The organism is Pseudomonas siliginis (assembly GCF_024072275.1).
Classification (GTDB): domain Bacteria; phylum Pseudomonadota; class Gammaproteobacteria; order Pseudomonadales; family Pseudomonadaceae; genus Aquipseudomonas; species Aquipseudomonas siliginis.
In genome coordinates this window covers 5376640-5491982 of sequence record NZ_CP099598.1, presented here as the reverse complement: position 1 = coordinate 5491982, position 115343 = coordinate 5376640, and the positions used below count along the sequence as shown (strand labels likewise).

At 60.8% G+C, this 115343-nt stretch carries 96 protein-coding genes (2 of these 96 only partly in view); 48 read left to right on the top strand and 48 right to left on the bottom strand.

Annotated features, from left to right (window positions below):
- From NF676_RS25240 to NF676_RS25225, 4 genes are all read right to left on the bottom strand, one after another.
- Positions 1-276: the 5' portion of a DUF1090 domain-containing protein gene (locus NF676_RS25240; RefSeq protein WP_016772779.1), read on the bottom strand. Its footprint begins 120 nt before the window's first position; 276 of the gene's 396 nt are visible here — the first part of the coding sequence; its start codon is at positions 274-276; its stop codon lies beyond the left edge, outside the window.
- A 97-nt stretch (positions 277-373) separates the two neighbouring features.
- Entirely contained in the window at positions 374-2050 is a 1677-nt protein-coding gene (gene ligB, locus NF676_RS25235) for an NAD-dependent DNA ligase LigB (protein WP_252886920.1), read from the bottom strand.
- Between the two features lie 221 nt (positions 2051-2271).
- Positions 2272-3462, bottom strand: a complete 1191-nt coding sequence (gene metK / locus NF676_RS25230) for a methionine adenosyltransferase (protein ID WP_024014624.1) — start codon at positions 3460-3462, stop codon at positions 2272-2274.
- An 18-nt stretch (positions 3463-3480) separates the two neighbouring features.
- Positions 3481-4476, bottom strand: coding sequence for an ArsR/SmtB family transcription factor (locus NF676_RS25225; RefSeq protein WP_056786470.1), 996 nt, complete (start codon positions 4474-4476; stop codon positions 3481-3483).
- Between the two features lie 259 nt (positions 4477-4735).
- On the opposite strand from NF676_RS25225, the gene tkt reads away from it, so the two are divergent.
- From tkt to NF676_RS25185, 8 genes are all read left to right on the top strand, one after another.
- Entirely contained in the window at positions 4736-6733 is a 1998-nt protein-coding gene (gene tkt / locus NF676_RS25220) for a transketolase (RefSeq protein WP_150743450.1), read from the top strand.
- 166 nt (positions 6734-6899) lie between these two features.
- Positions 6900-7952: an erythrose-4-phosphate dehydrogenase gene (gene epd / locus NF676_RS25215; RefSeq protein WP_042606605.1), complete on the top strand. Its 1053-nt coding sequence runs from the start codon at positions 6900-6902 to the stop codon at positions 7950-7952.
- A 12-nt stretch (positions 7953-7964) separates the two neighbouring features.
- Entirely contained in the window at positions 7965-9128 is a 1164-nt protein-coding gene (locus NF676_RS25210) for a phosphoglycerate kinase (RefSeq protein ID WP_016772785.1), read from the top strand.
- Between the two features lie 34 nt (positions 9129-9162).
- On the top strand, positions 9163-9384 hold the full coding sequence (locus NF676_RS25205) for a hypothetical protein (RefSeq protein ID WP_016772786.1): 222 nt from the start codon (positions 9163-9165) through the stop codon (positions 9382-9384).
- Positions 9385-9441: 57 nt separating this feature from the next.
- Positions 9442-9774, top strand: coding sequence for an MliC family protein (locus NF676_RS25200; RefSeq protein ID WP_252886919.1), 333 nt, complete (start codon positions 9442-9444; stop codon positions 9772-9774).
- Between the two features lie 251 nt (positions 9775-10025).
- Entirely contained in the window at positions 10026-11090 is a 1065-nt protein-coding gene (gene fba / locus NF676_RS25195) for a class II fructose-bisphosphate aldolase (RefSeq protein WP_008081027.1), read from the top strand.
- 146 nt (positions 11091-11236) lie between these two features.
- Entirely contained in the window at positions 11237-11500 is a 264-nt protein-coding gene (locus tag NF676_RS25190; protein WP_024014619.1) for a helix-turn-helix transcriptional regulator, read from the top strand.
- Positions 11493-12779 (top strand): type II toxin-antitoxin system HipA family toxin, encoded by a 1287-nt coding sequence (locus NF676_RS25185; RefSeq protein WP_095181356.1) that lies wholly within the window; start codon positions 11493-11495, stop codon positions 12777-12779. The genes NF676_RS25190 and NF676_RS25185 overlap by 8 nt, the downstream gene beginning before the upstream one ends.
- 261 nt (positions 12780-13040) lie before the next feature.
- On the opposite strand, the gene NF676_RS25180 is transcribed toward NF676_RS25185, so the two are convergent.
- Positions 13041-13709, bottom strand: a complete 669-nt coding sequence (locus tag NF676_RS25180; RefSeq protein ID WP_016772792.1) for a polysaccharide lyase family 7 protein — start codon at positions 13707-13709, stop codon at positions 13041-13043.
- A 312-nt stretch (positions 13710-14021) separates the two neighbouring features.
- Between NF676_RS25180 and NF676_RS25175 the strand changes: the two genes are divergently transcribed.
- From NF676_RS25175 to NF676_RS25165, 3 genes are read left to right on the top strand one after another with little or no spacing between them, the layout of a single operon-like run.
- Entirely contained in the window at positions 14022-16145 is a 2124-nt protein-coding gene (locus NF676_RS25175; RefSeq protein ID WP_095181357.1) for a putative bifunctional diguanylate cyclase/phosphodiesterase, read from the top strand.
- Positions 16146-16189: 44 nt separating this feature from the next.
- Positions 16190-16684 (top strand): YgjP-like metallopeptidase domain-containing protein, encoded by a 495-nt coding sequence (locus NF676_RS25170; RefSeq protein ID WP_252886918.1) that lies wholly within the window; start codon positions 16190-16192, stop codon positions 16682-16684.
- 18 nt (positions 16685-16702) lie between these two features.
- Complete coding sequence (locus NF676_RS25165) at positions 16703-16999, top strand: winged helix-turn-helix domain-containing protein (RefSeq protein ID WP_016772794.1); 297 nt, start codon at positions 16703-16705, stop codon at positions 16997-16999.
- A gap of 123 nt (positions 17000-17122) precedes the next feature.
- Here the strand turns inward: NF676_RS25165 and NF676_RS25160 are convergent, their stop codons facing one another.
- Entirely contained in the window at positions 17123-17575 is a 453-nt protein-coding gene (locus tag NF676_RS25160) for a GNAT family N-acetyltransferase (protein ID WP_252886917.1), read from the bottom strand.
- A 255-nt stretch (positions 17576-17830) separates the two neighbouring features.
- Here NF676_RS25160 and NF676_RS25155 point away from each other — a divergent pair, with 255 nt between their 5' ends.
- Positions 17831-18568, top strand: a complete 738-nt coding sequence (locus NF676_RS25155) for a substrate-binding periplasmic protein (RefSeq protein ID WP_041476775.1) — start codon at positions 17831-17833, stop codon at positions 18566-18568.
- A gap of 111 nt (positions 18569-18679) precedes the next feature.
- Here NF676_RS25155 and yccS read toward each other — a convergent pair whose 3' ends face one another.
- From yccS to betI, 9 genes are all read right to left on the bottom strand, one after another.
- A complete protein-coding gene (yccS, locus tag NF676_RS25150) occupies positions 18680-20872 on the bottom strand; it encodes a YccS family putative transporter (RefSeq protein WP_252868403.1) in 2193 nt (730 codons plus the stop codon).
- Between the two features lie 230 nt (positions 20873-21102).
- The gene (locus NF676_RS25140) at positions 21103-22281 is read right to left on the bottom strand and encodes a BaiN/RdsA family NAD(P)/FAD-dependent oxidoreductase (protein ID WP_133335982.1); all 1179 of its coding nucleotides are present in this window, start codon (positions 22279-22281) and stop codon (positions 21103-21105) included.
- Between the two features lie 153 nt (positions 22282-22434).
- Positions 22435-23820: an ATP-dependent RNA helicase DbpA gene (gene dbpA, locus NF676_RS25135; RefSeq protein WP_024014613.1), complete on the bottom strand. Its 1386-nt coding sequence runs from the start codon at positions 23818-23820 to the stop codon at positions 22435-22437.
- Between the two features lie 281 nt (positions 23821-24101).
- Positions 24102-25529 (bottom strand): multidrug transporter subunit MdtD, encoded by a 1428-nt coding sequence (gene mdtD / locus NF676_RS25130; RefSeq protein WP_056786508.1) that lies wholly within the window; start codon positions 25527-25529, stop codon positions 24102-24104.
- A gap of 144 nt (positions 25530-25673) precedes the next feature.
- Complete coding sequence (locus tag NF676_RS25125; RefSeq protein ID WP_252886916.1) at positions 25674-27011, bottom strand: TldD/PmbA family protein; 1338 nt, start codon at positions 27009-27011, stop codon at positions 25674-25676.
- Positions 27011-28453 (bottom strand): TldD/PmbA family protein, encoded by a 1443-nt coding sequence (locus NF676_RS25120; RefSeq protein WP_252886915.1) that lies wholly within the window; start codon positions 28451-28453, stop codon positions 27011-27013. Before NF676_RS25120 ends, NF676_RS25125 begins: the two co-directional genes overlap by 1 nt.
- A gap of 261 nt (positions 28454-28714) precedes the next feature.
- Entirely contained in the window at positions 28715-30418 is a 1704-nt protein-coding gene (gene betA, locus NF676_RS25115) for a choline dehydrogenase (RefSeq protein WP_150636870.1), read from the bottom strand.
- 180 nt (positions 30419-30598) lie between these two features.
- Positions 30599-32071 carry a betaine-aldehyde dehydrogenase gene (betB, locus tag NF676_RS25110; protein WP_024014608.1) on the bottom strand — a complete coding sequence of 491 codons (1473 nt, stop codon included), beginning with the start codon at positions 32069-32071 and terminating at the stop codon, positions 30599-30601.
- An 88-nt stretch (positions 32072-32159) separates the two neighbouring features.
- The gene (gene betI, locus NF676_RS25105; protein ID WP_008085771.1) at positions 32160-32753 is read right to left on the bottom strand and encodes a transcriptional regulator BetI; all 594 of its coding nucleotides are present in this window, start codon (positions 32751-32753) and stop codon (positions 32160-32162) included.
- Positions 32754-33239: 486 nt separating this feature from the next.
- Here betI and NF676_RS25100 point away from each other — a divergent pair, with 486 nt between their 5' ends.
- Entirely contained in the window at positions 33240-35180 is a 1941-nt protein-coding gene (locus tag NF676_RS25100; protein ID WP_252887989.1) for a BCCT family transporter, read from the top strand.
- Positions 35181-35449: 269 nt separating this feature from the next.
- Here the strand turns inward: NF676_RS25100 and choV are convergent, their stop codons facing one another.
- The 3 genes from choV to NF676_RS25085 all read right to left on the bottom strand — a co-directional run bounded on the left by choV (position 35450) and on the right by NF676_RS25085 (position 38495).
- Positions 35450-36628, bottom strand: a complete 1179-nt coding sequence (choV, locus tag NF676_RS25095; protein WP_016772804.1) for a choline ABC transporter ATP-binding protein — start codon at positions 36626-36628, stop codon at positions 35450-35452.
- The gene (choW, locus tag NF676_RS25090; protein ID WP_016772805.1) at positions 36625-37470 is read right to left on the bottom strand and encodes a choline ABC transporter permease subunit; all 846 of its coding nucleotides are present in this window, start codon (positions 37468-37470) and stop codon (positions 36625-36627) included. Before choW ends, choV begins: the two co-directional genes overlap by 4 nt.
- 77 nt (positions 37471-37547) lie before the next feature.
- Positions 37548-38495, bottom strand: coding sequence for a choline ABC transporter substrate-binding protein (locus NF676_RS25085; protein WP_095181365.1), 948 nt, complete (start codon positions 38493-38495; stop codon positions 37548-37550).
- Positions 38496-38930: 435 nt separating this feature from the next.
- Between NF676_RS25085 and NF676_RS25080 the strand changes: the two genes are divergently transcribed.
- Positions 38931-40307 carry an L-serine ammonia-lyase gene (locus NF676_RS25080; RefSeq protein WP_252886914.1) on the top strand — a complete coding sequence of 459 codons (1377 nt, stop codon included), beginning with the start codon at positions 38931-38933 and terminating at the stop codon, positions 40305-40307.
- Positions 40308-40853: 546 nt separating this feature from the next.
- Positions 40854-41957 (top strand): choline metabolism transcriptional regulator GbdR, encoded by a 1104-nt coding sequence (gene gbdR, locus NF676_RS25075; RefSeq protein WP_007949927.1) that lies wholly within the window; start codon positions 40854-40856, stop codon positions 41955-41957.
- A gap of 73 nt (positions 41958-42030) precedes the next feature.
- Here gbdR and NF676_RS25070 read toward each other — a convergent pair whose 3' ends face one another.
- The 6 genes from NF676_RS25070 to NF676_RS25045 all read right to left on the bottom strand — a co-directional run bounded on the left by NF676_RS25070 (position 42031) and on the right by NF676_RS25045 (position 47508).
- Positions 42031-42294, bottom strand: a complete 264-nt coding sequence (locus NF676_RS25070; RefSeq protein WP_008083190.1) for a hypothetical protein — start codon at positions 42292-42294, stop codon at positions 42031-42033.
- A 371-nt stretch (positions 42295-42665) separates the two neighbouring features.
- Positions 42666-43829, bottom strand: coding sequence for a gamma-butyrobetaine dioxygenase (locus NF676_RS25065; protein ID WP_252886913.1), 1164 nt, complete (start codon positions 43827-43829; stop codon positions 42666-42668).
- 23 nt (positions 43830-43852) lie between these two features.
- The gene (locus NF676_RS25060; protein WP_095181368.1) at positions 43853-44329 is read right to left on the bottom strand and encodes a thioesterase family protein; all 477 of its coding nucleotides are present in this window, start codon (positions 44327-44329) and stop codon (positions 43853-43855) included.
- Between the two features lie 127 nt (positions 44330-44456).
- On the bottom strand, positions 44457-45422 hold the full coding sequence (locus NF676_RS25055; protein WP_056786523.1) for an L-carnitine dehydrogenase: 966 nt from the start codon (positions 45420-45422) through the stop codon (positions 44457-44459).
- Positions 45423-45555: 133 nt separating this feature from the next.
- Positions 45556-46443, bottom strand: coding sequence for a 3-dehydrocarnitine:acetyl-CoA trimethylamine transferase CdhC (gene cdhC, locus NF676_RS25050; protein ID WP_095181369.1), 888 nt, complete (start codon positions 46441-46443; stop codon positions 45556-45558).
- Positions 46444-46563: 120 nt separating this feature from the next.
- Complete coding sequence (locus NF676_RS25045; RefSeq protein WP_071173857.1) at positions 46564-47508, bottom strand: choline ABC transporter substrate-binding protein; 945 nt, start codon at positions 47506-47508, stop codon at positions 46564-46566.
- Positions 47509-47699: 191 nt separating this feature from the next.
- Here NF676_RS25045 and NF676_RS25040 point away from each other — a divergent pair, with 191 nt between their 5' ends.
- A complete protein-coding gene (locus tag NF676_RS25040; protein ID WP_041476759.1) occupies positions 47700-48644 on the top strand; it encodes a GlxA family transcriptional regulator in 945 nt (314 codons plus the stop codon).
- Between the two features lie 143 nt (positions 48645-48787).
- Here the strand turns inward: NF676_RS25040 and NF676_RS25035 are convergent, their stop codons facing one another.
- Positions 48788-49204, bottom strand: a complete 417-nt coding sequence (locus NF676_RS25035; protein ID WP_016772815.1) for a DUF3010 family protein — start codon at positions 49202-49204, stop codon at positions 48788-48790.
- Between the two features lie 48 nt (positions 49205-49252).
- Positions 49253-49654, bottom strand: coding sequence for a lysozyme inhibitor LprI family protein (locus NF676_RS25030; protein ID WP_150637356.1), 402 nt, complete (start codon positions 49652-49654; stop codon positions 49253-49255).
- Positions 49655-49885: 231 nt separating this feature from the next.
- On the opposite strand from NF676_RS25030, the gene NF676_RS25025 reads away from it, so the two are divergent.
- The 6 genes from NF676_RS25025 (at position 49886) to etfB (ending at position 57677) form a co-directional block, all read left to right on the top strand.
- The gene (locus tag NF676_RS25025) at positions 49886-50863 is read left to right on the top strand and encodes a dipeptidase (protein ID WP_024014597.1); all 978 of its coding nucleotides are present in this window, start codon (positions 49886-49888) and stop codon (positions 50861-50863) included.
- A gap of 105 nt (positions 50864-50968) precedes the next feature.
- A complete protein-coding gene (locus NF676_RS25020; protein ID WP_252886912.1) occupies positions 50969-51499 on the top strand; it encodes a 4-vinyl reductase in 531 nt (176 codons plus the stop codon).
- A 15-nt stretch (positions 51500-51514) separates the two neighbouring features.
- Positions 51515-53575 carry a dimethylglycine demethylation protein DgcA gene (gene dgcA, locus NF676_RS25015; RefSeq protein ID WP_024014595.1) on the top strand — a complete coding sequence of 687 codons (2061 nt, stop codon included), beginning with the start codon at positions 51515-51517 and terminating at the stop codon, positions 53573-53575.
- Between the two features lie 152 nt (positions 53576-53727).
- Positions 53728-55677 (top strand): dimethylglycine demethylation protein DgcB, encoded by a 1950-nt coding sequence (gene dgcB, locus NF676_RS25010; protein WP_252886911.1) that lies wholly within the window; start codon positions 53728-53730, stop codon positions 55675-55677.
- Entirely contained in the window at positions 55677-56897 is a 1221-nt protein-coding gene (etfA, locus tag NF676_RS25005) for an electron transfer flavoprotein subunit alpha (RefSeq protein WP_252879020.1), read from the top strand. Before dgcB ends, etfA begins: the two co-directional genes overlap by 1 nt.
- A 9-nt stretch (positions 56898-56906) precedes the next feature.
- Complete coding sequence (gene etfB / locus NF676_RS25000) at positions 56907-57677, top strand: electron transfer flavoprotein subunit beta (RefSeq protein ID WP_016772821.1); 771 nt, start codon at positions 56907-56909, stop codon at positions 57675-57677.
- 875 nt (positions 57678-58552) lie between these two features.
- Here the strand turns inward: etfB and gbca are convergent.
- Entirely contained in the window at positions 58553-59848 is a 1296-nt protein-coding gene (gene gbca, locus NF676_RS24995; protein WP_016772823.1) for a glycine betaine monooxygenase oxygenase subunit, read from the bottom strand.
- A 296-nt stretch (positions 59849-60144) separates the two neighbouring features.
- On the opposite strand from gbca, the gene gbcB reads away from it, so the two are divergent.
- On the top strand, positions 60145-61245 hold the full coding sequence (gene gbcB, locus NF676_RS24990; protein ID WP_016772824.1) for a glycine betaine monooxygenase reductase subunit: 1101 nt from the start codon (positions 60145-60147) through the stop codon (positions 61243-61245).
- 58 nt (positions 61246-61303) lie between these two features.
- Here gbcB and NF676_RS24985 read toward each other — a convergent pair whose 3' ends face one another.
- From NF676_RS24985 to NF676_RS24970, 4 genes are all read right to left on the bottom strand, one after another.
- The gene (locus tag NF676_RS24985) at positions 61304-62068 is read right to left on the bottom strand and encodes a hypothetical protein (RefSeq protein ID WP_252886910.1); all 765 of its coding nucleotides are present in this window, start codon (positions 62066-62068) and stop codon (positions 61304-61306) included.
- Positions 62065-63420: a hypothetical protein gene (locus NF676_RS24980; RefSeq protein WP_252886909.1), complete on the bottom strand. Its 1356-nt coding sequence runs from the start codon at positions 63418-63420 to the stop codon at positions 62065-62067. Before NF676_RS24980 ends, NF676_RS24985 begins: the two co-directional genes overlap by 4 nt.
- Before the next feature lie 104 nt (positions 63421-63524).
- Positions 63525-64010 (bottom strand): Hcp family type VI secretion system effector, encoded by a 486-nt coding sequence (locus NF676_RS24975; protein ID WP_056786550.1) that lies wholly within the window; start codon positions 64008-64010, stop codon positions 63525-63527.
- A 159-nt stretch (positions 64011-64169) separates the two neighbouring features.
- Positions 64170-65210, bottom strand: a complete 1041-nt coding sequence (locus tag NF676_RS24970; protein ID WP_016772826.1) for a threonine aldolase family protein — start codon at positions 65208-65210, stop codon at positions 64170-64172.
- 126 nt (positions 65211-65336) lie between these two features.
- Between NF676_RS24970 and NF676_RS24965 the strand changes: the two genes are divergently transcribed.
- From NF676_RS24965 to fdhA, 8 genes are all read left to right on the top strand, one after another.
- The gene (locus tag NF676_RS24965; RefSeq protein ID WP_252886908.1) at positions 65337-66047 is read left to right on the top strand and encodes a TraX family protein; all 711 of its coding nucleotides are present in this window, start codon (positions 65337-65339) and stop codon (positions 66045-66047) included.
- A 273-nt stretch (positions 66048-66320) separates the two neighbouring features.
- Positions 66321-67574, top strand: a complete 1254-nt coding sequence (gene glyA, locus NF676_RS24960; protein WP_252886907.1) for a serine hydroxymethyltransferase — start codon at positions 66321-66323, stop codon at positions 67572-67574.
- Positions 67575-67595: 21 nt separating this feature from the next.
- Positions 67596-68846, top strand: a complete 1251-nt coding sequence (locus NF676_RS24955; protein WP_016772829.1) for a sarcosine oxidase subunit beta — start codon at positions 67596-67598, stop codon at positions 68844-68846.
- Between the two features lie 14 nt (positions 68847-68860).
- The gene (locus NF676_RS24950) at positions 68861-69190 is read left to right on the top strand and encodes a sarcosine oxidase subunit delta (RefSeq protein WP_016772830.1); all 330 of its coding nucleotides are present in this window, start codon (positions 68861-68863) and stop codon (positions 69188-69190) included.
- Positions 69187-72204 (top strand): sarcosine oxidase subunit alpha, encoded by a 3018-nt coding sequence (locus NF676_RS24945; RefSeq protein WP_252886906.1) that lies wholly within the window; start codon positions 69187-69189, stop codon positions 72202-72204. Before NF676_RS24950 ends, NF676_RS24945 begins: the two co-directional genes overlap by 4 nt.
- 142 nt (positions 72205-72346) lie before the next feature.
- Positions 72347-72979, top strand: a complete 633-nt coding sequence (locus NF676_RS24940; RefSeq protein WP_041476747.1) for a sarcosine oxidase subunit gamma — start codon at positions 72347-72349, stop codon at positions 72977-72979.
- Positions 72980-73195: 216 nt separating this feature from the next.
- Positions 73196-74053, top strand: coding sequence for a formyltetrahydrofolate deformylase (gene purU / locus NF676_RS24935; RefSeq protein ID WP_252886905.1), 858 nt, complete (start codon positions 73196-73198; stop codon positions 74051-74053).
- 174 nt (positions 74054-74227) lie between these two features.
- Positions 74228-75427 (top strand): formaldehyde dehydrogenase, glutathione-independent, encoded by a 1200-nt coding sequence (gene fdhA / locus NF676_RS24930; protein ID WP_016772834.1) that lies wholly within the window; start codon positions 74228-74230, stop codon positions 75425-75427.
- 62 nt (positions 75428-75489) lie between these two features.
- On the opposite strand, the gene NF676_RS24925 is transcribed toward fdhA, so the two are convergent.
- Positions 75490-75798, bottom strand: coding sequence for a hypothetical protein (locus NF676_RS24925; protein ID WP_056786558.1), 309 nt, complete (start codon positions 75796-75798; stop codon positions 75490-75492).
- Between the two features lie 282 nt (positions 75799-76080).
- Between NF676_RS24925 and NF676_RS24920 the strand changes: the two genes are divergently transcribed.
- Complete coding sequence (locus NF676_RS24920) at positions 76081-76644, top strand: DUF2780 domain-containing protein (RefSeq protein ID WP_252886904.1); 564 nt, start codon at positions 76081-76083, stop codon at positions 76642-76644.
- Position 76645: 1 nt separating this feature from the next.
- Here NF676_RS24920 and yihG read toward each other — a convergent pair whose 3' ends face one another.
- Positions 76646-77533, bottom strand: coding sequence for a 1-acylglycerol-3-phosphate O-acyltransferase, YihG family (yihG, locus tag NF676_RS24915; protein WP_056786561.1), 888 nt, complete (start codon positions 77531-77533; stop codon positions 76646-76648).
- Positions 77534-77811: 278 nt separating this feature from the next.
- Here yihG and rloA2 point away from each other — a divergent pair, with 278 nt between their 5' ends.
- The 4 genes from rloA2 (at position 77812) to creD (ending at position 81986) form a co-directional block, all read left to right on the top strand.
- Complete coding sequence (gene rloA2 / locus NF676_RS24910; RefSeq protein ID WP_041476742.1) at positions 77812-78318, top strand: retropepsin-like aspartic peptidase RloA2; 507 nt, start codon at positions 77812-77814, stop codon at positions 78316-78318.
- Between the two features lie 69 nt (positions 78319-78387).
- The gene (gene creB / locus NF676_RS24905; protein ID WP_016772840.1) at positions 78388-79068 is read left to right on the top strand and encodes a two-component system response regulator CreB; all 681 of its coding nucleotides are present in this window, start codon (positions 78388-78390) and stop codon (positions 79066-79068) included.
- Positions 79068-80486 carry a two-component system sensor histidine kinase CreC gene (gene creC, locus NF676_RS24900; RefSeq protein ID WP_252886903.1) on the top strand — a complete coding sequence of 473 codons (1419 nt, stop codon included), beginning with the start codon at positions 79068-79070 and terminating at the stop codon, positions 80484-80486. The genes creB and creC overlap by 1 nt, the downstream gene beginning before the upstream one ends.
- Before the next feature lie 132 nt (positions 80487-80618).
- A complete protein-coding gene (creD, locus tag NF676_RS24895; protein WP_252879011.1) occupies positions 80619-81986 on the top strand; it encodes a cell envelope integrity protein CreD in 1368 nt (455 codons plus the stop codon).
- Between the two features lie 199 nt (positions 81987-82185).
- Here the strand turns inward: creD and NF676_RS24890 are convergent, their stop codons facing one another.
- From NF676_RS24890 to NF676_RS24855, 8 genes are all read right to left on the bottom strand, one after another.
- Complete coding sequence (locus NF676_RS24890; protein WP_095181385.1) at positions 82186-82815, bottom strand: glutathione S-transferase; 630 nt, start codon at positions 82813-82815, stop codon at positions 82186-82188.
- 161 nt (positions 82816-82976) lie between these two features.
- Positions 82977-83156, bottom strand: a complete 180-nt coding sequence (locus tag NF676_RS24885; RefSeq protein ID WP_016772844.1) for a hypothetical protein — start codon at positions 83154-83156, stop codon at positions 82977-82979.
- A complete protein-coding gene (locus NF676_RS24880; protein ID WP_122692409.1) occupies positions 83153-84283 on the bottom strand; it encodes a PepSY-associated TM helix domain-containing protein in 1131 nt (376 codons plus the stop codon). Before NF676_RS24880 ends, NF676_RS24885 begins: the two co-directional genes overlap by 4 nt.
- Positions 84284-84357: 74 nt before the next feature.
- Positions 84358-86784 carry a TonB-dependent siderophore receptor gene (locus NF676_RS24875; RefSeq protein WP_252886902.1) on the bottom strand — a complete coding sequence of 809 codons (2427 nt, stop codon included), beginning with the start codon at positions 86782-86784 and terminating at the stop codon, positions 84358-84360.
- Positions 86785-86988: 204 nt separating this feature from the next.
- Positions 86989-87963: a FecR domain-containing protein gene (locus NF676_RS24870; protein ID WP_252886901.1), complete on the bottom strand. Its 975-nt coding sequence runs from the start codon at positions 87961-87963 to the stop codon at positions 86989-86991.
- Positions 87960-88436, bottom strand: coding sequence for an RNA polymerase sigma factor (locus NF676_RS24865; RefSeq protein ID WP_236167915.1), 477 nt, complete (start codon positions 88434-88436; stop codon positions 87960-87962). Before NF676_RS24865 ends, NF676_RS24870 begins: the two co-directional genes overlap by 4 nt.
- Positions 88437-88782: 346 nt before the next feature.
- The gene (locus tag NF676_RS24860) at positions 88783-89490 is read right to left on the bottom strand and encodes a 3'-5' exonuclease (RefSeq protein WP_252886900.1); all 708 of its coding nucleotides are present in this window, start codon (positions 89488-89490) and stop codon (positions 88783-88785) included.
- Complete coding sequence (locus tag NF676_RS24855) at positions 89487-91421, bottom strand: putative nucleotidyltransferase substrate binding domain-containing protein (protein WP_306274136.1); 1935 nt, start codon at positions 91419-91421, stop codon at positions 89487-89489. Before NF676_RS24855 ends, NF676_RS24860 begins: the two co-directional genes overlap by 4 nt.
- A gap of 255 nt (positions 91422-91676) precedes the next feature.
- Between NF676_RS24855 and NF676_RS24850 the strand changes: the two genes are divergently transcribed.
- Positions 91677-92123 (top strand): response regulator, encoded by a 447-nt coding sequence (locus NF676_RS24850; RefSeq protein ID WP_016772851.1) that lies wholly within the window; start codon positions 91677-91679, stop codon positions 92121-92123.
- A 263-nt stretch (positions 92124-92386) separates the two neighbouring features.
- On the opposite strand, the gene NF676_RS24845 is transcribed toward NF676_RS24850, so the two are convergent.
- Positions 92387-94564: a malate synthase G gene (locus tag NF676_RS24845; RefSeq protein WP_252886899.1), complete on the bottom strand. Its 2178-nt coding sequence runs from the start codon at positions 94562-94564 to the stop codon at positions 92387-92389.
- Positions 94565-95203: 639 nt separating this feature from the next.
- Between NF676_RS24845 and NF676_RS24840 the strand changes: the two genes are divergently transcribed.
- On the top strand, positions 95204-95722 hold the full coding sequence (locus NF676_RS24840) for a glycine cleavage system transcriptional repressor (protein WP_016772854.1): 519 nt from the start codon (positions 95204-95206) through the stop codon (positions 95720-95722).
- A gap of 223 nt (positions 95723-95945) precedes the next feature.
- Here the strand turns inward: NF676_RS24840 and rarD are convergent, their stop codons facing one another.
- From rarD to NF676_RS24815, 5 genes are all read right to left on the bottom strand, one after another.
- A complete protein-coding gene (gene rarD, locus NF676_RS24835) occupies positions 95946-96833 on the bottom strand; it encodes an EamA family transporter RarD (protein WP_041476730.1) in 888 nt (295 codons plus the stop codon).
- A 194-nt stretch (positions 96834-97027) separates the two neighbouring features.
- Positions 97028-98002, bottom strand: coding sequence for a serine/threonine protein kinase (locus NF676_RS24830; RefSeq protein WP_056786600.1), 975 nt, complete (start codon positions 98000-98002; stop codon positions 97028-97030).
- 165 nt (positions 98003-98167) lie between these two features.
- Positions 98168-100069, bottom strand: coding sequence for a PhoX family protein (locus tag NF676_RS24825; RefSeq protein WP_064361248.1), 1902 nt, complete (start codon positions 100067-100069; stop codon positions 98168-98170).
- Between the two features lie 69 nt (positions 100070-100138).
- Positions 100139-100903 carry a TOBE domain-containing protein gene (locus NF676_RS24820; protein ID WP_252886898.1) on the bottom strand — a complete coding sequence of 255 codons (765 nt, stop codon included), beginning with the start codon at positions 100901-100903 and terminating at the stop codon, positions 100139-100141.
- A 186-nt stretch (positions 100904-101089) separates the two neighbouring features.
- The gene (locus tag NF676_RS24815) at positions 101090-101824 is read right to left on the bottom strand and encodes a ComFC family protein (RefSeq protein ID WP_252886897.1); all 735 of its coding nucleotides are present in this window, start codon (positions 101822-101824) and stop codon (positions 101090-101092) included.
- A gap of 91 nt (positions 101825-101915) precedes the next feature.
- On the opposite strand from NF676_RS24815, the gene bioB reads away from it, so the two are divergent.
- From bioB to NF676_RS24765, 10 genes are all read left to right on the top strand, one after another.
- Positions 101916-102971, top strand: coding sequence for a biotin synthase BioB (bioB, locus tag NF676_RS24810; protein WP_056786610.1), 1056 nt, complete (start codon positions 101916-101918; stop codon positions 102969-102971).
- A 159-nt stretch (positions 102972-103130) separates the two neighbouring features.
- Entirely contained in the window at positions 103131-104309 is a 1179-nt protein-coding gene (gene bioF / locus NF676_RS24805; protein ID WP_252886896.1) for an 8-amino-7-oxononanoate synthase, read from the top strand.
- Positions 104302-105033: an alpha/beta fold hydrolase gene (locus NF676_RS24800; protein WP_150743549.1), complete on the top strand. Its 732-nt coding sequence runs from the start codon at positions 104302-104304 to the stop codon at positions 105031-105033. The genes bioF and NF676_RS24800 overlap by 8 nt, the downstream gene beginning before the upstream one ends.
- Positions 105026-105835: a malonyl-ACP O-methyltransferase BioC gene (bioC, locus tag NF676_RS24795; RefSeq protein ID WP_150743548.1), complete on the top strand. Its 810-nt coding sequence runs from the start codon at positions 105026-105028 to the stop codon at positions 105833-105835. Before NF676_RS24800 ends, bioC begins: the two co-directional genes overlap by 8 nt.
- Entirely contained in the window at positions 105832-106512 is a 681-nt protein-coding gene (gene bioD / locus NF676_RS24790) for a dethiobiotin synthase (RefSeq protein WP_041476721.1), read from the top strand. The genes bioC and bioD overlap by 4 nt, the downstream gene beginning before the upstream one ends.
- Before the next feature lie 108 nt (positions 106513-106620).
- Positions 106621-106917, top strand: a complete 297-nt coding sequence (locus tag NF676_RS24785) for a pyrroloquinoline quinone biosynthesis protein PqqE (protein ID WP_071173831.1) — start codon at positions 106621-106623, stop codon at positions 106915-106917.
- Between the two features lie 274 nt (positions 106918-107191).
- Positions 107192-108997 carry a phenylacyl-CoA dehydrogenase gene (locus NF676_RS24780; RefSeq protein ID WP_024014564.1) on the top strand — a complete coding sequence of 602 codons (1806 nt, stop codon included), beginning with the start codon at positions 107192-107194 and terminating at the stop codon, positions 108995-108997.
- Positions 108998-109188: 191 nt separating this feature from the next.
- Positions 109189-110478: a GGDEF domain-containing protein gene (locus tag NF676_RS24775; RefSeq protein ID WP_039757672.1), complete on the top strand. Its 1290-nt coding sequence runs from the start codon at positions 109189-109191 to the stop codon at positions 110476-110478.
- 90 nt (positions 110479-110568) lie between these two features.
- Positions 110569-112365 carry an acyl-CoA dehydrogenase C-terminal domain-containing protein gene (locus tag NF676_RS24770; RefSeq protein WP_150636813.1) on the top strand — a complete coding sequence of 599 codons (1797 nt, stop codon included), beginning with the start codon at positions 110569-110571 and terminating at the stop codon, positions 112363-112365.
- A gap of 155 nt (positions 112366-112520) precedes the next feature.
- A complete protein-coding gene (locus tag NF676_RS24765) occupies positions 112521-114299 on the top strand; it encodes an acyl-CoA dehydrogenase C-terminal domain-containing protein (protein ID WP_252886895.1) in 1779 nt (592 codons plus the stop codon).
- Positions 114300-114527: 228 nt separating this feature from the next.
- Here the strand turns inward: NF676_RS24765 and NF676_RS24760 are convergent, their stop codons facing one another.
- Positions 114528-115343, bottom strand: partial view of a LysR family transcriptional regulator gene (locus NF676_RS24760; protein ID WP_056786630.1) — the 3' portion only. Its footprint extends 99 nt past the window's final position; the window shows 816 of its 915 coding nt (coding positions 100-915); its start codon lies off the right edge, out of view; its stop codon occupies positions 114528-114530.

The following is a 115343-nucleotide window of genomic DNA, read 5'->3' as shown; positions in this document are numbered from 1 at the left end:
ACGCTGGCTGACTTCATGCTTGGCCTCAAGCACCTTGTTCTCACGCTCTTTCTTCAGCCCGGCGTCGGTGCAATGTTCGTTCACTTCACGCAGTGCGGTTTCCAGGCCTGCCTGCTGCTCCATGTTGCCGCGCGACTTGGCCTGTTCGATCTGATTGATGATGCCCTGCTTCTTGGCAGCGCAACCGGTCAGGCCCGGGCCGTCTTCTTCGGCCATGACCGGGGCGGCCATGACGCCGCAAAGAGTAAGCAGGGCGAGCGGTGCGAGAAATTTCATAAAAGCTCCATGTGCAAAGGCAATCGGGGTGGGAGGGCACTGCGCTGTTGGAGCGTCTGGCCGGCCGTTGGGTTCCCGCCGGGCGGGGATTGCAGGTTCAGAAGCCGTCGATTCCGGCGGCTTTCAGGGTGTCACTCAAAGCCAGTACCTGCGGGTCGCGAAAGAATGCGCTCAGTTGCGCCGCGCGTCCCGGGCCGATACCGGCTTCTGCCTGCCATTGTTCAGTGTCGCGTTGTGCCAGGGCCTGCCACGAATCGTCCAGTTGTGCCTGTCCGGTCGGCGGCATGCCCAGCGCTTTCAACCATCGAGCGAACGGCTGTTGCCGCGCGCCCTGAAAACTGTCGATCAGCCGTGCGCTGCTGCGCTCGCCGAGGCCGGCAATGTTAGCAAGCTCTGACGCATCGAGGGTCAGCCAATCCAGCAGGTGTTTCAGACGGCCTGTTTCCAAAAGTTTCTCCCAAGTGCCGCGACCGACATGCTGCATGGCCAGGCCCTGCTTGCCACTGAGCCAGGTAAGACGCGCGAGAAACTGGCTTTCACACCCCGGCGTCGGTTGCCAGCAGCTCAGGGCGTGGTAGTCGCCAGCATCGGGGATGTTGATGTCCGCCCGTTCGCTGGTGCGCAGCACGACACTGTCGAGGCGCGGAATGGTCAGCCCGGCCAGACTGATTGCCACCTGATCGCCGGGGCGGATGTCGAGGGTTTGCCAGCGCTTGAGCGAGCTGACGCTGACCCGTTTGATTTCGCGGTCATCGAGTCTGACCGGCAGCAGTTCCAGCACCGGCGTGATCCGCCCGGTGCGGCCGATTTTGAAGTTGACCTTGCGCACTTCGGCCAATGCCTGGGCGAACGGGTATTTCCAGGCAATCGCCCAATACGGCGCGCGAGCCTGCCAGCGTTCGGCGGGTGGCCGTTGGCTCTGACGCAGCACCACGCCGTCGCTGGCAAAGGGCAGTGGCGAGCGATACCAGTGCTCGCGCCATTTTTGCGCGTCTTCGAATCGGGTGACGGGCTGGGTATAGGGCTCGGTTGTGGCGAACCCCAATGTCTGAAGTTCGGACAATCTTTCCGGCAGCCGCACAGGACCTTGCGGCCAGTCCCAGACAAACAGGCCGATCCCGGCGGCCTGTTCAACATCGAGTGTTTTACGTCCCATCAGCCCGGCGACGGTGGCGCGGGCATTGACGCTGCCGGACTGTGATTGAACATGCGCGCTCAGGCGCCAATAGAGTTCGCCCTGTACCAGCAGATCCCGTGGCTGCCTCAATCGTTGCGGAATGGCTGCAATCCTGCGCGCGGAGGCTGTCCAGTCCTGGCCGTTGACCCCATCACCGCGACTGATCGCCTGCTGCAATACCCCCTGGCGGTAGATCAGCGTGACAGCCACGCCGTCGACCTTGGGTTGCACCCAGACGTTCTGGCGATCACGCAACCAGTGGGCGACGTCTTCGACTTTGTGCAGCTTGTCCAGGCCGGTGTGGGCGATGGGGTGGGTGACCGTGCCGGACGCGGTGCGCAACGGCTGCGGGGATGTGGGTTGGTTGAAACAGGCTTGCCATTCTTTCAGCCGCAGTCGGGACTGGTCATAGAGTTCGTCGCTGATCAATGAACGGCCTTCGCGGTGATAGGCGTCGTCCCATTGGTCGATCCGGTTTTGCAGGCTGGTGATTTCGCGTTGGGCTTGGGAAAGATCCCAGTTCGGACAGTTGGCTTGGCTGACAAGGGTGATGAGTGCCAGCAGGAAGGCCAGCAACAGGCGCAGTGTGAAGAGCATCGTTGAGCGTCCTTGCTCGGGGGTAATATTTGAAGGGTAGGTGAGGATTCGAAATGCGTTACCGGGGGTGTTTTTCGAGGTGTTTCCGGATTCTGAATTGACGTTGCATGGGCGGGCGCCTTCGCGAGCAGGCTCGCTCCCGCAGGGATCTCAAAAATCTGTCAGGCATGAAAAAGCCCCGCACGGCGCGAACCGTGCGGGGCTTTCTTGCAGCCAGGGTATTACAGGCCAGCGGCGGAACGCAGGGCGTCGGCGCGGTCGGTTTTTTCCCAGGTGAACGTGGTGAAGCTGTCTTCGCCAACGGTCTTGGTCTGCGGCGCGCGACCGAAGTGGCCGTAGGCTGCGGTTTCCTGGTACATCGGGTGCAGCAGGTCGAGCATGGTGGTGATCGCGTATGGACGCAGGTCGAACACTTCACGCACCAGTTTGATGATCTTGTCATCGCTGATCTTGCCGGTGCCGAAGGTGTTCAACGAGATCGACGTAGGCTGGGCCACACCGATCGCGTAGGACACCTGAATCTCGCAACGCTCGGCAAGGCCGGCCGCAACGATGTTCTTGGCCACGTAACGGCCTGCGTAGGCAGCCGAACGGTCAACCTTCGATGGATCCTTGCCGGAGAACGCGCCGCCGCCGTGACGGGCCATGCCGCCGTAGCTGTCGACGATGATCTTGCGACCGGTCAGACCGCAGTCACCTACCGGGCCACCAATGATGAACTGGCCGGTCGGGTTGATGTGGAACTGGGTGTCCTTGCTCAGCAGTTCGGCAGGCAGTACGTGCTTGACGATCAGCTCCATCACGCCTTCGCGCAGGTCTTTGTACGACACTTCCGGGTTGTGCTGGGTCGACAGAACCACAGCGTCGATGCCGACAACCTTGCCGCCTTCGTAACGGCAGGTCACTTGCGACTTGGCATCCGGACGCAGCCACGGCAGCAGGCCCGACTTGCGTGCTTCAGCCTGACGCTGCACCAGCTGGTGCGAGAAGGTGATCGGCGCTGGCATCAAAACGTCGGTTTCGTTGCTGGCGTAACCGAACATCAGGCCCTGGTCGCCGGCGCCCTGATCTTCAGGCTTGGCGCGGTCGACACCCTGGTTGATGTCAGGGGACTGCTTGCCGATGATGTTCATCACGCCGCAGGTCGCGCCGTCGAAGCCGACTTCGGAGCTGGTGTAGCCGATGTCGCAAATCACGTCACGAACGATCTGCTCCAGGTCGACCCAGGCGCTGGTGGTCACTTCACCAGCAACGATGGCCACGCCGGTCTTGACCAGGGTTTCCACGGCCACGCGAGCGTGTTTGTCCTGGGCAATAATGGCGTCCAGCACCGCATCGGAAATCTGGTCGGCGATTTTGTCCGGATGTCCTTCAGACACGGACTCGGAGGTGAAGAGGGAGTATTCGCTCATCTCGATGTTTTCCTGAATTTACCGATGGTGAGTGTCGCCAGCCGGTCGCTGAAAGTGGCGAACCTGGATCTGGAAACCATTACGTAAGCCTACATAGAGGCTTTCCCCGGGAACGAGTCCCGCAGCGGTGGCCCAACGGGCCAGATCGTCCTGTTCAAACCCCAACCAGAGATCACCGCAGGCCTCCCTGGCCCAACTCTGGTTGTGGCTACATAACTCTGTCACGAGCAGGCTACCGCCCGGTTGCAGCAAATCGGCCATGTGCCTGAGCGCATCGGCCGGAGCGGCGAAATGGTGCAGGACCATGTTCAGCACCACGCAATGGGCCTTGAGGCTTGTGCCGTTCAATGCATCGGCCAATTGCAGGCTGACGTTAGCCAACTGTTCACGTTCACACACCTGACGCGCCAGTTCGAGCATCGCCGGGCTGTTGTCCAGCGCGGTTACGGTGCCGAAACGACGGGCCAGTTCCGGCAGAAAAGCACCATCGCCGGGGCCGACTTCAATGGCCGTGGCTGCACCATCGAAGTTCAGTTTGTCGAGCAGGGCCAGCACGCTGTCACGGTACTGCGGCAGGCCTGCGATCAAATCTTGCTGGGCACGGAATTTCTCCGCGACCCGGGCGAAAAAGTCCCGGCTGGCGGCGGCACGCTGACCATGAACCTGCTCGATGCGTGCTTGCACTTCATCAGGCAGATCCAGATTGTCGACTTCTTCCAGCAATGCCGCGTGCAGCTTGCCGCCGAGCAATTCGCTGTGGGGCAGGGCACGACGATAGAAAATCGCGTTGCCCTCACGGCGTGTCGCCACCAGATCGGCTTGCGCCAGCACCTTGAGGTGATGGCTCATGCCCGACTGGCCGATGCCAAAAATCTGCGCCAGCTCCAGCACGCCAAACGAATCGTTGGCCAGCGCGCGCAATACATTCAGCCGCAGCGGATCGCCGCCGGCCTTGCACAGGGCCGCCAGCTCGTCGCAATCGTCATGGCGAATGGAAGGCACGCGTAAGTTCATAGGGCTGGCAGTCTAGAGACGGGGACAAGGCACCGCAAGGTCAATATCAAAAAGTTTTGATATTGCTCGATAAATGGCACTTCTCGGCGGACGGCAGTCTCTACAAACGAATAGCGGAAAGGTTTCACCAAGCGAAACCTGTGCTATCGATTGGAAAAACGCCTGCCGATGACTATCTGTCATTGCCCCGAGGCGCATGGGTGAGGGAAAATGCCCTCCTTTTTTCCGTTTCAGTCTATTCACACCCAGGAGATCAGCGATGCCTAGCCGTCGTGAGCGTGCCAACGCCATTCGTGCCCTCAGCATGGATGCCGTGCAAAAAGCCAACAGCGGCCATCCCGGTGCCCCTATGGGTATGGCAGATATTGCCGAAGTGCTGTGGCGCGACTACCTCAAGCACAACCCGAGCAACCCGTCGTTCGCCGACCGTGACCGCTTCGTGCTGTCCAACGGCCACGGCTCGATGTTGATCTACTCGCTGCTGCACCTGACCGGCTACGACCTGTCGATCGACGACCTCAAGCAGTTCCGTCAACTGCACAGCCGCACTCCAGGCCACCCGGAATTCGGTTACACCCCGGGCGTCGAAACCACCACCGGCCCGCTGGGTCAGGGTCTGGCCAACGCCGTCGGTTTCGCCCTGGCTGAAAAAGTCATGGGCGCGCAGTTCAACCGTCCCGGCCACAACATCGTTGATCACCACACCTACGTGTTCCTCGGTGATGGCTGCATGATGGAAGGCATTTCCCACGAGGTCGCCTCCCTGGCCGGCACGCTGGGCCTGGGCAAGCTGATTGCCTTCTACGATGACAACGGCATTTCCATCGACGGTGAAGTCGAAGGCTGGTTCACCGATGACACGCCGAAGCGTTTCGAAGCCTACAACTGGCAGGTGATCCGCAACGTCGACGGCCACGATCCGGAAGAGATCAAGACCGCCATCGAAACCGCACGCAAGAGCGCTCAACCGACGCTGATCTGCTGCAAGACCACCATCGGTTTCGGTTCGCCGAACAAGCAGGGCAAGGAAGATTGCCACGGCGCCCCACTGGGTGACGCGGAAATCGCCCTGACCCGTCAGGCGCTGAACTGGAACTACGGCCCGTTCGAAATTCCGGCCGAGATCTATGCCGAGTGGGACGCCAAAGAAGCTGGCCGCGCGGTCGAAGCCGAGTGGGATCAGCGTTTCGCCGCCTACTCCGCTGCATTCCCGACTGAAGCCAACGAGCTGATCCGTCGTCTGAGCGGCGAACTGCCGGCCGACTTCTCGGAAAAAGCCTCGGCTTACATCGCCGAAGTCGCCGCCAAGGGCGAAACCATCGCCAGCCGCAAAGCCAGCCAGAACACCCTCAACGCTTTCGGCCCGCTGCTGCCGGAAATGCTCGGCGGTTCGGCTGACCTCGCCGGCTCCAACCTGACCCTGTGGAAAGGCTGCAAAGGCGTCAGCGCTGAAGACGCCAGCGGCAACTACATGTACTACGGCGTGCGCGAGTTCGGCATGACCGCGATCATGAACGGCGTTGCCCTGCACGGCGGTCTGGTGCCTTACGGCGCGACCTTCCTGATGTTCATGGAATACGCGCGCAACGCCGTACGTATGTCGGCTTTGATGAAGAAGCGCGTGATTCACGTCTACACCCACGACTCCATCGGTCTGGGCGAAGACGGCCCGACGCACCAGCCGATCGAGCAATTGACCAGCCTGCGCAGCACGCCGAACCTCGACACCTGGCGTCCAGCCGATGCCGTGGAATCGGCAGTGGCCTGGAAAAACGCTCTGGAGCGCAAGGACGGCCCGTCGGCGCTGATCTTCTCCCGGCAGAACCTGCAGCACCAGGAACGCGATGCTGGCCAGATTGCCAACATCAGCCGTGGTGGTTATGTGCTCAAGGACTGCGCAGGCGAGCCTGAGCTGATCCTGATCGCCACCGGTTCGGAAGTCGGTCTGGCCGTACAGGCCTTCGACAAACTGACCGAGCAGGGCCGCAAGGTTCGCGTGGTTTCGATGCCTTGCACCAGCGCGTTCGATGCTCAGGATGCGGAGTACAAGCAGTCGGTTCTGCCATTGCAGGTCAGCGCGCGTATCGCCATCGAAGCGGCCCACGCCGATTTCTGGTTCAAGTACGTGGGTCTGGAAGGTCGTGTGATCGGCATGACCACCTACGGTGAGTCGGCGCCGGCTTCGGCATTGTTCGAAGAGTTCGGCTTCACCCTGGAAAACATCCTCGGTCAGGCTGAAGAGCTGCTGGAAGACTAAGCAGTACGAATGCGGTGGCCCTGGCCGCCGCGTTCCCCTGTAGGAGCTGCCGAAGGCTGCGATCTTTTGATCTTGATCTTAAAAACAAGATCAAAAGATCGCAGCCTCGTTTCACTCGTCAGCTCCTACATGGGGTTGTGTTGTTAGCGAATCTATCGAGAACCCCATGCCTCAACCGCGTCCCTACAAAGTTGCACTCAACGGCTACGGCCGGATTGGTCGTTGCGTCTTGCGGGCGTTGTTCGAGCGCGGCGCTAAGGCCGGGTTTGAAATTGTCGCGATCAACGATCTGGCCGACATGGCCAGCATCGAATACCTGACACGCTTCGACTCCACCCACGGCCGCTTTCCCGGCGAAGTGCGGGTTGAAGGCGATTGTCTGCATATCAATGGCGACTGCGTGAAGGTCCTGCGCAGTGCCACCCCCGAAGGCATCGATTGGGCGTCGCTGGGCGTCGATCTGGTGCTTGAGTGCTCCGGCGCTTACCACACCCGTGCCGATGGCCAGCGTTTTCTCGACGCCGGCGCACCGCGCGTGCTGTTTTCGCAGCCGATGGCCAGCGAAGCGGATGTCGACGCCACCATCGTCTACGGCGTCAATCAGGACTGCCTGACCGGCGACGAACTGCTGGTGTCCAATGCCTCCTGCACGACAAATTGCGGCGTGCCGCTGCTGCGCCTGCTCGATCAGGCGATCGGCCTCGATTACGTGTCGATCACCACGATTCACTCGGCGATGAACGATCAGCCAGTGATCGACGCCTATCACCACGAAGACCTGCGCCGCACGCGTTCGGCGTTCCAGTCGGTGATCCCGGTGTCCACTGGTCTGGCGCGCGGTATCGAGCGCCTGCTGCCGGAACTTGCCGGGCGAATTCAGGCCAAAGCCGTGCGCGTGCCGACAGTCAACGTGTCCTGCCTCGACATCACGATGCAGACCGCCACGGCGACTGACGCCAATGAGGTCAACCGGATCCTGCGCGAAGCCGCCACCAGCGGCCCGCTCAAAGGCCTTCTGGCCTATACCGAGTTGCCGCACGCCAGCTGTGATTTCAACCATGACCCACATTCGGCCATCGTCGATGCCAGCCAGACCCGAGTTTCCGGCCCCAAACTGGTGAACATCCTGGCCTGGTTCGACAACGAGTGGGGTTTTGCCAACCGAATGCTGGACGTTGCAGATCACTATCTGCAAACAGCAACTTCAAAAAAACCGTAGGAAGTGCGACCCATGACCGTGTTGAAGATGTCCGACCTCGATCTGCAAGGTAAGCGCGTATTGATCCGCGAAGACCTCAACGTCCCCGTCAAGGACGGTGTTGTCACTAGCGACGCGCGCATCCTGGCTTCGCTGCCGACCATCAAGCTGGCCCTGGAAAAAGGCGCGGCGGTGATGGTCTGCTCGCACCTGGGCCGTCCGACCGAAGGCGAGTTCTCCGCCGAAAACAGCCTGAAACCTGTCGCCGACTACCTGAGCAAAGCGCTGGGCCGCGAAGTGCCGCTGGTGGCTGACTACCTCGGTGGCGTGGAGGTCAAGGCTGGCGACATCGTGCTGTTCGAAAACGTACGCTTCAACAAGGGCGAGAAGAAGAACGCCGACGACCTGGCCCAGCAATACGCAGCCCTGTGCGATGTGTTCGTGATGGATGCTTTCGGTACTGCTCACCGCGCCGAGGGTTCGACCCATGGTGTAGCCAAGTTCGCCAAAGTCGCTGCCGCCGGCCCGTTGCTGGCCGCTGAGCTGGATGCACTGGGCAAAGCCCTCGGCGCGCCGGCCAAGCCAATGGCAGCCATCGTTGCCGGCTCCAAGGTGTCGACCAAACTCGACGTGCTGAACAGCCTGAGCCAGATCTGCGATCAACTGATCGTCGGCGGCGGCATCGCCAACACCTTCCTCGCGGCGGCTGGTCACCCGGTCGGCAAGTCGCTGTACGAACCGGACCTGCTCGACACCGCCCGTGAAATCGCTGCCAAAGTCAGCGTACCGTTGCCGGTTGACGTTGTGGTCGCCAAGGAATTTGCCGAAAGCGCTGAAGCGACCGTCAAGCTGATCGCTGACGTGGCGGCTGACGACATGATTCTCGACATCGGTCCGCAAACTGCAGCCAATTTCGCCGAGCTGCTGAAATCGTCGAAAACCATTCTGTGGAACGGCCCGGTTGGCGTGTTCGAGTTCGATCAGTTCGGCAACGGCACCAAAGTGCTGGCCCAGGCTATCGCCGAAAGCTCGGCATTCTCCATCGCGGGCGGTGGCGACACCCTGGCGGCGATCGATAAATATGGCGTGGCTGAGCAGATCTCCTACATTTCCACCGGTGGTGGCGCGTTCCTCGAATTCGTCGAGGGCAAGGTGCTGCCTGCCGTTGAAGTCCTGGAAAGCCGGGCCAAGGCCTGAGGCCGCCCGTTTGGCCAGGCAAAGGAGTGTTCACATGGTCAAGTCGTTAGCGCTGTTGTTGCTGACCGGTACGCTGGCGGCCTGCGGGAGCACCCCGAAGGCTGACGCGACGCCAGCACCGAGCGAGCCGCAGAAGGGCTGTTATCAGGCCGACTGGCAGGCCGAAACCAACCCGGTGCTGAACAAGCGCTCGGGGCCGGACGGCCTGGACAAATACGAGACGCAAACCCCGGTCAAGGAACATGGTTGTCCTTGACGGGTCTGACTCTTTAACTCAGGGCTGGCGGCATGCGTCGTCAGCCGAGGAACACGGATGAAAGGCTTGATCGCCGTTGCGGCGTTGGCATTGTTGGGTGGTTGCGCGCAGTTGAACCTGTTTCAGTCGTCGGCCCCGGCAGACAACTGGACGACCTGGACCTGCGACAGTCAGGCCAAGGTGTTTTGGCGTTACGCCGATGCCGGCCAGAAGGAAGTCGACGTTCGCCTCGGCGGCGGTGATCAGGTCTATCGCCTGAAAGAAGAGCCGGGCGCCTCGGGCACGCTGTACAGCGACGGCATGCTGGCGTTTCACGTCAAGGGTGACGAAGGCCTGGTGTACTGGTTCGCCACCAATGACCTGATTGGCCGTGGTTGCAAGGCGCAGTAATTGACACACCACAGTTCTACTGTGGGAGCGAGCCTGCTCGCGAAAGCGGCCTGGCAGGCACTGCATCAGCGACTGCAAGATTGCTTTCGCGAGCAGGCTCGCTCCCACAGGGGATCTGTGTAGTTCTTGGAATTTGCTTTACCGAATCACCAGGTCGGGCCTCAACCCCCGATCTGCATTAACTTGAATAGCCGCCGCCGCTCCGGCAGGCTGGCACGATCAACGACCCTCAACCGGGAGAGACACACACAATGGCACTTATCAGCATGCGCCAGATGCTGGACCACGCAGCCGAGTTCGGCTACGGCGTTCCAGCCTTCAACGTCAACAACCTTGAGCAGATGCGCGCCATCATGGAAGCCGCTGACAAGACTGACTCCCCGGTGATCGTCCAGGCTTCGGCCGGCGCCCGCAAATACGCCGGCGCACCGTTCCTGCGTCACTTGATCCTGGCCGCGATCGAAGAATTTCCGCACATCCCGGTGTGCATGCACCAGGACCATGGCACCAGCCCTGACGTTTGCCAGCGCTCGATTCAACTGGGCTTCAGCTCGGTGATGATGGACGGCTCGCTGGGCGAAGACGGCAAGACCCCGACCGACTACGACTACAACGTCCGCGTTACCCAACAAACCGTAGCCATGGCCCACGCCTGCGGCGTCTCGGTTGAAGGCGAGCTGGGCTGCCTGGGTTCGCTGGAAACCGGTATGGCCGGTGAAGAAGACGGCATCGGCGCTGAAGGCGTTCTGGATCACAGCCAGATGCTGACCGACCCGGAAGAAGCCGCTGACTTCGTCAAGCGCACCCAGGTCGATGCCCTGGCCATCGCCATCGGCACCAGCCACGGTGCCTACAAGTTCACCAAGCCACCCACCGGCGACGTGCTGGCGATCGACCGCATCAAGGAAATCCACAAGCGCATCCCGAATACCCACCTGGTGATGCACGGTTCGTCTTCGGTTCCGCAAGAGTGGCTGGCGATCATCAACCAGTACGGCGGCGATATCAAAGAAACCTACGGCGTCCCGGTTGAAGAAATCGTCGAAGGCATCAAGCACGGCGTGCGCAAGGTCAACATCGACACCGACCTGCGCCTGGCCTCCACTGGCGCCATGCGTCGCCTGATGGCCACCAACCCGAGCGAATTCGACCCACGTAAATTCTTCGGCGCCACCGTGACCGCAATGCGCGATGTATGTATCGCTCGTTATGAAGCGTTCGGTACTGCCGGCAATGCTTCGAAGATCAAACCGATCTCGCTGGAAGCGATGTACCAGCGTTATCTGAAGGGTGAGTTGAACGCCAAGGTCAACTGAGCCTGAGCGTTGAGCTGATTAAAAAGAAACCCGCCGAGAGGCGGGTTTTTTTGTGGTGGAAGCGTTGTGACAAGACATCGGCATCCTTTTGCTTGAAATGTCACCTAAAGGGGACTTTACTGGTAATAATCTATTTAAAGTCCGATATGGGTGACATTTTGCTTCTCGATAACCCAGCAACGTTTGCCCAGCGTATTCGCCAATTGCGCAAAGCCAAGGGCTACAGTCAAGCGCTGCTTGCGCATAGGGCTCATTGCAGCCGCAAAACCATCATCGATCTAGAAGCAGGCGAAAACGTCGCTTTTTATACGGTGTTTAGAGTTATTGCCGCGTTAGGCATGGCGTTGGAGATTGTCGATAACCGAATCGATCTCAAATCACTCGCCGAATTGGTAGAGCATGATGAGTAAGGTGAAACGACTGAATGTCATGACGCCTCAGGGCCATTCCGGCGAGTTGTCCAAAGGTTCGCAGTTTTCATTCGCTTACCAGTCAGCGTCGCCACTCAAGGAAGTTTCCCTGGTCATGCCCTATGACCCGACACCGTCGGTGAGCAGCGTATTGCAGCCCATCTTCGATATGAATGTGCCTGAGGGATATCTGGCCGACCAAATCAAGCGGCGCATGGCCAAGCATATGCAAGTGGATGAAATGCGCCTGTTGTCCGTCATTGGCGGTAATCAGATCGGTCGCCTCACGTATGAGAATCCGGTAGAACCTTCAGGCTCTGTTCGTGCGCAGGTCGGCCTGCAGGAGATCCTGTCGGCGGACACCTCTCAGCATGTTTTCGGTTTTTTGGTCGAAACCTACTTCGAATCGGGGATTTCAGGTGTTCAGCCCAAGGTTCTGGTGCCCGATCTGGACAAACTGACTGGTAGCCGAAAAACAGTGATCAGCTCCGACCTTATCGTCAAATCAGGAGCGGAAGAGTATGAGCACCTGGCTCAAAACGAGTTTCTGTGTCTGGAAGCAGCGCGGCTGGCTGGACTGTACACGCCGCCTTTCTGGCTTTCCGATAACGGTGAGCTGTTTGTCATGGAGCGTTTTGATCTGACAGCGTCTGATCGCCTTGGCTTTGAAGACATGGCGGTGCTGCTGGGGTTAAACAAGGATCCCCACGACAACTATAAATATTCGCAGAGCTACGAAACCCTTGCTGCAGTGATCCGTCAGGTATGCAGGCATGCCGACCCGATACGAGAACTGGAACGATTTTTTTCATCCGTCTGTCTTTCGGTCATGGTGCGTAACGGCGATGCGCATTTGAAAAACTTCGGGGTGACCTACACGCACCCCGCGGCCTCTGAAACGGTGCAGTTGGCGCCGGTATACGATGTCACGACGACAACCGTATACGAGAACTACAACCCCAGGACCGGGCGATCGCTGGTTGACCGTACTCTCGCCATCAAGATGAACAAGGCCAAAGCTTATCCGGATCGTCAGCAGTTGATTGAGTTTGGTCGTAAACACTGCGCTGTGGATAAGCCAGCACTGATCGTCGACCGGATAGCCGAGGCAATGAGTCAGGCGCTTTTGATTCACCGACCACGGATAGACGTTGAATTGTTTGCAAGGATGCAACGCGAATGGGACATCGGGCGCATGGTTGCGTTGAATGACTCGGTCGGTTCGGGTTTGAAGCGTCATCCTTTATCAAGCGGTAGAAAGGAAAAGGCTGATAAATGATAAGCGGTGTACCGCTACGGTGACATTTGCTACTCAAAGTCGCGTATACGCGACATTTCGCCAAGGCAGCGGCCCGCATTTGGAGGTGGCGCAGTCCGCAGCCCACCCCTGAAGCCCTTGCAGGAGTGAGCCTGCTCGCGATAGCGGAGTTTCAGACACATGAATATTGAATGACACACCGTTATCGCGAGCAGGCCCACTCCTACAATTGGAGCGAGTGTGGTCTGCAAGTTATGGGTTGTTTGTCATTTTGGCGGCTAGCTACTTGTCGTGATCAATATCCAGTTTGGTAAACGTCACCTGCCCACCTTCACTGGTATAGCCGGTGTTGTCCTGCACATACACGCCGGCCTTGAAGTACAGCGGCTTGTCGCGCCAGGTCGCGCTGATCTGGGAGTCCCACTGATAGCCCGCCGCACTCACGCCCAGCGCACCGCCGGGGCTCAAGTGGATGAGATAGTTGAATTCGCGATCAAGCTTGACGCCGGTGGCGAGGGTGATGACGCGGCTTTCGGCGTCGTCCGGGCGCATGCGCACTTTGATCACCAGATTGCCGGTCTGGGTTTTTTCCTTGTACTGATATTCGAGCTTGACCATCGGCCGCTGGCTTTCGTACGCGTGGATCTGGCCAATGACGATCTTGCCCGAGCTCGGCACCTTGTTCACCGCGAGGGTGGCGCGCAGCAGGTTGTCGGCGTCCGGGTAGTACCAGTTGCGCAGGGTGCCGTTGCTGTAGGTTTCGCGCAGTTCGGTACGCGGGTAGATGGCGTTTTCGGTTTTCGAGCCAGTCACCGGGGACCAGAAGAACAGGGTGCCGGTGTCGGAATGGAAGTACTGATCCTTGAAGCCATCCACCAGTTTCGAGGTTTCGACGGTGTACGGCGGGCTGCCAACAGGAACGCTGAGGTTCCAGGTTGCGAGGTCGATCATGACGGTTCTTCCAATCAATTCATCCGGAACGCCGGTGCCAGAAGCTCTAGCCCGCGCGTTTTCGGGCGTCTTTATAAGCGTAGCGGCAATTTTTGTTAATGCCCGCCCGGCGATTACTTGACGTCAACATCCTGTCGAAATGCCATCCCGCCCGGTTTTCGGGGGCTGTAGCGGTGACCGTTAGTCGGCTGGGTTGAGCATTGTTTAAATGATGGCGGGATGACAGCTTCTGCTTTCACTGATCCGCGTCTAGAGTGAAGGCTCAGTACGTCTATGGTTTTGCCGGCAACCGGTCCCGATAAGAGAAGCAGCATGGAATGCGCGCAACCCCAGCCAGGTGAAGGCAGCTCGGTCCTTTTGATCGTCGATGATTACCCCGAAAATCTGATCAGCATGCGCGCTTTGCTGCAGCGTCAGGATTGGCACGTGATGACCGCCGCCTCCGGTTTCGAGGCGCTGAACCTTTTGCTCGAACACGACATCGACCTGGTCCTGCTTGATGTGCAGATGCCCGGCATGGACGGTTTCGAGGTCGCACGGTTGATGCGCGGCAGCCAGCGTACGCGCCTGACGCCGATCATTTTCCTCACCGCCAACGAGCAATCTCAGGACGCCGTGATCAAAGGCTATGCCAGCGGCGCGGTGGATTACCTGTTCAAGCCGTTCGATCCGCAAATCCTCAAGCCCAAGGTCCAGGCGCTGCTCGAGCACCAGCGCAATCGCCGTGCCTTGCAACGCCTGAGTCATGACCTGGAAGTGGCGCGCGCCTTCAATGCCTCAGTGCTGGACAACGCCGCCGAAGGCATTCTGGTGTTGAGCGAGGACGGCGTGATCCGCTTCGCCAACCCGGCGATTTCGCGGTTGCTCAATGCGCCGGTGAAGGATCTGCAAGGCAAGGAGTTTCTCGATTTCCTGCAGAAGCCACACATTCCCCTGTGGGCCGATTCCGAGTTCTACGCCGGCTACCAGCGCGGTGAAACCCTGCGTCTGCACGATGCGTTGCTGCGCACGGCGCCCGGACAGCAAGTGCCGGTGGCATTGTCCTGTGCGCCGCTGTCCTCGGAGCAGCATGCGATGGTGGTGACGGTGCTGGACATGTCGGTGGTGCGTCACTTGCACCAGCAACTGGAATTCCAGGCGGTAACCGATCCGCTGACCGGGCTGCTCAACCGGCGCGGGTTCTACCAGACCGTCGAAAACCTGCTGTTGCGCGGCGAGCGCAGCGACAGCAGCTGGGTGCTGCTCTACCTCGATCTCGATGGCTTCAAGCGGGTCAATGATTCTCTCGGTCACGATGCCGGCGACCGCGTGTTGCGCTGGGTTTCCGAGCAATTGAAAGCGTGCCTGCGGCCGTTCGATATTCTCGCGCGCATGGGCGGCGATGAATTCACCGCGCTGCTGGATCTGGAATTCCCCGAGCAAGCGGCGAAGATTGCCGAAAAACTCATCGAACGGGTATCGGTGTGTCAGCAGATCGAAGGTCTGGATATCGTTCTTGGCGCCAGTATCGGCATCGCCACCTATCCTGACTGCGGGCGCAATCTGGACGGCTTGCTGCGCGCCTCGGACATCGCTATGTACGAGGCCAAGCGCGCCGGGCGTCAGCAATATCGTTTCTATGACCCTGAAATGAACGGCCGCGCACGCTCGCGTCTGATGCTGGAAGACAGCGTGCGCGAGGCCATCGAGAATCGCGATTTCAATCTGGTCTATCAGCCGCAGGTGGCGATCGGCAGCGGACAGATCCGTGGGTTCGAAGCGTTGCTGCGCTGGCAGCATCCGAGCGTCGGCGATGTGCCGCCGGGGTTGTTTCTGCCGTTGCTGGAAGAGGCGCGCTTGATCAGTCGCCTCGGCAGCTGGATCTATCACCGTGGCGCCGGTCAGCGCAAAGCCTGGGAAACCTTGTTCGCTGAAGATCTGGTGCTCGGCGTGAGCCTGAGCAATACCCAGTTCGGCCTGCCGAATCTGGTCACTGAATTGCGTCAAGTCATGGAACGCCATGCGCTGCAACCGCGGCAACTGGAAGTCGAAGTCACCGAAGAAGCGTTGATGCAAGACCCGGACGAAACCCGCAAGCAACTGCGGCTGCTGCGTCATCTCGGGGTGCGCGTGGCGCTGGATGATTTTGGTTCGGGGCCGTGCTCGCTGGCGCATCTGCGCGATCTGGAACTGGACACGCTGAAGCTCGACCGCCACTTGATCGCGCGCCTGCCGGACTCGCCACGTGATGCGGCGCTGGTGCGCATGGTCATCGACCTGTGCAAGCAATACGGTCTGCTGGTGATCGCCGAAGGAGTGGAAACCCTCGAGCAATATCAGTGGCTGCAAGCCCATGGCTGCGAATACGTGCAGGGCTTCCTCGTCGCGCGGCCGTTGATCGCCGAAGACGCGGTCAGCTTCGTCGAGCCGTTTGACTGGAGCGCGCTGCCCGGTTGAATTCGCTACACTGGCGGACCTTTTTCGAACCGCGTCGCTTGTCCATGACTGTGTTGAAGTACCTCCAGGCCTACCCCGCGCAATTGCAGGATCAGGTGCGCCAACTGATTGCCGATGGGCGTCTGGGTGAATACCTGAATCAGCGCTATTCAGGGCGACACGACGTGCAGAGCGACAAGGCCTTGTACAGCTACGCGCTGGATCTCAAGCAGCAGTACATGCGTAATGCGCCGGCGATCGACAAAGTGCTGTTCGACAACCGCCTCGACCTGACCCACCGCGCGCTCGGTCTGCACACCACGGTGTCACGGGTGCAGGGCGGCAAGCTCAAGGCCAACAAGGAAATCCGCATCGCCGCGCTGTTCAAGGACGCCGCGCCGGATTTTCTGAAGATGATCGTGGTGCACGAGCTGGCGCACTTCAAGGAATCGGATCACAACAAGGCGTTCTATAAACTGTGCGAGCACATGCTGCCGGGGTATCACCAGATCGAGTTCGATCTGCGTGTGTACCTGACGTGGCGGGATATGCAGGCTTGACCAATCAGGAAGGTGTGGATGGACGTCAGCAAGACCAAAAGCAGTTTCTATCGCCGTTTGTACGTGGCTTATCTCATCGATAGCGGCCTGGCGCCGAGTGTGCCGACGCTGACCGAAGTCACTGGCATGCCGCGACGCACGGCGCAGGACACGATTGCCGCGCTGGCTGATCTGGACATCATCTGCGAGTTCGAACAGGAAGAGGGCGCACGCAATCATGCCGGGCGCTATCGGATTCGTGAGTGGGGAGCGATTGATCGCGGATGGATCGAGCGCAATTTGCGGCAGATAAAAGCGGTGCTGGAATACCCCTGATTCCTGCGGCGCCTGAACTGACGCAATCGCTGGCAAGCCAGCTCCCACAGGGATCTCCAGCGAACACGGTTTTCGTGAACGAGCGATGAACCTGTGGGAGCTGGCTTGCCAGCGATGAGGCCCTCAAGAACGACGCATGCCGATGTGTGGAATGTCATCCTCAAGATATTCCTCACCCACCACGACAAACCCGTACTTGCCGTAATACCCCTGCAGATGCGCCTGCGCTGACAAATAGATCGGCACCTGCGGCCAGTGCTTTTCGGCCTGTCTCAGCGCCTGTTCCATCATCGCGTGGCCCAACCCTTTGCCACGGCCGGCGGGCGCGGTCACCACGCGGCCAATCACCACGTCGCCGCCCTGGGATTCCGGATCCAGCAGGCGCAGGTAAGCCATCAACTGATCATCCTCCCAACCCATCAGGTGATGGGTATCGCCCTCCAGATCCTGGCCGTCGAGATCCGGGTAGGCGCATTTCTGTTCGACCACGAATACATCAGAGCGCAGCTTCAACGAGGCGTACAACTGCTCTTTGCCCAAATCGCGATGATGTTTGCAGATCCACTCGATTGTCATTTTTCGATTCCTTGACCATGTCGCCCGATACTAAGCGCAGCTGCGCCATATGTCTGTATGGCGCAACAGTCTGTGATAAAGGTCAAAATGCCACCATTCCTTTCTCGCGGCCGCCGAGACTTTGTGTAATCTGCTCAAGAGCACTGCGCACTGGTTCCCATGAGCTAATGTTCAATGCTTGGGTTTTGCCGGTAAGGGGCCTTTGGTTTTGACGTGAAACCACGTCGGGCGGTTGCCCGCTGAGGATGTTCAAGCATGCTGCGATTGCTTCAAGCCGTTGCTTTGATCGGACTGCTGGTGCTGGGCCAGGATGCTGCGGCGCAGAAGCTGCGGCTGGCGTTCGATAATTGGCCGCCGTTTACCGACGATGCACTGGTCAACGGTGGACTGGCCACCGACATTGTCAGCACCGCACTGGCTCGCGCCGGTTATGCCAGCGGTTACGAACAAGTGCCGTGGGCGCGAGCATTGCTGGGGATTGGCGAGGGGCGTTACGACGTACTGGTCAACGCCTGGTACAACGACGAACGCACACAGATCGGTCAGTTTTCCGGTGAGTACCTGATCAACCGCATCCGCTTCCTCAAGCGCAAAGACGCACCCATCGACTACAGCAACCTCGAGCAACTGCACACTTACCCGATTGCCGTGGTGCGCGGGTACGCCTATTCCGCACCTTTCGATGCCGATACGGCGATGCAGAAAGTCCCTGTGCACAACTTCGCCATGGGCGTGCGCATGCTCGCGGCGGACCGGGTCAAGCTGACCCTGGAGGATGAGTACGTGGCCAAGTATTACCTGGCACGGGAATCGGCCAAGGTACGCAATTCGGTGGAGTTTTTACCCAAGCCGTTGAGTGAGAACAGCCTGCATATTCTGGTCAGTCTGAAGAACCCGCAGCATGAGCAGATCGTCGCCGGGTTTGATCGTGCGATCGAGGCGATGAAGGCTGACGGGACTTATGAGAAGTTATTGCGGCGGCATGGAATGTGAAGGGTGATCCGGCAATTTCTTTGTGGCTGATGACCTCTTCGCGAGCAGGCTCGCTCCCACAATTTGAAATGCATACCCTGTGGGAGCGAGCCTGCTCGCGAACGCGTCGTCTCAGGCGCCGCTGATTTCGGCAGTGTCCTTGATCAAATGCGCCGCCAACGTCCGAAGCGGCCCCAACTGCCGGCAAATCAGCGCCAATTGTGTCTGCACCAGTCGCTGCCCCTCATCAATCTCGTCCGGCATCTGCTCCAGCTCATTGGCCAGCGCTTCCTCGTCATCACTCTGAATCGCAATCGGCTGCTTGCTCGCCAGGCCTTGGGCGATTTCGTCGATGCTGGTCGCCAGTTTCACCCCGGCGCCTTCGATCAAATGCTCGCGCACCTCCGCTGGCAACTGTGTTTCACGGTGCGCGCCGAGCCCTGACAAATAGCTGAGCAACGTGTGCGATAGCACCAGGAAGCGGAAGCCGACATCCGCCTCCTTACGGAAATGCCCCGGCTCCATGAGCATGTTCGCCAGTGTCGTCGACAGCGCCGCGTCAGCGTTATGGGCGTTGCGTCGGGCCAGGCGATAAGCGAGGTCATCGCTTTTGCCGGCGGCGTATTGCTGCATGATCTGGCGCAGGTAGATGCTGTTGCAGGTCAGGGTGTTGGCCAGCACTTTGTTCAGGCGCCGACCCTGCCAGTCCGGCAGGAACAGGAACACCGCCAGACCTGCGATCAGGCTGCCCAGCAGGGTATCGAACAGCCGTGGCAGGAACAGCCCGTAGCCATCGCCGACCTGATTGAAGCAGAACAGCACCATGATCGTGATCGCCGCCGTTGCCAGGGTGTAGCGGGTGGTGCGGTTGGTAAAGAACACCACACCGGCAGCGATGGCGAAGCACGATTGCACCACCGGGTTGGGGAACAGATCGAACAGCGCCCAGGCCACCGTCAGGCCAATGGCCGTGCCGATGATCCGCTGGCCGAGTTTGCGCCGGGTCGCGCCGTAGTTCGGCTGGCAGACGAACAGCGTGGTGAGGATGATCCAGTAGCCTTGCGACGGGTGGATCAGGTGCACCATGCCGTAGCCGATGCTCAGTGCCAGCGGTAGGCGCAGGGCATGGCGGAACAGCAGCGAGGTCGGCGTCAGTTGCGTACGCAGGCGAATCCACACGTCCTTGAGATTACGCGGTGAGCGGTCGAGCAGGCTGCTGTCGGTGGCGTCCGCCAGGGCATCGGGGTTGCTGGCATCGCTGAGCAGTCGGTCGAGGGTGCCGAGGTTGGCCGCCAAGGCGCGCAGCGAGCGCAGCAGGCCGCGCCATGCCGGGTTGCTCTGGATGCGTAAATGTTCGAGGGAGGCATGCAGGTCGTTCAGGGCTTCGGCGAAACTGGCGTCATAGATGAACGGCTGGCGCATCTGGATCGATTCGGCCAACGCCCGGCAGGCCTTGCCTTGCTGGCGCAGCAGGCGCTGGCAGCGGAACAGCACGTCGCTGTGGAAGAACGCCTCGGCCAGCGCGTTGTAAGGATAGTGCGAAGAGCTGGCGCGTTCGTGAATGTCCTGCGCGAGGAAATACAGCTTCAGATAACGGCTGACTTTCGAGCCGGGTCGACCGTTGCCGACCCGATGCAGGATGATTTCCTTGGCCGTGTTCAGGGCGGCGACCACCCGGCCATTCTGCTGCGCCAGTTCGAGCCGCCGGGCTTCGACATCCATCTGCCGGATCGGCTCGAACAGCGAAGATTTCAGCTTCAGATAAAGGCCCAGCTCGCGGAACAGCCGCGCCAGGCTCTGCTGCACCGGTTGATTGGAAAACAGCGCCTGCCACAGCACCGAGAGCAGGCCGTACCACGCCGCACCAGCGACCAGCAGCATCGGTTCGTGCCAGAAATCAGTGACCGCGCCGCCGCGCTGATCAACGCCGATCATTGTGTACACCGACAGAATCAGCGTCGCCGAGGCGATCGCACCGTAGCGCTCGCCCAGCGCACCGAGCATGGTCAGGCCGAAACTGGCCAGTGCCAGGGCCACGGCGAAAATGATCGGGTAGGGAAACAGCAATTCCACCGACAGCGCGGCGATGCTGAAACACACCAGTGTCACCGCGAGGGCGTTGAGACGACCCTGCCAACTGTCGTCGGTCTCGGCCAGGGCGCTGGCGATGATGCCGAGGAACAACGGGATCAGCAGGCCCATTTCATCCTGATACCAGCACAGCGCCATGCTGCCGGTCAGGGCGATGAATACCCGCACGCTGTAGCTGAATTTATCCAGCGCCCACAGGCGCCGCAAAGACTGACGAAACGAGGTCGAGGACATGAAGTGCGAAGGCCTTCCGAGGCGATGCCGCTAAATTGAGCCAGTAATGACGCCGACGCAATGGCGCCGAGCACATCTGACAGCAAAAAGTGTTCCTTTTACTTACACCACAAACCATTGTGGGAGCGAGCCTGCTCGCGAAAGCGGAGTGTCATTCAACATTGATGTCGACTGGTACACCGCATTCGCGAGCAGGCTCGCTCCCACAGGGTTTTTTATTTGGCCTTGAGTTAAGCGTACTGCGCGGCGGCGTAACCGGAGGCCCAGGCCCACTGGAAATTGAAGCCGCCCAGATGCCCAGTGACGTCGAGCACTTCCCCAATAAAGTACAGGCCCGGGCTTTTCAGCGATTCCATGGTCTTGGACGACACCTCGCGGGTGTCGACGCCACCCAGAGTCACCTCAGCCGTGCGATAGCCTTCAGTTCCCGCCGGCACAACCTTCCAACTGCCGAGCTTCTCGGCAATCTCCGCCAGTTCGGCGTGGGTGTACTGCTTCATCGGTTTGGAGACAAACCAGTTGTCCGCCAGCAGATTGGCCATCTTCTTGGTGAAGATCTCGCCAAGCAAAGTTTTCAACTCGCTGTTCGGGCGTTCAGCGACTTGCTGTTGCAACCAGCTCGCGGCGTCGTGATCCGGCAGCAGGTTGATCTCCACCGTGTCGCCGGGCTCCCAGAACGAACTGATCTGCAAGATCGCCGGGCCACTGAGGCCACGATGGGTGAACAGGATGTTCTCGCGAAAGCTCTGTTCGTTGCAGCTGACCAGACAATCCACCGAGGTGCCGGACAGCTCTGTGCACAACTCCTTCAGCTGGTCGGTGATGGTGAACGGCACCAGCCCGGCGCGGGTCGGCAGCAGTTCATGGCCGAACTGTTTGGCGACCTGGTAACCGAAACCGGTAGCGCCCAGGGTCGGAATCGACAGGCCGCCGGTGGCGATCACCAACGATTGGCACTGGACCTGACCGAGGGTGGTGTCGAGCAGGTAGCCGCTGTCGGTTTTTTCGATGGTCTGGATCGAGGTGTCCAGGTGCAGCTCGACGCCGGCCTGATCGCATTCATCAAGCAGCATGCCGAGGATGTCGCTGGACTTGTTATCGCAAAACAGTTGGCCGAGTTTCTTCTCGTGGTACGGCACACCGTGCTTGCCCACCAGACCGATGAAATCCCACTGGGTGTAACGCGCCAGCGCCGATTTGCAGAAATGCGGATTCTGCGAGAGGAAATTGCTCGGTTCGGTGTACATGTTGGTGAAATTGCAGCGACCGCCGCCGGACATGAGGATTTTCTTGCCGGCCTTGTTCGCGTGGTCGAGCAGCAACACCTGACGCCCGCGCCCGGCGGCGGTCAGGGCACACATTAAGCCGGCCGCGCCAGCGCCAATGATCACGACTTCGGTAGAGCGCAAAACGGTGTCCTCTTGGTGGGTCGCTACAAAACAAACTGTGGGAGCGAGCCTGCTCGCGAAAGCGTTGTGTCATTCAACAATGATGTCGACTGACAGATTGCATTCGCGAGCAGGCTCGCTCCCACAGGGGATCTCCTATGGATGGAAGATCGCTTACAGAATACGCACGCGCAACGAGCGGCCCTTGATCTTGCCGTCGTTCAGGCGCTGCAAGGCCTGCATGGCCACGGTGCGCTCGACAGCGACGTAGGCCTGGAAATCGAAGATGGCGATCTTGCCGACCTGCGCACCGGGAATGCCCGCTTCGCCGGTCAGTGCGCCAAGAATGTCGCCCGGGCGCACTTTGTCTTTGCGGCCAGCGCCGATGCACAGGGTGGTCATCGGCGGTTGCAGCGGCGCCAGGCCCTGGGACTTGAGGTTGTCGATCTGATCCCAGTTCAGCGGCGCTTTCTGCAGTTGTTCGATGGCTTGCGCACGATGAGCTTCGGACGGCGCGACCAGGCTGATGGCGATGCCTTTCTCGCCGGCACGACCGGTACGGCCAACGCGGTGGATGTGGATTTCCGAATCGCGCGCCAGCTCGACGTTGATCACCATGTCCAGCGCATCGATATCCAGACCACGGGCCGCGACGTCGGTGGCAACCAGCACCGAGGTGCTGCGGTTGGCGAACATTGCCAGCACCTGATCGCGGTCACGCTGTTCCAGATCGCCGTGCAGGCCAACAGCGGAAATGCCTTTGGCGGTCAGGTGATCGACGGTTTCCTGCACTTGCTGCTTGGTGAAGCAGAACGCCACGCAGGACGCCGGACGGAAGTGGTGCAGGACTTTGGTCACCGCGCTCATGCGCTCTTCCGGGGAAATCTCGTAGAAGCGCTGCTCGATCTGCGTGTCGTCGTGGAAGGCTTCAGCCTTGACGGTCTGCGGATCGCGCATGAATTTCGAGGCCAGTTGCTTGATGCCCACCGGGTAGGTCGCGGAGAACAGCAGAGTCTGCCGGCGCTCCGGGGTCTTGATGATGATGTCTTCGATCGCGTCGTAGAAGCCCATGTCGAGCATGCGGTCGGCTTCGTCGAGGATCAGCGTGTTCAGGCCATCGAGCACCAGCGAACCCTTGCGCAAATGCTGCTGAATGCGCCCCGGGGTGCCGACGATGATGTGCGCGCCGTGCTCCAGCGAAGCGATCTGCGGGCCGAACGAGACGCCGCCGCACAAGGTCAGGACCTTGATGTTGTCTTCGGCGCGGGCCAGACGGCGGACTTCCTTGGCCACCTGGTCGGCCAGCTCACGGGTCGGGCAGATCACCAGCGCCTGGCACCCGAAGTAGCGCGGGTTGATCGGGTTGAGCAGGCCGATGCCGAACGCGGCGGTCTTGCCGCTGCCGGTCTTGGCCTGGGCGATCAGGTCCATCCCCTTGAGGATCACCGGCAAGCTCTGCGCCTGGATCGGCGTCATCTGGGCATAACCGAGTGATTCGAGGTTAGCCAGCATGGCGGCGGACAGCGGCAGAGTATTAAAAGCGGTGGCGATGGTGGTCACGGGACTGGCCTGCAAAACAAAATGTCGCGCAGTGTAGCAGCCCCGTGCCGGTTTCCTCGACAGTTCTGGACGAACAGCGATTGAACCCGAGGCAGGGATTACCTGTGGCGAGGGGATTTATCTGTGGCGAGGGGATTTATCCCCGATGGGGTGCGCAGCACCCCCAATACCTGCCACCTCGATTCATCAGGCTGACCGCATCCAACCTTTTTGGGGCTGCTGCGCAACCCAGCGGGGATAAATCCCCTCGCCACAGAAGTCAAAGAACTCCTTCAGCAGAATCAGTGTTCGATGTGTTCTTGTGGACGTTTCGCCCGGCGCCCGTCTTCCTTCGACAGTTGCGAGAAGATCGTCGCCGCCAGCATCGCCATCACGCCGACCGTGACGAAGGTCAGCTGGAACGCACCGAGTACGGTTTCCACGCCATCGTTGCCGACCTTCGCAGTGAAGCCGCCGAGCAGCGCGCCGGCGCAGGCCACGCCGAGGCTCAGCGACAATTGCGCGACCACCGACAGCAGACTGTTGCCGCTGCTGGCGCTGGCATCGTCGAGGTCGATCAGCGTCACCGTATTCATCGCGGTGAATTGCAGCGAGTTGATTGCCCCCAGCACCGCCAGCAGGCATAGCAGCAGCCAGTACGGCGTCTGCTCGCTGACCAGGCCCATGCTCGCCAGCATGATCCCCAACGCCAGGGTGTTGCCGGTGAGCACGATGCGATAGCCGAGGCGTTCGATCAGCGGCCGCGCGACCCACTTGGCGACCATCGCCGCAGCGGCCAGCGGCAACATGCTCATCCCGGCTTGCGACGGCGAATAGCCCAACGCCACTTGCAACAGCAGCGGAACCAGAAATGGCAGAGCACCGCTGCCCAGTCGCGCGAACAGGTTGCCGAGAATGCCCACGGCGAACGTGCGGGTCTTGAACAGCGAAGGCGCAAACAGCGGATTCTCGATATGCCCGGCGCGCAGCCAGTACGCCGCCAGACAGGCCATGCCGGCGAACAGCAGCAGCATCACCCGCAGGTGCGGCAGGTGCAGTTCGCCAAGACCTTCCATGGCGATGGTGATGAGGATCATCGCTGCGCCGAACAGCAGAAAGCCGAGGCTATCGAAGCGGGTGCGCTCCGTGCCGCGCAGGTCGGGAATGAACTTCCACACCGCATAACAGCCGATCACCCCGACCGGCAGATTGATCAGGAAGATCCAGTGCCACGTCACGTATTCCACCATCCAGCCGCCCATGGTCGGGCCGATCAGCGGGCCGAGCAGGCCGGGAATGGTGATGAAACCCATGATCCGCACCAGTTCCGAGCGCGGGTACGCACGCAGCACCACCAGCCGCCCGACCGGCAACATCAGCGCACCGCCGAGGCCCTGGATCACCCGTGCGCCGATAAGCATGCTCAGGCTGCTGGATAACGCGCAGAGCAACGAGCCGAAGCTGAACAGCAGAATCGCGCCGAAGAAGATTTTCTTGGTGCCGAAGCGGTCGGCGATCCAGCCAGAGGCCGGGATCAGCAGGGCCACGGTAAGCATGTAGGCGATGATCACGCCCTGCATGCGCAACGGGTCTTCGGCCAGATCGCTGGCCATGGCCGGCAGCGCGGTATTGAGGATGGTCCCGTCGAGGGACTGCATGAAGAACGCAATGGCGACGACCCACGGCAACCAGCGGGCGGTGATGGCGTCGAGAGGCGGGCGGTTGGGCATGGAACCTCTTGTGTCAGTGCATATTCAGAGTCGAGCGCGGTCAGTGTGGGAGCGAGCCTGCTCGCGAAGAGGCCATTTCATTCAACATTGATGTCGATTGATCTAACGCTTTCGCGAGCAGGCTCGCTCCCACAGGTTTTGCATTTACAGCGTCAGCGTGAGTCGGCTGACCAGCGCCCCCGGCAACAGCGATGACGAGGTATTGCGCTGGCTGTACGTACTCGCCGACAGCAGCAGCTCACGCTCGGTGGTCAGTGCCTCCAACTGCGAACCGAGCAGGTTGTAGGCGCTATCGTCGAAGCGCATGGTGCTGACCGGCGCCTGGATTTCGCCGTTCTCGACCCAGAAGGTCGCGAAGCGGGTCATGCCGGTCATGCGCGCCGCCGGTTGATCCGAGTAGTTCAGATACCACAAGTTGCTGATATACAGCCCGGTGCCCAACTGCTTGAGGATCTCTTGCTGCGACAGATCACCGGCGGCCATGTTCAACGCACTGGGCATCTCGCCGCCGCCCGCACCGTTCGCCGCCAGACCATATTCGGCGGCGCTGCGCGAGCCGACCAGTTGATCGCCGGCCTTGCCTTCGATGATCAGACGCAGATCGCTGCGCGGATAACCCTCGGCGGAAAACGCCGGGCTCAGGGACTCGCTGACTTTTTCATCCAGCGACAGCAACGGGCTGAACGCCTGATCGCCGACGTAGAGCTTCTGCAACGGGCTGCTCTTGCTGGCGATCGATTGCGCCGAGAACCCGCCCCAACTGAGCATGCCCATGATTTCTTCCAGTGCCGCCGGCGCCAGATAGGCGCGGTACTGTCCCGGTGCCAAAGTGCGTAACGGTCGGCCGAGAAACTCCAGCTGTTCGCGGGCCTGGGCGAAACGCCGGGCAAACCCTTCGTCTCTCCAGTCGTGCCCGGCGTAGCTGGCCTTCACCGCTTCGCCGTTTTCGTGGAACAGGCTGAAGTCGAAATTGAAGCTGTTGGCTTCATGCCAGCCGAACGCGCCGGCGGAGCTGGCGAACCCGCGACTGATCGGGCCGGCAGCATAGAAACCGACCAGATCCAGACCTTCAGCGGCAGCGCAGATTTGCCCGACGACATCTTCGGTGTCCGGCAGCGGATGCGCTTGTACGTGCGTGCTCTGCCAGCTGTTGTGATTGAGCAGCAGGTACGGATCCTGCGGCAGCAGCGGCAGGGTTTCGCGCAGTTGTTGCAGGCCCTCGGCGAGCCGTTGCAGATCGGCTTCCTGATCCCCGGACAAGGTGATCTGCAGGTCGGCGTGGCGACCGTCGTCGATCAGTTTCAGGCCGATGTTGGCCTGCTGTACTTGCCCGGCCTGGCGCACCTTGGCGTGATTGAAGCGCACGAACGCCGAGGCTTCGGCGGCGTAACTGAGCGTGAACTGTTCCGGCTCGCGCACGCTGTCGCGCAGCCAGTTGACCATGACCTTGAAGGCGTCGGACTGACGCTTCGAAATGCTCATCAGGCGTCTCCCCCAAACACATCAATGTTGCTGAATACGCAGGCCGGCGAAGCGTGGCCGACGCGAATCACCTGGTTCGGTTCGCCCTTGCCGCAGTTCGGCGTGCCCAGCACCTTGACGGTGTTGGCATCGCCGACGGCGCGCAGGCTCTTCCAGAAGTGCGCGGAAATCGCCCGGTAGTTGGGATTTTTCACCACGCCTTTAAGTTCACCATGCTCGATCAACTGGCCCCATTCGCAGCCGAACTGGAATTTGTTGCGTGCATCGTCGATCGACCACGAGCGGTTGGTGCTCATCAGAATGCCGTGCTCGATACCACCGATCATCTGCTCCAGCGTCTGATCGCCCGGCTCGATGTTGAGGTTGGCCATGCGGTCGATCGGTGGCCGGTTCCAGCCGCAGGCGCGGCTGTTGGCAACGCCATCGAGGCCGGCGCGATATTGCGACAGCGCTCCGCCCAGCGGCCGCAGTAAAAGGCCGTCGCGAATCAGGAATTGTTTGCTCGCCGCGGTGCCGTCGTCGTCATGGCCGTAGCTGGCGAGTTCTTCCGGGATGCCGGGGTCGAAAGTCACGTTGAGCAAATTCGAGCCGTATTGCAGGCTGCCGAAATCGCTGGTCTTGACGAAACTGGTGCCGGCGTAATTGCGCTCATCGCCGAGGATGCGGTCGAGCTCCAGCGGGTGACCGATGGATTCGTGGATCTGCAGCATCATCTGATCGGGCATCAGCAGCAGGTCGCGCCGGCCTTGCGGGGTGTTCGGCGCGAGCAGCAGTTGCAGGGCCTGTTCGGCGACTTGCGGGCCGGCACCGACCAGACCGCAGCGGCTGATGACATCGGCGCCACCCTGTTGGCCGAAGTTCTCGCGGCCGAGGCTGCGGGTCTGGCTGTCGTTGCCGTCGTAGGCGGTGACGTCGAGGCTCGGATAGACGAAGCGCTGGGCCTGACGCAATTCGGCGCCGGCGCTGCTCAGGTAGATCTGCTCGACATGGGTGATGCCGATGCTTACCTGCCAATTGACCAGGCGCTTATCCTTGGGCACCGAGGCGGATTCCGCGCCGAGCAGATCGAAGCATTCGCTCAGGGACGGGAAGGGCTGTTCGAGATTGGGTGAAAAATAATCAGCGCGATCGCTGGAAAGCGGCTGCTCGCGCAGATCGAGCAAGGCGTGCGGCTTGAGCCGGCGGGCCTGTTGCTCAGCGCGCTCGAGAGCGGCTTGCAGGCCTTGTTGCGAGAGGTCATTGGTCGCCGCATAGGCTTCGACGCCATTCACGCGCACGGTGAGCATCGCCCCTTCATCGCGGCTCAAACTCGGCGGTTCGGCGACGTTCTTGCGCACCGACAGAAACTGCCCGGACTCGCGCACATACCGCAGGGAAAAAAATTCAGCGCCCGTGCGCAAGGCAGCAAAGCGCTGCTTGAGCTGGGGGTGGAAATCGAACATTCGGGAACCTCCTTGTAATGGAGTAGCGGCATGGCGACAGCGGGGAGGGGTGAAACGGTTGCGCGAGGTCTAGAGTAGGCCTGCGTGGGGGTAGGATCAAGTGAAGAGGGGGTGTAGGGGGATTTACTGTGCAGCGGGGAAGTGTGTGTTGCTGTGAGGGCCTCTTCGCGAGCAGGCTCGCTCCCACAGGGGATTTGTGAATGCCACAGATCCAGTGTGGGAGCGAGCCTGCTCGCGAAGGCGGCGCCTCGGTACTACGACTTACTGCGTAACCGGGGTGATATCCCGCATCGGCTTGCCTTTGACCGGTGCGCCGTTCGCGACGTAATAAGCAGCGGTGCTGCGCGGCAGCGGCTTGCGGCCACGGATCTTGTCGGCGATTTTCTCGGCCATCATGATCGTCGGCGCGTTGAGGTTGCCGGTGGTGATGATCGGCATGATCGAGGCATCGACCACGCGCAGGCTCTGCATGCCGTGCACACGACCTTCGCCATCGACCACGGCCATCTCGTCGGTGCCCATCTTGCACGAGCAGGACGGGTGGAACGCGGTTTCGGCGTGCTCGCGGATGAACTTGTCGAGCTGCTCATCGGTTTGCACGTCGATGCCCGGGCTGATTTCGCGGCCACGGAAGGCGTCGAGGGCCGGCTGCTGCATGATTTCGCGGGTCAGGCGGATGCCGTCGCGGAACTCCTGCCAGTCCTGCTCGGTGGCCATGTAGTTGAAGAGGATGCTCGGGTGCTGACGCGGATCCTTGGATTTGACCTGGATGCGGCCACGGCTCGGCGAGCGCATGGAACCCATGTGCGCCTGGAAACCATGTTCTTTCACGCCGTTGCTGCCGTTGTAGTTAATCGCCACCGGCAGGAAGTGGTACTGGATGTTCGGCCATTCGAATTCCGGACGCGAACGAATGAAACCGCCGGCCTCGAACTGGTTGCTGGCGCCGATGCCGGTGCCGTTGAACAGCCACTCGGCACCGATCGCCGGCTGGTTGTACCAAAGCAGCGACGGGTACAGCGAAACCGGTTGGGTGCAGGCGTATTGCAGGTACAGCTCGAGGTGATCCTGCAGGTTTTCACCGACGCCCGGCAGATCGTGGACCACCGGGATGTCGAGGCTTTCCAGCAATTTCGCCGGGCCGACACCGGAGCGCTGCAGAATCTGCGGCGAAGCGATGGCGCCGGAGCACAGCAGGACTTCCTTGCGCGCCTTGGCTTCAACACGTTCTTCAGCGTCACCGATCAGGTAACGCACGCCGACCGCACGCTTGCCTTCAAAGAGAATCTTGTCGGTCAGGGCGTGGGTGACGATGGTCAGGGTCGAGCGTTTTTTGGCGATGTCGAGGTAGCCACGCGCGGTGGAAGCACGGCGGCCGTTCGGCGTCACGGTGCGGTCCATCGGGCCGAAGCCTTCCTGCTGGTAACCGTTGAGGTCTTCGGTACGCGGGTAACCGGCCTGCACGCCAGCTTCAACCATGGCGTGGAACAGCGGGTTGTTGCCGGCTTTCGGCGTGGTCACGCTGACCGGGCCGTCGCCACCGTGGTAATCGTTCGGGCCGATGTCGCGGGTTTCGGCTTTGCGGAAATACGGCAGGCAATCGAGGTACGACCAGTCTTCCAGGCCCGGCAGTTTCGCCCAGCCGTCGTAGTCCATCGCGTTGCCACGGATGTAGCACATGCCGTTGATCAGCGAAGAGCCGCCAAGGCCCTTGCCGCGACCGCATTCCATCCGGCGACCGTCCATGTGTGGCTCTGGATCGGTTTCGTAAGCCCAGTTGTAGCGACGCCCCTGCAGCGGGAACGCCAGCGCGGCGGGCATCTGGGTACGGAAGTCGAGGCGGTAGTCCGGCCCCCCGGCTTCGAGCAGCAGAACGGTGACGCCTTCGTCTTCAGTCAGACGGGTCGCCAGGGTGTTACCGGCCGAGCCGGCACCGATGATGATGTAGTCGAATTCTTGGGACATTGAATGCACCCTCTTTGATAGTGGTCAGGTCGGACCTTGGCGAGTGCTGTGCACTCGAATCGCTGGCAAGCCAGCTCCCACAGGGATTGGGGGCTGCCACAAATTGGGTGGACGACTCCAAACCTGTGGGAGCGGGCTTGCCCGCGAAGAGGCCTTCGCGAGCAATGCAAATCTCGGGTCTTAGAACACCGAAACGTAATCGCCCAGCTCGACCTGTACCGATTTGATGCGTGTGAAGTTGTTCAGCGAGCTGATCCCGTTCTCACGGCCCACACCCGACTGCTTGTAACCGCCAACCGGCATTTTTGCGTCGGACTCGCCCCAGGCGTTGATCCAGCAGATACCGGCTTCCAGTTGATGAATCACGCGGTGGGCGCGGTTCAGGTCTTTGGTGACGATACCGGCGGCCAGGCCGAAGTCGGTGTCGTTGGCGCGGCGGATCACTTCTTCTTCGGTTTCGTAGGAGAGGATCGCCATCACCGGGCCAAAGATCTCTTCACGAACGATGGTCATGTCGTCGGTGCAGTCGGTGAACACGGTGGGCGCAACGAATGCGCCTTTGGCGAATTCGCCGTCGGTCAGGCGACCACCGCCGCACAGGACGCGTGCGCCTTCTTCTTTACCCTTGGCGATGTAAGCCAACACGCTTTCCATGTGCGGGAAGCTGACCAGCGGGCCGAAGTTGGTGTTTTCGTCTTCCGGGTTGCCGACGCGGATGCGCGCAACGCGCTCAACGATCTTGGCCTCGAACGCGGCTTTCAGATGCGCCGGTACGAATACGCGAGTGCCGTTGGTGCAGACCTGACCGGAGCTGTAGAAGTTGGCCATCATCGCCGTGTCGGCGGCGCGATCGAGGTCGGCGTCGTCGCAGATGATCAGCGGCGACTTGCCGCCCAGTTCCATGGTCACGTCTTTGAGCGACGAAGCCGAAGCGCTGGCCATGACTTTCTTGCCAGTGTCGGTGCCGCCAGTGAAGGAGATTTTCTCGATGCGCGGGTGCTCGGTCAGCCAGGTGCCGACTTCGCGGCCGCTGCCGGTCAGCACGTTGAACACGCCGTTCGGCACGCCGGCTTCGGTGTAGATCTCAGCCAGTTTCAGGGTGGTCAGCGAGGTGACTTCGCTTGGCTTGAAGATCATCGCGTTACCGGCCGCCAGGGCTGGAGCGGATTTCCACAGCGCGATCTGGATCGGGTAGTTCCACGCGCCGATACCGGCGACCACGCCCAGCGGCTCGCGACGGGTGTAAACGAAAGAGGTGTCACGCAGCGGAATCTGCTCGCCTTCGATGGCGGGCACCAGGCCTGCGTAGTATTCCAGCACGTCAGCGCCGGTGACGATGTCGACGTACTTGGTTTCGGAGAAGGATTTGCCGGTGTCCAGGGTTTCCAGCGCAGCCAGCTCATCGTTGCGCTCGCGCAGGATGTCGACGGCGCGACGCAGGATGCGCGAACGCTCCATGGCGGTCATCGCGGCCCAGATTTTCTGGCCCTTTTCGGCGCTGACCACGGCGCGCTCGACGTCGTCTTTGGTCGCACGTTGCACCAGTGCGAGGACTTCACCGTTCGCCGGGTTGATGGCTTCGAAGGTGGCGTCGCTGCCGGCGTCGGTGTACGCGCCATCGATGTAGAGTTTTTGCAGTTCGAAACGGGCCATAGTGTCCTCGCAAGTGCATTGGTGGTTGGCGTTGACCACCGCGATGACGCTGCGGTGGAGTTCAGGGGCCGAGCATTTTCTGTGTGCTCTAGCTCACCTTCTTGGCCAATTGGAAATCCATGTATTCGTAAGCGATCTGTTGCGCCTGCGCCGTGTCGAAAGCGTCTCCCGACAGCGCGCCGCGCAACCACAAGCCGTCAATCAACGCTGCCAGACCCCGGGCGGCGCTGCGCGCATCTTCGAGCGGCAGCACACGGCGGAACTGGCAGCACAGGTTGGAATACAGACGGTGATCGTTGATCCGCTGCAACCTGTGCAAAGACGGCTGGTGCATGCTGGTGGCCCAAAAGGCCAACCAGGTTTTCATTGCCGGGCCATTGACCTGGCTGGCGTCGAAGTTGCCTTCGATGATCACCTGCAGATGCGCCCGTGGGCTGTCATCTGCCAGCGCCTGACGGCGCGCGGTGACGCTCTCGCTGAGGGCGGTCATCAGGTACCGCATCGTGGCGGCGATCAGGCCGTTCTTGTCCTGAAAGTAATGACTGATGATGCCATTCGAGACACCGGCCAAACGGGCGATCAGCGCAATGCTGGCGTCCCCCATTCCGACCTGATCGACCGCTTGCAAAGTGGCTTCGATCAATTGTTGGCGGCGGATGGGTTGCATACCGACCTTGGGCATCTTGCACATCTCCTTAGGCCTTCCGAGAGGCGAATGACGCCGATCGGATTGAGGGCCAGTCTATTTTGTTTTGATTGAACGTTCAATCAACAAAGAATAAGATCTGCGACAATTCGTCGCTGCCTACAGAAAATTCCTACGTGTAATGACGATAAAAACCGACACCTGAAACGGCTCGAAACCTGCGTGGGGCATGGCGCGGTTCGCGATTCGATGGACGTGTTGAAAGGGCAAGACGCTCGGGGCCAGGTTTCGGATGAACGTCCGTCGCCTCTGGCCACGAAAGCGAATACGCAACGCCATTTCGGCAGGTTCGGGCTTTTTTCGGAGTGTCTTTATATCACCCGCCGGTCGGCTGCCAACTAACCGATTGGTCGGGTTCCGTGATGCCTTGTGTTCTTCTCTCGCACTGCCTGGAGCATTTGTGCCATGAGTTCTGCCTCGCTAATAAAGACCCCGCCCGAGAAGGTGACGGTCAACGGTTGGGTGTTCTACACCTCGACCGCGCTGATTCTGTTGTTGACCGCCATTCTGATCATCGCCCCGCAAGAGGCCGGCAGAATGTTGGGCATGGCCCAGGCCTGGTTGTCGCGCAGCTTCGGCTGGTACTACATGGTGGTGATCGCCGCCTACCTGGTGTTCGTGGTCGGTCTGGCGTTTTCCTCGTACGGCAAACTCAAACTGGGCAGCAAGGACGACACCCCGGATTTCAGCTACGGCGCCTGGGCGGGGATGCTGTTCTCGTCGGGCATCGGCATTTCGCTGCTGTACTTCGGCGCGTCCGAGCCGCTGGATCACTACTTCAATCCGCCGGAAGGCACCTCGGCGACGAATATGGCGGCGCGGCAGGCGGTGCAACTGACTTTCCTGCACTGGGGCCTGCACGGCTGGGCGATCTACGCACTGGTCGGCCTGGCCGTCGCGTATTTCGCCTATCGGCATAACCAGCCGCTGGCCCTGCGTTCGGCGCTGTATCCGCTGGTCGGCGAGCGCTGGGTCAAAGGCGCGGCCGGGCACGCGGTGGACGGCTTCGGCATGTTCGTAACGCTGCTGGGCCTGGTGACCAACCTGGGGATTGGCTCGCTGCAAGTGTCGTCCGGGCTGGAAAACCTGTTCGGCATGGAGCACAGCAACACCAACCTGCTGATCGTCATCATCGTCATGAGCACAGTAGCGACCATCGCTGCCGTGTCAGGTGTTGAAAACGGCATCCGTCGTCTGTCCAACCTGAACATCGTGCTGTTCAGCGGCCTGCTGATTTTCGTCCTGCTGTTCGGCCCGACCCTGCACCTGCTCAACGGCTTCGTGCAGAACATTGGCGACTATCTCAACGGCGTGGTGCTGAAGACCTTCGACCTTTACGTCTATGAAGGCGACAGCGCCAAGTCCGACCGCTGGCTGGGCCTGTGGACGCTGTTCTATTGGGCCTGGTGGATTTCCTGGGCGCCATTCGTGGGCATGTTCATTGCGCGGATTTCCCGTGGCCGCGGCGTGCGTGAACTGGTCGCTGGCGTGCTGCTGATTCCGCTGGGCTTCACCTTGGCGTGGCTGTCGATCTTCGGCAACTCGGCGCTGGATCTGGTGATGAATCAGGGCGCGGTGGAGCTGGGCAAGACGGCGCTGGAACAGCCGTCGATGGCGATCTATCAGTTGCTTGAGCATTATCCGGCGTCGAAAGTCGTGATTGGTGTGTCGATCTTTGTCGGCTTCGTGCTGTTCCTGACCCCGGCCGACTCCGGCGCGGTGATGATGGCGAATCTTTCCTGCAAGGGCGGCAACGTCGACGAAGACGCGCCGCACTGGCTGCGGATCTTCTGGTCGGTGGTGATCACGCTGGTGACCATCGGCCTGCTGTTCGCCGGCAACTTCGAAGCCATGCAAACCATGGTCGTGCTGGCCGGCCTGCCGTTCTCGGTGGTGCTGATCTGCTTCATGTTCGGCCTGCACAAGGCGATGCGCCAGGACGTGCAGATCGAACAGGAGCAAGCACAACTGGCCGAGCGCGGACGCCGTGGTTTCAGCGAGCGCCTGACGCAACTGGATCTGCAGCCGAGCCAATCGGTGGTGCAGCGCTTCATGGACAAGCACGTCACTCCGGCGCTGGAAGATGCAGCGGCGCAATTGCGCAATCAGGGCATTGAAGTGCAGACGCTGCTGGGCAAGGCCAAGCGTTGCATGGGCGTGCGGGTCGAGATGGAAGAGGGCAACCCTTTCGTCTACGAAGTGAGCCTGGATGGTTATCTGGCGACCCCGACCGAATCGGCGCAGTCCGATGAAGCGCGTCAGCGTTATTACCGCGCTGAGGTGTATCTGCACAATGGCAGTCAGGACTATGACTTGATGGGCTTCACCCCGGAGCAGATTACCCGGGATGTGCTCGATCAGTTCGAAAGCCATCGGCAGTTGTTGGGGCGGGTTTATAGCTAAAGTCAAAAGCTGACCCTCACCCCAGCCCTCCCGAAACGTCGGACCGCCCGTAGGGAGAGGGAGCCGACTGAGGTGTCTGGCGTTGTACATTGACCTGAAAGATCGAGTCGATTATGGATTCGGTAAAGCAAGATCAGGTCGGTGCAGATCTGCAGCATCCCCCGATCGGTCCCCTCTCCCTCTGGGAGAGGGCTAGGGTGAGGGGCTATTCCTAACCCAACAAAAAGGGATCGCTCACCGCGATCCCTTTTTTTATCCCACCTGGCGCATTACCCCAGATTCTTGCCCAACAACGCGTGATACAACTCGCTGTCGCCGAGAATCCCCACCACATGATTGTTATCGTGCAGCACCAGCTTGTTGCCGGTCTGATAACGGATCTGCAGCGCGTCACGCATGCCGATGTTCGAGTCCACCAGCGTCGGTTTGCGCTCCAGGCCTTCCACCGCTTGCCCCGGTGCCCAGTTCTGCAGGTTCAGCACCGAGCCGTTCTGCCGTGCGCCTTTGATGGTGTTGCCTTCGGCCAGGTCCAGCCACGAGTCGCCGCCCGGATCGAGGCACACCGAGCCGTTGATGCGTTTGCACTTGTCCAGCGTGCGCATCAGGCTGCGGCCGCAGAGCACGTTGAGCGGGTTGGTGTGGGCGACAAAGGTGCGCACATAGTCGTCCGCCGGGTTGAGGACGATTTCCTCCGGCACGCTGTACTGGATGATCCGACCGTCCTTCATGATCGCGATGCGGCTACCCAATTTGAGTGCTTCATCGAGGTCGTGGCTCACAAACACGATGGTCTTGCTCAGCTTGCGTTGCAGCTCCAGCAGTTCATCCTGCAGACCCTGGCGGATCAACGGGTCGAGGGCCGAGAACGGTTCGTCCATCAGCAGAATGTCGGCGTCCATGGCCAGCGCGCGGGCGAGGCCGACGCGCTGCTGCATGCCGCCGGATAGCTCATCAGGCTTCTTGTTGCGCCATTGGGTCAGGCCGACCAGTTCGAGTTTCTCATCGACCAGTTTCTTGCGTTCCTTCTCCGGTCGGCCCTGCATCTCCAGACCGAAACTGATGTTCTCGCGCACCGTCAGCCACGGCATCAGAGCGAATTTCTGAAAGACCATGGCAATGCGCTTGGTGCGCATCATTTTCAGCTCGGCGGGCGTGCAGGAGGCGATGTCGATCTGGCGGTTTTCATGCTCGACGAACAGCTTGCCGCGGCTCACGGTGTTGAGGCCGTTGATGCAGCGCAGCAGGCTCGATTTGCCCGAGCCGGACAGGCCCATCAGCACGCAGATCTCGCCTTTGTTGATGTCCAGGGTGGCTTTTTCCACGCCGACGATCTGACCGGTCTTCTTCAGGATCTCGTTGCGGGTCATGCCCTGATCGAGCAGCTTGAGTGCCTCGCGCGGATCCTTGGAGAAGATTACGTCGACGTCTTCGAAGCGAATTATGCTCATGCGTCACCCCCTACTTTGGCGTCGGGTTGTTTGCAGATACGGTCGAGCATGATCGCCAGCAGTACGATTGCCAGGCCTGCTTCGAAGCCCAGCGCGATATCAGCAGTGTTCAGTGCGTTGACCACCGGTTTGCCGAGTCCGTCGGCGCCGACCAGTGCCGCGATCACCACCATCGACAGCGACAGCATGATGCACTGGGTGATGCCGGCCGCGATGCTCGGCATGGCGTGCGGCAATTCGATCCTTGAGAGCAATTGGCGACGCGAGCAGCCGAAGGCCTTGCCGGCGTCCATCAGTTCTTGCGGGACATCACGGATGCCCAGGTAGGTCAGGCGGATCGGCGCCGCGATGGCGAAGACCACCGTGGAGATCAGGCCCGGGACCACACCCAGCCCGAAGAGGGTCAGGGTAGGAATGAGGTAAACGAAGGTCGGCACGGTCTGCATCAGATCGAGCACCGGCCGCATCATGGTGTAGAACATCGGTTTGTGCGCGGCGACGATGCCCAGCGGCACGCCGATCAACACGCAGACCAGGGTGGCGAACAGCACCTGGGCGAGGGTTTCCATGGTTTCCTGCCAGTACCCCAGGTTGAGGATCAGCAGGAACGAGGCGACCACGAACGCGGTCAGGCCCCACTTGCGTTGAATCAGATGGGCGATGATGGCAATCAGGCCAATCAGCACCAGTGGGTTGAACCAGGTCAGCGCAAACGTCACGCCGTGGATCATCGTTTCCAGTGTCACGGCGATTGCGTCGAAGGTGTTGGCGCCGTGTTGCGTCAACCATTCGACGAAGCCCGCGATGTACTGGCCTAAAGGTATTTTCTGATCAATCAGCATGGTAGTGAACGTCCGCATGCAAGGAAATTAACAGCCCGGGCAGGCACGCCTGCCCGGCATAAGCGGTGCCCCTCAAATCAAGGCGCGAGCTTGGCTTTCACGGCCTCCAGGCCTGGTTTACCGTCAATGGTGGTCACGCCAGCGAGCCAGGTTTCGAGCACCTGTGGATTCTTTTTCAGCCAGGCCTTGGCGGCCGCGTCAGGCTTCATCTTGTCGTCGAGAATGTTGCCCATCAGTTCACTTTCCATGTCGACGGTGAACTCCAGGTTTTTCAACAGCTGACCGACGTTGCTGCATTCTTCGGCGTAACCCTTGCGGGTGTTGGTCGCCACGGTGGCTGCGCCGAAATCGGGGCCGAAGAAGTCGTCGCCGCCGGTCAGGTATTGAATCTTGAAGCGCTTGTTCATCGGGTGCGGTGCCCAGCCGAGGAAGACCACGGCGGTGTCGCGCTTCTGCGCCCGGTCGACTTGCGAGAGCATGCCGGCCTCGGAGGATTCGACGATCTTGAAGCCAGCGGTTTTCAGGCCGAAGGCATCCTTGTCGATCATGCTCTGGATCAGCCGATTGCCGTCGTTGCCCGGCTCGATGCCGTAGATCTTGCCGTCGAGTTCTTTCTTGAATTTGGCGATGTCGGCGAAGTCATGCAGGCCTTTGTCATACAGGGCTTGCGGCACGGCGAGGGTGTATTTGGCACCCTTGAGGTTGGTGCGCACGGTGTCGACGGTGCCGGCATCGCGATACGGCTTGATGTCGTTCTCCATGGTCGGCATCCAGTTACCGAGAAACACGTCCATGTTCTTGCCGTCGGCCAGCGACTTGTAGGTCACGGGCACGGAGATCATGGTGGTTTTGGTCTTGTAGCCGAGGGCGTTGAGAACAACGGAAGTGGTGGCGGTGGTTGCAGTGATGTCGGTCCAGCCGACATCGGAGAAGTTAACGAGGCTGCACTGTGCCGGTTCTGCGGCTTGCGCCAGTAACGGCAGACTCAGCAGGGCGGCCAACAACAACGACGGGGAACCTTTCATGGATGGACTCCTTGGTGTTTTTTTTGGCAGTGTTCCGACTGTGGACCACCGCACTTATGGGTTGCGGTTGGTGGCGTTTTTGAGACAGCTCTACCGCAGCGCCTTGCAATCGAGTCATCCCGATCATGTACCAGTGAAAATCTGACGCCTACAGGGAGGGTCGTATCCAGTACAGGGATGGTCGCTTCCAGTGTCGGTGACGTCGCTTACAGCTTTTTTCCGCCCCCGATGACCTGCTCGACTGCATAAAAACGGCGTATTTGCGGGGCGAAAACGTGACGACGCTGCTGGACATGACTGCGTCGGTGTCAGACGCCGTGCGCGCCGACAAAAGCCCGATGATGCCGGCATTCGGCGGATCGCAGCTTGAGCGTAGCAGCTCCGCCAGCGGGCGCTTTTGCAGCCCGGACCGGTATTCTCAGGAGCTTCGCAGCAATGGCTATCAGCGTTTTCGACCTGTTCAAAATCGGCATCGGCCCTTCCAGTTCCCACACCGTCGGCCCGATGCGCGCCGCCGCACTATTTGTCGAGTCGCTGCGCGGCAAGCATCAACTGGAGCAGGTGCGGCGCATCGAGGTGCAGTTGTTCGGATCGCTATCGGCCACCGGCATCGGCCACGGCAGCGACAACGCGGTGATCATGGGCCTGATGGGCGAGTGGCCGGACGCAATCGACCCGGCGCAGATCGGCCCGCGCATTCAGGCGCTGCGCGAAACTCATACGCTTTTATTGGATGGCCGTCTGGCTGTGCCGTTTATCTGGGCGCGGGACATGCGCCTGATCGACGAAAACCTGCCATTCCATCCCAACGCCATGACCCTGGTTGCCGAAGGCGAATTCGGTGAGCTGCATCGTGACACCTACTATTCAGTCGGCGGCGGCTTCGTCGTTGATGAGGCGCAAGCGGCCAGCGGTGTGGTCGATCTGGATCGCACCGAATTGCCCTACGATTTCTCCAGTGCGGTCGAGCTGCTGCAGTTGTGCAAAACGCACAACCTGCGCGTCGCCGAACTAATGATGGCCAACGAAAAGGTCTGGCGCAGTGAAGAAGAGATCCGTGCCGGGCTGATGAAACTGTGGCGGGCGATGCAGGATTGCGTCGAGCAGGGCCTCAAGCACGAAGGCATTCTGCCCGGCGGCCTGAACGTTCGCCGGCGTGCGGCGAAGTTGCACCGCAGCCTGCAAGAGCTGAACAAACCGAATGTCATCGGCTCGACCCTGAGCGCGATGGAGTGGGTCAACCTGTTCGCCCTGGCCGTCAATGAAGAGAATGCTGCCGGCGGGCGCATGGTCACTGCACCGACCAACGGCGCGGCGGGGATCATCCCGGCGGTGCTGCACTACTTCATGAAATTCAGCGAAGCGGTCACCGACGCCAACGTCGTCGACTATTTCCTCGGCGCGGCGGCGGTGGGCATTCTTTGCAAAAAGAATGCGTCGATCTCTGGGGCCGAGGTCGGTTGCCAGGGCGAGGTCGGTTCGGCCTGCGCCATGGCGGCGGCAGGGCTGGCGGAGATTCTCGGCGCCACCCCTGAGCAACTGTGCAACGCGGCGGAAATCGGCCTGGAACACAATCTGGGCCTGACCTGCGACCCGGTCGGTGGCCTGGTGCAAGTGCCGTGCATCGAGCGCAATGCGATTGCCGCAGTGAAAGCCATCAACGCGGCGCAAATGGCCCTGCGTGGCGACGGTCAGCACTTTATCTCGCTGGACCGGGTGATCCGCACCATGCGTGATACCGGCGCCGATATGCATGACAAATATAAGGAAACTTCGCGCGGTGGCTTGGCGGTCAGTGCGGTTGAGTGCTGAGCCAGCCACACCGAGGTGGATTCTTCGCGAGCAGGCTCGCTCCCACAATAGATCTCCAGGAACACAATATTTGTGAACCCCAGATTCCAGTGTGGGAGCGAGCCTGCTCGCGAAGACGCCAGACCAGTCAAAACTGCTCAACAAAAGAACACCCCAATCCAGCCGCGCCACCTTTTGGCGCGTCGCAATCAGACAAGCGTCATTGTCAGTCGTGACTTGTCAGTCGTTACCTGACCGTCCGTCGTCCGTGCTTGCGGTGACACTCTGTGCAAATCCTCTGCAGGCCAGTTCCCACAAGTGCTACCGATCTGCTCACAGGCTGCGCGGCAGGGCTCTCGCGGCATCTGATGGCACTTCGAAATGGCGTGTTCCGAGGTCTCGTATAGACGCGTCGCGAGGTCGTTTTCAGGAGTTATTGAATGGCCGTCCAATTTCAGGCACGGCAATTGCTCTGTCATAACAAAGCCTGCTTTCTCTGTGAGACGCGGGCAATAACAAGAGCCTCCGCCTGAGGCCGCCACCCGCTTTGTGTGAGGAGATACCGCGATGACGTCGTTCAACTCCGGGGCCCAACCCCAGAACCGTGCGCCTCAATCCATTGGCTTTCTGCTGCTGGACAATTTCACGCTGATTTCCCTGGCGTCCGCCGTTGAGCCGCTGCGCATGGCCAACCAGTTGTCCGGTCGCGAGCTGTATCGCTGGAGCACCCTCACCGTCGATGGCGGCCAGGTCTGGGCCAGTGACGGTCTGCAGATCACTCCCGACGCCTCCATGCACAAAGCCCCGCCTCTGGACACTGTGATTGTCTGCGGCGGCATCGGCATTCAACGCACCGTGACCCGTGAACACGTCTCTTGGCTGCAAAGTCAGGCGCGCCAGTCCAAGCGCCTTGGCGCGGTGTGCACCGGTAGTTGGGCGCTGGCCTGCGCGGGTCTGCTCGACGGCTTCGATTGCAGCGTGCACTGGGAATGTCTGGCGGCGATGCAGGAAGCTTTCCCGCGCGTGGCCATGAGCACACGCCTGTTCACCCTCGACCGTAACCGCTTCACCAGTTCCGGCGGTACCGCGCCGCTGGACATGATGCTGCACCTGATCAGCCGCGATCACGGGCGTGAACTGTCGGCAGCGATCTCGGAAATGTTCGTCTACGAGCGCATCCGCAACGAACAGGATCATCAGCGTGTGCCGCTCAAGCACATGCTCGGCACCAACCAGCCGAAGCTGCAGGAAATCGTCGCGTTGATGGAGGCCAATCTGGAAGAGCCGATCGACCTTGATGAGCTGGCAGTGTATGTCGCGGTGTCGCGTCGACAGCTGGAGCGGTTGTTCCAGAAATACCTGCACTGCTCCCCATCGCGCTACTACCTGAAGCTGCGCCTGATCCGCGCCCGGCAACTGCTCAAGCAGACGCCGATGTCGATCATCGAGGTGGCGTCGGTGTGTGGGTTCGTCTCCACGCCGCACTTCTCCAAGTGCTATCGCGAGTACTTCGGCATTCCGCCACGTGACGAGCGCGTGGGCTCCAACACCACCCAGCAGGTAGCCATGCTGCCGCTGCCGCAGGCCATCGTGATGTCGCCGCTGTCGGGGCCGATGTCAGCGTTGAGTCAGGCGCGCAATGAGTCGACGTTTGCCAGCGTAAGGCTGTAGACCGAGTCTGATCGTTCCCACGCAGAGCGTGGGAACGATCAGGTGGGAGCGAGCCTGCTCGCGAAGGGGTTTTTCAGGCGCTGTGGGACTGCTGGTAATCCGCAAGGGCCGGCAACAACTGTTTGTCGATCGCCTGACGCACCGCCGGCTGAATGCTGGCGCCGCTGGTGTACATGTCCTTGACCATCTTGCGCAGTTCGAATGCGCGAACATTATCCAGGCCACGCACCGCGCACTCACAGGCCTGCTCGGCGGTGGTACCGCTCGGCACCTGAATACCCAAGGCCTTGAGCTGGCCCAACAGATCTTCCTGGTCAATCAAATCGGCGTACATCATTACGCAAATCCTTCTGTGGCAACGGAGGTCTTGGCTCGATTCTGGTGGCCCCGACCGGACGCGGCAAGGGCGTTTTGTCGCGGTGGCCGGGACGACTATGAACAGGTCGTTTTCGGCTAACCGACTGGATTGTCGACTAGGCACACTGGCGCCAGCTCGCTTCACGAAGGTTTGGTCACCCTCGCCTGGCAGCTCCTCAACAGTACCCTCCTCAGCTCCGATCCTGTCACGGCTTGATCGGAGTTTTTTTTGCTTGTGAATCAGTCAGAGATTAGTTGTTCCCGCTGACGCTTTCGCGAGCAGGCTCGCTCCCACTTTGGAATGCGTACCCCTGTGGGAGCGAGCCTGCTCGCGAAGAACGATGACGCGGTTCAACGTTGCAACACCAGAATCCGCGACAACAACTCATCCCGGTCGACATAGCAGCCCTGAAAATGTCGCGCCCCGGTGGCTGGATCAAAGGCATTGCGCGCATGCAGCGTGCGGCGGTTGTCAAAGCACCACAATTCGCCCGGCTTGAGCCGCTGCATCAGCCGGAATCGCGGCTCGCGGGTCATCGCAATAAAGCGCCGATAGGCGCGATATAGCAACGGCATCTGCGCCACCGACGTATCGAACGCCCCGCGCAGAAAGTTCGCCATGCGAATCTCCGCCACCCGGCCCAGCGCATCCAAAGCGATGACCGGCGCCAGGCAGCGATAGTCGCTGTGCCGGTCCTTGTTGCGGAACTCCACGGGTATTTCACACAGGACCTCAAACAGCTGCGGCTCCTCCTGACGCAAGGCGTCGGCGATCGCAAAACCATCGACGAAAATGCTCTCGCCACCCTCGGCATCATTCACCAGGCAATGCAGAAATTGCAGCCCCGGTTGCAGCTCGCGAGTCGGCAAATCCGTGTGCAATGGCAGGTTGAAGGCGGTGTAGGCGTTGCTGTCGGCGTCGGCTTTGGATTGCACATTGAACAGCACGCCGAAGTTGCTTTCGCGAATGAAGGAAATCCGCTGCGCGATGAGCTTCAGCGAGCCCGGCTCGGTGGGCACGCCGCGCACTTGGGTCAGGCCGATGTCGCGCACGGCGAGCAACCATTGCAGCAGCGCGGCGTTGTCGTTCATCAGCGCGGTGTAGTCGAACACCGGCAACTGCAGATCGCTGTGCCACAAACGGGGCTGCGGTTTGCCGGCCAGGCGTTCGGCGCGGGATTCATCGTCATAGGCATGTGCGCGCAGCCAGCCCGGATCGAAGCGGCTGAGGTGACCGTCCTGCCAGTCGATGCGCAGGCAGCCATCGGTGTCGATGCGCGTGGCCAGCGGTTGCAAATCCTCGGCGGCATCGACGCTTTCGAAGACTTGTTCGCGAGTAACGCTGTAGACACATTGATCACACGGGCAATTGTCGCGCAGCCATATGTGGTGAAACGGGCTGACACGTCCGTCAGCCCATTCGATGACAACGCGATCCGCCAGACCCTGCACGCCACCGAGCGCGCTGATCAACGGATAAGTACGAAAATCGGCAACAGCGACGGCGGTGTTCATGGCGGCTCCTTGGCAGTGGGGATTTACCGAGCGGGTGGCAGCGCGATCACGCGGCCGATGTAAGCGGGAGCGGGCAGGTCGGTCTGATCGGCGACGATGGCTTGCAGGCGATGCAACGTATCAGGGCTGAACGGCGCCGAGCGCGGGCCGGCGAGGTCGACGTGCAAAAGCATCTGTTCATTGCCGGCCAGCGCTTGCTCATCGCCGATTTTGTGCAGGCTGTGGTAGAGGTGCAGGCGCTTGCTGTCGTGGCCGATGATTTGCGTGCGCACTTCCACCTCAGTGGCGATCTTCACTTCGTGCAGGTAATTGAGGTGCAGCTCAAGGGTGAACAGCGAATGGCCACTGGCCTCGCGGTTGCTGCTGTCCATGCCGAGGCGGTCCATCAGCGCATCGGTGGCGTAGCTGAAGATCAGCAGGTAGAAGGCATCGCGCAGGTGGCCGTTGTAGTCGACCCAGTCGGGGATGATGGTGGTTTGGTAGGTGGTGAGGTGGGGCATGGTCTCGGTTCCAACATTGATGATGACTGGACTGCCGTCTTCGCGAGCAGGCTCGCTCCCACATTGAAATGCGTTTACCTGTGGGAGCGAGCCTGCTCGCGAAGGGGCCGGAAGCGCTCTGCAAGGTCTATTCGCTGAAACTCATTCCATGCTTTTCCTTGGTGGTCTTCACCGCTTCAAGCACCGCCAGCAAACAATCATCACGATAGCGCTCCAGCGCTGAAATGCTGTGCCGACCGAGCTGATCAGTGGTGCCATCGACCACATCATCAATCAGCTTGTCGGTCAGCTCCGGTGCTGGCAGATATGTCCACGGCAACTGCAACGCCGGACCGAATTGCGACATGAAGTGGCGCATGCCGGCATCGCCGCCGGCCAAGGTGTAGGTCAAGAACGTGCCCATGAACGACCAGCGCAGACCAGCGCCAAAACGGATTGCATCGTCGATCTCGCCGGTCGTCGCGACGCCGTCGTTGACCAGGTGCAACGCCTCGCGCCACAGCGCTTCAAGCAAGCGATCGGCGATGAAGCCCGGCACTTCCTTGCGCACATGCAACGGGCGCATGCCGAGGGATTGGTAGACTTGCATCGCTGCTTGCACCGCTTCCGGCGCGGTATTTTTGCCGCCGACCACTTCCACCAGTGGCAACAGATAAACCGGGTTGAACGGATGCCCGACCACGCAGCGTTCAGGGTGCGTCGAACTCTCGTAGAACTCGCTGGGCAACAGGCCTGAAGTGCTTGAACCGATCAATGCGTCGGGCTTGGCGGCGGCGCTGATCTTGCTGTGCAGGTCGAGCTTCAGTTCCAGCCGTTCCGGGGCGCTTTCCTGGATGAAGTCGGCGTCACGCACGCACTCCTCGATGGTCGCGACAAAGCGCAGACGATCCTGCGAAGCACCCGGCGCCAGGCCGTTTTTCTCCAGCGCGCCCCACGCATTGGCCACGCGTTGGCGCAATGCCGCTTCCGCGCCGGGCGCCGGGTCCCAAGCCACTACATCGAGGCCGTGGGCGAGCGCGCGGGCGACCCAGCCACTGCCGATGACACCGCTACCGAGAGCGGCGAAGGTTTTGATTTCGGTGATAAAGCGCATGGTGATGTCCTGAAGAGTTCGAAGAGCCCTGTAGGAGCTGCCGAAGGCTGCGATCTTTTGATCTTGCTTCTAAAAAATCAAAGTCAAAAGATCGCAGCCTTCGGCAGCTCCTACAGGTGAAATGGGTGATGGATCAGCCGCGCTGGGTCAGGCCCATTTTCTGGCGGCCTTCTGCCGGTGTCAGCACCCGGGCACCGAGGCGGCTGAGGATTTCCGTAGCGCGCTCAACCAATTGGCCATTGGTCGCCAGCACACCTTTGTCCAGCCACAGGTTGTCTTCCAGGCCGACCCGCACGTTGCCGCCGAGCAGCACCGCTTGCGCCGCCATCGGCATCTGCATGCGGCCGATGCCGAAGCCGGCCCACACCGCGTCGGCGGGCAGGTTGTCGACCATGGCTTTCATCGTGGTGGTGTCGGCCGGTGCGCCCCACGGGATGCCCAGGCACAGTTGAAACAGCGGGTTGTCGAGCAAGCCTTCCTTGATCATCTGCTTGGCGAACCACAGATGCCCGGTGTCGAAAATCTCCAGTTCGGCCTTCACCCCCAGTTCGGTGATGCGCTTGGCGCCGGCGCGCAGTTGCGCCGGGGTGGAGACGTAAATGGTGTCGCCGTCGCCGAAGTTCAGCGTGCCGCAATCGAGGGTGCAGATTTCCGGCAGCAACTGTTCAACGTGGGCGAGACGGGTCAGCGGACCGATCAGATCGGTGTTCGGGCCGAACTCCATCGGGTTCTCGCCAGCGCCGATTTCCAGGTCGCCGCCCATCCCGGCGGTCAGGTTGACGATGATGTCGACGTCCGCCTCGCGGATGCGCTCCATCACTTCGCGGTACAGCGCCACGTCACGGCTGAACTTGCCGGTCTGCGGATCGCGCACATGGCAGTGCACCACGGTGGCGCCAGCCTTGGCCGCTTCCACCGCTGCAGCGGCAATCTGTTTCGGGGTGATCGGCACGTGTGGACTTTTGGCGGTCGTGTCGCCAGCACCGGTAAGTGCGCAGGTGATGATGACGTCGTGGTTCATGGTGCGTTTCCTTCAGGCGTGATGGGTCTGTCCGCAGCCCGTTGCGGGGCTGCGAAGCTTGATTGAAATACCCTCTCCCTGTGGGAGAGGGTCAGGGTGAGGGGCTCTTCAATCGAGGGGTTATTTGCTGGTCAGTTGCAGATTTTCAGCAGCCGGTTTGCCATCGAAAGTCGTCACACCTTCAAGCCAGCGCTGTTTGTCTTCGGGGTGATCCTTGAGCCACTGCTTCGCCGATTCGAAGGCATCCTTGTGATCGAGCAGCGGCTGCATCATCCGGCTCTCGGATTCGGCGGTGAAAGTCAGGTTGGCCAGCAGGCGGCCGATGTTCGGGCATTGCTCGGCGTATTTCGGCGCGGTGACCGTCCACACCGTGGCCATGCCTTCGTTCGGGCCGAGGGCGTCTTCGCTGCCGGTCAGATAGGTCATCTGGATGTTGACGTTCATCGGGTGCGGCGCCCAGCCGAAGAACACCACGGCTTCCTTGCGGCGCACGGCGCGATCGACGGCGGCGAGCATGCCGGCCTCGCTTGATTCGACGAGCTGGAACTTACCGAGGCCAAACTGGTTCTTGGCGATCATCGCTTTGATCTGCGTGTTGGCGCCCGAGCCTGGCTCGATGCCGTAGATCTTGCCGCCCAATTCCTTCTCGAATTTGGCGATGTCGGCGAAAGTTTTCAGCCCCTTGTCGGCCAGATAAGTCGGTACGGCGAGAGTGGCGCGGGCATCTTTCAGGCTCGGTGCTTCGAGCACTTTCACCTGATTGGCCTCGACGAACGGCGTGATGGTCTGCGTCATCAGCGGGTTCCAGTAGCCGAGGAACAGGTCCAGGCGCTGATCGCGAATCCCGGCAAAGATAATCTGCTGGGAGGCGCTGGTCTGTTTGGTGCTGTAGCCGAGGCCGTCGAGCAGGACCTGGGTCATGGCACTGGTGGCGATCACGTCAGTCCAGTTGACCACGCCCATGCGTACGTTCTTGCAGGAGGCCGGTTCGGCCGCCATTACGCCGGTGCTGAAAAAAGCGGTACCGCTGAGTGCAAGAACGCAGCTGCTGATCAGTCGTTTCATGTCGGGTTCCTCGGCAGTTCGATTATTGTCGTTCCCGGCATCTGCGCGCCGGTGAGGCCAAGTTACGCAGCTATGCACCCGTGAAAGCGCACTGCGGCGACTGGCATTTGCACTGTAGCGACCTGCACGCTTGAACGCCGCCGATAATCGGCGTATCAACGAGCCACGCGACCCGCCAACCGAGTGCGCCCATGTCCCAGGATTTCTACTTTTTGCTGATGCCGGGGTTCTCCGCCATCGGCTTTATTTCCGCGATCGAACCGTTGCGCGTGGCCAACCGTTTTCGCGGCGAGTTGTATCGCTGGCATGTGCTCAGCGCCGATGGCGGCGCGGTATTGGCGAGCAACGGCATGTCGGTCAACGCCGATGCAGCGCTGGAGCCGCTGAAGAAAGGCGCGACCTTGCTGGTGGTGGCCGGCTTCGAACCGCTGAAGTTCATCACGCCGACGCTGGAGCACTGGTTGCGCAGGCTGGACAACGACGGCGTAACCCTCGGTGCGATCGACACCGGCAGCTTCGTCCTTGCCGAAGCAGGCCTGCTCGACGGCCATCGCCTGACCCTGCACTGGGAGGCGATCGATGCCTTCAAGGAATCTTATCCACAGCTCAGCGTCACCCAGGAGCTGTTCGAGATCGATCGGCGGCGGATCACCTCGGCGGGAGGTACGGCCTCGATTGATCTGATGCTCGACCTGATCGCCCAGGCCCACGGCCCGCAACTGGCGATTCAGGTCAGCGAGCAGTTTGTGCTCGGGCGCATACGCCCGCGCAAGGATCACCAGCGCATGGAAGTCGCCACGCGCTACGGGATCAGCAACAAGAAACTGGTGCAGGTGATCGGCGAGATGGAACAGCACAGCGAACCACCGCTGACCACGCTGCAACTGGCGGAGTCGATCAAGGTGACCCGGCGGCAACTGGAGCGCTTGTTCCGGCTGCACCTGAACGATACGCCGAGCAATTTCTATCTGCGGTTAAGGCTGGAAAAGGCCCGGCAGTTGCTGCGCCAGACCGACATGAGCGTGCTCGAAGTGAGCATTGCCTGCGGGTTTGAATCGCCGTCGTATTTCACCCGCAGTTATCGCGCGCGTTTCGCCCGCTGCCCCCGGGAAGACCGGCGTACCGCGCAGGCGTGAATGGTTTCAGCACCACCCTAGAACCCTGTGGGAGCGGGCTTGCCCGCGATGAGGCCAGCACATCCAACATTGTTATTGCCGGACACACCGCCATCGCGGGCAAGCCCGCTCCCACAGGTTCCAAGGTGATTTCGGGAATCGGCTTATTTCTTCACCAACGCCGAGCACGCCGCCTTGTAAGCCTCATGCTGATATTTGTTCAACGTCCCGGGCAGTTCGAAATTGTGCTTCTTGGCCTGGGCATTGATCGTCTGCGGCGACAGCAGCGTTACCTCACAACCATCGAGCAGTTGAAACACGCCCTCGATCTTGAATGTCGTCGGCCCACCGGCAAACTCGCCCTTTTTGCTGCGCTTCTTGATCGCAATCCGGTCCACCGAGTTCTCCCGCACAAACGATGCCACCTGCGCCGCGAACCGCCGCACGTTCGCCGCCTCGTCGTCGTCATCCAGAGCAATCTTCTTCGTGGCGAGAGGGACGTGGCTCAACGTCGAACCATCGAGCGCCGCCACGGCGATGATCGCTTCGCTGCCTTTGATTTCAATGCCGCAGATGTTCATGGGAATCCTTAGACTGGCTTAAGAGGTTCAGCTTACAGCTCAAAACACTCACTCCTGCCCAATCGACTCCAAAAACTCCGACCGTTCATCACTCATCCGCGCGACACAATCATTCTGCGCAATGGTGAACGCCTTGCTTCCCGCCGTGGACGGGAACGCTTCCACCGCGCAATCCGCATCCCGCGTCTTCAACCACTGCTGCTGGGCGGTTTTCAGTTTGGCGGTGATGTTGGCCAGTTGCGTCGGGTTTTTGCCGTAGGCGGCCTGCATGCGTTCGTTGAGGCTGGCGTAGTTGTCTTTGAGCAGGTCTTCGGCGGTGCTGCGGCTGTAGGCGGAGCATTCCAGGGTCTGGATGTCGTTTTCCACCGCGTCGCACGGGTTGTTCTCGGATTCTTCGGCGGCGTGGGCGCCGGTCGCAATCAGTGCCAGGGCGAGGATTATTGATTTCATTGGGGTCGCTCTAATCCGTTGGTAGGTGCAGGCTGCGGCAGATTCTGGCGCAAGCGCGCGGGCTTGAACAGCCAGCCGAGGAGGGCGGCTGACGACCCTTTGTCGCGGATTGACGCTTTCGGCAATTCCCCTGTCGTTTTTGCACCCGGTCGCCCCGGCACCGAGGCATATGCTGGCCCCAAAGCGCCGGCAGACGATTCGGCGCATGAATCGCCAATAAGGGGACGCCTGATGAGCCCAGCCGAATTACACGCCGACAGCATCGTTATCGACGGTCTGATCATTGCCAAATGGAACCGCGAGCTGTTCGAAGACATGCGCAAGGGCGGTCTGACGGCGGCCAACTGCACTGTGTCGGTGTGGGAAGGCTTTCAGGCGACCGTGAACAACATCGCTGCCAGCCAGAAACTGATCCGCGAAAACAGCGACCTGGTGATGCCTGTGCGCACCACCGCCGACATCCGTCGCGCCAAGGAACAAGGCAAGACCGGCATCCTCTTCGGCTTCCAGAATGCCCATGCCTTTGAAGATCAGATCGGCTATGTCGAGGTGTTCAAGCAGCTCGGCGTTGGCATCGTGCAGATGTGCTACAACACCCAGAATCTGGTCGGCACCGGTTGCTACGAGCGTGACGGCGGCCTGTCAGGTTTCGGTCGCGAAATCGTTGCCGAGATGAACCGCGTCGGCGTCATGTGCGACCTGTCCCACGTCGGTTCCAAGACCTCCGAAGAAGTCATTCTCGAATCGAAAAAACCGGTCTGCTATTCGCACTGCCTGCCGTCGGGTCTCAAAGAGCACCCGCGCAACAAATCCGATGCAGAGTTGAAGTTCATTGCCGACCACGGCGGTTTCGTCGGTGTGACCATGTTCGCGCCGTTCCTCGCCAAGGGCATTGATTCGACCATCGACGATTACGCCGAAGCCATCGAATACACCATGAACATCGTCGGCGAAGACGCCATCGGTATCGGCACCGATTTCACTCAGGGTCACGGCCAGGACTTCTTCGAATACCTGACCCACGACAAGGGCTACGCCCGCCGCCTGACCAGCTTCGGCAAGATCATCAACCCGCTGGGCATCCGCACCGTCGGCGAATTCCCCAACCTCACCGAAACCCTGCTCAAGCGCGGCCATTCCGAGCGTGTGGTGCGCAAGATCATGGGTGAGAACTGGGTAAGCGTTCTTAAGAACGTCTGGGGCGAATAACGCTTTCTCAAGACCGCCGCCGATCTGCCCCCTCTCCTGCGGGAGAGGGCTGGGGTGAGGGCCGCGGCCAACACTGAACCATCATTTTTCTGGAGTTAAGTTTCCATGGCCAAGATCGCCCCGCAATTGCCAATCGAAGTCGACAGCGAGACCGGTGTCTGGACCTCCGACGCCCTGCCAATGCTCTATGTGCCGCGTCACTTTTTCGTCAACAACCACATGGGCATCGAGGAAGTGCTCGGCGCTGAAGCCTACGCCGAGATCCTCTACAAGGCCGGCTACAAATCCGCCTGGCACTGGTGTGAAAAGGAAGCCGAATGCCACGGCCTGGAAGGCGTCGCGGTGTTCGAGCACTACATGAAACGCCTGTCGCAGCGCGGCTGGGGCCTGTTCAAGATCCAGGAGATCGACCTCGACAAAGGCACCGCCAGCGTCAAGCTCGAGCACTCGGCGTTTGTCTATGTCTACGGCAAGGTCGGGCGCAAGGTCGATTACATGTTCACCGGCTGGTTCGCCGGCGCCATGGATCAGATCCTCGAAGCCCGTGGCAGCAAGATTCGTACTGTGGCCGAACAAGTCTACGGGGGCTCCGAAGAGGGCCACGATGACGGCTTGTTTATCGTCAAGCCGTTGTAAGCCGAGGACCGTGCCATGGCTTTCGAAGCAATGTTCCAGCCGATCCAGATCGGCAAACTGACCATCCGCAACCGCGTGCTCAGCACCGCGCACGCCGAGGTCTATGCGACTGACGGTGGCATGACCACCGACCGCTACGTCAAATACTACGAAGAGAAAGCCAAGGGCGGCATCGGCCTGGCCATCTGTGGCGGTTCGTCCGTGGTGGCGATCGACAGCCCGCAGGAATGGTGGAGTTCGGTCAATCTGTCCACCGACCGGATCATTCCGCACTTCCAGAATCTGGCCGACGCCATGCACAAGCATGGCGCCAAGATCATGATCCAGATTACCCACATGGGCCGTCGCTCGCGCTGGGACGGCTTCAACTGGCCGACCTTGATGTCGCCCTCGGGCATCCGTGAACCGGTGCACCGCGCCACTTGCAAAACCATCGAGCCGGAAGAGATCTGGCGGGTGATCGGCAACTACGCTCAGGCGGCGCGCCGGGCCAAGGCCGGTGGCCTTGATGGTGTCGAACTGTCGGCAGTGCACCAGCACATGATCGACCAGTTCTGGAGCCCGCGCGTCAACAAGCGTACCGACGAATGGGGCGGCACCTTCGAAGGGCGGATGAAGTTCGGCCTGGAAGTCCTCAAAGCCGTGCGCGCCGAGGTCGGTGACGATTTCTGCGTGGGCATGCGCCTGTGCGGTGACGAGTTCCACCCGGACGGCTTGTCCCACGAGGACATGAAGCAGATCGCCAAGTATTACGACGACACCGGCATGCTCGACTTCATCGGCGTGGTCGGCTCGGGTTGCGACACCCACAACACCCTGGCCAACGTCATTCCGAACATGAGTTATCCACCGGAGCCGTTCCTGCATCTGGCTGCCGGGATCAAGGAAGTGGTCAAGGTGCCGGTGCTGCACGCGCAGAACATCAAGGACCCGAACCAGGCCACGCGCATCCTTGAAGGCGGTTACGTCGACATGGTCGGCATGACCCGCGCGCACATCGCCGACCCGCACCTGATCGCCAAGATCAAGATGGGCCAGATCGACCAGATCAAGCAGTGCGTCGGCGCCAACTATTGCATCGACCGCCAGTATCAGGGCCTGGACGTGCTGTGCATCCAGAACGCCGCGACCTCCCGTGAATACATGGGCGTGCCGCACATCATCGAGAAATCCACCGGGCCGAAACGCAAAGTGGTGATCGTCGGTGCCGGCCCGGCCGGGATGGAAGCCGCACGCGTGGCTGCCGAGCGGGGCCACGACGTCACGCTGTTCGAGAAAAAAGACTTCATCGGCGGGCAGATCACCACCGCATCGAAAGCACCGCAGCGTGACCAGATCGCCGGCATCACTCGCTGGTTCCAGCTGGAACTGGCGCGGCTGAAAGTCGATCTGCGCCTGGGCACGGCGGCGGATGCCGACACCATCATGGACCTGCGTCCGGACGTGGTGGTGCTGGCGGTCGGCGGTCATCCGTACCTTGAGCAGAACGAACACTGGGGCGCGGCCGAAGGGCTGGTGGTCAGCAGCTGGGACGTGCTCGACGGCAAGGTTGCGCCGGGCAAGAACGTGCTGGTCTACGACACCATTTGCGAGTTCACCGGCATGTCGGTCGCCGACTTCCTCGCCGACAAGGGCAGCCAGGTCGAGATCGTCACCGACGACATCAAACCGGGCGTGGCCATCGGCGGCACGTCGTTCCCGACCTATTACCGCAGCATGTACCCGAAAGAAGTGATCATGACCGGCGACATGATGCTGGAGAAGGTCTACCGCGAAGGCGACAAGCTGATCGCGGTGCTGGAGAACGAATACACCGGCGCGAAAGAGGAGCGGGTCGTCGATCAGGTGGTCGTCGAAAACGGCGTACGCCCGGACGAGGAAATCTACTACGCGCTCAAGGACGGCTCGCGCAACAAGGGCCAGATCGACGTCGAAGCGCTGTTCGCGATCCAGCCGCAACCTTCGCTGAGCGAAGCGGGCGACGGCTACTTGCTGTTCCGCATCGGCGACTGCGTGGCGCAGCGTAATACCCACGCCGCGATCTATGACGCACTCAGACTGTGTAAAGACTTTTAAGGCTTGCACATAACCCTGTGGGAGCGAGCCTGCTCGCGAATGCTATCTGTCAGTTGACGCTGATGTCGACTGACCCAGCGCTTTCGCGAGCAGGCTCGCTCCCACAGTAAAGCGGATCGTGTTTCTCCAGGCTGTCTGGTGGGAGCTTCACCATGTTGAACACCCTTCTTCCAATCCTGTTGTTCGCAGCCCTGGGCCTTGCTGTCCTCGGCGCGTTGCGGCGGATGAACATGTGGCGCCGGGGGCGGGCGGCGAAGGTCGATCTGCTCGGCGGTCTGCTGGCCATGCCCAAGCGCTACATGGTCGACCTGCACCACGTCGTCGCGCGGGACAAATACATTGCCAACACCCACGTCGCCACGGCGGGCGGTGCGGTGGCGTCGATTGTGCTGGCCATTCTGGTGCACGGTTTCGGCCTGCATAACCGCATCCTTGGCTACGCCTTGCTGCTGATGTCGGCGGTGATGTTTGTCGGCGCGATCTTCATGTATCTGCGCCGGGTCAATCCACCTGCGCGTCTGTCGAAAGGCCCGTGGATGCGCCTGCCGAAAAGCCTGCTGGCCTTCTCCGCGTCGTTTTTCCTGGTGACCCTGCCGGTGGCGGGAATCCTGCCGGAAAACTTCGGCGGTTGGGTGCTCGCCGCCATCCTCGGTGTTGGCGTGCTGTGGGGCGTGTCGGAGCTGTTCTTCGGCATGACCTGGGGCGGGCCGATGAAGCACGCCTTTGCCGGAGCGCTGCACCTGGCCTGGCACCGTCGCCCGGAACGTTTCGGCGGCGGGCGCTCGACCGGTTTGAAACCGCTGGACCTGAACAATCCCGATGCGCCGCTGGGCGTGGAAAAACCCAAGGATTTCACTTGGAACCAGTTGCTCGGTTTCGACGCCTGCGTGCAGTGCGGCAAGTGCGAAGCAGCGTGCCCGGCTTTCGCCGCCGGCCAGCCGCTGAACCCGAAAAAACTGATTCAGGACATGGTCGTCGGCCTCGCCGGCGGCACTGACGCGAAGTTCGCCGGCAGCCCGTATCCAGGCAAACCGATCGGCGAGCATGGCGGCAATCCGCACCAACCGATCGTCAACGGTCTGGTCGATGCTGAAACCCTGTGGTCATGCACCACGTGCCGCGCCTGCGTCGAGGAGTGCCCGATGATGATCGAGCACGTCGATGCGATCGTCGACATGCGCCGGCATCTGACCCTGGAAAAAGGCGCGACGCCGAACAAGGGTGCCGAAGTTCTCGAGAACCTTATTGCAACCGACAACCCCGGCGGTTTCGCCCCGGGCGGGCGGATGAACTGGGCAGCGGACCTGAACCTCACTCTGCTCAGCGAAAAGAAATCCACCGACGTGCTCTTCTGGGTCGGCGACGGCGCCTTCGACATGCGCAACCAGCGCACCTTGCGTGCCTTCGTCAAAGTGCTGAAGGCAGCGAAAGTCGACTTCGCCGTACTCGGTCTTGAGGAGCGCGACAGCGGAGATGTGGCCCGCCGTCTCGGCGACGAAGCAACGTTCCAGCAGCTCGCCAAACGCAATATCCAGACATTGGCCAAATACAGCTTCAACCGCATCGTCACCTGCGATCCGCACAGTTTCCATGTGCTGAAAAACGAGTACGGCGCCTTCGACGGCAACTATCTGGTGCAGCACCACAGCACCTACATGGCCGAGATCATTCAGGCCGGCGCGCTCAACCTCGGGCAGCACAAAGGCAATAGCGTGACCTATCACGATCCGTGCTACCTGGGCCGCTACAACGGCGAGTACGAAGCGCCGCGCGAAGTGCTGCGCGCGCTCGGCATTGAAGTCAAAGAGATGCAACGGTCCGGCTTCCGCTCGCGCTGCTGCGGCGGCGGTGGCGGCGCGCCGATCACTGACATTCCGGGCAAGCAGCGCATCCCCGACATGCGCATGGAAGACATCCGCGAAACCGGCGCCGAACTGGTGGCGGTGGGTTGTCCACAGTGCACGGCGATGCTCGAAGGCGTGGTCGAACCGCGTCCGCTGATCAAGGACATCGCCGAACTGGTGGCCGACGCGCTGCTCGAAGACGCCGCGCCAAGCAAGCCTGCCACGCCGGCCAAACGTGAACCTGCGGAGGTGCACTGATGAGCGACATTATCCGCCGCGACCCGCGCGCCGAATGGATTGCGCGCAACCGCCTGCATCCGCTGCACGCGGCGATGCAACCGGCGCAACACAGCTGGATGGGTCCCAATGGCGTCATCCGCAAGAATCTGCACGGCATGGGTTTTATCGGCCCCAACGGCATCAAACGCATTGACCGCAGCGGCGCGCAGCAGGGTGGGGCGGTCAAACGCTCGGCTGCTGTTGAAGTGCAGTTGCCGCTGCGTCAGGTACCGGCCCCGGCGTTCTACATCAGTGTGGTGCCGGATATGGTCGGTGGTCGCCTGAGCAGCCACGACCGCGATCTGCTCGGCCTTGCTCACCAACTGGCCGGCACCGATGGTGCGGTGCTCGCCGTGGTGTTCGGCGAGCATAAGGAAAGCGCTTTCGAGACCGCTGGCGTCGATCGCCTGTTGCTGCTCGAAGGCGATGAATTCAGCGGTTATGCACCGGAACAACGGGTGCAGGGCTTGCGCGCTGTGGATAACCAATTCAACCCGCGTCACTGGTTGCTGCCGGACAGCCGCAGCGGTGGCGGCGAACTCGGCCGACGCTTTGCTGCAGCGCTGGGTGAGCGTCCGGCCACGCGGGTCTGGCAGGTCAAGGATCAGGAGTGCATCGGCCGCGCCGGGGCCGGATTGCAAGATCTGGCGCGTCCGGTGGCGCGGTTGATTCTCGCCGCTGCCGAATGCGCAGAACCGGTCAGCGAAACTCGTCACGAAGCGTTGCCAGTGGAGTTATCCACAAGCGTCGCGCGCAGCTTGTCGCGAATCGAAGATCTTGGTGCCGTGGCGGTGGATCCGGCAGCGATTCCGATGGCCGAAGCGGAGTTCATTTTTTCCGGCGGCAACGGCGTCAAGGATTGGCAGCTGTTTCACGAAACGGCAGCAGCCCTCGGCGCCACCGAAGGCGCTTCGCGGGTGGCGGTGGACGACGGCTTCATGGCGCGCGATCGTCAGGTCGGCGCGTCCGGCACCTGGGTCACCGCGCGGGTCTATGTGGCTGTGGGTATCTCTGGCGCAATCCAGCACCTGCAAGGCATTGGCGCCTGCGACAAGGTGGTGGCGATCAACCTCGATCCGGGTTGCGACATGATCAAGCGTGCCGACCTCTCGGTGATCGGCGAAAGCGCAGAGATTCTGCAAGCGTTGATCGAAGCGGTCGCGGCTTACCGCAACGAAGCCAAGCGCGATGCGGCGTAAGGAAACCCTATGAACACGAACGTTATCAGTCTGGTTTCAATCGGCGCTCACCCGACCTCAGGTCGGCCACGGCGCGCCGATCAGGATGCGCGCGCGGTGGAACTGGGCCTGCAATTGGCTGGGGATAACCTGCAAGTGCTGCATGCCGGTGATGTTGCCGAACCGGCCCTGCGTGCCTATCTGGGCATGGGCCTGGAACAACTGCATGTGCTGGAACAACCCGCCGGCGCCGATGCCTTGCCGGCGCTGACCGCGTACCTGCGCGACGCCGGGGCGCAAGTGGTGCTGACCGGCAGTCAGGCGGAAACCGGGGAAGGTTCGGGGATGTTGCCGTTCCTGCTGGCCGAAGGTCTGGGCTGGCCGCTGGTGGTGGGCCTGGCGCAGGTCGAATCGATCGCTGACGGTTCGGCGCTGGTTCTGCAAGCGTTGCCGCGCGGGCAGCGACGCCGCTTGAAGGTGAAACTGCCGTTTCTGGCGACTGTGGATAACGCCGCCCCGAAGCCTCGGCAGAGCGCGTACGGCCCGGCACGACGGGGCGAATTGGCCGCCGATGACGTTGAAGTTGTTGAGGACCAATTGTTGGCCGTCGCCACGCTGCAACCGGCCAAGCCACGACCCAAGCGCTTGAAGGTGATCAAGGCCAAGAGCGGCGCCGACCGGATGAAAGCAGCGACAGCTAAGGCCAGTGGTGGCGGTGGGCAGGTGCTCAAAGGCGTCACCGCGCAGGCCGGGGCGGAGGCGATTCTGAAGTTGCTTATTGAAGAGGGCGTTGTCCGCTAGTCACCCTCTTCCAGGCATGGAATAACCTCTGTGGGAGCGAGCCTGCTCGCGAAAGCGCACTGTCAGCCGACACATGCATCGACTGACCCGACGCATTCGCGAGCAGGCTCGCTCCCACATTGGCATTTCTCCACAGCCAATCTTTACTGCTTACCCACAATCGCTGTTGGCGAAGCTGTGGATAACGTGTTCGCCCTTGCTCGTACCCCACGCCATTCAAGCCTTCCAGCCATAAGATCAAAAAACGATCAGCGTAACTCACGGATTTAACGGGCTTTTCCCTCGGTATTAATCGAGAAGTTGCCCCCAATCTCTGTTGGCGCTTCTGTGGATAAGATGTTCGCTATCAGCTGTACGCCATATGGAGCAGGCGTTACATGGGTTTGATCAATTATTGATCAAATGTGATCCCCGGGCGCCGAGAGCTGTTAAGACGAAGGGGTTTTCCCCAGTCATAGGTGTTTTCCACAGAAGATTCAAAGTTGTCCCCGAACTCTGTTGGCGCTTCTGTGGATAACGTGTTCGCTACCCGCTGGAGACCTTGGAAACCGTGGCCTGCATGGCGTTGATCAAAAAACGACCGATCGTTTTCAGAAACTGTGATTCAGAATAAGTCACGGTTTTTCTTTGCAAATCAGCAAGATATTTTTTGACTCATCCACAGTTACCCCCATTTGCTGTGGGCGGGTATGTGGATAACTTGTTTGCGGAAGGCTGGAGGGCTTGATGGGTATGGGGGCGGGGGTGATTGGTCGGAAATTGATCAACTGAAAGATGTAGCGTGGGTCAGGACGCCTTCGCGAGCAGGCTCGCTCCCACAGGGGAATGCATTCCACCTGTAGGAGCCGCCGCAGGCTGCGATCTTTTGCTTCTGATCAGCCCTGAACCGGTACACCTTTGAGGTAAGGCGCAGGCTCAGCCCCGAGGTTGTTCAACATCCGCTCGCTGTACCAGTCGACGAAGTTGACCACGCCGAATTCATAGGTCTTCGAGTAAGGCCCCGGCTGGTAAGCGGTGGAGTTGATCCCGCGCTGGTTTTCCTCAGCCAGACGCCGGTCCTGATCGTTGGTCGCGTCCCACACCTGGCGCATGCGCTCGACGTCGTAATCGACACCTTCCACCGCATCCTTGTGCACCAGCCACTTGGTGGTGACCATGGTTTCCTGAGCGCTGATCGGCCACACGGTGAAGACGATGATGTGATCGCCCATGCAGTGGTTCCACGAGTGCGGCAGGTGCAGGATGCGCATCGAGCCCAGGTCCGGGTTCTTGATGCGGCCCATCAGTTTGGCGCAGCCCTGTTTGCCGTCGAGGGTCATCGACACGGTGCCCTTGAGCAGCGGCATGCGCACGATACGGTTGCGCAAGCCGAAACTGGCGTGAGCGTAAGGGATCTTTTCCGCTTCCCAGGCAGCGGCGGAAGCGGCGACGTGATCCTTGAACGCCTGATCGGCGCGCGGGTCGGTGACGTCGTCCCATTCCAGCAGGGTTTTCAACAGTTCCGGGTGCGATGCGTTGCAGTGGTAGCACTCGCGGTTGTTTTCCAGCACCAGTTTCCAGTTGGCCTTTTCCATCAAGGTGGTGGTGATCGCCACCTTGGTGTTCTCCATGTCGTACGGTTCCATGTAATGGTTGAGCGTCGACAGGAAGTCATCGATGGCCGGGGGGTTCTCTGCCAGGCTGATGAAGATGTATCCGCCAGCGGTTTTCACGTTCACCGGTTTCAGGCCGTACTGCTTCATGTCGAAGTCGGCGCCCATCTCGGTGCCGGCGAACAGCAGGCGACCGTCCAGTTCGTAAGTCCACTGGTGGTAATGGCAGACCAGTTTGGCGACTTTGCCTTTTTCACTGGTGCACAGGCGCGAGCCACGGTGGCGGCAGACGTTGTGGAACGCGTGCACAACGCCCTCGGCGCCACGAATGACGATGATCGGGTTCTTGCCGACCTGCAGGGTCAGGTAGTTGCCCTTGGCCGGGATCTCGCAGGTCATGCCGGCGATCAACCATTCCTTTTGGAAGATCTCCTGCATATCGATATCGAACAGGCGCTCGTCGCTGTAGAACGGTTGCGGCAGGGAAAAGGTGCGCTCGCGCTCCTGCAGCATTTGTGCGGTGGCCTTGCGTGCGGGTTCCAGCGGATCGCCCAGGCTTATTTTTGCGGTGACGTCCATCGATGTAATCCTCATGGCCCTCTGCGTGGCCGGCGAAAGTGGCTGATCAGGTGTGCTGCAAAACGGTTGCTACGCAAGGTGTAAAGAAGTCGTCTTGTGTTGGGGCGAGTGTGGGGCCGGCGCTGGGGGGAACCTTATCCATGCGCGACATGGCGCAATCTGTTCCCGACGCGCAAGCCCCGGTGTTCAAGGGCTGGTCGCGATAAGTATGTCAATGTCGCGGATAGGTAAATGCACGGTCTGCGCTATACGCAGAATCGCCGACAAGAGGCCGACAGTCGGCCGTGGAGAACAGCATGTCCAACAGCTTCCTGAATCCGGTCACCACCCAGACCTGGGCCAATGGCCGACACATTGTCCGTTGCGTCAAAGTCATCCAGGAAACCTGGGATGTGCGCACCTTCTGCTTTATGGCCGACCAGCCGATCCTGTTCTTCTTCAAGCCGGGGCAGTTCGTCACCCTGGAGCTGGAAATCGAAGGCCAGCCGATCATGCGCTCCTACACCATCTCCAGCTCGCCGTCGGTGCCGTACAGCTTTTCGGTGACGATCAAACGCGTGCCGGGCGGCAAGGTCTCCAACTGGTTGCACGACACTTTGCATGAAGGTCAGGAGCTGGCGGTGCATGGCCCGGTCGGGCTGTTCAACGCCATCGACTTCCCGAGCCCGAAAGTCCTCTACCTGAGCGGCGGCGTCGGCATCACCCCGTGCATGTCGATGGCGCGCTGGTTCTACGACACCAACGCCAACGTCGACATGACCTTCGTGCACAGCGCACGGTCGCCGAAAGACATCATTTACCACCGCGAACTCGAGCACATGGCTTCGCGGATCGATAACTTCAGCCTGCACCTGATCTGTGAAAAGCACGGCCTCGGTGAGCCATGGGCCGGTTATCGCGGTTATCTGAATCACAAGATGCTCGAACTGATGGTCCCGGACTTCCTCGAACGCGAAGTGTTCTGCTGCGGCCCGACGCCGTACATGACCGCGGTCAAACGCCTGCTGGAAGCGGCCGGCTACGACATGTCGCGCTACCACGAAGAATCCTTCGGCGCCACGCCACCCGAGGCGCGCGCCGACGCAGTTGAACAGGCCGAACAAGCCGCCGATGCGCCGGAAATCGACGCCGCGGATCTGCATCAGGTGGAATTCACCGCCTCCGGCAAAAGCATTCGCGTCGGCCCGGGCGAAACCGTACACGCAGCCGCCGCCAAGCTCGGCCTGATGATCCCGAAAGCCTGCGGCATGGGCATTTGCGGGACATGCAAGGTGATGAAACTGGGCGGCGAAGTGGAGATGGAACACAACGGCGGGATTACCGAGGACGACGAGGCGGAAGGGTTTATCCTGTCGTGCTGCAGCGTGCCGAAGGGGGATGTGCGGATTGAGTTTTAAATAGGCATGAACTTGGGTCGATCTCCTAAATGAGGAGATCGACCGGGAAAGTGCAATTTCAAATCAGCCCGAACAAAGCGAGCAGGCCGAAGCCCACAAAGGCAAAGCCAAATATTTGCTGGTATTTATTCAGTTTGAGCAGGTCGCGTTTGAGTGTTGGCGGGAAATTCTTAACGTCTCTTGCGCTGACTTTGCCTTGGGAAATGTACCGTGCGGGTTTTTTGAGGATGCCGAAAATTTCACCCAACATATAAATACGTCCCCCCAGGCCCGCTTGCCATAACATGAGCAAAGACGATGTGATTGAACTGCGTTTCAGGCTATTTAGGATCGTTTCCAGTCTTCTCTTGGCGGTATAAAGTAAAATTCCATTTACCACTAAAAGACCTGTGAAACTCACCAGCGTCATGATCACAATTGGATCTTTTACGATATTGTTAATTTGATCTACGGATGAGCTTATTCCCAGGCACATCATAATTGCAAAAAAAATGAAAACCAGTTTGTATAAAATAATCAGGTTCTTTTTCAGTTTTTTGGGGAAGTTTTCGAAGTCTTTCGCGCAAAGCTTTCCTGTGTGAATGTAAAATTCAGGGTTTCGCATGATGTCGAACACTTCTCCCATCATGTAGATTTTGCCCCAAGGACCTCCGTGCCAAAGCATTATCAGTCTGCTCGAAATAGAACTGTTTGTTAGATGGTCCAATATGATTTCGGTCTTTGTTTTCGCGACATACAACATCACTCCTATCAAAGTAAATATGCCGACGAAGTCTACAATACCAATCAACAAGAATATTTTCTCTGAAGTACGAAGAGTCATTTAACAGCCTCGTATACTTTCTGTGCGATCCGTTCGCCGCCTTTCTCGCCCAAAGTCCCGCCGGCATAATTTCCGAGTCCTGCCAGTAGCGCACTGCAAAGTACAGTGCCAAGCCCGCCTGTCGGGAGGCCAGCGCCTACGCAAATCGTTGAGGCAGTCAAGCTTACGAGCGCGCCGGCAACCATTCCGCCACCCACACCACCCATAAAGCTTCCGGTTTCCGTGAACTTCACCTTTTCACATGACTCCGCGCTTCCGTGCATGCAGACATCCTGCACCTTTAAGGCGGAGGCGCCACCACCCACCGCTGTACCGATCCAGCCGCCATATTTAACGTACTGTGATGCTTGGCTGACTGCCCGAATATGCGTGGCATAACCTGGGTTCTGGCCGATTCCGCCGGCTTTTCGCCAGCGGTGCACAAGATAGGGATGATCAATGCCTAGACTGGTCTTCAGGCTCGGGTAATCGGGTATGCCCATACTCTGCCGGGTGAACCGATTGAGTTGGACGTCCAGCTTTTTGAGTAATTGGTCACGCTTGTTTATGAATTCTTCAGAGACCCGGTGGCCTTTTACGTCCAGCGTTTGAACATGCAACTTCTCAAGATCTGCGAGAACATTTTTTATGCCATCCAGATGATTGGCTGCCATGGCCGTGACGACTCCGATCACTTTTGATTCATAGGCGAGTGCGGTCTGGATCACGCCATAGTGCTGCGCCATGAAATCCGCTTCTTCCACGGTCAGCGGTTCCAGCGTCGCACTGACGAAACGCGCGGTCTGCATCAGCAATGCTTCCTCGTATGTGCATTGCTGATTGTCAGGGTCGCTCAGCACGATCATCGAACCGGCTTTAATCATGTCCGGGGTCGGATTCAAACTTCTGAATCTGGCGATGACATTCGGGTTGGCGGAGGGGAGCAGTTGTGCCTCAAGCTTCTCGGCGACAATACTTTTCTGCACGATGTAAAAACCCGGCTCCGATGGGGCCGGACGATCTTGCGGCCAGTGCTCGCTGGGGAAGAACTTCAAGTCGTTGACGGGGTGAGGGCTGCGCGCGGTGCTGCTGTTATTAACGCGCGCCACCCTGAGGTTCTGCTGATGAATCGCGCGCAGCAACCTGTCTGGATCGGAGCGCGAGGCAGGCTGCCTGAGCATCGATAACGGGCGTTTTTTCACCGCTTCAGGAACGGCACCTTTGGTGCCGCGTACCAGAACTCTGGATTGGTTCAGAAGATGACGCTGTTCCTGTGCAAAGGCGTCAAGGCCCATGTCCGCTGAAAGGCGGCCGCTGGCGACATCATCGACAATGCCCTTGGCGAAGCGCGCGACCTCCTGATTGAACTGCACGCGCGCACTGCCGAATGCCAGATGACGTGAGCCGACTGTCTGTGCCTGTGCGAGCAGCTTGCCGGCAACGTGTCGAACGTTGCTGAGACCATGGCGCCGATCGCTCAACCTTCTTCGCCCCACGAGGCATGGCCGCTGGTCCCGGCGAGGTGATGCACCCAGCTGATGCCACGATAACGAATGGCGACCTGCTCCTGAGGTTCCGCGTCGTTGTGCAGAATGACGTGGGGCATATCCAGGTTCAGTTCGGTGAGCACCGCACCGTCGATCGAGACAGAAAAGTATTTTTCCTGCTGACCCTGAGGGGAGGTTCGGTAGAAGTTGATCTTGCAGTCGATCTCTTCACGGTTGGCCAGTGCCTGGGCCAGCAGCGGTGAAGATTTGTCGACGACTTTGGTGACAATGACCGGCGCGTGGGTGGCTCGGTGAGAGTTGTCGAGGTTGGCGAGGTTGTGGCTGTACGACAGCACCATGATTTCATCGGTGTGTGCCGCCTGATATCTGTTGCCCACCGAATCAGGCGTTGAGCAGCCTGCCGAAATCAGCCCTTGGGTCTTGCCCGTGATCGTCATGTAGCCGGGAATTGCCATCGCGTGCGCTCCTTGAATCGGGAGCAAGCAGTCTATGGCGGGATTTTCTTGCTTTCTGTAGGCCTTGGTGTAGGCCGATTCTGAAAATGCAGGTCCGCGACGCGCAGCCTCTGGGTTGCATTCCCGTGCTGAGCATGGGAATGCAACTTGGGAGGGGAATCAGGCCGACATGACCTCGCGAATATCGCGCGCCAGTTCGCGCACGCGCTCTTCTTCGGTGTCCCAGGAGCACATGAAACGTGCGCCGCCCTTGCCGATGAAGGTGTAGAAGCGCCAGTTCTTTGCAGTCAGCGCGGCGATGGCCGGCTCGGACAGTTGCAGGAACACGCCGTTGGCCTGCACCGGGAACATCAGTTCGACGCCGGGAATGTCGCTGACCAGTTCTGCCAGCAGTTGCGCGCAGTGGTTGGCGTGGCGGGCGTATTTGAGCCAGGCGTCGTTTTCCAGAATGCCGACCCACGGTGCCGACAAAAAGCGCATCTTCGATGCCAGTTGCCCGGCCTGCTTGCAGCGGTAGTCGAAGTCTTCGGCCAGTTTGTGGTTGAAGAACAGGATCGCTTCACCCACCGCCATGCCGTTCTTGGTGCCGCCGAAACACAGCACGTCGACGCCGGCTTTCCAGGTCAGGTCGGCGGGCGAGCAGCCGAGGAATGCGCAAGCGTTGGAGAACCGTGCGCCGTCCATGTGCAGGTGCAGGCCCAGTTCCTTGCAGGTTGCGCTGATGGCGCGGACTTCTTCCGGGGTGTAGACGCTGCCGACTTCGGTGGCCTGGGTCAGGGTCACCACGCGCGGTTTCGGGTAGTGGATGTCCTGACGCTTGAGTGCGACTTCGCGGATCGATTGCGGGGTGATCTTGCCGTTTTCAGTGCCGGCGATCAGCAGCTTCGAGCCGTTGGAGAAGAATTCCGGAGCGCCGCATTCGTCGGTTTCGACGTGGGCGGTTTCCGAGCAGATCACGCTGTGGTAACTCTGGCACAGCGACGACAGGGCCAGCGAGTTGGCGGCGGTGCCGTTGAAGGCGAAGAACACTTCGCAGTCGGTTTCGAACAGTTTGCGGAAATGATCGGCCGCGCGGGCGGTCCATTCATCGTCGCCGTAAGCGCGCTGGTGGCCGTGGTTGGCCTGTTCCATGGCAGCCCAGGCTTCAGGGCAGATCCCGGAATAGTTGTCGCTGGCGAATTGTTGGCTCTTGTCGGTCATGGCCGGCTTCCGTAATCGAGACTCTTGTGAAGGCTCGTGGTCAATGAGGATGCGCACTTTACCGAAGATCTTCCGGGGAGCACATGCGATGTCGGGTGGGGAAAATTACCAGTTTATGGGCCGATTATGCACCTGAGCCAACGCGACGGTGCTCTGGATCTGCTCAAGTGGCTGGCGTTGCTGAGCATGTTGCTCGATCACCTGCGATATGTCGGCTTCTCCGCCGATTGGTTGTATGTGCCCGGGCGATTGGCGTTTCCATGGTTTTGCCTGGCGATGGCGGCGAATCTGGCACGAGACGGTTCGCGCAAAATGGAATGGCGCTATCTGGGCTGGCTGGTGCTGTTCAGCGCCATCAGCGAAATCCCTTATCGCTTTTATATCCACGACCCTGACACGTTCAACGTGATGCCGACGCTGGCGCTGGGCCTGCTGGTGGCGCGCGCTTGGCAGGACTCTGCGTCGGTGGCGCGATTGCTCGCACTGGCCGCGCTGGTGGTCGCGATGGTTTTTTCAGAACGACTGATGTTCGGTTTCTTCGGCGTGCTGCTGCCGTTGGCGATGCTGCTGGTCTTTCGCCGGCCGTGGTATCTCAGTCTGTTGGCCGGGCTGGTTTGTCTGGCTGCGAACCAATGGCAAGTGCTGCTCGAATCGGCGCGGTTCGGCAACAGCGTGGCGATGCTTGGTCTGGCGACGTGTCTGTTTGCGCCGATGCTGGGAATGTTCTTGTTGCGACATGGGCGACATCTGCAGCCACCACCGATGCGGCGCTGGGCATATGCGCTGTATCCCGCGCATTTCTTCCTGCTGCTTGCCATCCGCCAAATCATCGCCTGACCCCTGTGGGAGCGAGCCTGCTCGCGAAAGCGGTCTGCCAGCCAACTTCTATGTCGGATGTGCCGGCCTCTTCGCGAGCAGGCTCGCTCCCACAGGGGATCTGCGGCGTTTCGAAGAGGTCATTTCCAGCCATGTCGTAAACGCACCTTTGCGTGGCGTCCGCAGGCATTTGAGCTGTCTGTGCCGGTCATACCATCGCATCAAAGGGCACTGCCATCATTGCCAGTGCCTTACCGAGACGAATGGCGCACAGATGCCGCTGGGAGAGACGCGATGTTCAGCAAGCAAGACCAGATCCAGGGTTACGACGATGCACTGCTGGCGGCGATGAATGCCGAGGAGCAACGTCAGGAAGATCACATCGAGCTGATCGCGTCGGAGAACTACACCAGCAAGCGCGTCATGCAGGCGCAAGGCAGCGGGCTCACCAACAAATACGCCGAGGGCTATCCGGGCAAGCGCTACTACGGTGGCTGCGAGCATGTGGACAAGGTCGAAGCGCTGGCCATCGAACGCGCCAAGCAACTGTTCGGTGCCGACTACGCCAACGTCCAGCCGCACTCCGGTTCTTCGGCCAACAGCGCCGTGTATCTGGCGCTGATCCAACCGGGTGACACTATCCTCGGCATGAGCCTGGCCCACGGCGGTCACCTGACCCACGGCGCCAAAGTGTCGTCCTCGGGCAAGCTCTACAACGCTGTGCAGTACGGCATCAACACCGACACCGGACTGATCGACTACGACGAAGTCGAGCGTCTGGCCGTCGAGTGCAAACCGAAAATGATCGTTGCCGGTTTCTCGGCTTACTCGAAGACTCTGGACTTTCCGCGCTTCCGTCAGATCGCCGACAAGGTCGGTGCGCTGCTGTTCGTCGACATGGCCCACGTCGCCGGTCTGGTCGCTGCTGGCCTGTATCCGAACCCGCTGCCGTACGCCGACGTGGTCACCACCACCACGCACAAGACCCTGCGCGGTCCGCGTGGCGGGCTGATCCTGGCCAAGTCCAACGAAGAGATCGAGAAGAAGCTCAACGCCGCCGTTTTTCCCGGTGCCCAGGGCGGCCCGCTGATGCACGTCATCGCCGGTAAAGCGGTGTGCTTCAAGGAAGCACTGGAGCCTGGCTTCAAGGCTTATCAGCAACAAGTGATCGACAACGCCCAGGCGATGGCCAGCGTGTTCATCAAGCGCGGCTACGATGTTGTGTCCGGCGGCACCGACAACCATCTGTTCCTGGTCAGCCTGATCCGTCAGGGCCTGACCGGCAAGGACGCCGACGCCGCGCTGGGCCGTGCCCACATCACCGTGAACAAGAACGCCGTGCCGAACGACCCGCAGTCGCCGTTCGTGACCTCGGGCCTGCGCATCGGCACCCCGGCGGTGACCACGCGCGGCTTCAAGGTCAGCCAGTGCGAAACCCTCGCCGGCTGGATCTGCGACATCCTCGACAACCTCGGCGACGCCGATGTCGAGGCCGATGTCGCCCAGCAGGTCTCGGCCCTGTGCGCAGACTTCCCGGTTTATCGCTGAGTCGGTTTTGGAGTAATGACTATGCAACGCTATTCCGGCTTCGGCCTGTTCAAACACTCGCTCAGCCACCACGAAAACTGGCAGCGCATGTGGCGCACGCCCACCCCGAAAAAAGTCTACGACGTGGTCATCGTCGGCGGCGGCGGGCACGGCCTGGCGACGGCCTACTATCTGGCCAAGGAGCACGGCATCACCAATGTCGCCGTGGTCGAGAAGGGATGGCTGGGCGGCGGTAACACCGCGCGCAACACCACCATCGTGCGCTCCAACTACCTGTGGGACGAGTCGGCGCACCTCTACGAACACGCGATGAAATTGTGGGAAGGCCTGTCGCAGGATCTCAACTACAACGTGATGTTCTCCCAGCGCGGCGTCTACAACCTGTGCCACACCCTGCAGGACATCCGTGATTCGGAGCGTCGGGTCAGCGCCAACCGCCTCAACGGCGTCGACGGCGAACTGCTCGACGCCAAGCAGGTTGCGGACGAAATTCCGTACCTGGACTGCTCGAAAAACACCCGCTACCCGATCATGGGCGCGACCGTGCAGCGTCGCGGCGGCGTCGCCCGACACGATGCCGTGGCCTGGGGCTTCGCCCGTGCCGCCGATGCCTTGGGCGTGGACCTGATCCAGCAGACCGAAGTGATCGGCTTCCGCAAGGAAAACGGCGTGTGCATCGGCGTCGAAACCAACAAGGGTTTCATCGGCGCCAAGCGCGTCGGCGTGGTGACGGCCGGTAACTCCGGGCACATGGCCAAGCTTGCCGGTTTCCGCCTGCCGATCGAATCCCACCCGCTGCAAGCGCTGGTGTCCGAGCCGATCAAGCCGATTATCGACAGCGTGATCATGTCCAACGCCGTACACGGTTACATCAGCCAGTCCGACAAGGGCGACCTGGTGATCGGCGCCGGTATCGACGGCTACAACGGCTACGGCCAGCGTGGTTCGTACCCGGTGATCGAACACACCATTCAGGCCATCGTCGAGATGTTCCCGGTGCTCTCGCGGGTACGTATGAACCGCCAGTGGGGCGGTATCGTCGACACCACGCCGGACGCCTGCCCGATCATTTCCAAGACGCCGGTACCAAACATGTTCTTCAACTGCGGTTGGGGCACCGGCGGTTTCAAAGCCACACCTGGCTCGGGCAACGTGTTTGCCGCGAGTCTGGCCAAGGGTGAAATGCACCCATTGGCTGCACCTTTCTCCATCGACCGTTTCCACAACGGTGCGTTGATCGATGAACACGGCGCTGCTGCGGTTGCCCACTAACAGGAGAAATCCCCATGTTGCATATCTTCTGTCCTCACTGCGGCGAACTGCGCTCTGAAGAGGAATTCCACGCATCCGGCCAGGCGCACATCCCGCGTCCGCTGGATCCGAACGCCTGCACCGATGAAGAGTGGGGTGACTACATGTTCTTCCGCGATAACCCGCGCGGTCTGCACCACGAACTGTGGGACCACGTTGCCGGTTGCCGCCAGTACTTCAACGTCACTCGCGATACCGTGACCTACGAGATTCTCGAGAGCTACAAGATCGGCGAGAAGCCGCAATTCACCGACAAGGCTGGCACTGCGAAAACAGCCACGACGGCGCTGGGAGAGAAGGTATGAGCCAGACCAATCGCCTGTCCAACGGTGGACGGATCGACCGCAACAAAGTGCTGAGCTTCACCTTCAACGGCCAGACCTACAAAGGCTATGAAGGCGACTCGCTGGCCGCCGCACTGATTGCCAACGGCGTCGATATCATCGGCCGCAGCTTCAAGTATTCGCGCCCTCGCGGCATCTTCGCGGCTGGTTCCGAAGAGCCGAACGCGGTGCTGCAGATCGGTGCTACCGAAGCCACGCAGATTCCCAACGTGCGCGCCACGCAACAGGCGTTGTATCAGGGCCTGGTCGCCACCAGCACCAACGGCTGGCCGAGCGTCAACAACGACATGATGGGGATTCTCGGCAAGGTCGGCGGCAAGCTGATGCCGCCGGGTTTCTACTACAAAACTTTCATGTACCCGCAATCGTTCTGGATGACTTACGAGAAGTACATCCGCAAGGCTGCCGGCCTCGGCCGTTCGCCGACCGAGAACGATCCGGACACCTACGACTACATGAACCAGCACTGCGACGTGCTGATCGTCGGCGCTGGCCCGGCCGGTCTCGCCGCTGCCCTGGCCGCTGCGCGCAGCGGTGCCCGCGTGATTCTGGCCGATGAGCAGGAAGAGTTCGGCGGCAGCCTGCTTGATTCCCGCGAAAGCCTCGACGGCAAACCGGCGATGGAATGGGTCGCCAGTGTCATCGCTGAATTGAAGAACACCCCGGACGTGCTGCTGTTGCCGCGCGCCACGGTCAACGGTTACCACGACCACAACTTCCTGACCATTCACGAACGCCTCACCGATCACCTCGGTGACCGCGCGCCGATCGGACAGGTGCGGCAGCGCATCCACCGTGTCCGCGCCAAGCGCGTGGTGCTGGCGACTGGCGCCCACGAGCGTCCGCTGGTGTACGGCAACAACGACGTGCCGGGCAACATGCTAGCCGGCGCGGTGTCGACCTACGTGCGTCGTTATGGCGTAGCGCCGGGCAAAAAACTGGTGCTGTCGACCAACAACGATCACGCCTATCGCGTCGCTCTGGATTGGCTCGATGCCAGTCTGCAAGTGGTCGCCATCGCTGATGCCCGCAGCAATCCGCGCGGTGCATTGGTCGAAGAAGCGCGCGCCAAAGGCATTCGCATCCTCACCGGCAGCGCCGTCATCGAAGTGCGTGGCAGCAAGCGTGTGACCGCTGCCCGCGTCGCCGCGATTGACGTAAAGGCCCACGCCGTGACCAGTCCGGGCGAATGGCTCGACTGCGACCTGGTGGCCAGCTCCGGTGGTTACAGCCCGGTGGTTCACCTGGCTTCGCACCTCGGTGGCAAACCGGTCTGGCGCGAAGACATTCTCGGTTTCGTACCGGGCGAAGCACCGCAGAAGCGCGTGTGCGTCGGTGGCATCAATGGCGTCTACGCGCTCGGCGATTCGCTGGCCGACGGTTTTGAAGGTGGCGTGCGCGCTGCTGCCGAAGCCGGTTTCCAGACCGTCGAAGGCGTGTTGCCGAAAGCCCTGAGCCGTCTCGAAGAGCCGACCCTGGCGCTGTTCCAGGTGCCGCACGAGAAGAACTCGGCGCGTGCACCGAAGCAATTCGTCGACTTCCAGAACGATGTCACCGCCGGTGGTATCGAATTGGCGACCCGTGAAGGTTTCGAGTCGGTCGAGCACGTCAAACGCTACACCGCGCTGGGCTTCGGCACCGATCAGGGCAAGCTCGGCAACGTCAACGGTCTGGCCATTGCCGCCCGTTCGCTGAACGTGACCATCCCGCAGATGGGCACCACCATGTTCCGTCCGAACTACACGCCGGTGACCTTCGGCGCCGTGGCCGGTCGACACTGCGGGCACATCTTCGAACCGGTGCGCTACACCGCGCTGCATGCCTGGCATGTGAAGAACGGCGCCGAGTTTGAAGACGTCGGTCAGTGGAAGCGTCCCTGGTACTTCCCGAAAAACGGTGAAGACCTGCACGCGGCGGTCAAGCGCGAATGCAAAGCCGTGCGCGACAGCGTTGGCCTGCTCGATGCTTCGACCCTCGGCAAGATCGACATTCAAGGCCCGGATGCCCGCGAGTTTCTCAACCGCGTGTACACCAACGCCTGGACCAAGCTCGACGTGGGCAAGGCTCGCTATGGTTTGATGTGCAAAGAAGACGGTATGGTCTTCGACGACGGTGTGACGGCTTGCCTGGCCGACAACCATTTCGTCATGACCACCACGACCGGCGGCGCGGCTCGCGTGCTGCAATGGCTGGAGCTGTACCACCAGACCGAATGGCCGGATATGAAGGTGTACTTCACTTCGGTCACCGACCACTGGGCGACCATGACCCTGTCCGGGCCGAACAGCCGCAAGCTGCTCAGCGCCGTGACCGACATTGATCTGAGCAACGAAGCGTTCCCGTTCATGACCTGGAAAGAAGGTCTGGTCGGCGACGTGCCGGCGCGGGTGTTCCGTATCTCGTTCACCGGTGAGCTGTCGTACGAAGTCAACGTGCAGGCCGATTATGCGATGGGCGTGCTGGAGAAAATCGTCGAGGCCGGCAAGCAGTACAACCTGACGCCGTACGGCACCGAAACCATGCACGTGCTGCGGGCCGAGAAGGGTTTCATCATCGTCGGCCAAGACACCGACGGCTCGATGACCCCGGACGACCTGAACATGGGCTGGTGTGTCGGTCGCAGCAAACCGTTCTCGTGGATCGGCCAGCGCGGCATGAACCGGGAAGATTGCGTCAAGGATCAGCGCAAACAACTGGTGGGCCTCAAGCCGATCGATCCGACCAAATGGCTGCCGGAAGGTGCACAACTGGTGTTCAACACCAAACAGGCGATCCCGATGACCATGGTCGGCCACGTGACCTCCAGCTACGCGCACAACTCCCTCGGTTACTCGTTTGCCATGGGTGTGGTCAAGGGCGGTCTCAAGCGCATGGGCGAGCGGGTGTTCGCACCCCTGGCCGATGGCAGCGTGATCGAGGCGGAAATCGTTTCTTCGGTGTTCTTCGATCCGAAGGGTGATCGGCAGAACATCTGACAACCTCGGGAGCGGTGGGCGGGCGGCTATTCGCGAGCAGGCTCGCTCCCACATTCGATCGCGTTCCCCTGTGGGAGCGAGCCTGCTCGCGAAGGCGGCGGCACAGCAACCACAGGAACCAACAGAATTCAGAAGGTGCTTTATGACCACAGCCAATGTTTACCAACAACGCCCGACCACTGGCGCCAAGGCCGAATCGTCGCTGCACCATGCCGACCTCGCCAGCCTGGTCGGCAAGGGCCGCAAGAACGCCGGCGTGATCGTGCGGGAAAAGAAACTCCTCGGCCACCTGACTATTCGTGGCGATGGCCACGATGCCGCATTCGCGGCCGGTGTGCACAAGGCGCTTGGCATTGAATTGCCCGGTGCGCTGAGCGTAATCGTCAAAGGCGAAACCAGCCTGCAATGGATGGGCCCGGACGAGTGGCTGCTGATCGTGCCAAGCGGTGAGGAATTCGCCGCCGAGCAGAAACTGCGCGAAGCGCTGGGCGATCTGCACATTGCTATCGTGAACGTCAGCGGCGGCCAGCAGATTCTCGAATTAAGCGGCCCGAACGTGCGTCAGGTGCTGATGAAGTCGACCAGCTACGACGTGCACCCGAACAACTTCCCGGTCGGCAAAGCGGTGGGCACGGTGTTCGCCAAGTCGCAGTTGATGATTCGTCATACCGCCGAAGACACCTGGGAACTGCTGATCCGGCGCAGTTTCTCGGATTACTGGTGGTTGTGGTTGCAGGATGCTTCGGCCGAGTACGGGCTGAGCGTTCAGGCCTGAAGATCAAAAGCCACCCCCTCACCCCAGCCCTCTCCCCCTGAGGGGGAGAGGGGGAAAGGGAGCAGATTTGTGTGTTTTTCGAGCCTGAGTTCGACGGGATATTTCAGGTCGGCGTAATACGAGAAAACAACTCGGTCAGTCCCCTCTCCCTCTGGGAGAGGGCTAGGGTGAGGGAAAAACCTGACACCCCGCACAACGAACAGGAGTCACCGCACCATGAGCCGCGCCCCAGACACATGGATTCTGACCGCCGACTGCCCCAGCGTCCTCGGCACGGTGGACGCGGTCACGCGTTTTCTGTTCGAGCAGGGCTGTTATGTCACCGAGCACCATTCGTTCGATGACCGCCTCTCGGGGCGCTTTTTCATCCGCGTGGAATTCCGTCAGCCCGACGGCTTCGACGAACAATCCTTCCGCGCCGGGCTGGCCGAGCGCGGGCAGGCGTTCGGCATGCTCTTTGAGCTGACCGCGCCGAACTACCGGCCGAAAGTGGTGATCATGGTCTCCAAGGCCGATCACTGCCTCAACGACTTGCTCTATCGCCAGCGCATCGGCCAGTTGTCGATGGACGTGGCGGCGGTGGTGTCCAACCATCCGGATCTCAAGCCGTTGGCCGACTGGCACCAGATTCCCTACTACCATTTCCCTCTCGACCCCAACGACAAGCCGGCGCAGGAGCGTCAGGTCTGGCAGGTGATCGAAGATGCCGGTGCCGAACTGGTGATCCTCGCCCGCTACATGCAGGTGCTATCGCCGGAGCTGTGCCGCAAGCTCGACGGCAAGGCGATCAACATTCATCACTCGCTGTTGCCGGGCTTCAAGGGCGCCAAGCCTTATCACCAGGCTTACAACAAGGGCGTGAAACTGGTGGGCGCGACGGCGCATTACATCAACAACGACCTCGACGAGGGGCCGATCATCGCCCAGGGCGTCGAGGCGGTGGATCACAGTCATTACCCCGAGGATCTGATTGCCAAAGGGCGGGATATCGAAGGCCTGACCTTGGCGCGGGCGGTTGGGTATCACATCGAAAGACGAGTTTTTTTGAACGCCAACAGAACCGTCGTTCTCTAGATCGCTTTCGCGAGCAGGCTCGCTCCCACAGGGTATGCATTCCAATGTGGGAGCGAGCCTGCTCGCGAAGGGGCCGTAACAAACAACGCAAGACCAACAAGCAATACCCGAGCACTCAACGCGCTGCCCAACCGGGGCAACGCAGTTCCATAAAAACAACAGCGAGGTGAAAGCATGTCTGGCAATCGTGGTGTGGTGTATCTCGGCGCTGGCAAGGTCGAAGTACAGAAAATCGACTACCCGAAAATGCAGGACCCGCGCGGTCGCAAGATCGAGCATGGGGTCATTCTCAAAGTGGTTTCCACCAACATCTGCGGCTCCGACCAGCATATGGTGCGCGGCCGGACCACGGCGCAGACCGGTCTGGTGCTGGGCCATGAGATCACCGGCGAGGTGATCGAAAAGGGCTCCGACGTCGAAAACCTGAAGATCGGCGATTTGGTCTCCGTTCCGTTCAACGTGGCTTGCGGGCGCTGCCGTTCCTGCAAGGAGCAACACACCGGCGTCTGCCTGACCGTCAACCCGGCCCGTGCCGGCGGCGCATACGGTTACGTCGACATGGGCGACTGGACCGGTGGCCAGGCTGAATACGTGCTGGTGCCGTACGCCGACTTCAACCTGCTGAAACTGCCGGATCGCGACAAGGCCATGGAGAAAATCCGCGACCTGACCTGCCTCTCCGACATCCTCCCGACCGGCTATCACGGCGCGGTTACTGCCGGTGTTGGCCCGGGCAGCTCCGTGTACATCGCCGGCGCCGGTCCGGTCGGCCTGGCCGCTGCCGCTTCCGCACGTTTGCTCGGTGCTGCGGTGGTGATTGTCGGCGACGTCAACACCATCCGCCTGGCCCACGCCAAGGCCCAGGGCTTTGAGGTCGTCGACCTGTCCAAAGACACCCCGCTGCACGAACAGATCGCCGCGCTGCTGGGCGAGCCGGAAGTCGATTGCGCGGTGGACTGCGTTGGCTTTGAAGCACGCGGCCACGGCCACGACGGCGTCAAGGCCGAAGCCCCGGCCACGGTGCTCAACTCACTGATGGGCGTGGTGCGCGTTGCCGGCAAGATCGGTATCCCCGGCCTGTACGTCACCGAAGATCCGGGCGCCGTCGACGCCGCGGCGAAAATGGGCAGCCTGAGCATCCGCTTCGGCTTGGGCTGGGCCAAATCCCACAGCTTCCACACCGGCCAGACTCCAGTGATGAAGTACAACCGCCAGTTGATGCAGGCGATCATGTGGGACCGCATCAACATTGCCGAAGTGGTCGGCGTGCAAGTGATCAGCCTCGATCAGGCGCCAGAAGGTTACGGCGAGTTCGATGCGGGCGTGCCGAAGAAGTTTGTGATTGATCCGCATAAGTTGTTCAGTGCGGCGTAAGTTCTACCCATGTAAGAAGGGCAGCCGATCGGGCTGCCCTTTTTTGTTCTGAACACGATCAGTTATTTAAAGGCGCATTTGCGGGCGTCACCATCCTTGGTCGCACACTCATCACCATTCCAATTGCTACCGGTGGCTTGAACCGGAGTGTCGTTTCTGTAGCCAGCCGAGACGCCAAGGTCTGCCTCACCTTCGTATCGGCAGATGACAACTGAATTAGCAGTGTCTTTATCTTTAAGTCGGGCAGAAGTGAAGGTTACATCTTCGGCGCCTTGCGCATGAGTCACTGATATCGTTGGGCAGGTTGCAGCATAGGCAGTACTCATCATGGTCAGACCAAGCAGGGCGCCAGTGACAATTTTCAACTTCATCTTTTCGTACTCCGTTACGTAATTGGAGTGGAGATATTCACTTGCATCGTTATGACTGCCAACTGTCAGATCTGACAGTTGGTTAGTTCCAATCGAAATAAATAGTCGGGTTTTCAGTGTGAAGTCGAATAGTGAAGTGGCTATTCAACGATTGAACAATTCATTTAGGTGAGCGCGTAGAGAAGGGGATGCGCCGCGAGGAACATGCCGCCCAATACCCGGTCAAATCGGCAGTTTCGTCGCCGTTGTCCGGTGGCAGCTTTTCCACAAGAGGATGTCTGAATGAAGATTTCACGCGGTTTTGCCCTGGCATCGCTCCTGACTCTGGCGGCCGGGCCGGTGTTTGCCGGGTTCAGTTTGAACGACGTGGCCGGTGCGGTAGCGGGGATGCAGGATGGTGACAAGGCGGCCGCTGCGGCGCCGACCTCGGAGACCGCTGGTTTGTTGAGTGCGCTGAGTGCGCTGGACGTCACGCCGGAGCAGGCTGTTGGCGGTACCAGTGCGATGCTCGGGCTGGCGAAGAATCAGTTGAGCAGCACCGACTACTCGCAACTGGCCAAGGAAGTGCCGGGCATCGACAAACTGTCCGGTGGCAGCGGCAATCTGGCGGCGCTCGGGGCTTTGCTCGGTTCGTCCGGCAAGTCCGCAGGTCTTGAAAATGCGCTGGGCAATGTCAAAGACACTAACGACCTGAACAACGCGTTCAGCGCGCTGGGCATGGACAGCGGCATGATCGGCCAGTTTGCTCCGGTGTTGCTGCAATATCTCGGTCAGCAGGGCGTCGGTGGTTCGCTGTTGAGCAGCCTGGGCAGCATCTGGGGCACCGGCACCGGCACCGGCACTTGAGTCAGCCGCGCTCGTTGCGCAGCTCGACGATGCGCTGATCCTTCTCGGTCCAGAGCTGGTTGACCCAGTTCTGGACGTGTTGGCGAAAGGCCGGATCCTTCTCGTAATCGCCCTGCCACAGCGTCGGGTCGAGTTCGCGGGTCCTGATGTCGATGATCACTCGCGGCACGTTGCCGCTGATCAGGTCCCAGAAGCCCGGGATTTTTTCCTGCGGATACACCACCGTCACATCGAGCATCGCGTCGAGCTGTTCGCCCATCGCCGCCAGCACGAACGCCACGCCGCCGGCCTTGGGTTTGAGCAGGTGGCTGAACGGTGATTCCTGCTGGGTGCTTTTAGCCAGGGTGTAGCGCGTGCCTTCCAGATAATTCACCACCGTCACCGGCTGGCGCTTGAACAGCTCGCACGCCGCTTTGGTGATTTCCAGATCCTTGCCTGCCAGCTCGGGGTTCTTTGCCAGAAAGGCTTTGGTGTAGCGCTTCATGAACGGGTAATCCAGCGCCCACCACGCCAAGCCGAGGAACGGCACCCAGATCAGCTCTTTCTTCAGGAAGAACTTGAAGAACGGCGTGCGTCGGTTGAGGGTCTGGATCAGTGCTGGAATGTCGACCCACGATTGATGGTTGCTGACCACCAGATAGGACGTGTCGCGGCGCAGATCGTCGCCGCCGCGAATGTCCCATTGCGTCGGGATGCACAGCCGGAAGATCAGCTTGTCGATCTCGGCCCAGGTCTCGGCAATCCACATCACCGCCCCCGATGCGTAATCCCGCCAGCGCCCGGGTGCGACCAGTTTGAGCAGGGCAAACACCATCAATGGCCCGATCAGGATCAGGGTGTTGAGCAACAGCAGCAGGGTGACGAAACAGCCGGTGAGCAGGCGGCGCATAAGCAACTCTATGAAGTGGCAGGGGCGAGCCATGATAAGCAGCTTCGCGCGACAGGCCAAATCGGCGCTGACGAATGTTTCACTTTTTGCCGGGTATGCTTCGCTCAAGATTGGATCTGAATGCACTGGCCTCTTCGCGAGCAGGCTCGCTCCCACAGGGGAATGCATTTCAAATGTGGGAGCGAGCCTGCTCGCGAAGAGGACCGAAGCGAACGAATAACTCGGCGCGTGTCTAAAACTCCAGTCCGCCGCCCTCAATTTCCAAGGAAGCCCCTTACGTGAAATCCCTCCTTGCTCTGTTTGCCCTCGTCGCGCTGCCGGTAATGGCCGCTGAGCCGACGCTGTACGGTCGCTACGAATACATCGCGCTGCCGGAAATCGGTGGCGAAGTGCTCAAGGCCAAGATGGACACTGGCGCGCTGACCGCCTCGCTGTCGGCCAAGGACATCGAGACCTTCACCCGTGATGGCGACGACTGGGTGCGTTTTCGCCTCGCCACCAAGGACGCCAGCAACAAGGTTTTCGAGCACAAGGTCGCGCGGATCAGCAAGATCAAAAGCCGTTCCGACGAGGACGATGAAGAGCGCGACAGCAGCGATGTCGCCAAGCGCCCGGTGGTCGATCTGGAACTTTGCCTGGGCAACGTCAAGCGCACCGTCGAGGTCAACCTGACCGACCGCAGCCACTTCAACTATCCGCTGCTGATCGGCGCCAAGGCCTTGCGCGAGTTCGGCGCGGCGGTCAACCCGGCGCGGCGTTACACCGCCGACAAGCCTGACTGCTAAGTGGTCTGATTGACGTAACCCCGGGCTTGGGGCACCGTTCGCGCACTAACTGCCACGGGCTCGGACGCCATGCCGCACATCCTGATTGTCGAAGACGAAGCGGCAATAGCCGACACACTGATTTTTGCCTTGCAGGGCGAGGGGTTCAGCACCACGTGGCTGAACCTCGGCGCGGCGGCGCTGGAGCATCAGCGGCAGACGCCGGCCGACCTGATCATTCTCGATATCGGTTTGCCGGACATCAGCGGCTTCGAGACTTGCAAGCAACTGCGGCGCTTCACGGAAGTGCCGGTGCTGTTTCTCAGCGCCCGCGACGCCGAGATCGACCGCGTGGTGGGCCTGGAGATCGGTGCCGACGATTACGTGGTCAAGCCGTTCAGCCCGCGTGAAGTGGCCGCGCGGGTCAAAGCTATCCTCAAACGCATGGCGCCGCGGCCAACCCTGGAAGCAGGCTCAACGCTGTTTCGCATCGATGCCGAACGCGTGCAGATCAGCTATCGCGGCCAGCCGCTGAGCCTGACCCGCCATGAATTTCGTCTGCTGCAATGCCTGCTCGAACAACCTGAGCGGGTGTTCAGCCGCGAGCAATTGCTCGATGCGCTGGGCGTAGCGGCCGATGCCGGTTACGAGCGCAGCATCGACAGCCACATCAAAAGCCTGCGCGCCAAGTTGCGCCTGGTGCGCGCCGAGGCCGAGCCGATCCAGACCCATCGCGGCCTCGGTTACAGCTACAGCCCGGGGCACAGCTGATGTCGCTGGGGCTGCGGATTTTTCTGGTGTACGTGCTGTTTGTCGGCCTGACCGGCTATTTCGTCCTCAACACGGTGATGGAAGAAATCCGCCCCGGCGTGCGTCAGTCCACCGAAGAGACGCTGGTGGACACTGCCAACCTGATGGCAGAAATCCTGCGCGACGATTTCAAGGCCGGCACCCTCAGCGAGAACCGCTGGCCGCAATTGCTCCGCGCCTATGGCGAGCGGCAGCCGCAAGCGACGATCTGGGGTTTGCCGAAAAATCAGGTCAACCACCGCATCTACGTCACCGACGCCAAGGGCATCGTCGTGCTCGACTCCAGCGGCGTCGCGGTCGGCCAGGATTATTCGCGCTGGAACGACGTCTACCTGACCCTGCGTGGCGAGTACGGCGCGCGCTCCAGCCGCAGTGTTCCTGACGATCCGAGCTCGTCGGTGATGCACGTCGGTGCGCCGATCCGCGACAACGGCAGGATCATCGGCGTGGTCACCGTGGCCAAGCCCAACAGTTCGTTGCAACCCTACGTCGATCGCACCGAGCGGCGTTTGCTGTTTTACGGCGCCGGACTGATCGGCCTCGGTCTGCTGTTCGGCGCCTTGCTCTCATGGTGGCTCAGCCGCGCGCTGCACCGTTTGACCGGTTATGCCCAAGCGGTCAGCGAAGGCCGGCGCGTGGAAGTGCCGCATTATCGCGGCGGCGAACTGGAGCAACTGGCGACTGCGGTCGAGCAGATGCGCACGCAGCTCGAAGGCAAGGCCTACGTCGAGCGTTATGTGCACACCCTGACCCATGAATTGAAAAGTCCGCTGGCGGCGATCCGGGGTGCGGCGGAGTTGCTGCAAAGCGAGATGCCGGCCGTCCAGCGTTTGCGCTTTGTCAGCAACATCGACAGCGAGAGCGCGCGGATGCAGCAGCTGATCGAGCGCCTGCTCAACCTGGCGCAAGTCGAACAGCGCCAAGGGCTGGAAGAACGGGTGGCAGTGCCGCTGGCGCTGTTGGTCGCAGAACTGCTCAAGGCGCAGGCCGCGCGGATCGAGGGCAAACAACTGCGTGTCGAGCAAGCGATCGGCGAGGATCTGCTGTTGATTGGCGAGCCGTTTCTGCTGCGGCAGGCGTTGGGCAATCTGCTGGAAAACGCGTTGGATTTCACACCGACGCAGGGGCTGTTGCGCTTGAGCGCCGAGCGGGTTGGCGAACAGGTCGAGTTCCGCCTGTTCAACCAGACCACGCCGATTCCCGATTACGCCTTGCCGCGCCTGACCGAACGCTTCTACTCGTTGCCGCGCCCGGACAGCGGACGCAAAAGCACCGGGCTGGGGCTGAACTTCGTTGAAGAAGTGGTCAAGTTGCATGGCGGGGTGATGCGCATTGGCAATGTCGAGGGCGGGGTTGAGGTGGTATTGCGCTTGCCGTGAGACCCAGTTGCTGCCTTCGCGAGCAGGCTCGCTCCCACAGGAGAATGCATTCTCCACACAATCTCCATATTCCCCCCACACTCCCACCACAGCGCATCCCCAGACTCTTCCCATCCAAACAGGGAGAGTCCCATGAACAAGAATCTGACCATCAAACTCGGCGCGATCGCCTTGCTGATCCTGCTGTTGCTGATCCCCTTGCTGATGATCGACGGCATCATCGATGAGCGTCAGCAACTGCGCGACGGTGTGCTCGAAGACATCGCGCGCAGCTCCAGTTACAGCCAGCAGCTGACCGGACCGGTGATGGTGGTGCCGTATCGCAAGGTGGTGCGCACCTGGAAGACCAATGAAAAAACCAACAAGCGCTACGAAGAAGTCAGCGAAGCGCGCGGGCGTCTGTACTTTCTGCCGGAGCGTTTCGAGCTCGATGGCCAGGTGCAGACCGAGCTGCGCAAACGCGGTATTTACGAGGCGCGGCTGTTTCACGCCGATAACCGTATCGACGGGCATTTTTCCCTGCCGGCGCAGTTGGGCATCAAGGAAAATTTTGCCGATTATCAGTTTGATGCGCCGTTCCTGGCTGTGGGGATCAGCGATATTCGCGGCATCGAGAACGCGCTGAAACTCGAGCTCGGCGGCCAGCAACTGGACTTCGTGCCAGGCAGCGAAGTGGCCTGGATCGGCGAGGGCGTACACGTGACGCTACCGGCACTGGACGCCAGCAAAGCCACGCAGTTGACCTTCGGCTTCGACCTGCGTCTGCAGGGCACCGGCTCGCTGCGCGTGGTGCCGGTGGGCAAGACCAGCAGCGTCAGCCTCGCCGCCAACTGGCCGCACCCCAGCTTCGTCGGCAACTTCCTGCCGGCCAAGCGCGAGATCAACGATCAGGGTTTCAGCGCCGACTGGCAGACCTCGTTTTTCTCCACCAACCTGCAAGAGGCGATGGAGCGCTGCGTCGCTGGCGACTGTGATGCACTCAACGGGCGCAGCTTCGGCGTCAGCTTCATCGATCCGGTGGATCAGTACCTGAAGAGCGATCGGGCGATCAAATACGCGCTGCTGTTCATCGTCCTGACCTTCGCCGGTTTCTTCCTCTTCGAAGTGCTCAAGAGCCTGGCGGTGCACCCGGTGCAATATGCCTTGGTCGGTGTTGCGCTGGCGTTCTTTTACCTGCTGCTGTTGTCACTGTCGGAACACATCGGTTTTGCGCTGGCGTATCTGTTGTCGGCCAGTGGCTGTGTGTTGCTGATCGGCTTCTATGTCAGCCACGTCCTGCGCAGCGCGCGGCATGGCTTGAGTTTTTCGGCCGGGCTGGCGGCGCTGTATGGCCTGCTGTACGGCTTGCTCAGCGCCGAGGATTACGCGCTGTTGATGGGCTCGCTGATGCTGTTCGGTCTGCTCGGGGTGTTCATGGTGCTGACGCGCAAACTGGACTGGTACGGGATTGGTTTGAAACCGGCCAAGCCGCTGGAGTTTGATGTGGAGGCGATGCAATGAGCGGGTTGCGAGCTGAGCGCAGGGAAGTGGCGGTTCTGCTGACGCTGATTGTTGCAGCGCTGCCGCCAGAACCGAGGTGGTGCCATCGCTGGCAAGCCAGCTCCCACATGATATATGCCGACACACAGGTCAGCGGTCTGTCCCGATTCAATGTGGGAGCTGGCTTGCCAGCGATGGGGGCAGATCAGGCGCCGCAGAATCAGGGCTTGGGCATTGTCGCCACCATGGACGGTCGCTGACTCACTTCAAAATACCAGTTGGCCAGTTGCGGATTGGCTGCACGCCAGTCCATGTCCGGGAAACGCAGATCCAGATAGCCCAGTGCGCAGGCCACGCTGATCGCCGCGACATCGAAATGGCTGGTCAGCTCGGCAATCGCTTCGTTCTCCAGCACGGCGAGGGCGCGGCGGATCTTGTCGCGCTGGGCGTCGAGCCATTCGTCCCAGTGTTTTTCCACCGGGCGCAGCACAGTTTCATAACGCACCATCACCGAGGCATCCATGATCCCGTCAGCCATCGACGCCAGGGTCAGGCGCCGCCAGCGCGCCGCACCTTCACGGGGGATCAGCGGATTGCCGACGTGCTGCTGATCGAGGTATTCGAGGATGACGCGGCTGTCATGGATGACATTGCCGTCGGCCAGGCGCAGGGCGGGGATCTTGCTCAGCGGGTTGTCGGCAATCAGCGCCGGGTTCGGGCTGACCGGGCTGAGCACGCAGTCCTGCAGCGCGACACGATCCTGCTGACCGGTTTCGTGCAGCAGCACCATGACTTTGCGGACAAAGGGCGACAGGGTGTTGTGGTACAGGGTCATGCTGGGGGCGGACATGGCAAGGTCTCGATCAGGACAATGATCGGGCAGCATAGCCTGCTCGCGTCCGGCGCAGAACCCATGTGGGAGCGAGCCTGCTCGCGAAGGCGTCGGACAGTCGACTTTGATGTTGAATGTCCGGGCGCTTTCGCGAGCAGGCTCGCTCCCACAAGGGATTCTCAGCTTCGCGGCAGAAAACCTCTTATCGCCAGAAATGCCGGCACGCCAAGCCCGACCCAGCTCAACGCATCCCAGATTCCATCCCCCAGCAACGCCGCAAACAGCCCCGCCGCACTGAGCAAGGCGATCACGATCGGTGTGCTGAAAACCTTCCAGAAACTCGACTGACGCGGCTTCATGCCGAGGCCTCCGCCGTTTCCAGAACAGGCTTGGCCGCCTTGCGCCGCACTACCCAAAGATAAACGCCACTGGCCAGCACGATGATCGTCAGCACATCCAGCGTCGCCCAGAGAATCTTCATCGGCATGCCGCCGTAGTCACCAAAGTGCAGCGGTTGCGACATGCCCATGGCGTCCATGTACCACGGCCGTTCGGCCACGGCGGTGACTTGCAGCGTCGTGGCGTCGATCAGCACCGGCGTCAGCAGGTGCGAGGTCAGGTGCGTGCCGCCCTTCATGAATACCGAGTAATGGTGCTCGCTGGAAAAGCGTGTGCCGGGGAAGGCGATGAAATCCGGTTTCATCCCCGGTGCGACTTCCTCGGCGATGTCGAGCAGCCGCGTGGCCGGCGCCAGTTGAGTCAGCGGCGGCGCATCGCGATACGGCGCGATCAGGGTGGTCAGCGCGTCGTTGCGCCAGGCGGCGATGAGCAGGTCGGCGCAGGCGCTGATCACCCCGGTCACGCCCACCACCAGGCACCAGGTCAAAGTGACGACGCCGATCAGGTTGTGCAGATCGAGCCAGCGCAGTCTTGTCGACTTGTCCTGGCGCACGGTGCCAAATTTCAAGCGGCGCATGAACGGCAGGTACAGCACCGTGCCGGAGACGATCGCCACGACAAACAGCAGCCCCATGAACGCCAGCAGCAGCTTGCCCGGCAGCCCGGCGAACATGTCGACGTGCAGACGCAGGATGAACAGCATCAAACCACCGTTGGCCGAAGGGGTTTCCAGCGCTTCGCCAGTGCGAGCATCGAGCATGAAGGTGTGCGAAGAGTTCGGCTCGGTGTCGGCAGTCCTGGCCATGATCGCGAACGCCGCGTTCGGCTCTTCGTCGTCATAACCGAAGTACTGCATGACTTCGCCCGGGCGATGTTTCTGCGCGGCATCGACCAGTTGCTGCAGGTCGAGTTGCGGCGTGTCGGCCGGCATCTCGCGCAGCTCCGGGGCGTTGCCCAGCGCGTGATCGATCTCGTGGCTGAAAATCAGCGGCAGACCGGTCAGCGCCAGCATCAGCAGAAACACCGTGCAGATCAGGCTGGTCCAGGTGTGGATGAACGACCAGCGGCGGATGGTTTTACTTTTCATTGCATGACCTTCAAAAACACCAAAGCCGCCCGGTACGGACGGCCTGGGAACAGGGCCTGTTTCAGCTCACTGGCTTACCACTTGTAAGTGGCGCTGGCGACGACACTGCGCTGGTCGCCGTAGTAGCAGTAGAAGCTGTCGCAGGTGGAAATGTAGTCCTTGTCGAACAGGTTGGTCGCATTCACCGCCAGCGACGCACCTTTGAGGCTGTTGTCCAGACGGCCGAGATCATAATGCACGCTGGCGTCGAACACGGTGTAGGCGTCAGCCTTGCCCAGCCAGGTGTTGGCCTTGTCGCCGTAGGTGTTGCCGGTGTAGCGCACGCCGGCACCGATACCGAAACCGTCGAGCACGCCGGCGTGCCAGGTGTAGTCGGTCCACAGCGAGGCTTGTTGGTTGGGCATCAGTTGCAGACGATTGCCCTTGTCGACGCCTTTCTGCACTTCGGATTTGGCCAGGGTGTAGGCGGCGATGACTTTGAGGTTGTCGGTCACATCCGACACCGCTTCGAGTTCCAGGCCTTTGACCTTCACTTCGCCGGTCTGGCTGGTCACCGAAACGTTGTTGACGAAGGTGTTCACCGCGACGTTCTTCTGGGTCAGGTCATACACGGCGGCGGTCAGCAGGGTCTTGCTGCCCGGAGGCTGGTACTTGATTCCCAATTCCCATTGCTTGCCTTCGGTTGGCTTGAGCGAGCCGGTCGAGGTGGCATCGGCGCCCGTGGTCGGCTGGAACGATTCGGCGTAGGACAGGTACGGCACGAAGCCGTTATCGAAGACGTAACTGAGCGCCGCGTTGCCGCTGAATTTCTTGTCACGCTGGGTGTTGGTCGCATCGCCCTTGTTGAAGAATTCAGTGCTGGTGTGCACCCAGTCTTCACGGCCGCCGAGGGTCAGGCGCCACTGATCGAGAGCCATTTGGTCCTGCACGTAGAGGCCGGTCTGGTAGGTCTTCTGGTTGTAGTCGTAAAACGCGGTGGAGCGTGCTGGACGTACGATCGGCTGGCCGTAGATCGGGTTGATGACGTTGGTTTGCAGACCATCGCCAAAAATCGAGGTGTAGTTGGTGTTGCTGCGCTGGTGATCCAGACCCAGCAGCAAGGTGTGGCGAATGTTGCCCGTGGCGAAGTCGGCCTGGAAGTTGTTGTCCACGGCGAACTGGCTGATGTCTTCGTCGACGCTGGTGCTGGTGCGGCCGACGTTGCCCTCTGCATCCACGGTGGTGAACGGGTAGGAACCGGGGGTCAGCGACTGGAACGACAGGTCCGACTTGGTGTAGCGCAGGTTCTGCTTGAACTGCCAGACATCGTTCAACCGATGTTCGAAGGCATAACCCAGCGCGTAGTAGGTGCGGTCGTAGTATTCCCAATCCGGATCGCCGAGATTCTTGTGATGGGAAATATCACCGAGCGGCGATTTGATCTTCGTGCCTTGGATCGGCAGAAACTGGCTGGTGATGCCGGTGTCATCGCGGGTGAACTGGCTCAGCAGGGTGAGTTTGGTGTCGTCGTCGATGTTCCAGGTCAGGCTCGGCGCGATGTTGTAGCGCTTGTTGTCGACGTGGTCGACCTGGGTGCCGCTGTCGCGCACCACGCCGCTGAGGCCATAGAGAAACTGCCCGGCCTCATCGATCTTGCCGGTGCTGGCGAAGTTGATCTGGCGGTGATTGTCGCTGCCGTATTGCAACTGGATTTCGCTGCTGGCTTCAGCGCTCGGGCGGCGGCTGACCATGTCGAGCAAACCGCCCGGCGGGGTCTGGCCGTACACCGACGAAGCCGGGCCACGCAGCAGGGCGAGGCGGTCGAGGTTCCAGGTTTCCTGTTTCGGGTTGGCGTACACGCCTTTGGGCAGCGGCAGGCCATCGAGGAACTGGGTCGGCTCGAAACCGCGTACGCGCAGCCAGTCGGCACGGGTGTCGCTGCCGTAGCTGCTGGCGGTGATGCCCGGCATGTAGCGCACGGCGTCATCGAGGCTGTGCACGCTGCGGTCGTCCATTTGCTGGCGGGTCGCCACCGAAATCGAACGCGGTGCTTCGACCAGCGCAGTGTCGGTCTTGGTGCCGGCGGCGGTGCGAGTCGCGGTGTAGCCTTCGACCGGGCCCCAGGCGCTTTCGAAGTTTTCCACGCCGATGACCGAAGTTTCCGGCAGGGCCAGCGTGCCTTCCGGCACGGCCACCAGGGTGTAAGTGCCGGCGCTGCTCTGTTCCAGTTGCAGACCGGTGCCGCGCAAAGCCGCGCGCAGGGCGCCGGCGGCGTCGTACTGGCCGTTGACCGGCGCCGAGGTTTTGCCGGCGGCCAGCGCAGGATTGAGCGACAGGGCGAGGCCGCCCTGGCTGGCGATCTGGTTCAGGGTGGTCGACAGCGGCGCCGCCGGCAGGTTGTAGGCGCGCACGCTGGACGCTTGCTCAGCGGCGAGCAACGGGCTGCTGATCAGCGGCGTGCCGAAAGCGATGGCAAAAGCCAGCAGACTGGGGCGCAACAAGGTGTCTGGCGAACGGGACATACGGCGGCTCCTGAATGGAAATATTTCTCAATTGCCTGTGTGCCGGACGAGATTGGAAAAGTGATAGGGCTGGGTGGAAATTCTTTTTTGCAGGAAATGGTTGTGCGGCTGATGGCGCCTTCGCGAGCAGGCTCGCTCCCACAGGTGATCGCATGCCAATGTGGGAGCGAGCCTGCTCGCGAAGGCGGTTTTCCTGCCGACGCATTACTCAGGCTTGATATCAGCCTTCGCCACGGTGACCCAATACGGCGTATGCCGCTCGATCTGCACTGGCAGAGTCGGCAGCAAAGCACTCAGCGCCTTGTCGGTATCGTGCAAAGGAAAGCTGCCGGTAATGCGCAGATCGGCCACTTCCGGCGCCACGCCCAGATGGCCACGACGATAGCGCCCCAGCTCGTGCACCAGATCGCCCAGCCGTGCGTTGTCCACCACCAGCATGCCGCGCGTCCAGGCATCGGTGCCTGGGGCGAGGGCGGCAATCGAGCCCAGCCCGTCACTGCGCAGCAACACCTGCTGGCCTTCGCGCAGAATCTGTTCTTGCGGGTTGGCCTGGGCATGGGCCGCGACCGCCGACTGCAACACGCTCAGGCGGGTGCCATCGTCCTCGCGCTTGACCAGAAAGCGCGTGCCCAGCGCGCGCATGCTGCCTTCGCGGGTTTCGACGATAAACGGCCGCGCATCGCCATGCCCGGTTTCGACGAGGATTTCGCCTTCCTGCAACACGATCAAGCGGCGCTTGTCATCGAAATGGACGTCGACCGCGCTGTGGGTATTAAGGTTGAGCAGGGTGCCGTCGGACAGGCGCACGCTGCGCTGTTCACCGGTGGCGGTGCGTTGATCGGCGAGCCAGTAATCCAGCGGCAGATAGCGCTCGCTGACAAACAGTCCCAGCCCGAGGATCACCACGACACTGGCCAGCCCGCTGCCGAGTTTTCGCACGCGCCGACGGATGCCTTCGCGCGATTGCAGCAACGCACTTCGGGCCGGGCCTTTGGCGACGCTGAAACGCTGATCGAGCATGCCCAACTGGCGCCACGCGCGGGCGTGTTCCTCATGGGCCGCATGCCACTTGGCGAATTCCTCGCGCTCCAGCGCGGTGCTCGAGTCGAGGGTCAATTGCCAGGCAATCGCCGCGTCCAGCACATGCGCCGGCACCGGGCGCGAACTGGCCGCCGTCATGTCGGCTCACCGTACAGGGCGATGTAACACTGGCGCAGGCCTTGCGCCAGATACTGCCGCACGCGCGGCACTGACACGCCGAGTTTGCCGGCGATCTCGCCGTGGCTGAGGCCGTCGAGGCGGTTATACAGGAAGGCCGCACGAGCCTTGGTCGACAACTTGCCGAGCAGCCGGTCGATGGCCTTGAGGTCGTCGAGGATCATTTGCTGTTCTTCAACCGACGGCTGCTCGTCTTCGGGGATCAGCATCAGTTCGGTGAGGTAGGCCTGTTCCAGCGCGGCGCGGCGGAAGTAGTCGAACAACAGGCCTTTGGCGATCGCCACCAGAAACGCCCGAGGTTCGCGCGGCGTCAGCAGCTGGTCGCGGTTGAGCAGGCGCACGAAGGTGTCCTGGCTCAGGTCCTCGGCACGCTGCGGACACGCCACATTGCGCCGCAACCACGCCAGCAGCCAACCGCGATGGTCGCGATACATCGCACCGACGAGCTCACTGTGGGGGTTGGGCACTGACGACACCGGACATCACCGATTGGGAAATGTTAACTAACGAGAATAGTTCGCGATTCTGGCAGAGGTGGGAATGGTTAGCAATTGGCCACTGGTCAGGTGATGAATCAAGGGCAGCCCCTCACCCTAGCCCTCTCCTGGAGGGAGAAGGGACTGATCGGGGGATATTCTGGAGGTACATCGACCTGAACGATTTTCAGCGATTCCTCAATCGACTCGGTCTTTCAGGTCGATATAAGGCTTCAGACACCACGATCGGCTCCCTCTCCCTCCGGGAGAGGGCTGGGGTGAGGGGCTTTTGATCTGAATGATTCTAAAAGGACGGCGCCTGCTGCCTGCGCTTCCACTGACTCAACCGCTGCTGCAGCTGCAACGGACTGTAAATCTGCTGCGCCCGCGCGCGGCTGAACAGGATCAACGCCAACTCCGCCGTGGCCAGCGCATCGGCACTCGCGTTATGCCGCTCGAACACTTCAAGGCGAAACCACTCGATCCACTCATCCAGCCCGGCCTCGCGAATCTGCGCCTGCGGACACAGAAACGGCGCGATATCTGCCACATCCAGAAACACATGCTGCAGCTTATGCCCCAGGTGTTCTTTCACTGCGCGCCCGAGCATGTGCTGATCGAACGGCGCATGAAACGCCAGCACCGGGCTGTCGCCGATGAACTCCAGCAACTCCAGCAACGCTTCCGCCGGGTCGCTGCCTGCGGCAATCGCATTCGGTCCCAAGCCATGAATCAGCACGCTGGGGCTGAGCTTCAATTCGCGACATTGCAGCGTGCGCTCGAACTGCTGACGGAAATCGATCGCGCCGTCCTCGATCACCACCGCGCCGATCGACAGGACCCGATCCTTGCTCATATTCAGGCCGGTGGTTTCCAGGTCCAGCACCACCCAGCGCTGCTCACGCAGGCTGCATTCGCTCAGCTCGGCAAGCGCCGGCAGATTCGCCAGCCGCTGCTGTAGATCCGCCGACACTACGAGACTTGACGGGCGCAGCCAGGAAAACAGGCTCATAGCTGATACCGCAAGCTCAGGCTGCTCTGCAGGCGTTGCGCTTGGCGCAGGGATTCACGCAGGATGCGCCGGTCAAGGTGATTGAGGCTGTCGGGATCGACGCGGTTGGAGTACGGCTGGTTCTCCCGGGTCTGGAGCTGATGCTGCTGCATGCGCGTTTGCTGAATGAAGTGATAGGCCTCTTCATACGCCGCGCCGTCGAGCGGCTCGATGACTTGTTTATCGACCAATTGGCGGAAACGCTCGAGGGTGTTGTTGGCGTCGATGCCGTTGGCCAGCGCCAGCAACCGGGCACCGTCGACGAACGGCGTCAGACCCTGAATTTTCAGATCCAGCGTGGCCTTCTCACCGTTCTTGCGTGCCAGCACGAATTCACGGAAGCGCCCAACGGGAGGGCGATTGCGCAGGGCATTTTCGGCGAGCATGCGCTGGAACAGACGGTTGTCAGCGACTTGATCGAGAATGCCCCGGCGCAATTGCTCGCAGCCTTGCTCATCGCCCCAGACCACGCGCAGGTCGAAATAAATGCTCGAACCCAGCAGGTTCTCTGGCGTGGCTTCGCGGATGAACGCCGCGAAGCGTCGCGCCCATTCGGCCCGCGACAGACACAGCTCGGGATTGCCGGCCATGATGTTGCCCTTGCACAGAGTGAAACCGCACTGCGCCAGGCTCTGGTTGATCTGCTGGGCGATCGGCAGCAGCTTGCCGCGTATCTCCGCTGCGTGCGCCGCATCGCGGGCATCGAACAGGATGCCGTTGTCCTGATCGGTGTGCAGCGTCTGCTCGCGCCGGCCCTCGCTGCCGAAACACAGCCAACTGAACGGCACACCCGGGTCGCCCTTTTCCGCGAGGGTCAGTTCGATGACCCGGCACACCGTGTGATCGTTGAGCAGGGTGATGATGTGGGTGATTTGCGTCGACGACGCGCCGTGGGCGAGCATGCGTTCGACCAGTTGGCCGATCTCGCCGCGCAAGGTCATCAGTTGCTCGATCCGTTGCGCGCTGCGGATGGTCCGGGCCAGGTGCACCAGATCGACCCGTTGCAGGGAGAACAGATCACGCTCGGATACCACGCCGCACAGGCGTTGATCCTTGACCAGACAGACGTGAGCGATGTGCCGCTCGGTCATGGCGATCGCCGCATCGAAGGCGCTGTGATCCGGCGACAGATAAAACGGTGATCGAGTCATGTGCTGTTCGATGGCGTCGCTGAAATCGCCGACACCTTCGGCGACCACATGGCGCAAATCGCGCAGGGTGAAAATCCCCAGCGGCGCCTTGTGCTCATCCACCGCGACGATGCTGCCGACCTGTTGCTCGTGCATCAGCTTCACCGCTTCACGCAGTGGTGTATCGGCGCTGCAAGTCACCGGATGGCGCATCGCAAGTTCACCGAGACGAGTGTTGAGCGAGTATTGGGTGCCGAGGGTTTCCACGGCTTTTTGCTGGACTTGCTGGTTGACCTGATCGAGCAGGCTGCTGACCCCGCGCAGGGCGAAGTCGCGGAAGGCGCTGGAAAGGGCGAACAGTTTGATGAACGCCAGCTTGTTCAGTTGCAGGCAGAAGGTGTCTTCGCCCGCCAGATGTTCGGTGCGTGTGGCGCGCTCACCGAGCAGCGCGGCCAGCGGAAAGCATTCGCCGGTGGTGATTTCGAAGGTGGTCTCTGTGCCGGGCTTGGTGATGTGCTGGCGTTCGCCGACCACCCGACCCTGTTTGACGATATAAAAGTGCTCCACCGGGCCGTCAGCCGGTTTGATGATGCTCTCGCCCTGGGCAAAAAAACGCAGCTGACATTGCTCCACCAGATAGGCGAGGTGGGCGTGTTCCATCTGATTGAAGGGCGGGAAGCGCTGAAGGAATTGCAGGGTGCCCTGAATGTTCTGCAACACCGCGGTTTTCCCTGCCTGGGTGAAGGCGTCCGCTTTGCTCATAACCATTACCGCAGTCTTTTTCGAATTGTTGTTGTCGGATCGTTGCCACCATGGTCAACCCCGGCGGGCAGGGTGCCCATTGGACGTAAGTCTAGGTTTTGCCACCATTGGCCGATTTTCGGAAATAACCTACGCAAAAGCTCGGAAAAGCTTGCGCTAGCCACTTGGAAAAAATTCCGACGAAGTGCACATTGAAGCGCTGTCCGGTGATGTCTGACGACTTGCCAGGGATTGTTTGAACATTTAGAGAGCGCCATGTCCGACCACGATATTTTGAGCGACGCCGAGCGGGAAGCGCTCAGCGCAGTGATGCTCGAACCTGATCTGCCGCCGCAGCGTGTCCTGATCGTCGACGACGACAAGGACGCCCGCGAGCTGTTGTCGGAGATACTCGCGCTGGACGGCATTCGCTGCATGACCGCAGCCAGCGGTGAAACCGCGCTGAAAATGCTCGATGAAAAGCCTTCGATCGGTCTGGTGATTACCGACCTGCGCATGGGCAATGTCGACGGCCTCGAGCTGATTCGCCAGGTGCGTGAATCGGTACGGGCAGCGATGCCAATCATCATCGTCTCCGGCGATGCCGACGTGAAAGATGCGATCGAAGCGATGCATTTGAGCGTGGTGGATTTTCTGCTCAAGCCGATTGATACGGGCAAGTTGCTTGAGTTGGTGAAGCATGAATTGGGCATTGAGCCCTAGAAGCCCCTCACCCTAACCCTCTCCCAGAGGGAGAGGGGACTGACCGCGGTGAATGTTGGAGGTACACCGACCTGAATTTCATGAGTCGAACTCAGGAATTGAAACTTCCCCAATCTGCTCCCTTTCCCCTCTACCCCTTGGGGGAGAGGGCTGGGGTGAGGGGGATGGATCTCAAGCCCACCACAACAATCCAACCCACCTCACAAACAAAAAGGCCCTGATCTCTCGATCAGGGCCTTTTTCACTTCCAGCGTCAGCGCAAATTACAGACCATTCGCGGCCTTGAACTCGCGACGACGACGGTGCAGCACCGGCTCGGTGTAGCCGTTCGGTTGCCTGGTGCCTTCGATCACCAGTTCGACCGCCGCCTGGAAGGCGATGTTGCTGTCGAAGTCCGGTGCCAGCGGGCGATACAGCGGGTCGTTGGCGTTCTGACGGTCGACCACCGGCGCCATGCGCTTGAGGCTTTCCATCACTTGCTCTTGGCTGACGATACCGTGGCGCAGCCAGTTGGCGATGTGCTGGCTGGAGATACGCAGCGTCGCACGGTCTTCCATCAGGCCAACGTCGTTGATATCCGGGACTTTGGAGCAACCGACACCTTGGTCGATCCAGCGCACCACGTAACCGAGAATGCCTTGGGCATTGTTGTCCAGTTCGTTCTTGATCTGCTCTGGCGTCCAGCTTGGGTTCACTGCCAATGGAATGGTGAGGATGTCGTCCACCGAGGCGCGCGCACGTTTGGCCAGTTCGGCCTGACGCGCAAACACATCGACCTTGTGGTAGTGCAGCGCGTGCAGCGCAGCGGCAGTCGGCGATGGCACCCAGGCAGTGTTGGCGCCGGCGAGTGGGTGAGCGATTTTCTGCTCAAGCATCGCTGCCATCAGATCCGGCATCGCCCACATGCCTTTACCGATTTGCGCACGACCTTGCAGGCCGGTGCTCAGACCGATGTCGACGTTCCAGTTCTCGTAGGCGCCGATCCACTTCTCGGCCTTCATGTCAGCCTTGCGCACCACTGGGCCGGCCTCCATGGACGTGTGGATTTCGTCGCCGGTACGGTCGAGGAAACCGGTGTTGATGAACACCACGCGCTCGCTGGCCGCCTTGATACAGGCCTTGAGGTTGACCGTGGTGCGGCGCTCCTCGTCCATGATTCCGACTTTCAGGGTGTTGCGCGGCAAGCGCAGGACATCTTCGATACGCCCGAACAGCTCGTTGGTGAACGCCGCTTCTTCCGGGCCGTGCATTTTCGGTTTGACGATGTACACCGAACCGGTGCGGGTGTTGCGCCGCGAAGTGTTGCCGTTGAGGTTGTGCATTGCCGCCAGACAGGTCACCAGGCCATCGAGGATACCTTCCGGTACTTCGTTGCCTTGGCTGTCGAGGATCGCATCGATGGTCATCAGATGGCCGACGTTGCGCACGAACAACAGCGAACGACCGTGCAGGGTCACTTCACCGCCATTGGGCGCGGTGTAGGTGCGATCCGGGTTCATGGTGCGGGTGAAGGTCTGGCCGCCCTTGGACACGGATTCCGCGAGGTCGCCCTTCATCAGGCCGAGCCAGTTGCGGTAGATCACCACTTTGTCGTCGGCATCGACGGCGGCCACGGAGTCTTCGCAGTCCATGATCGTGGTCAGCGCCGCTTCCATGAGGATGTCTTTGACCCCGGCGGCATCGGTCTGGCCGACCGGAGTGCTGGCATCGATCTGGATTTCGAAGTGCAGGCCGTTGTGCTTGAGCAGAACGGCGATCGGCGCGTTGGCGTCACCCTGGAAACCGATCAACTGAGCGTCATCGCGCAGGCCGCTGTTGCTGCCGCCCTTGAGCGTCACGACCAGTTTGCCGTCAGCGATCCTGTAGCCGGTCGAATCGACGTGGGAGCCTGCGGCCAGTGGCGCGGCTTCGTCGAGGAAGGCGCGGGCGAAGGCGATGACTTTGTCGCCACGCACCTTGTTGTAGCCTTTGCCTTTTTCCGCGCCACCGTCTTCGCTGATCGCGTCGGTGCCGTAGAGAGCGTCGTACAGCGAACCCCAGCGGGCGTTCGAGGCGTTGAGCGCGAAGCGCGCATTCATCACCGGCACGACCAGTTGCGGGCCGGCGGTGCGGGCGATTTCATCGTCGACGTTTTGCGTCGTCGCCTGGAAATCAGCCGCTTCTGGCAGCAGATAACCGATCTCTTGCAGGAAAGCTTTGTAGGCCACGGCATCGTGCGCCTGGCCGGCATGCTGCTGATGCCAGGCATCGATGCGCGCCTGGAAGTCATCGCGTTTGGCGAGTAGGGCTTTGTTCTTCGGCGCCAGGTCATGAATGACCTTGTCGGCACCTTCCCAGAATTGTTCGGCGGTGAGGCCGGTACCGGGAATGGCTTCGTTGTTCACGAAGTCGAACAGGACTTTGGCGACCTGCAGGCCACCGACTTGAACGTGTTCAGTCATTGCTTGCCTCACTCTGCTCAGCTATTTCGCTTTTCAGCTCGTCAATTTAACAATGAAGCTTCCGGCCATTTAAACCACAAACCTGCGGACCAGTACATGCCATCGCTGGCGGCTGGGCTAGGACCAATCAACGGCTTGGAGGCCTTGCTGACGGGGCTTTCAGGATTGCGAAGGACCTTGGGCAGACATCGATCCAGCGTTATGTAGTGCGCGCTGCGGCATACTACATGATGAGTTGCGCTTGTGAAAATCAGACTAATTACGTCGTTCTGCGACCTCATGACGCATTGCGGTCACGTCGCGGAGCGGGATGTTCTCAAAAAATCATTGGATTGTTCCAGCTAAATATCGAAAGTTGTACACATAATTGCTGTTTGGCTGCTATGGCGCAGTTTGGCGTCTCCCCCTTTGCGATGAGCGAATCTGTGGCGAGGGGATTTATCCCCGTTGGGTGGCGAAGCCGCCCCCTGCGGTCCGGCGGGCAGACCCAATTGGCAGGACTCACGACTGCTGCGCAGCCGGACGGGGATAAATCCCCTCGCCACATGTCATCATCTGCCAGCACTGGGTCAGGCTGAATCAAGCCGCTTGCCTATACTTGCCCTTCGATTACAAAAGTCATGACAAGAGGGCTGCGCCATGGACCATCTCGTACTCACCGTTTTCGCCCCGGACAAGCCCGGGCAGGTCGAGCGCATCGCCCAATGCATTGCCGAGCACGGCGGCAACTGGCTGGAGAGCCGCATGTCACGCATGGCCGGGCAGTTCGCCGGGATTCTGCGCGTGGGCGTGCCGGCGGAGGCTTACGACGAACTGGTCGATGCCCTGCAAGCGCTGTCGGCCCATGGCATTCGGGTACTGATTGCCGAAAGCGGAGTGGAGCAGTCCTGCACGTGGAAACCGATCGCCATGGAACTGGTCGGCAATGACCGACCGGGTATCGTTCGTGATATCACTCGCCTGTTGAGCGAGCAGGGTGTGAACCTGGAGCGGCTGGTAACTGAGGTGCGCCCGGCGCCAATGAGTAGCGAGCCGCTGTTTCACGCCGAGGCAATTCTCGCGGTGCCGCTGACCTTGTCGCTCGACGTTCTGCAGGCGCGCCTGGAAACCCTGGCCGATGATCTGATGGTCGAACTGGTGTTACGCACAGAGGTTTAAGCGCAGACAGGGTTATTCAGGTTTAACGTGCACCTGCCTGTGGATAACCTGTAGAGACAGACCGCCACGCCACGCCGGCCGTGGCTTTGCGCCCGTTGATCAAAAAACCGCCAACATTCAGTGACTTGCGCACAAACGGCGGGGATCACGCTGTGGATAAGCTTGGGAAGGAACGATGCAGGCCACGAGAACCGTGGCCTGTGGAGGTTTGTGCGTTTTTTGATCAGGCGCGCCGGCGCAAACTTATCCACGCATCAACGCTGTAGACCGCCAGACCGGCCCAGATAAACATGAACGCGACCAGCGTGCTGGACGACAAATGCTCGCCAAACAGCAGCACGGCTTGCAGCAACACCAGCGTCGGCGCGATGTATTGCAGGAAGCCGATGGTGGTGTAGGGCAAGTGGCGGGTGGCGGCGTTGAAACACACCAATGGCACCAGCGTCACCGGGCCGGCAGCCACGAGCCACCAGGCTTCAGAGGTGGTCCAGAAGGCCGGCTGCACACTCGTGGCAGTCTGATTGAACAGCAACCATGCAATCGCGATCGGCACCAGCATCCAGGTTTCCACCACCAGCCCCGGCAACGCCTTGACCGGCGCCTGCTTGCGGATCAGACCGTAGAAGCCGAAAGTCAGCGCCAGCGCCAGCGACACCCACGGCAAGCTGCCGACCTGCCACACCTGCTGCGCCACGCCGATGGCAGCGAGACCGACCGCGACCCACTGCATGCGCCGCAGCCGTTCGCCAAGGATCACCATGCCCAACAGGACGTTGACCAGCGGATTGATGTAGTAACCCAGACTCGCCTCGAGCATGCGGCCGTTGTTCACCGACCAGACATAGGTCAGCCAGTTGGCCGCGATCAGCGTGCCGCTCAGGGCCAGAATCGCCAGGCGTTTTGGATTGTCGAGCAGCTCGCGCAACCAGCCCGGGTGTTTCCACACCATCAGCAGCAACGCACCGAACAGCGCCGACCACAGCACCCGATGGATGATGATCTCGACGGCCGGGACTTCGGCGATGGCTTTGAAATAGATCGGGAACAGGCCCCAGATGATGTAGGCGCTCAGGCCCAGAATGTACCCGCGACGCGGGTTGGCGGCTTGCATGCGGAATCCTTGCTCGGGCAGCTGACAAAGGAAGGATTGTAAGGAGATTTGTCTGCAAGTGAGTTGTGAATTTGTGAACACCGGACAAATGTAGGAGTGAGCCTGCTCGCGATAGCGTCGGGTCAGCCAACATCAAAGTTGAATGTCCGTCCGCTATCGCGAGCAGGCTCGCTCCCACAGGGTTCAGGTTTGAATCAGAAGAGTTTCAGCGGCTCTTCATTCAGTGCCGCCAGCTGCTCACGCAAGGCCAGCACCTGGTCGCCCCAATACCGCTCCGTGCCAAACCACGGAAAGCTGTGCGGGAACGCCGGGTCGTCCCAGCGCCGCGCCAGCCAGGCGCTGTAGTGCATCAGGCGCAGGGCGCGCAACGGTTCGATCAGCGCCAGTTCGCGCGGGTCGAAATCATGGAATTCGTTGTAGCCGTCCATCAATTCCGACAACTGCCCAAGACACTCCTGACGATCGCCGGCGAGCATCATCCAGATGTCCTGCACCGCCGGGCCCATGCGGCAATCGTCGAGGTCGACGATGTGGAACATCTCGTCGCGGCACATCATGTTGCCGGGGTGGCAGTCACCGTGCATGCGGATGTTCTGGTGCGGCGTAGCGGCGTAGACATCTTCGACGCGTTTGAGCAGGTCGCGGGCAACCGACTCGTACGCCGGCAGCAGGCTCTTGGGAATGAAATTGCCCTCAAGCAGGGTGTTCAGCGAGGCATGGCCGAAGTTTTGCACCGCGAGGGCTTCGCGGTGCTTGAACGGCTTGGTACCGCCCACCGCATGCATGCGCCCGAGCAACTGGCCGAGGCGATACAGCTGATCAAGGTTGCCCGGCTCCGGCGCGCGGCCCCCACGGCGCGGGAACAGGGTGAAGCGGAAACCGGCGTGCTCATGCAGGGTTTCACCGTTATGGATCAGCGGCGCTACCACCGGAATGTCGATGTCGGCCAGTTCGAAAGTGAACTGGTGCTCTTCGAGGATGGCCTCGTTGGTCCAGCGCTGCGGACGATAAAACTTGGCAATCAGCGGCTCGGAGTCTTCGATACCGACCTGATAAACACGGTTTTCGTAGCTGTTGAGCGCCAGAATGCGCGCGTCGCTGAGGAAGCCGATGCTTTCAACGGCATCCAGGACGAGATCGGGGGTGAGGGTTTCAAACGGGTGGGCCATGCTGACTCCTGCGCGCAGCAGGCTGCTGCGTCCGGCTCGGCATGGTAGCGCAGATGGCGGCGGCGGAGGTGGTTGGTGTCATTGCTGATGCCATCGCTGGCAAGCCGGCTCCCACAGGTTTTGCGCAAGACCTGTGGGAGCTGGCTTGCCAGCGATGAGGGTTTATCAGGCGCCGACAATCCCGCCGTCTTCGCGCGTAATCGCCATCACCGAAGACCTTGGCTTGCCGTTGGGCAGGTGCTCGGGGAAGGTCGAACCGCCGTTCTCGCCTGGATGCTGAATCCCGACAAACAAGGTTTTCTGATCCGGCGAGAAGCTGATCCCGGTCACTTCGCAACCCACCGGCCCGACCATGAAACGGCGAATCTCACCGGTCGCAGGATCGGCGCAGAGCATCTGGTTGTTGCCCATGCCGGCGAAGTCGCCAGCGTTGCTCGAATCGCCGTCAGTGAGAATCCACAGGCGTCCGGCCTTGTCGAAACCCAGACCGTCGGGGCTGTTGAACATGTTCTGCGGGGTGATGTTGGATGAGCCACCCTTTGGCGTCCCGGCATGCACGCCCGGGTTGCCGGCGACCACAAACAGATCCCAGGCAAAGGTCTTCGAAGCGTGATCGTCGCGGTCGGTGCGCCAGCGCAGAATCTGCCCATAGACGTTCTTCTCGCGCGGGTTCGGCCCGCCCACCGGTTGACCGTCTTCGCCACGTTTGGCGTTGTTGGTCAGGGTGCAATAAACCTGGCCGTCCTTGGGGCTGACGACGATCCACTCCGGGCGGTCCATGCGTGTTGCGCCGACGACGCTGGCGGCGAGGCGCGCGTGGATCAGCACTTCCGCCTGATCGGCAAACCCGCTGCTGGCGTCGATGCCGTTCTTGCCGTGGGTCAGTTCGATCCACTGGCCCCGGCCTTTCGGGTGATCAGGGTTGCCGTCGCCGGCGTCGAATTTGGCTACATACAAAGTGCCGTGATCGAGGATGTCGCGGTTAGCCTTCTGATTGCGATGGTTGATGCGGTCGCGGCTGACGAATTTGTAAATGAACTCGCCACGCTCGTCGTCGCCCATGTACACCACAGCGCGACCATCGTCGGTCTCGGCGAGTGCGGCGTTTTCATGCTTGAAGCGGCCCAGCGCGGTGCGTTTGACCGGAGTCGATTGCGGATCGAATGGGTCGATCTCGACCACCCAGCCGTGACGGTTGAGCTCGTTGGGGTTCTTGGCCATGTCGAAGCGCGGGTCGTGCGGGTGCCAGTTGATGTCTTTGCTGCTGGCGACAACGCCGTAGCGCTTTTGCGCGGCATCGAATTGCTGCTGGGCGTTGCTGCTGCCGAAGCAGTCGGTGAAGTTTTCTTCGCAGGTCAGGTAGGTGCCCCAAGGCGTCTTGCCGTTGGCGCAGTTCTGGAAGGTGCCGAGGACTTTTTTGCCGTGCTTGTCGGCGGCGGTTTTCATCAAGTCGTGGCCGCGGGCCGGACCGCTGATGCGCAGCGGCGAGTTGCCGTGGATGCGGCGGTTGTAGCGCGAGCCCTGGACGAATTGCCACTGGCCGTTCTTGCGCTGCACTTCAATCACCGACACGCCTTCGCAGGCCAATGCCTTGCGCACATCCTCAGCCGACTGCGGCATGCCGCCATGCGGATATAGATAGCGATAGTTGGTGTATTCGTTGTTGATCGCCATCAGCGCGCGGTTCTTGTCGTCCGGGAAGGCGAACAGGCTCATGCCGTCATTGTTGTCGCCGAACTGCACTTCCTGTGCGGCAGCGGTGCCGTTACCGCTCGGGTCGAAGGCCGGGCCGTTCTTGTGCAACGGCTGGCCCCAACTGATCAGCACCGAAGACTTGTAGCCCTTGGGCAGGCTGATGGCGTCGGTGGTCGCCGCCGGAATGCTCTCGAAACCGAGCAGGCGGCTGTTGCCGGCGCTGACGCTGGCGGCCATGACGCTGCGGCTCAACAGGTTGCCGCCAAGGAACATCGCCGCGCCGCACAAGGCACCGGCGCTGATGAAACCGCGACGGCTGAGGCCGACCATTTTTTCCAGATCAGTGGATTGGTTTTCTTCTAATAGGCTCACATCAGGCTCCCTGCTTGGTTATGGGCAACACCTTAATGCGGGTCGATGACGCTTTTGTGGCAAGACAAATCAGAGCGGCGTGCCGATCAGCACGTTGGACGGCGCGCATTGCACCTGCACCGAATTGCCGACGTCCAGCCCGTGGCTGCGCAAGTGCAGCGGTTCGGCCAAGGCGCAAAGTGTCTGGCCGTTGGGCAGGGAAATGCGCACTTCGCTGGGTCCGTCCTCGGCATCGAGGATGGCTTCGATGGTGCCGCGCAGGACATTGTGTCCGGGCGTTGCCGACTGATCGGCGCCGAGCAACTCAAGCCAGCCAGCCTTGATCAGCGCCATCACTTCGGTACCGATCTGCAATTCCAGATGCACGGTGCTGTCGTGGGTGATCTGCGCCTCCAGAGCAATGCCTTCGGCCAGTTCAAGGCGGATCAAGTCATTGCGACCCTGCGCCTGAATCGCTGCCACCGTGCCATGCAGTTGATTGCGCGCACTGGTCCTGAGCATCAGCCGCCCGAGCAGGTCGAGATCACTGGCGTCTTCCGCCGCTTCCAGCACCTGTGCCTGCAACGCCTGCAATTTCTGATACAGGCGCAGCACTCGCTCGCCCTCGCTGGACAATCTGGCGCCACCGCCACCCTTGCCGCCCACCACGCGCTCGACCAAGGGTTTCTGCGCCAGGTTGTTCAGCTCATCGATCGCATCCCACGCCGCCTTGTAACTGAGCCCCGCGCTCTTCGCCGCACGGGTGATCGAGCCTTGCTCGGCGATGTGTTGCAGCAGGGCAATGCGCTGCGGGCGGCGGACGATGTGCTGGGACAGCAGGGTGGGCAGGGACATATCAGAACGCTTCTGGCTCGGGCGATGAGAGGGACGTTGGCCACTTGCAACGCATGAGTCAAGCCTGACGCAAAGCCCCCTGTGGGAGCGAGCCTGCTCGCGAAAGCGGTTTGACCAACAACAGCTTTGTTGAATGTGATGCCCATTCGCGAGCAGGCTCGCTCCCACACGATATCTGTATTCGCTTCAGGTACCGGGCTTCGGCGTACGGGCCAGGCAATACACATCAACCCGCGCCGCACCTGCATTCATCAACAACCGCGCCAGCGCTTGAGCGGTCGCGCCCGTGGTCAGAACATCATCCACCAGCGCGCAATGGCGGCCACTGACCTGCGCGTCAGGCACCAGCGCAAAGGCATTGCGCAAATTGCGTTTGCGCGCCTTGGCGTCGAGATCCTGCTGGGCGTCGGTGTCCATGACTCGCCTTAGAAGCTGTTCTTCACAGGGCAGATCCAGAGAAACACTCAACCAGCGCGCGAGCATCGCCGCTTGATTGAATCCTCGCCGACGCAGTCGTTTATTCGCCAACGGCACCGGTAGCAACACATCAGGTCGCGGTAAGTCCTCGGCGAAGCGATGCTGCAGGTATTGGCCGAGAACGTCAGCGAGCAGGTGACCAAACGGCCATTTCGCGTTGTGTTTAAACCGTGTAATCAGACTGTCCACGGGGAAGCCATAAACCCAGGGCACGGCGACCTGTTCGAAGGCCGGAGGCTCTAGCAGGCATTCGCCGCAAGTCAGGCCCTCCACCGCCAGTGGCAAAGCGCAGGTCTGGCAGTGACTGCCGAGCCAGGGCAGCTCGGTTTCGCAGGCCTCGCACATTGGCATTTGTGCTTCTGCGGGCTCATCGCACAGCAAACAGGTATGTACGTTTTTTAAACAGATGTAAACCTGTCCTTGGTATTGCGGTTGACAGCGCATCGCTCTTCCTTAAATATGCCGAACATCCGTGTAGCGCCTGTGGGTATTCCGTTTCCCCCGGCGCCAGCCAAGCATAACCAAGGAATTGCCCATGAGCGCGAGCACCACCGCCACCCTGCGTCACGATTGGTCTCTGGCCGAAGTCAAAGCACTCTTCGTACAGCCATTCAACGACTTGCTGTTCCAGGCGCAAACGGTGCACCGCGCACATTTCAACGCCAACCGCGTGCAGGTCTCGACACTGCTGTCGATCAAGACCGGCGCCTGCCCGGAAGACTGCAAGTACTGCCCGCAGTCCGGGCACTACAACACCGGTCTGGAAAAAGAAAAGCTGATGGAAGTGCAGAAGGTCCTCGAAGAGGCGGCCCGCGCGAAAGCCATTGGTTCGACGCGTTTCTGCATGGGCGCGGCGTGGAAACATCCATCCGCCAAAGACATGCCGTACGTGTTGAAGATGGTTGAAGGGGTGAAAGCCCTCGGCCTGGAAACCTGCATGACCCTCGGCCGTCTCGATCAGGAGCAGACCGAAGCGCTGGCCAAGGCCGGTCTCGATTACTACAACCACAACCTCGACACCTCGCCGGAGTTCTACGGCAGCATCATCACCACCCGCACTTACAGCGAGCGCTTGCAGACGCTGGCCTATGTACGCGAGTCGGGGATGAAAATCTGCTCCGGCGGCATTCTTGGTATGGGCGAATCGCTGGACGATCGCGCCAATCTGCTGATCCAGTTGGCCAACCTGCCGGAGCACCCGGAATCGGTGCCAATCAACATGCTGGTGAAAGTCGCCGGCACGCCGCTGGAAAACGCCGAAGACATCGACCCGTTCGACTTCATCCGCATGCTCGCCGTCGCGCGCATCCTCATGCCGCAGTCCCACGTGCGCCTGTCCGCCGGTCGCGAAGCGATGAACGAGCAGATGCAGGCCCTGGCATTTTTCGCTGGCGCCAACTCGATTTTCTACGGCGACAAATTGCTCACCACCGCCAACCCGCAGGCGGACAAGGACATGCAGCTGTTCGCGCGCCTCGGTATCCAGCCTGAGGCTCGCGAAGAGCACGCGGATGAAGTGCACCAAGCGGCGATCGAGCAGGCGCTGGTGGAGCAGAAGAGCAGCGAGCAGTTCTATAACGCTGCCATCTAAAAGCTGCACGGATTGCGCTGAAGGAATGCAAAACCCCTGTGGGAGCGAGCCTGCTCGCGAAAGCGGTTTGGCCGCGAATATCCATGTTGGATGTGACGCCCATTCGCGAGCAGGCTCGCTCCCACAGGGGATCTGTGTCATTTGAAAATCGAGGCCTGCATGTCATTCGATCTCGCCGCACGCCTTGCTGCCCGTCGTGCCGACAACCTTTATCGCCACCGCCCGCTGCTCGAATCGCCGCAAGGGCCGGAAGTGGTGGTGGACGGCCTGCCGCTGCTCGCTTTCTGTAACAACGACTATCTGGGCCTGGCCAATCATCCGCAGGTGATCGAAGCCTGGCGCGCCGGCGCTGAACGTTGGGGTGTCGGCGGTGGCGCGTCCCATCTGGTGATCGGCCACAGCAGCCCGCATCACGCGCTGGAAGAAGCGCTCGCCGATCTGACCGGGCGCCCACGTGCGCTGCTGTTCACCACCGGCTACATGGCCAACCTCGGCGCGGTCACCGCGCTGGTCGGGCAGGGCGATACGGTGCTCGAAGACCGGCTCAATCATGCCTCGTTGCTGGACGCAGGCCTGTTGTCCGGCGCGCGTTTCAACCGCTATCTGCACAACGACGCCGAAAGCCTGGGCAAACGCCTGGAGAAAGCCACTGGCAACACACTGGTGGTCACCGACGGTGTGTTCAGCATGGACGGTGACATCGCCGACCTGCCGGCGCTGGCCCGCGCGGCCAAGGCCAAAGGCGCGTGGCTGATGGTCGACGATGCGCATGGCTTCGGCCCGCTGGGCGCCAACGGTGGCGGCATCGTCGAGCATTACGGCCTGAGCCAGGACGACGTGCCGGTGCTGGTCGGCACCCTCGGCAAAGCCTTCGGCACCGCCGGGGCCTTTGTCGCTGGCAGCGAAGAGTTGATCGAAAGCCTGATCCAGTTCGCCCGCCCGTACATCTACACCACCAGCCAACCGCCGGCGCTGGCCTGCGCGACGCTGAAAAGCCTCGAGCTGTTGCGCAGTGAACACTGGCGCCGTGAGCATTTGCAGACACTGGTCCGCCAGTTCCGCCACGGCGCCGAGCAGATCGGGCTGGAGCTGATGGACAGCTTCACGCCGATCCAGCCGATCATGATCGGCGATGCCGGCCGCGCGGTGCGGCTGTCGCAAATGCTCCGCGAGCGCGGCTTGATGGTGACCGCGATCCGTCCACCGACCGTGCCGGCCGGCAGCGCGCGGTTGCGCGTCACGCTGACCGCCGCCCACAGCGAGGCACAGGTGCAACAGTTGCTGGAAGGGTTGGCAGATTGCTTCGCCCGATTGTCATTGGAGCCAGGCCATGCGTAATCGTCTGATCCTGCTGCCCGGCTGGGGCCTCGGCGTGTCGCCGCTGGAACCGCTGGCCGCAGCATTGCGCGGCCTCGACGAACATCTGCAAGTCGAGATCGAACCGCTGCCGGAGCTGGACTCCGCTGATCTTGAAGACTGGCTCGACGAACTCGATGCGCGCATTCCGCAGGAAATCTGGCTTGGTGGCTGGTCTCTGGGCGGCATGCTCGCGTCTGAGTTGGCGGCACGACGCGGCGAGGCGTGCTGCGGGCTGCTGACGCTGGCGAGCAACCCTGCGTTTGTCGCCCATGAGCAGTGGCCGAACGCGATGCCTGGCGAGACGTTCGATGCGTTTCTTGCCGGTTGTCAGGCCGACCCGCGTACCACGCTCAAGCGCTTCGCTCTGCTATGTGCGCAAGGTTCACCAGACCCGCGCGGCTTGTCGCGCTTGCTGCTCGCTGGCGCGCCGGCCACCGCGCCGACCGCGCTGATGGCAGGGTTGGAGCTACTCGCGCAGCTGGATACACGCCAGGCGTTGCAGGGGTTTCGCGGCCCGCAGTTTCATCTGTTCGGCGGACAGGACGCGCTGGTTCCGGCGGAAGCGGCCGGCGCATTGTTCGCGCTGTTGCCGGATATCGAAATTGGTCTGATCGAACAGGCCAGCCATGCTTTTCTGCTGGAAGACCCGCATGGAGTCGCGGGCGCGATCCAGGCTTTTCTACATGAGTGCGCTGATGACTGATCTGTCCCTTGTGCTGCCTGAGGGCTTGCCCGACAAGCGCCAGGTGGCGGCGTCTTTTTCCCGCGCTGCGGCCAGTTACGACAGTGTCGCGGAGTTTCAGCGTGACGTCGGCACGCAGCTGCTTGAGCGTTTGCCTGGGAGTTTCATGCCGTCGCGGTGGCTCGATCTCGGTTGCGGCACCGGCTATTTCACTCGTGCGCTGGCCTCGCGTTTCACCCAGGGCAGCGGTGTCGCGCTGGACATTGCCGAAGGCATGCTTGATCACGCACGGCCGTTGGGTGGCGCTGAGCATTTCATTGCCGGCGATGCCGAAAGGCTGCCGTTGCAGGACGCGAGCTTCGATCTGATTTTCTCCAGCCTTGCAGTGCAATGGTGCGCCGACTTCGAGGCGGTGCTCAGCGAAGCCTTTCGCGTGCTTAAACCGGGGGGGATTTTTGCGTTTGCTAGTCTTTGTACAGGGACGCTGTTCGAGTTGCGTGAGAGTTGGCAGCAGGTCGACGGGCTGGTGCACGTCAATCGCTTCCGCGAGTTCGCCCGCTATGAACAGTTATGTGCCGGCAGTGGCATGCGCATTTTGGTGCTGGAGAATCAGCCGCACGTGTTGCATTACCCGGATGTGCGCAGCCTGACTCATGAGTTGAAAGCGTTGGGCGCACACAATCTGAATCCCGGGCGGCCGGGCGGTTTGACCGGACGGGCGCGGATTCTCGGGCTGATCGACGCGTATGAGCGGTTCCGTCAGGCGTCGGGGCTGCCGGCAACGTATCAGGTGGTATACGCCGTGTTGGAGAAACCTCTATGAGCGCAGCCTATTTCGTCACCGGTACCGACACCGATGTCGGCAAAACCACCGTTGCTGCCGGATTGCTCCATGCGGCGCGGTCGGCAGGCTTGAGCACGGCGGCGGGCAAACCGGTGGCATCGGGTTGCGACGTCACGCCCAAAGGCTTGCGTAATTCTGATGCCTTGGCGCTGCTGGCCGAATGTTCGTTGCCGCTGACTTATCAACAGGTCAACCCGGTGGCGTTCGAGCCAGCGATCGCTCCGCATCTGGCGGCTCGCGAAGCAGGTGTAGCGCTGACGGTGCAATCGCTGCTGGCGCCGATGCGCGGGATTCTGGCGATGAACGCCGATTTCACCCTGATCGAAGGCGCGGGCGGCTGGCGTGTGCCGTTGGCCGATCAGGACAATCTCTCTGACCTGGCGATTGCACTGAAGCTGCCAGTGATTCTGGTGGTGGGCGTGAGGCTGGGGTGCATCAGTCATGCTTTGCTGACCGCCGAGGCCATTGCCCGCGATGGTCTGCAATTGGCGGGGTGGGTGGCGAATATCATCGATCCGAAAACTTCGCGGCTGGAGGAAAACCTCGCGACCCTGGCCGAGCGCATTCCCGCGCCATGCCTGGGCCGGGTGCCGAAACTCAAGGCGTTGAGCGCCGAAGCGGTGGCCGAGCATTTGCAACTGGATTTGCTCGATTAAGTTTCTCGCTATGAACAGGCACTGTGCCATTAGTGTTTTTGACGGGTGTTTTGCCGGCGCGTCTGCTTCAATGGCGAGCATTGATCCTTTGCAAGGATGAGAGTGACTATGGAAATCTCCGGCAACACAGCTTTTTATGCGGGGCTGAGCTCGATTCAGTCCGGGCAGAACCGCGTCGATCAGGCCGCCAGCCAGATCGCCAACAACACTATCGAACGTTCGGTGACCAGCCAGTCGTCCGAAGTGCAGGTAAATCGCCTGCGCGGTGTGGATCGTGCACAAGAATCGGACCTGACGAGCAATATCGTCGAGCTGTCGCAGGGCAAGATCCAGGCAGAGTTGGGTGTGAAGGTGGCCAAGGCATCCGACGAAGTGCTCGGGACGATCATCGATACCTTCGCCTGATCGAATTTGTTGTAGACCCCGAAACGCCGCGCCCTGTCGCGGCGTTTTTCGTTTAAGTCCTTCTTGCTCAACTAATCTTTTTACAACGCCCGTGGCTTACGTGAAGTCGCGGCGATTTCCAGTTTCCGGCATTTGGAGAACGTGATGACGAACGGCAAAAGAACGATGCTTGACAAGATTTCGGCGTAAACGTATGTTTCAAACAACTGTTTGACCGTCACAACAACTCAACACGGTCGTTCATTCCCGGTTACATCAGCAGAGGTTTATCGCTATGCCTGACTACAAGGCCCCCTTGCGTGATATTCGCTTCGTTCGTGACGAACTGCTCGGCTACGAAGCGCACTATCAGAGCCTGCCAGCGTGCGCAGACGCCACGCCGGACATGGTTGACGCCATCCTCGAGGAAGGCGCCAAGTTTTGTGAGCAGGTACTGGCGCCGCTGAACCGCGTGGGCGACATCGAAGGCTGCACCTGGAGCGAGTCCGGCGTGAAAACCCCGACTGGCTTCAAAGAGGCGTACAAGCAATTCGTCGAAGGCGGCTGGCCAAGCCTGGCGCACGACGTCGAGCACGGCGGTCAGGGCCTGCCTGAGTCGCTGGGTCTGGCGGTGAGCGAAATGGTCGGCGAAGCCAACTGGTCTTGGGGCATGTACCCAGGTCTGTCGCACGGTGCGATGAACACCATCTCCGAGCACGGCACCCCAGAGCAGCAGGAAGCCTATCTGACCAAACTGGTCTCCGGCGAATGGACCGGCACCATGTGCCTGACCGAACCGCACTGCGGCACCGACCTGGGCATGCTGCGCACCAAGGCCGAGCCTCAGGCCGACGGTTCCTACAAAGTTTCCGGCACCAAGATCTTCATCTCGGCCGGTGAACACGACATGGCCGACAACATCGTCCACATCGTACTGGCGCGTCTGCCGGATGCTCCGGCTGGCACCAAAGGCATCTCGCTGTTCATCGTTCCAAAGTTCCTGCCAAACGCCGATGGCACCATTGGCGCGCGCAACGCAGTGAGCTGCGGTTCGCTGGAACACAAGATGGGCATCCACGGCAACGCCACTTGCGTGATGAACTTCGACGGCGCCACCGGTTACCTGATCGGCCCGGCGAACAAAGGTCTGAACTGCATGTTCACCTTTATGAACACCGCCCGTCTCGGTACCGCGCTGCAAGGTCTGGCTCACGCCGAAATCGGCTTCCAGGGCGGTTTGAAATACGCTCGTGATCGCCTGCAAATGCGCTCGCTGACTGGCCCGAAAGCACCGGACAAGGCCGCTGACCCGATCATCGTCCACCCGGACGTGCGCCGTATGCTGTTGACCATGAAGGCGTTCGCCGAAGGCAATCGCGCGATGGTCTACTTCACTGCGAAGCAGGTCGACATCGTCAAATACGGCGTCGATGAAGAAGAGAAGAAGAAGGCCGACGCACTGCTGGCGTTCATGACCCCGATCGCCAAAGCGTTCATGACCGAAGTCGGTTTCGAAGCCGCCAACCACGGCGTGCAGATCTACGGCGGCCACGGTTTCATCGCCGAGTGGGGCATGGAGCAGAACGTTCGCGACAGCCGCATTTCGATGCTGTACGAAGGCACCACCGGCATCCAGGCCCTCGACCTGCTCGGCCGCAAAGTGCTGATGACTCAAGGCGAGGCTCTGAAAGGCTTCACCAAGATCGTCCACAAGTTCTGCCAGACCAACGAAGGCAACGAAGCCGTCCAGGAATTCGTCGCGCCGCTGGCTGCACTGAACAAGGAATGGGGCGAGCTGACCATGAAGGTTGGTATGGCTGCCATGAAAGATCGCGAAGAAGTCGGCGCGGCCTCCGTGGACTACCTGATGTACTCGGGTTATGCCTGCCTGGCCTACTTCTGGGCGGACATGGCACGTCTGGCTGCGGAAAAACTGGCTGCCGGTACCAGCGACGAGGCGTTCTACACCGCCAAGCTGCAAACCGCGCGCTTCTACTTCCAGCGCATCCTGCCGCGTACCCGTACGCACGTGGCCACTATGCTGTCGGGTGCTGGCAATCTGATGGACATGAAAGAAGAAGACTTCGCGCTGGGCTACTAAGCCTTAACGCAGTCTGACGAAAACCGCTGCTCCCGTTAGGGGGCAGCGGTTTTTTTATTGGCGGATCGCTCAGATAGTCGAGCTTCCGGCCGTTATAGAGACCGTGTGTGATCTGGATCACATTGTGTGGGCTTGGCCGCACTTTGCAGGCACAATGCCATCTCTTTGCTATGACGGGTCGGAGCTTACCCTTGCCGCGTTCTTCCGCTGTACGTTTCAGCCATTTCCTGCCATCACTGCTGTTGTTGCTTGCGGGGCTGGCGGCTGCGTACGTCAAAGACCTCAGCGTATTCTTCACATCGCTGTTCAACGTCCTGCCGACATTGGTTCTGCTCCTCGGTGGCGCGTATTGCGCGGTGTATCGACGTCAGCGCGAACTGTTTCTGATGCTCACGGTGTACATCGCCTACTTTCTGCTGGACACCCAGACAGATTTCTACCGCGACAACGGCAAGGTCCGCGAAGACGCTGCGGTGGTGTTTCATCTGGTCTGCCTGCTGCTGCCGTTGTTGTTCGGATTATTCGCCGCATGGCAGGAACGTACCCATCTGTTTCAGGACATGGTCGCGCGCTTTGCCGTGCTGCTGGCATTTGGCAGCGTGGCGTTGGGACTGGAGCAAAGTTACCCACAGGCGCTGCTGCTGTGGTTGTCGGAGATCCGCTGGCCGGCGCTGCATGGGGCATGGATGAGTCTCATCCAGTTGTCCTATCCGGTGTTCATTTCGGCCTTCCTGCTTCTGGCCTGGCAATACTGGCGCAACCCGCGCCCGTTGCACGCGGCGCAACTGGTTGGCTTGCTCGGTGTGTTCTGGATGCTGCCGAAGACCTTCATTCTGCCGTTCACCCTGAACATCATGTGCAGCCAGGTGATGCTGATGATCGCCGCCGCCGTTGCGCATGAGGCCTATCAAATGGCCTTCCGCGACGAGCTCACCGGCCTGCCGGGACGACGTGCGCTCAACGAGCGCATGCAGCGTCTGGGGCGCAACTATGTGCTGGCGATGAGCGACGTCGATCACTTCAAGAAATTCAACGACACCCATGGCCACGATGTCGGTGACCAGGTGCTGCGCCTGGTCGCCAGCAAGCTGTCGAAAATCAGCGGTGGCGGTAGGGCGTATCGCTACGGCGGTGAGGAATTTGCCTTGGTGTTCGCAGGCAAGACCCTTGAGGAGTGCATGCCGCACCTGGAAGTGATCCGTGAATCGATTGCGTCTTACAGCATTCAGTTACGCAACCAGGAAAACCGCCCGCAGGATGATCAGCAAGGTCGCCAGCGGCGCAGCGGTTCCGGGGCTTCGGCGGTGTCGGTGACGGTGAGTATCGGCGTCGCCGAACGTGTCGAGCAGCGCACCCCTGAAGAAGTGCTCAAGTCCGCCGACCAGGCGTTGTACAGCGCCAAGGGCGCGGGGCGTAACTGTGTCATGGCATTCGGGCAGAACCGCCGTGGCGCGGTGCGCATGGACGCTGCTGCGGGTTGAGTGATGACGGCGCATTCAGCGCCTGCACAGTGATTGTCGCGCGTGGTGGCCAGCAGTAGGTTGAACAAATCTGCTGACGGAGAAGCCACCATGCCCGAGTACAAAGCTCCCCTGCGCGACATGCGCTTTCTGATCGATCACGTCTTCGACTTCCATACCAACTACGCCACTCTCGGCGCGCATGACGCCAGCCCGGACATGATCAGCGCGATCCTCGAAGAAGGCGCGAAGTTCTGCGAGAACGTGCTGGCCCCGCTCAATCGCAGCGGCGACGAAGAGGGCTGCCATTTCGACAACGGCGTGGTGACAACGCCTACAGGCTTCAAGCAGGCCTTCGCACAATATGTCGAGGGCGGCTGGCACGGTTTGGCGGCTGATCCGGCTTACGGTGGCCAAGGGTTGCCGAGTTCGCTGGGGCTGGTGATCAGCGAGATGGTCGGCTCCAGCAACACGTCCTGGGGCATGTACCCCGGCCTGACCCACGGCGCGATGTCGGCGATCCACGCCCACGGCACCGCCGAGCAGAAAGACACCTACCTGAGCAAACTCACCGCTGGCCAGTGGACCGGCACCATGTGCCTGACCGAAGCGCACTGCGGCACTGATCTGGGCATCATCAAGACTCGCGCGGTGCCCCGGGCCGACGGCAGCTACGCGATCACCGGCAGCAAGATTTTCATCTCCGCTGGTGAGCATGACCTGAGCGACAACATCATCCATCTGGTCCTGGCCAAGCTGCCGGACGCACCGGCCGGAACCAAGGGCATTTCCCTGTTTATCGTGCCCAAGTTTCTGCCCGATGCAGCAGGCGAAGCGGGTGAGCGCAACGGCGTTTCCTGTGGCTCGATCGAGCACAAGATGGGCATCAAGGCTTCTGCTACGTGCGTGCTGAATTTCGATGCCGCCACGGGTTACCTGATCGGCGAGCCGAACAAGGGCCTCAACTGCATGTTCACCATGATGAACCACGCGCGGCTTGGTACTGGCATGCAGGGTCTGTGTCTGGGCGAGGCGAGTTTTCAGGGTGCGATCAAGTACGCCAACGACCGCCTGCAGATGCGCGCGCTGACCGGCGCCAAGGCCCCGGAAAAACCTGCCGATCCGATCATCGTCCACCCCGATGTGCGGCGCATGTTGCTGACCATGAAAGCCTTCAACGAAGGCAACCGCGCGCTGACCTATTTCACCGCGCAGATGCTCGACGTCGCGCACCTGAGCAGCGACGCCGAGGCGCGTCAGGAGGCTGAAGACCTGTTGGCGTTCCTCACGCCGATCTGCAAGGCGTTCATGACCGACACCGGGCTGGAAGTGACCAATCACGGCATGCAAGTATTCGGCGGCCACGGCTTCATTCGTGAGTGGGGCATGGAGCAAATGGTGCGCGATTGCCGGATTGCGCCGATCTATGAGGGCACCAACGGCATTCAAGCGCTGGACCTGCTTGGGCGCAAGGTGCTGGGCAGTCAAGGCAAGCTGCTGCGGGGCTTTACCAAAATCGTCCACAAGTTCTGCGCAGCGAACGCCGACCACGCGCAATTGGGCAGCTTCGTCGCGCAACTCAACGGGCTCAACCAACAGTGGGGCGACCTGACCATGAAGGTCGGCATGGCGGCCATGAAGAACCCGGACGAAGTCGGCGCCGCATCGGTGGATTACCTGATGTACAGCGGATACATCATCCTGGGCTACCTGTGGCTGCGCATGGCGTTAGTTGCGCAGGCACAGTTGGAGGCGGGCGAGGGTGAGGCTGATTTCCTCAAGGGCAAACTGGCGACGTGCGAGTTCTACTTCAAGCGTTTGTTGCCGCGTACGGCTGCGCATCAGGCAGCGATCGAGGCGGGCAGTGATTGTTTGATGAATTTGCCGGCGCAGGCGTTTGCTTTGTAGGGCAGATCGAAAGATCGCGGCGATCTTTTTCCGGTGACTAAAAATAACAAATCAGTCACCGGTTGACCCTATGTGTCGCAAAAGTTGTTGAGGTACACTCGGGCTCAGAAAATATCATTCCACGAACCACCTGTTTAGATCTTGCGAGGTTTGCCATGGCTGACTACAAAGCGCCGCTGCGCGATATGCGCTTCGTCCTCAATGAAGTGTTCGAAGTCGCCAAACTCTGGGCCGAGCTGCCGGCGCTGGCCGAGACCGTCGACGCCGAAACCGTTGAAGCGATTCTCGAAGAGGCCGGCAAGGTCACCAGCAAAAGCATCGCGCCACTGAGCCGTGCCGCTGACGAGGAAGGTTGCCATTGGGCGGACGGTGCCGTCACCACGCCGGCCGGTTTCCCACAGGCTTATCAGACTTATGCCGAAGGCGGCTGGGTCGGCGTCGGCGGTGATCCGGCCTACGGCGGCATGGGCATGCCCAAAGCCGTGTCGGCGCAGGTCGAAGAAATGGTCAACTCCGCCAGCCTCGCGTTCGGTCTGTACCCGATGCTGACCGCCGGCGCCTGCCTGTCGATCAATGCCCATGCCAGCGAAGAACTGAAAGCTGCGTACCTGCCGAACATGTACGCCGGCATCTGGGCCGGTTCCATGTGCCTGACCGAGCCGCACGCGGGCACCGATCTGGGGATCATTCGCACCAAAGCCGAACCTCAGGCCGACGGTTCCTACAAGGTCAGCGGCACCAAGATCTTCATCACCGGCGGCGAGCACGACCTCACCGAAAACATCATTCACCTGGTACTGGCCAAGCTGCCTGACGCGCCGGCCGGTCCAAAAGGTATTTCGCTGTTTCTGGTGCCGAAGTTCATGGTCAATGCCGACGGCAGCCTTGGTGCGCGTAACCCGGTCAACTGTGGCTCGATCGAGCACAAGATGGGCATTCAGGCCTCGGCGACCTGCGTGATGAACTTCGACGAAGCCGTGGGTTATTTGGTCGGCGAGCCGAACAAAGGCCTGGCGGCGATGTTCACCATGATGAACTACGAGCGCCTGGGCGTTGGTATTCAAGGCCTGGCCACGGGCGAGCGCTCTTATCAGAACGCTGTTGAATACGCGCGCGATCGTCTGCAGAGTCGTTCGCCGACCGGTGCGCAGAACAAGGACAAAGTCGCTGACCCGATCATTGTTCACCCGGACGTGCGGCGCATGCTGCTGACCATGAAAGCCTCGAACGAAGGCGGCCGTGCGTTCTCCACGTATGTAGCGATGCAACTGGACACCGCCAAGTTCAGTGAAGACGCGACCACCCGCAAGCGCGCGGAAGATCTGGTGGCGTTGCTGACGCCGGTGGCGAAAGCCTTCCTGACCGACCTGGGTCTGGAAACCACTGTCCACGGCCAGCAGATTTTCGGCGGCCACGGCTACATCCGCGAGTGGGGCCAGGAGCAACTGGTGCGTGACGTGCGCATCACCCAGATCTACGAAGGCACCAACGGTATTCAGGCGCTGGACCTGGTCGGGCGCAAGATCGTTGGCAGTGGCGGCGCGTTCTACCAGCTGTTCGCTGACGAGATCCGCCATTTCACCGCAACCGCCAGTGCTGATCTGGGCGAGTTCACCAAGCCGTTGAACGATGCCGTCGACACCCTCGACGAGTTGACCGCGTGGCTGCTGGACCGGGCGAAAAACAATCCGAACGAAATCGGCGCGGCCTCGGTCGAATATTTGCAAGCGTTCGGCTACACCGCTTACGCCTACATGTGGGCGTTGATGGCCAAAGCCGCGCTGGGCAAGGAAGCGCAGGAGGATTTCTACGCGAGCAAGCTGGGCACCGCGCGCTTCTATTTCGCCCGTCTGCTGCCGCGTATCCACTCGTTGAGCGCGTCGGTCAAGGCCGGTAGCGAGTCGCTGTTCCTGCTGGATGCGGCACAGTTTTGATCCTGTAGACGTCATGTAAGCATTTGCTTACGTGACGTGCTGCTGTTCTCCCATATCCGTATATTGGATCCACGGCTAATCTACATTTCATGGACGTCGCGCAGGAAGCGCAAAGTAAACAACACGGACACGTAGGATTCTGCCAGGGTGGCGGAGTGAAATGGATGTCAGGGAAACAGTCTGCAAAGCCCCGCTTCGGCGGGGTTTTCTTTTGCCTGAAGAAAAGTTTCAGGCGAGCGGATCGAGGGGCTGCTTGGTTTCGCGATCGATCACCTCTTCAAGCAATGTCCGCAGCAATGCCAACGAGGCCTGCTGGCGTTGCACATCACGGCACACTAGGCCAACTTGCAACGGCACCCGTGGTTCGCTCAGCGGTTTCCATAGCAGATCTTCATCGTCATATTCCTTTTGCGAACGTCCCGGCAGCACCGTTGCCAGCCTGGTGTGCGGCAGGCTATCGAGAATCCCCAGCATAGTGTTCAACTCGGCCTGCACCTGCGGGCGTCGTCCGAGGCTGGTCAGTTGTGCCTGCCAGATCTGTCGGATCTGGAACTCTTCGCCGAGCAGCAACATGGGCAGCTCAGCAGCCTGGCGCATCGAGACCTTCTTGAACTCGCGCAAGGGATGGTCCGCCGGGATGACCAGCGTCAGTTCATCTTCGTACAGCAACACACCGTGCAGACCGGGTTGGCGCGGTGGCAGATAGCTGATGCCGATGTCCAGGGAACCATTGAGCAGACGCCGTTCGATTTCCAGCCCGGTCAGTTCATAGATTTGTACCACCAGATGCGGCTGCGCCTTGCGCACACGCTCGAGCATCTGCGGCACGAGGCTGGTGTGCACCGTTTGCAGCACACCAATGGCCAGTGTGCGCAATGCCTGACCCTTGAAACTACCCAACGCCTCGCGCGCCCGCTGCAAGCCATCGAGCAATGGCAACGCGTGGTTGTACAGCGTATGCGCAGCGAGGGTCGGCAGCAGGCGTTTACTGCTGCGTTCGAACAGGGTTACGTCGAGGTTCTGCTCCAGCTGACGGATCTGTTG

What these genes read in the sequence shown, in the direction of transcription:
- NF676_RS25040 (WP_041476759.1), top strand. Translation starts at nt 47,700, where the DNA reads ATGTCCCAGGATTTCTACTTTTTGCTGATGCCGGGGTTCTCCGCCATC.
- bioD (WP_041476721.1), top strand. Translation starts at nt 105,832, where the DNA reads ATGAGCGCAGCCTATTTCGTCACCGGTACCGACACCGATGTCGGCAAA.
- NF676_RS24880 (WP_122692409.1), bottom strand. Translation starts at nt 84,283, where the DNA reads ATGAAAAGTAAAACCATCCGCCGCTGGTCGTTCATCCACACCTGGACC.
- NF676_RS25025 (WP_024014597.1), top strand. Translation starts at nt 49,886, where the DNA reads ATGAGCCCAGCCGAATTACACGCCGACAGCATCGTTATCGACGGTCTG.
- choV (WP_016772804.1), bottom strand. Translation starts at nt 36,628, where the DNA reads ATGAGCATAATTCGCTTCGAAGACGTCGACGTAATCTTCTCCAAGGAT.
- metK (WP_024014624.1), bottom strand. Translation starts at nt 3,462, where the DNA reads ATGAGCGAATACTCCCTCTTCACCTCCGAGTCCGTGTCTGAAGGACAT.
- creD (WP_252879011.1), top strand. Translation starts at nt 80,619, where the DNA reads ATGAACAAGAATCTGACCATCAAACTCGGCGCGATCGCCTTGCTGATC.
- NF676_RS25160 (WP_252886917.1), bottom strand. Translation starts at nt 17,575, where the DNA reads ATGACAATCGAGTGGATCTGCAAACATCATCGCGATTTGGGCAAAGAG.
- NF676_RS24870 (WP_252886901.1), bottom strand. Translation starts at nt 87,963, where the DNA reads ATGACGGCGGCCAGTTCGCGCCCGGTGCCGGCGCATGTGCTGGACGCG.
- dgcA (WP_024014595.1), top strand. Translation starts at nt 51,515, where the DNA reads ATGGCTTTCGAAGCAATGTTCCAGCCGATCCAGATCGGCAAACTGACC.
- NF676_RS25070 (WP_008083190.1), bottom strand. Translation starts at nt 42,294, where the DNA reads ATGATGTACGCCGATTTGATTGACCAGGAAGATCTGTTGGGCCAGCTC.
- NF676_RS25155 (WP_041476775.1), top strand. Translation starts at nt 17,831, where the DNA reads ATGCTGCGATTGCTTCAAGCCGTTGCTTTGATCGGACTGCTGGTGCTG.
- ligB (WP_252886920.1), bottom strand. Translation starts at nt 2,050, where the DNA reads ATGCTCTTCACACTGCGCCTGTTGCTGGCCTTCCTGCTGGCACTCATC.
- mdtD (WP_056786508.1), bottom strand. Translation starts at nt 25,529, where the DNA reads ATGCCCAACCGCCCGCCTCTCGACGCCATCACCGCCCGCTGGTTGCCG.
- creB (WP_016772840.1), top strand. Translation starts at nt 78,388, where the DNA reads ATGCCGCACATCCTGATTGTCGAAGACGAAGCGGCAATAGCCGACACA.
- bioC (WP_150743548.1), top strand. Translation starts at nt 105,026, where the DNA reads ATGACTGATCTGTCCCTTGTGCTGCCTGAGGGCTTGCCCGACAAGCGC.
- NF676_RS24920 (WP_252886904.1), top strand. Translation starts at nt 76,081, where the DNA reads ATGAAGATTTCACGCGGTTTTGCCCTGGCATCGCTCCTGACTCTGGCG.
- NF676_RS24890 (WP_095181385.1), bottom strand. Translation starts at nt 82,815, where the DNA reads ATGTCCGCCCCCAGCATGACCCTGTACCACAACACCCTGTCGCCCTTT.
- NF676_RS25180 (WP_016772792.1), bottom strand. Translation starts at nt 13,709, where the DNA reads ATGATCGACCTCGCAACCTGGAACCTCAGCGTTCCTGTTGGCAGCCCG.
- NF676_RS24820 (WP_252886898.1), bottom strand. Translation starts at nt 100,903, where the DNA reads ATGTCCCTGCCCACCCTGCTGTCCCAGCACATCGTCCGCCGCCCGCAG.
- bioB (WP_056786610.1), top strand. Translation starts at nt 101,916, where the DNA reads ATGAGCGCGAGCACCACCGCCACCCTGCGTCACGATTGGTCTCTGGCC.
- etfA (WP_252879020.1), top strand. Translation starts at nt 55,677, where the DNA reads ATGAGCGACATTATCCGCCGCGACCCGCGCGCCGAATGGATTGCGCGC.
- NF676_RS25175 (WP_095181357.1), top strand. Translation starts at nt 14,022, where the DNA reads ATGGAATGCGCGCAACCCCAGCCAGGTGAAGGCAGCTCGGTCCTTTTG.
- cdhC (WP_095181369.1), bottom strand. Translation starts at nt 46,443, where the DNA reads ATGAACCACGACGTCATCATCACCTGCGCACTTACCGGTGCTGGCGAC.
- NF676_RS25185 (WP_095181356.1), top strand. Translation starts at nt 11,493, where the DNA reads ATGAGTAAGGTGAAACGACTGAATGTCATGACGCCTCAGGGCCATTCC.
- etfB (WP_016772821.1), top strand. Translation starts at nt 56,907, where the DNA reads ATGAACACGAACGTTATCAGTCTGGTTTCAATCGGCGCTCACCCGACC.
- betI (WP_008085771.1), bottom strand. Translation starts at nt 32,753, where the DNA reads ATGCCCAAGGTCGGTATGCAACCCATCCGCCGCCAACAATTGATCGAA.
- NF676_RS25030 (WP_150637356.1), bottom strand. Translation starts at nt 49,654, where the DNA reads ATGAAATCAATAATCCTCGCCCTGGCACTGATTGCGACCGGCGCCCAC.
- NF676_RS24770 (WP_150636813.1), top strand. Translation starts at nt 110,569, where the DNA reads ATGCCCGAGTACAAAGCTCCCCTGCGCGACATGCGCTTTCTGATCGAT.
- NF676_RS25065 (WP_252886913.1), bottom strand. Translation starts at nt 43,829, where the DNA reads ATGAACACCGCCGTCGCTGTTGCCGATTTTCGTACTTATCCGTTGATC.
- NF676_RS24970 (WP_016772826.1), bottom strand. Translation starts at nt 65,210, where the DNA reads ATGACCGACAAGAGCCAACAATTCGCCAGCGACAACTATTCCGGGATC.
- NF676_RS24780 (WP_024014564.1), top strand. Translation starts at nt 107,192, where the DNA reads ATGCCTGACTACAAGGCCCCCTTGCGTGATATTCGCTTCGTTCGTGAC.
- NF676_RS25190 (WP_024014619.1), top strand. Translation starts at nt 11,237, where the DNA reads ATGGGTGACATTTTGCTTCTCGATAACCCAGCAACGTTTGCCCAGCGT.
- NF676_RS24965 (WP_252886908.1), top strand. Translation starts at nt 65,337, where the DNA reads ATGCACCTGAGCCAACGCGACGGTGCTCTGGATCTGCTCAAGTGGCTG.
- rarD (WP_041476730.1), bottom strand. Translation starts at nt 96,833, where the DNA reads ATGCAAGCCGCCAACCCGCGTCGCGGGTACATTCTGGGCCTGAGCGCC.
- NF676_RS25045 (WP_071173857.1), bottom strand. Translation starts at nt 47,508, where the DNA reads ATGAAACGACTGATCAGCAGCTGCGTTCTTGCACTCAGCGGTACCGCT.
- NF676_RS24855 (WP_306274136.1), bottom strand. Translation starts at nt 91,421, where the DNA reads ATGAGCAAAGCGGACGCCTTCACCCAGGCAGGGAAAACCGCGGTGTTG.
- bioF (WP_252886896.1), top strand. Translation starts at nt 103,131, where the DNA reads ATGTCATTCGATCTCGCCGCACGCCTTGCTGCCCGTCGTGCCGACAAC.
- NF676_RS24985 (WP_252886910.1), bottom strand. Translation starts at nt 62,068, where the DNA reads ATGACTCTTCGTACTTCAGAGAAAATATTCTTGTTGATTGGTATTGTA.
- NF676_RS24815 (WP_252886897.1), bottom strand. Translation starts at nt 101,824, where the DNA reads ATGCGCTGTCAACCGCAATACCAAGGACAGGTTTACATCTGTTTAAAA.
- NF676_RS25125 (WP_252886916.1), bottom strand. Translation starts at nt 27,011, where the DNA reads ATGAGCATTTCGAAGCGTCAGTCCGACGCCTTCAAGGTCATGGTCAAC.
- NF676_RS25055 (WP_056786523.1), bottom strand. Translation starts at nt 45,422, where the DNA reads ATGCGCTTTATCACCGAAATCAAAACCTTCGCCGCTCTCGGTAGCGGT.
- glyA (WP_252886907.1), top strand. Translation starts at nt 66,321, where the DNA reads ATGTTCAGCAAGCAAGACCAGATCCAGGGTTACGACGATGCACTGCTG.
- tkt (WP_150743450.1), top strand. Translation starts at nt 4,736, where the DNA reads ATGCCTAGCCGTCGTGAGCGTGCCAACGCCATTCGTGCCCTCAGCATG.
- NF676_RS25170 (WP_252886918.1), top strand. Translation starts at nt 16,190, where the DNA reads ATGACTGTGTTGAAGTACCTCCAGGCCTACCCCGCGCAATTGCAGGAT.
- NF676_RS24845 (WP_252886899.1), bottom strand. Translation starts at nt 94,564, where the DNA reads ATGACTGAACACGTTCAAGTCGGTGGCCTGCAGGTCGCCAAAGTCCTG.
- betA (WP_150636870.1), bottom strand. Translation starts at nt 30,418, where the DNA reads ATGTCCCAAGAATTCGACTACATCATCATCGGTGCCGGCTCGGCCGGT.
- NF676_RS24955 (WP_016772829.1), top strand. Translation starts at nt 67,596, where the DNA reads ATGCAACGCTATTCCGGCTTCGGCCTGTTCAAACACTCGCTCAGCCAC.
- NF676_RS24940 (WP_041476747.1), top strand. Translation starts at nt 72,347, where the DNA reads ATGACCACAGCCAATGTTTACCAACAACGCCCGACCACTGGCGCCAAG.
- NF676_RS25060 (WP_095181368.1), bottom strand. Translation starts at nt 44,329, where the DNA reads ATGCCCCACCTCACCACCTACCAAACCACCATCATCCCCGACTGGGTC.
- NF676_RS25020 (WP_252886912.1), top strand. Translation starts at nt 50,969, where the DNA reads ATGGCCAAGATCGCCCCGCAATTGCCAATCGAAGTCGACAGCGAGACC.
- yccS (WP_252868403.1), bottom strand. Translation starts at nt 20,872, where the DNA reads ATGTCCTCGACCTCGTTTCGTCAGTCTTTGCGGCGCCTGTGGGCGCTG.
- NF676_RS25165 (WP_016772794.1), top strand. Translation starts at nt 16,703, where the DNA reads ATGGACGTCAGCAAGACCAAAAGCAGTTTCTATCGCCGTTTGTACGTG.
- creC (WP_252886903.1), top strand. Translation starts at nt 79,068, where the DNA reads ATGTCGCTGGGGCTGCGGATTTTTCTGGTGTACGTGCTGTTTGTCGGC.
- fba (WP_008081027.1), top strand. Translation starts at nt 10,026, where the DNA reads ATGGCACTTATCAGCATGCGCCAGATGCTGGACCACGCAGCCGAGTTC.
- NF676_RS24885 (WP_016772844.1), bottom strand. Translation starts at nt 83,156, where the DNA reads ATGAAGCCGCGTCAGTCGAGTTTCTGGAAGGTTTTCAGCACACCGATC.
- gbcB (WP_016772824.1), top strand. Translation starts at nt 60,145, where the DNA reads ATGTCCAACAGCTTCCTGAATCCGGTCACCACCCAGACCTGGGCCAAT.
- NF676_RS25200 (WP_252886919.1), top strand. Translation starts at nt 9,442, where the DNA reads ATGAAAGGCTTGATCGCCGTTGCGGCGTTGGCATTGTTGGGTGGTTGC.
- yihG (WP_056786561.1), bottom strand. Translation starts at nt 77,533, where the DNA reads ATGCGCCGCCTGCTCACCGGCTGTTTCGTCACCCTGCTGCTGTTGCTC.
- NF676_RS24875 (WP_252886902.1), bottom strand. Translation starts at nt 86,784, where the DNA reads ATGTCCCGTTCGCCAGACACCTTGTTGCGCCCCAGTCTGCTGGCTTTT.
- betB (WP_024014608.1), bottom strand. Translation starts at nt 32,071, where the DNA reads ATGGCCCGTTTCGAACTGCAAAAACTCTACATCGATGGCGCGTACACC.
- NF676_RS25120 (WP_252886915.1), bottom strand. Translation starts at nt 28,453, where the DNA reads ATGTTCGATTTCCACCCCCAGCTCAAGCAGCGCTTTGCTGCCTTGCGC.
- NF676_RS25080 (WP_252886914.1), top strand. Translation starts at nt 38,931, where the DNA reads ATGGCTATCAGCGTTTTCGACCTGTTCAAAATCGGCATCGGCCCTTCC.
- NF676_RS24975 (WP_056786550.1), bottom strand. Translation starts at nt 64,010, where the DNA reads ATGGCAATTCCCGGCTACATGACGATCACGGGCAAGACCCAAGGGCTG.
- NF676_RS25035 (WP_016772815.1), bottom strand. Translation starts at nt 49,204, where the DNA reads ATGAACATCTGCGGCATTGAAATCAAAGGCAGCGAAGCGATCATCGCC.
- NF676_RS24860 (WP_252886900.1), bottom strand. Translation starts at nt 89,490, where the DNA reads ATGAGCCTGTTTTCCTGGCTGCGCCCGTCAAGTCTCGTAGTGTCGGCG.
- NF676_RS24945 (WP_252886906.1), top strand. Translation starts at nt 69,187, where the DNA reads ATGAGCCAGACCAATCGCCTGTCCAACGGTGGACGGATCGACCGCAAC.
- NF676_RS24850 (WP_016772851.1), top strand. Translation starts at nt 91,677, where the DNA reads ATGTCCGACCACGATATTTTGAGCGACGCCGAGCGGGAAGCGCTCAGC.
- gbdR (WP_007949927.1), top strand. Translation starts at nt 40,854, where the DNA reads ATGACGTCGTTCAACTCCGGGGCCCAACCCCAGAACCGTGCGCCTCAA.
- NF676_RS24950 (WP_016772830.1), top strand. Translation starts at nt 68,861, where the DNA reads ATGTTGCATATCTTCTGTCCTCACTGCGGCGAACTGCGCTCTGAAGAG.
- NF676_RS24785 (WP_071173831.1), top strand. Translation starts at nt 106,621, where the DNA reads ATGGAAATCTCCGGCAACACAGCTTTTTATGCGGGGCTGAGCTCGATT.
- NF676_RS24840 (WP_016772854.1), top strand. Translation starts at nt 95,204, where the DNA reads ATGGACCATCTCGTACTCACCGTTTTCGCCCCGGACAAGCCCGGGCAG.
- NF676_RS24865 (WP_236167915.1), bottom strand. Translation starts at nt 88,436, where the DNA reads ATGTATCGCGACCATCGCGGTTGGCTGCTGGCGTGGTTGCGGCGCAAT.
- NF676_RS25085 (WP_095181365.1), bottom strand. Translation starts at nt 38,495, where the DNA reads ATGAAAGGTTCCCCGTCGTTGTTGTTGGCCGCCCTGCTGAGTCTGCCG.
- NF676_RS24830 (WP_056786600.1), bottom strand. Translation starts at nt 98,002, where the DNA reads ATGGCCCACCCGTTTGAAACCCTCACCCCCGATCTCGTCCTGGATGCC.
- epd (WP_042606605.1), top strand. Translation starts at nt 6,900, where the DNA reads ATGCCTCAACCGCGTCCCTACAAAGTTGCACTCAACGGCTACGGCCGG.
- dgcB (WP_252886911.1), top strand. Translation starts at nt 53,728, where the DNA reads ATGTTGAACACCCTTCTTCCAATCCTGTTGTTCGCAGCCCTGGGCCTT.
- gbca (WP_016772823.1), bottom strand. Translation starts at nt 59,848, where the DNA reads ATGGACGTCACCGCAAAAATAAGCCTGGGCGATCCGCTGGAACCCGCA.
- NF676_RS24925 (WP_056786558.1), bottom strand. Translation starts at nt 75,798, where the DNA reads ATGAAGTTGAAAATTGTCACTGGCGCCCTGCTTGGTCTGACCATGATG.
- NF676_RS25205 (WP_016772786.1), top strand. Translation starts at nt 9,163, where the DNA reads ATGGTCAAGTCGTTAGCGCTGTTGTTGCTGACCGGTACGCTGGCGGCC.
- NF676_RS24765 (WP_252886895.1), top strand. Translation starts at nt 112,521, where the DNA reads ATGGCTGACTACAAAGCGCCGCTGCGCGATATGCGCTTCGTCCTCAAT.
- purU (WP_252886905.1), top strand. Translation starts at nt 73,196, where the DNA reads ATGAGCCGCGCCCCAGACACATGGATTCTGACCGCCGACTGCCCCAGC.
- NF676_RS25210 (WP_016772785.1), top strand. Translation starts at nt 7,965, where the DNA reads ATGACCGTGTTGAAGATGTCCGACCTCGATCTGCAAGGTAAGCGCGTA.
- fdhA (WP_016772834.1), top strand. Translation starts at nt 74,228, where the DNA reads ATGTCTGGCAATCGTGGTGTGGTGTATCTCGGCGCTGGCAAGGTCGAA.
- choW (WP_016772805.1), bottom strand. Translation starts at nt 37,470, where the DNA reads ATGCTGATTGATCAGAAAATACCTTTAGGCCAGTACATCGCGGGCTTC.
- NF676_RS25225 (WP_056786470.1), bottom strand. Translation starts at nt 4,476, where the DNA reads ATGAACTTACGCGTGCCTTCCATTCGCCATGACGATTGCGACGAGCTG.
- NF676_RS24800 (WP_150743549.1), top strand. Translation starts at nt 104,302, where the DNA reads ATGCGTAATCGTCTGATCCTGCTGCCCGGCTGGGGCCTCGGCGTGTCG.